This is a genomic window from Veillonella sp. CHU740, from assembly GCF_003992055.1.
GTDB lineage: Bacteria > Bacillota > Negativicutes > Veillonellales > Veillonellaceae > F0422.
This window is the reverse complement of record NZ_RQVD01000002.1, coordinates 1-115,343: the sequence shown is the minus strand read 5'-3', so window position 1 is coordinate 115,343 and position 115,343 is coordinate 1. Positions and strand designations below refer to the sequence as shown.

Sequence of the window (115,343 nt, the reverse complement as noted above, 5' to 3'; positions counted from 1 at the left end):
ACTTGCTTTCAACTTCGTGAAAAAGGAGAAGGTGCTTTAGTAGGTGACGAAAAAGAACAGTTGGCACGGGAGTTACAGAAAATTTGCAAAGAATATGGAGTTCCTTTCATCATCAATGATGATGTAAAATTAGCTCAAAAGATAGGCGCTGATGGCGTTCATGTTGGTCAAGATGATATGGACCTTGAAGAAGTACGCAAACGATTGCCTCACGCTATTGTGGGTACGTCCATTAATTCTGTGGAAGAGTTAGAGAATACAAAGTTGGACTATGTGGATTATATCGGTGTAGGTCCTATGTATGCGACAAGCACAAAGAAAGATGCCAAAGCCGTGCGAGGGCCAGAATTAATTTTAGCCTTACGTGCTCATAATCCGACTATCCCTATGGTGGCCATTGGTGGCATTAATCGAGATAATTTTGATGATGTGTTAGCGGAACCAGTGGACGGTATTGCGGTAATCTCAGCTATTACGGAAATGGAAGATATCGAATATGAAACGGCCATGTGGATAGAGAACATGGAATGGTGTAAGATGTTCTTGGAAAAATAATATACAGAACATATTGCTAGACTATTGTGGAATAGGGGGATAGTAAAAGTAATTAAGAACTTACATCACTGATTCAGCGGATACACCTTGACACTAATCCCTTTTATCCATACAATAGTATATATACATAGGCGATGAAGCAGAGGAGTATACTCCCGTTAGCGAGTGAGGATGGTGAAAGCTCACAATTGAGTAGAAGGCGCTGTGGAGCATGGGCAGGAACGTTGTACCATACTAGGTATGGGCAATTAGTAAAGGCTATTTTTTAAAAGAGGGCATTAGCCAATTAGGGTGGAACCGCGGGTATATCTCGTCCCTGTAGCGATTTTCGTTGCAGGGACTTTTTTTATTCCCTGTAAAACATAAGGAGGAATGGAAATGACATTTCAAGAGATGATTTTTACACTCCAAAACTTCTGGGGTGAACAAGGTTGTATTTTACAACAACCATATGACATTGAAAAAGGGGCGGGTACGATGAACCCAGCCACATTCTTACATGCCTTAGGACCTGAACCTTGGTCTGTATGTTATGTAGAACCATCCCGCCGTCCAGCAGACGGACGTTATGGTGACAATCCAAACCGTTTATTCCAACATCATCAATTCCAAGTTATCATCAAACCTTCTCCAGACAATATTCAAGAATTATACTTGCAAAGTTTGGCTGCTCTTGGCATTCATGCAGAAGATCATGATATCCGTTTCGTAGAAGATAACTGGGAGTCTCCAACATTAGGCGCTTGGGGCCTTGGTTGGGAAGTATGGTTAGATGGCATGGAAGTAACGCAATTTACCTATTTCCAACAAGTGGGATCTATCGATGTAAAACCAGTATCTGTAGAAATCACATATGGTTTAGAACGTTTGGCTATGTACATTCAAGGCGTAGAAAATGTATACGATTTGCAATGGAATGAACAATACACATATGGCGATGTATGGCATGCGAACGAAGTAGAACAATCTACATACAGCTTTGAATTAGCCGATACAGATATGTTGTTCAAATTATTTGACATGTACGAAGCAGAGGCTACACGTGTATGTCAATTGGGCTTTGTGTTGCCGGCTTACGATTATGTGTTGAAATGTTCCCATACATTCAACTTGCTAGATGCACGTGGTGCTATTTCTATTTCTGAAAGAACAGCTTTCATCGGTCGTGTTCGTAACATGGCTCGTATTTGTGCACAAAATTATTTGGCGAAACGAGAAGAACTTGGTTTCCCATTGTTGAAAGGAGATAAATAAGATGGCTAAGGATTTACTCTTTGAAATTGGGGCAGAAGAAATTCCTGCAGGATTTTTGCCAAATATTATCAAACAATTAGGTGAATTAGCAACAGCTGCATTGGCGGAACGTCACATTCCACATGGCGCTGTAAAAGTCTATGCCACACCTCGCCGTGTTGCATTATTTATCAATGACGTAGCAGAACGTGGTGAAGATGTTCACGAAACTCATAAAGGTCCATCTGTGTCTATTGCCTATGATGCTGACGGCAATGCTACAAAAGCGGCCATCGGTTTTGCTCGTGGCAAAGGATTAGATGTATCTGAACTGAAAGTAGTAGATGGTTACATCTTTGCAGATACAACGACAGCTGGTTTAGATACAAAAGAAGTATTATCTGACGTATTGCCATCCTTGATTACAAGTTTAAGTTTCCCTAAATCCATGCATTGGGGTGATTTAGAAGAACGTTTTGTTCGTCCAGTACGTTGGTTAGTGGCATTATTTGGACAAGACGTAGTACCAGTGACATTTGCCAATGTAACAAGTACAAATGTTAGCCGTGGTCATCGTTTCCTTGGTGAATCTGAGTTGACTATTACAGAACCAAAAGACTATGTAGATACATTGAATAAAAACTTCATTATGATCGACCAAGATGTACGTCGTGAGACAATTCGTAAACAATTAACAGAATTGGCAGCCACTAAAGGGGCTACTGTGGTGTGGGATGAAGATTTATTAGATGAAGTTACTTTCCTAGTAGAATATCCAACAGCACTTTGTGGTACTTTCGATGAAAGCTACTTAACATTGCCATCTGATTGCATCATTACACCAATGAAAGACCATCAACGGTATTTCCCAATGGTGGATAGCAAAGGAACATTACTTCCTATGTTCTTAACAGTTCGCAACGGCGATAGCAAATCTTTAGATGTGGTAGCAGCTGGTAATGAACGTGTACTTCGTGCTCGTTTAGACGATGCGAAATTCTTCTTTAATGAAGACCGTAAAACTCCATTAGCTGGTCGTTATGAAGCATTGACAAAAATTGTCTTCCAAGAAGGTTTGGGCAATTTAAAAGATAAAACAGAACGTCTCTTAACATTAGGTGCTGCCTTAGCACAAGAAGTAGGCTTTACAGATACAGTTACGTTAGAACGCGCTACACATCTTGCTAAAACCGACTTAACGACAGGCATGGTAAGTGAATTTACTGAATTGCAAGGTATTATGGGTAAAGAATATGCTTTACTAGATGGCGAAACACCAGCTGTAGGAGAGGCTATTTTTGAACAATACTTGCCTCGTTTTGCAGGGGATATCTTGCCAAGTACCGATGCAGGTCGTATTTTGAGTATCGTTGACAAAGTGGATACCATTGTAGCTACTTTCAGCCGTGGTTTAATCCCTACAGGCTCCCAAGATCCATATGCATTGCGCCGTCAAACGATCGGTATCATCAACATCTTGATGGATAGCAAATGGTCTTTATCCATGCGCCCAATTTGGGTAAAAGCAATGGAATTATTAGGTGTGGCTAGTGAAAAACAAGAAGAATTACTAGGTCAATTAGAAAACTTCTTCATCCTTCGTTTGAAAAATATCTTGTTAGAACAAGGTATGCCATATCAAGTGGTAGATATCGTATTGAGCCAAGAGACTGTCACAGTTGCCTTAGCAGAAGGTTTAGGACAAGCGTTAACAGCTAATCGTCTTGATGAAAACGAGCCATTAATGCAGGCTTACACACGTATCTTTAATATGGTGAAAGATGTGACTTTCACAGGCGTTAACGAATCCTTGTTAAAAGAAGATTCTGAAAAAGCCTTGTACAAAGCGGCATTACCGGTATATACAACGAATCGCAATGCCTTAGAAGCTGGGGACTATGTGAAAGCTGTAAGTTTAGCAGAATCCTTGGTGCCATACATTGAAACATTCTTTGAACATGTTATGGTTATGGATAAAGATGAAGCTGTGAAACAAAATCGTCTTCAATTATTGCGTATGACTTACGAAGTAAGTAACTTAGGCAAATTGAAGTAGGTTCTTATGATTGTTACAGTATTAACATTTTTTGCCAATCTGTTCATCATTGGTAGCATTGTGTATATGTATCAAGTCATCTTTGGACCTATTAATCATCCTTTTTTAATGAAAGCGATGGACCTCTTTCATGTGCGTATCAATTTGGAAAATATTAGCTATGCCGTAGCAGGTACCTCTGTGTTACTTGTGGCGGCACTAGCGCAAATTCCTTGGTTTCATCGCATTACCATGTGGCTCTATGGGGGACGTCGTCCTCTAGGGCAAGAGATAGAGATTCTGCAGATGATTCAGAAGGATATACAAAATCATACGGGTATTGATATGTCGCAATTCGACTGGTTTATCAAAAATGATGATTCTATCAATGCTTTTGCAATGGGGCATAATCGAATTTGTATCAATACGGGGGCTATCATACAGTTGCCTTATGATGAATTATTGGGCATAGTGGCTCATGAAATGGGACATATTCATCATAAAGACGGGGCCTATGGATTTTCTTGTTTCTATATGAACTATTTGGGACAAATGTGCATTCGTGTGTACGAACTATTTGCGCGTGTCATATTATGGATTCAATATTTGCGACTACCGATAATTACATTCATTGTGCAAATCTTCTACCTTTGCGTGGTATTGCAGATACTTTTCATGCAGTGGGTTATTAAAGCGCCTTTGATCATTATTGACTTATTCACAGGTAGACGAGCCGAATATCGGGCAGATAAATATGCTTATGAAATCGGCTTAGGCGCTGAATTACATAATGCATTAGTTACCTTGCGTAATTATACTGCTGAAAGTAGCGAAAGTGGTCTCATGAGTAAACTCTATAGCACACATCCAGCCACAGAAAAACGTATTGAACGATTGCGACACTATGTGGAGGGGAAGTAAGCTCTCATGTATTGGTGCTGAAAATATGATGGAGTTAGCGTATCTATATAATTAAATATAACCATAAAAATACCTAGCTCTATGAATGGATCGTGAGCTAGGTATTTTTGTTCTATAGCCCCTTTATTCGTGAATTATTTCGCTTTATAAGGGTATAGGCCAAATGGTACAATTAACATAGAAAAGTAACTATGAATTTATATTCTATAATCTTATTTTGAAAGTAAATAAGGAGAAAATTTATGGATAATACATTTATAAGATTAAAATCTTTTTTAGAAGATACGAACAATTTTGAAGAACTTTTAGAATCTGATACTCTTATATGGGTCGATCATAGAGAATATGATGAAGATATCATCTTTTATGTAAATGAAAAATTAGAAGATAAGATAGAAATAGTATTAAAAGATAATGGGAAAACTTATGGAGAAGATATTTATTTAAAACATAAAGATAAGTCATTTATGATACCCTATAATGAAAAAATGGATAGAGATACAACCATTAAATCTATAAATGAGTTTATTCAACCCAAGTATGAAATTCGTTTTTGTCTTGAAAGTCTTGGGAATGATACTTTGGCATTTGTGGTATTAACTAAAGATTTATGGAAACAATTAGAAAATGAATTCGACAAAGAAAAAGTAAGATATTATTTTGAAGAAATAAATTTCAAAAGCAAGATGTTTGATATGGATGTGGATACTATTTTTAAAATACGTGGTGAAAGATTAGGAATAGTGTAGAACAATAAATTTTTAAAGGTGTATATATGAAGACAACAAAAGAATGGATTGAAAAATACGAAACAGTAAAACATTTATTAGTTGCCCCTATGAACTATGCAGAAGTTTTTGAAAAAAATGAAATTCATGGAAAAAAATTATTTGTTTTAGAAATGGGAGAAATCATATTTCCTACGGGAGAACTTTTGGTAAGAGATCCTTTGGTTTGGCTGAGTAGAGAAGAAAAACCTTACTTAACCAAAGTACCAAGAGGAAAGTATAGCATTGAAACTTTGGTAGCAGAAATCGAAGAAGAATACTATCGTTATGTACTTACAAGAGTAAAATTCAATGAAAATAATCCTGTAATTTATTACGAAGCTTTAAAAGGTGATGAAAACCTAGAAGGTGTAGATAATGAAAGTGTTTTTGGATTTATGGTTGATGCAGGATTGGCAGCTATAGTTGATGTAGAAACAAGAGATAAATATTGTGATTTTGTAGAGAAGTGGTATAAAGAAAATACTGAAAAAAATATTTATAATGATTTTTTTGCAAAGGAATTTAAAGAAAATGCCATAAAAAATCCAAAATTTCAAAGAGAAGATGGAGATTGGATAAACTTTAAAATCCCTAATACAGATTTATCAATTCCTATGATTCAGTCTGGTTTTGGAGATGGACAGTATCCTGTATATTTTGGGTATGATGAAAAGGGAAATCTTTGTGATATTGTTTTAGAGTATATACCGATAAATTAATTTCAAAGGGGGATATATGGACTATTTATTAAATTGTAAATGTCAATATAAGAATGTATAATTTTGACGATTGATGATTATAATAATCTGTGAAACATAGTGATTCAAATTTTATAAGAAAGGATACCCACTTATGAACAAAGAAATAATGAATAACGAATTTAATTCATTAAAAGAAGATGAAAAAAACAATATAATTAAGGCGCTTCATGAAACAGGAGAGCCTGATAAAATTATCGAACTGTTGAGTGCTGTTCCTTTAGAAAGCCTAAGCAACCTACTTCTTAGTCTACTTGGCGCTTCCTATAATAATGTTGCATCCTATGATAAGGCAATGAAAATCATGGAGTTTATACCGGAGCAAGAAAGAGATGCAAAGTGGTATTACCGATATGGGTATTCACTCCTTCACACAGATTTTCCAATAGCTAGTGACCAAGTGGAAGAGGTACTTGCTATGTTTGATAAAGCCTGTGAAAAAAGCATGGATGATGAAGTAAAGAATTGGTGTGCAGAAGAAATTTTTTACAATTGGAAGCTTCAAGAAACCGTACAGTCAAAAGAAGCATCATTTCCGCATATATATGATTACTATATACATTCTAACTATGCTAACGAAGAAGGTTCTGCATCAGAAGAGGAAACTGTAGGATCATTTTGTGGAAGTGTTTTACTTTCAGAGGATTTATGGGATAAAGAAAAATTAATCAGCGTTTTAAAAGCGGATTGGGGAATTGAACTATCAAAAGAAGATACGGAAGATGAAGATACAATCGTTACCGATTTTGATAAATATAGAATTATAATCAGTAAATTCCCTACACCTGTACCAAATGAAGAAGCTGAAATAAACGCAGAAAATAATTGGATGTGGGAAGAGGCTGTAGAGGTTACAAAGACTCATAAGGCTCACATTATTGTAGCTATTTTGGGGGATGAAGAAGATGTAATATCAAGGGGCATACTTTATACGAAAATCATGGCTACTTGCTGCAAGCAAGAAAACGCCATTGGCGTATTCACATGTGGTGTAGTATTTGAGCCTAGTTATTATATGCAATCTGCTGAGATGATTAGAGATGGGGAGCTTCCAATTTTTACCTGGGTATGGTTCGGCTTATATAGGAGTAAAAATGGGCTATCTACCTACACTTATGGAATGAAAACTTTTGGAAAATTAGAGCTTGAAATCTTAGATGTCGATGAAGAAGCAGGAAAATTGCTATCGTTTATATCTTCAATTTCATCATATGTATTGCAAGATGATGTGGAATTTAAGGATGGAGAAACAATAGGATTTTCTACAGATGATATCCATCAAATCACACGGAGTAAAGGCGTTGCTCTTCCTGATCAGGACACACTAAAGATTTCTTATTAATATTCTTAAAATCCCTCTTGCATAAAAACTTTCATTTATGATAGAATAATACTGTTAATTTGAGATGGTCCTCTGCTTATAAGGTGTAAGTAATGAACGTCTGCAAAATAGGAGGAAAAAATCGTGAATATTATTGATGTATTAGAAAAAGAACAGCTTCGCTCTGACATTCCTGAGTTCCGCGCTGGTGATACTGTAAAAGTACACGTAAAAGTTGTGGAAGGTAGCCGTGAGCGTATTCAGGTTTTCGAAGGTTTAGTAATCAACCGTCAAGGTGGTTCCGTTCGTGAAACTTTCACAGTTCGTCGTATCGCTTCTGGCGTTGGTGTTGAACGTGTATTCCCACTTCACAGCCCACGTCTAGCAAAAATCGAAGTAACTCGTCGCGGTATCGTTCGTCGTGCTAAATTGTACTACTTACGTAGCCTTACTGGTAAAGCTGCTCGTATTCGCGAAAAACGCTAATTTAAAAGGGTTAGCCATGAGACGTAAGTCTATGGCTAGCCTTTTTTTATTTCCTATTGCAAAAACCATATATTTTTATTACTATTACAAATCTTTTCATAGTGCTAAGTACATACTTTCACAGAAATGATGTAATTTGATAGTAGTACCATGATAGATACAAGAATTGCATGGGAATAGACTGATTAAAATAATTGTATAATACAAATAATAGACGAATAGGTGAAGTATGAGTCAAGAAATTTTTCCAGTCGTGCAGTGGTTCCCTGGCCATATGGCCAAAGCCACTCGTATGATTACGGAACATAAAAAGAAAGTAGATGTGGTTATCGAATTATTAGATGCGCGTATTCCACGGAGTAGTGCCAACCCAGTCATCCGAGAATTAGTCGGGGATAAACCACATGTAGTGATTTTAAATAAATGCGATTTGGCAAATCCGAAAGCTACAAAAGAATGGATTGAATTTTTCAAAAATGATGGTATTCATGCCATTGCTATTGATTCTAAAAATGGCAAAGGTAATAAACAGTTAGTAAAAACTGTAGAATCTTTAGCTCAACCAATTATAGATAGATGGTTAAAAAAAGGTATTAAAGGTCGCACAGTGCGCACTATGATTCTAGGGATACCCAATGTAGGAAAATCTACTTTAATTAATAAATTAGCTGGTTCTGCGGCGACAAGAACTGCCAATAAACCTGGTCATACAAGAGGTCAACAATGGGTGAAAGTAGGTAAGAATTTGGAACTGTTGGATACTCCAGGTGTGTTGTGGCCTAAGTTTGAAGACCAACGAGCGGCTGCACGGTTAGCGATGACAGGAGCTATTTCCGATGATGTATATGATTTAGACTCTGTTATCAAGCAGTTATTGGCATATTTAGAAGAGCATGAACCGACATTATTGCATGAACGGTATAAATTGACGGAAGAAGAGCGGACATCGGTAGATACAATGCTAGAAGCAATTGGTCGTCGTCGGGGTTGTTTAGTAAGCGGTGGCGTCGTAGATTATGACAAGGTACGTCGTGTGATCTTAACCGATTACCGCAATAATAAATTGGGATATATTACCTTTGATGGCGTCGATGAGGAGCCGTACTATGTTGACGAAGAGTGAGTTTCAGGAACTTAAAGTTAAAGATATTAAAAATCTATTGCAAGGTGAATGCCCTTTTGATTATGTACAATGGGCATTAGAAGATTCTCGTGAATCTGTGAAACACGCAGCTGGTGTGTATTTACGAAAGCAGAAAAAAGTCTTAGAAGAGCAACAACGTTTGGAAGCTATGTACACCTATGAAGGAAGTTTTTATGAAGAAGGAAAATTTTTAGTAGCTGGTGTTGATGAAGTGGGTAGAGGCCCTATTGCAGGCCCTGTCACAGTAGCCGCTGTTATTTTACCGCTTCATTGCAAGCTAGTAGGATTAAATGATTCTAAAAAGCTGACTCCGGAAAAGCGTGATGTTTTATTTGATCAAATTATGGAGGTAGCAGTAGCTGTACATTGTGTGTCTTATGAGGCAGAGAAAATCGATGCTTTGAACATATATGAGGCTACACGACAAGCCATGTACGAAGCTATACACAATTTGCCTGTACAGGCAGAAGCTGTGCTATCTGATGCCATGAAATTACCAGACTTAGAGGTACCAGTAGAATCTCTGATTAAAGGGGATTCTAAAAGTGCATCTATTGCGGCCGCTTCCATTGTGGCAAAGGTAACACGGGATCGCTTTATGGAAGCTATGGACGAAGAATATCCAGGGTTTGGTTTTGCTATCCATAAAGGGTATTATACAGATGTGCATAAGCAGGCTATTAAAGACTTAGGGATTACTCCCTTGCATCGACATAGTTTTGAACCTATCAAATCCATTGTGGCAGGTAAACCAGTAGAAGATATATAGACATGAGTAAAACTAAATAGATATATATATACAAAGCATCCTTATAGATCGACTTTATAAGGGTGCTTTTTATTTTTCATTCAATTTATAACCTCATATTTAAATATATCAATAGATTATAACGCTCTTAGTGCTACACACTCTTAACAGTGTAGTATGTGATGTTTACATTCTTTCAAAATGAAAGTAAGGTAGAACTAAGGAGGTAATTATGAATCATATAGAATTAGGACGCTATGGGGAAACGCTAGCGGCAAAGTATTTAGACAAGCATGGTTACCAAGTGTTGGAGAGAAACTTACGATACCGTTTTGGGGAAGTTGATATCATTGCTATGCAAGATGCAGGGCTTATTGTGGTGGAAGTGAAAACAAGAAGAAGTAGGACGTATGGTATGCCTTGTGAGGCTGTAAACTGGAAAAAGAAACAACATATACGGAGCGTTATTTCTATGTTTTTGGCTACACGTGACATTCATTATGAATACATTCGTTTTGATGTTATAGAGGTGTATGTACCACAGGATGGAGAACCACAAATACGGCAAATGAAAGGATGTAAGCTATAGGAGATAGGAGGAGTATCATGTATGCAAAAACCTATGGAGTTTGTATTAATGGCATAGATGGATATGTTGTGACCGTTGAAGTTGATATTAGTCCAGGCTTACCTAGTTTTGATATTGTTGGGCTACCAGCTACATCTGTAAAAGAAGCAAAAGAGCGAGTTCGGTCTGCCATAAAGAATGGTGGTTTTGAGTTTCCTATGAAACGAATTGTGGTCAATCTAGCACCTGCTCATATTCGGAAAGATGGATCTTCCTTAGACTTAGCGATTGCGATGGGTATTAGAAGAAGGCAAATCTAAGAAAAGAGGATCTGTTGCTGATTCTCAACATGTGTTTATAGGGGAGCTTTCATTAGACGGTTCGTTACAGCCAGTAATCGGTATGTTATCTATGGTGATGAGTGTATCAAATCCTACATTTCACAAGGTAGAAGCCATGCAGAGTATATCTACTATTAGAGATATCATTGTTCCAAAAAGAAATAGTGACGAAGCAAAAGCCGGATCTTCATTGCCGGTACTAGGGATGAATACATTAGCTCAAGTTGTAGAGGTCGTACAACGTCCAGAAAATATAGAAACCTATATGGAGTCATCTTCAGTAGTAGAAGAGCCATTATTACAGAAGGAAGATACGAATGATGAAATATTGGACTTATGTGATGTAAAAGGTCAGGCGATGGGGAAACGTGCTCTTGCAATTGCAGCAGCTGGTGGACATCATCTATTAATGACTGGTCCTCCTGGATCTGGAAAAACGATGTTAGCGAAACGGTTACCCTATTTATTACCCCCTTTATCTCGAGAAGAGCAGTTAGAAGTGAGTCGAATCTATAGTGTTATGGGATTATTAACACGTGGTCGTTTAATGGAGCAACGCCCTTTTAGGAGCCCTCATCATACAAGCACCCTCGTCGCGATGGCTGGTGGTGGTCAATTGCCGCGACCAGGGGAGATCACACTAGCACATAAGGGAGTTTTATTTTTAGATGAAGCACCTGAATTTCGACGACCTGTTATAGAAGTTCTACGACAGCCTTTAGAGGAACGCCAGGTTCATATTGCTAGAATCGGCATGGCTACTACCTATCCTAGTGATTGCATTGTTGTGATGGCTATGAATCCTTGCCCTTGTGGTTGGTTTGGCACCAATGAAGATCATCAATGTACATGTACGGCCACACAGATCCAACGCTATCAACGAGCCTTATCGGGTCCTATTTTAGATCGGATGGATTTAATCGTTCCCATCGAAAGACCTACATTAACAGATATACATGGGCCTAAAGATACTATGACCACGTCATATATTCGTGAATGTGTCATTCGAGCTAGGGAGATTCAAATGAAACGCTATAAAGGAACTAACATCCAGGTCAATGCTCATATGAGTCATGGTGATATAGAAAAATTCGGAGCACTTTCAGAGGAAGGAAAAGAATTATTAGACTCTGCATTTACTACATTGCATTTAAGTCTACGTAGTTATGATCGAATCATTAAGGTAGCTAGAACCATTGCTGATTTAGAAACATCAGATTGCATTGAACCGCATCATATTGCTGAGGCCTTGAGTTATCGTCAAGTTCAGGAGGGATTGTAATATGAAAGAGGAAATCTATACTAGCGCCTTACAACATGTGAATGGATTGGGTAATGCCAGCCTAGAGCATTTGTTGACCTATTATCAAAGTGCGAAGGAAGCATGGCATCATGTGATTCATCATAGTGTTGATCCATCCTTAGGCTGTACCTACGAATTATACGATGAAAATCATAGGCCGATTGATGAAACCTATTTGCAACAATTAGAAGAAGATTTAGAACGATATAATATACAGGTTATTACAAGAGAATCGTCTATGTATCCTTCATCTTTGTTAGAAATCTACCATAGTCCAATGGTGCTTTATGGAAGAGGGAATATAGAAGTATTAACATCTATGGAGAAATCTATCGCCATGGTAGGAGCTAGAAAATGCTCTACCTATGGTGTACAAGTAGCTCGATATTTTGGTAGATCCTTATCGAATCTTGGTGTAATTATTGTTAGCGGTGGGGCTATGGGGATTGATCGGGCAAGTCACGAAGGCGCATTACAGGGTCAGACTCCAACGATAGCTGTTATGGGATGTGGTCTCAATGTGGTGTATCCAAGGAGTAATCGCTCGTTATTTTTAGAGATTTTAGATAATGAGGGTTTATTATTATCAGAATATGGACCGCATATACAAGCTAAAGCACATCATTTTCCTCTGCGGAATCGAATTATTAGCGGTATGACAAGAGGTACTATTGTGGTGGAAGCAAAGGCGAGCAGTGGATCTCTCATCACCGCAGATATGGCTATCAATGAAGGTAGAGATGTATTTACTATACCAGGAAATGTATTGACGCATACCTGTGATGGTAACCACTGGTTAATCCAACAAGGTGCTACTGTTTTAACAGATCCTGAACAAGTCATGCATGAATATGGTTGGCAAAAGGCCACAAAGTATAGTAACATGGAGGGTAGCAAAGAATGTCATATGAATGATGAAGAACAAGTAATATTGTCTTCTATGAATCCAAGTGGTGTCACTACTATTGAGGAATTGATAGGAAGCACAGGGTACACTTTATCTTCTCTTCATAGTTTGTTGTTACAATTAGAGCTCAAAAAGTTGATTATGCATACCGCTCAAGGGTATGTCATTCAAGTTTAGAGGAGGAAATGATTCTTGGCCATTACTAGATCCTTTGTGACGGGAACGAAACAAAAAGATAAAGAGACAACTACAGATGCAAAACAGCGCACAAAAGCACCAGAGCCTAGACCTTTGGTGATGCGTCCTGAGCCTATCACGATGGAGGCTACAAGAGCTTATAATGATGAAGGTAAAACGTTGATTATTGTGGAATCACCTGCCAAGTCAAATACAATTGAAAAGTTTCTTGGTGAAGACTATGTGGTCAAAGCAAGTATGGGGCATCTGCGAGACTTACCTAAGATGCAAATGGGTGTATCTATTGGAAATGGATTCTTACCACGCTATTTAAATGTACCAGGTAGAAAAGCAGTGATCGAAGATTTGCGTAAAGAAGCAGATAAAGCAAAAGCTATCTATTTGGCCACTGACCCTGACCGTGAAGGAGAGGCTATATCGTGGCATTTGGCCCATATTTTAAATATGGATGGAACTACACCATGTCGTGTTACTTTTAATGAGATTACTAAACATGCTATTCAAGAGGCAATGGAGCATCCTAGACCTATTGATATGCATATGGTTGATGCGCAACAAGCGCGTCGTGTGTTAGATAGAATTGTAGGCTACAAATTAAGCCCTTTATTGTGGAAAAAAATTTGTAAAGGTCTTAGTGCTGGTCGAGTACAATCAGTAGCAGTACGGATTATTTGTGATCGTGAACGAGAGATACAGGCCTTTGTACCAGAAGAATATTGGACCATAGAAGGTCAGTATAAGACAAGTACCAAAGAAACGTTTGACGTAGTAGTGACGCATAAAGGGGAAGATAAATTAAGTATCTCTAATGAAGAAGAAAGCACTGCAGTTTTAGAAGATATTCGCGATAGAAAGGCGACTGTTCGAACTGTAGAAACACGTCAGCGTAGTAGAAAAGCGCCAGCCCCTTTTACGACATCCACGATGCAACAAGATGGTGTACGTAAGCTAAATATGAATGCTAAGCGTGTGATGGCAGCAGCGCAACATTTGTATGAAGGTAAAGAAATTGGTGGCTATGGCCATGTGGGATTGATTACTTATATGCGTACTGACTCCACAAGGGTTTCAAAAGATATGCAACAGGCAGCTAAATCATATATTCTAAAAACATTTGGACCAGATTTTTATCCATCAAAACCGAATATATTTGGCACAAAAGCTAATGCTCAAGATGCACATGAAGCCATTCGCCCTACTATGTTAGAACTACCACCTAAAGCGGTAGCTTCTTATTTAACCAGTGATGAATTAAAGTTGTATACATTAATTTGGAATCGTTTTTTAGCTAGCCAAATGGCACCACAAAAAAATGAAACGGTGACAGTACAATTTGAAATAGATGACTATACATTAAAAACTACTGGGAGTCGTGTATTATTTGCGGGGTTCACAGAGGTTTATGAGGACACTAAAAAAGAAGAGGACCATATGTTGCCGCATTTTGCAGAGGGAGACATAGTAGAACCTATTTCTATGGATGGAGTTCAACATTTTACACAACCACCAAGTCGATATTCAGAGGCTGGCCTTATAAAAGTGTTGGAGGAACAAGGTATTGGACGTCCAAGTACATATGCAGCCACAATTGACACGATCTTAAAACGAAATTATGTAGAGCGTAAGGATAAACAATTTATACCTACAGAGTTAGGATTTGCTGTGGTAGAGTTTTTGACGTCCCATTTTGGAGAGTTCATTAATACAAAGTTTACGGCTTCTATGGAAGAAGATTTAGACCATATTGCACAAGGTACCAATTTTTATGAAGCTGTTATTCATAAATTTTACGAAGGATTTGAAAAAGAATTATATGAGGCTGAGTCTGCTGAAAAAATACAAATTGAGGCAGAAAAAAGTGGGATTCTTTGTGAAAAATGTGGCCATGATATGGTATATAAACTAGGCCCATATGGTAAATATTTGGCATGTTCAAACTATCCAAATTGCCGAAATATTAAATCCATTACCGTTAGCACAGGCGTCATGTGCCCTAAGTGTAAAAAACATGAGATTTTAGAGCGCAAATCAAAACGTGGTCGTCTGTTTTATGGGTGTGAAGGGTACCCAGACTGTGACTTTACGATGTGGGATAAACCAATCAATGCAACCTGCCCCGTTTGCGGTAGCTTAATGGCTGAAAAAGTATATAAAAATGGTACGACGAAACAGTTTTGCTCTAATGCAGACTGCGAAACTAGACCAAAACGTAAACCTAGAACAAAGAAAGAAGATAAAGAATGAATGAATATGTAACTATTATTGGCGCTGGTCTGGCTGGATCAGAGGCGGCGTATCAACTGGCTAAACGAGGGATTCCAGTACATTTATATGAAATGCGCCCTAAAGTCTCTTCACCGGCACATCATACCGATCAATTTGCAGAGCTCGTGTGTTCTAACTCGCTTCGGGCGAATACGATTGAAAATGCAGTAGGTCTTTTAAAAGAAGAAATGCGTCGTCTAGATTCCTTGATTATGGAATCTGCGGATGCCACACAGGTACCAGCAGGTGGTGCCTTGGCCGTAGATCGTCATGCCTTTAGTGAAAGAGTCACAACACGTATCAAAGAACACCCATTAATCACAGTGATTCATGAAGAAGTGACTGAGATTCCAACAGAAGGAATTGTCATCTTTGCTAGTGGTCCATTAACATCTGAAGCTTTAGGGGCTAAAATCAAAGCCTTAACAGGATCAAAGGATTTTTACTTCTATGATGCTGCAGCACCGATAGTTACAGCTGAGTCATTGAATTATGACAAAGTATTTGCCGCATCCCGATATGATAAAGGTGATGCAGATTATTTGAACTGTCCTATGACAAAAGAAGAATATGATGCTTTTTATGAAGCCTTAACTACAGCTGATGTGGTGCAACCAAAAGACTTTGAAAAAGAAATCTATTTTGAAGGCTGTATGCCGGTTGAAATTATGGCATCCCGTGGGGTGGATACATTGCGATATGGACCATTAAAACCAGTAGGGCTTGTAGATCCTCGGAACAATATTGAGTGGCATGCAGTGGTACAATTACGTAAAGAAAATAAAGAAGCTACTATGTATAATTTAGTGGGCTTTCAAACCCATTTAAAATGGGGAGAGCAAAAGAGAGTCTTCCAAATGATTCCAGGGCTAGAAAATGCAGAGTTCATTCGTTATGGCGTGATGCATCGTAATACGTACATCAATTCTCCTGAGTTATTGAATCATGCATTTCAATTAAAGTCGGATACTCGTTTGTTCTTTGCCGGTCAAATGACAGGTGTAGAAGGATATTTAGAATCAGCCGCAGCAGGTATGATGGCAGCCATTCAAATAGCTCGTATGCTTCGTGGAAAAGAGTTTGTTACGTTCCCTAAAACAACAGCATTAGGTGGATTAAGCCACTATATTAGTGCCTATGAAGGATCGAACTTCCAACCTATGAATATAAATTTTGGTATTATGGAACCTTGGGGGGCAAAAGTACGTAAGAAAAAAGAAAAGAATGCATTGATTGCGCAACGTGCGTTAGAAGAATTAGATGCATTAATTACAGCAGAAGACGTATTGTCTTAGATAAGAAAAAGAGGAAAGGTGTTGTTATATACATCCTTTCCTCTTTGTATTATTTTTGTTTTTTGCCTTTCACTGTAGGGAATACATGTGTATCTGTTGTTCCTTTATAGTGTAGATATAGCCAGATCCCAAATGATATAGCCATTACAATTAAACTAGTAATTTGTGCAGATTTAAATCCCAAGGTTAAGTTGACATAGTCACCTCGTAAGAATTCTAGGAAGAAGCGCAACCCAGAATATAAGAAGGCATATAGGCAAAAGATTTGACCCTTTTTGTGAGGGAATACATTTGCTAATAATAAAATGACAAATAAAATGATATCGATTTGACCTTCCCAAATCTCTGCTGGCCATAGGGGTTGATTACCATATGTGCGATAGGCTAGAGTAGTCTCTGGATAAATGATGCCATAATTACCACCTGTTGGATGTCCAAAGGCATCACCATTCATTAGATTGGCCATACGTCCCACAGACTGACCAACCATGAGTGCTGGAGCAAATAGATCAGCGAATGCCCAAGGATCCACATTGTGTTTTTTTAAATAATAGATACCTGCTATAGCACCTAATAACACGCCACCTTGGATAGCCATACCACCTTGCCATACATAGGGGATTTCTAATATATGATTATGGTAGTATCCCCAATCGAAGAAGAATACATCCCATAAGCGAGCACCGATGATCCCGGCAATAGCAACAGTAATCGTAAAGTCAACCATGTGCGTTTCCCAACCACGGCCATCTTTTTTCATAATAAAATAGCCCACAATGGCGGCACTAATAATACCTAATGCCAATAATAGACCATAGGCGCGAATAGGAAACTCTCCTATAAAGAATAAATATTGATGCATACATCCTCCTTTTATATTTTCTGTTTATAGTATTACGATATATCCTACCATTGTAGTGTATCATAAAATGTCTGTAATTACGATAGAAGACTCTATGTTTCTAATGATTATATTGATAGTTTTATAATAAAGTTGTGGATATTTTAGATATAGTGTTTCTATCTATGGTATAATATACTAGTTATCCAGTTTGGGAACTATATATACTTTCAATAAAAGAATGATAGATTACGAAATATTTAATGAGCTTATAATTAGTTAAAGAACAACGGTGTAGATGCATACGGAATTGTATGCTGATAGGAGCTATTATGAAACGTATACAGTGTATAAAAAGTATCATCTTAGGTGTATCTCTTTGGGTTGTAGTAGGAGGATATCACCAAGTAGAAGCAATGATTCATATTCCTTACGGTCAAGCTTCACAGGAAACTGTACAAGTAGGAACAGATGTTAAGAAGGTACAATATAAGGGACATATGCTGCATGTTCCTGTAAGACAAGAGATAACATTGCCGATTACGATAGTATTTGATCCTTTTGTATCTGAACCAAAGTATGAAGGTAAGTATGTACAGTCTGGTACATCAATTATCTCGCCTAGCTGGTTTGAATTGGAGCTAAAAGGATTAAAAGAAAGTTCTAAGTTATCCTATGAATATGTTAAAGAATACACGAACAAAGGATATCGAGTATGGCCCTTAATTACAAATCAGTTTAATCCTGATTTGACAAGTAAAATATTAAAAAATGAATCTCTATGGGAACGGTATAAACAAGGGCTTGTGAATTATGCTGTTGAATATGGATATGATGGGTACAATTTTGACTTTGAAAATATCCATTACAAAGATAAAGCGCAGATGGCAAAGTTTGTTGATTTTCTGGCCAAAGGATTACGTGATAATAACTTATATTCATCTATTGATATTACAGGATATTCAGACAGTGAGAATTGGTCTAAGTCCTATGATCGTAAAAGCTACGCGGACTCCGTAGATTATGTGATACTTATGGCCTATGATGAAACTTGGGCATCCAGTGATAAGGCAGGTCCAGTAGCATCCTATCCATGGGTTCGAAACCATGCAGAAACAGTATTGTCAGAAGTACCTAACTCAAAACTTATCTTAGGGGTGCCATTTTATATGAGAGAATGGACTATTCCGGTAAAAGGTTCTTGGCAAGGGAGAGCTAAAGGTAAAACTTTGGCTATGACGAAAGCATTAGCATTAGAAGAAACTTTTAAAGAGGCAATACGTTGGGATGATAAGCTAAAAGCTAATTATGTAACTTTCACTAATACGAATGGTACATATGGTATATATGATGAAACAAAACCATATGAAGGGTCTATTACTAAAATTTGGTTTGAAGATCCTCAATCGTTAAGCTATAAAATGTCAATCGTGAATGATCTTAATTTAGCTGGTGTAGCCGCCTGGAGGAAAGGATTTGAATCACCAGAAGCATGGCCGGTTATTAGTTATGCGTTAGACAGCGTGTATCACAAAGATGGTGTGAAACAGACTGAACCTAGTGCTTTGGAAAAGTTAGAAAAACAAGAAACAAAGACAAAAGCATCTCAAAGTAAGAAAGATAATAAAGACAAGAAAAAAGATAAGAAAGAAAAAGATAAGAAACAAAAAGATAAGAAAAAAGATAAGAAACATAAAGATAAGCAAGAAGATATAAAGGATAGCACAGGAACACGTTCTACAACGATTGTAAAAGATGGTAAAGAAGTGGTATTAACATTTAAGAGGAAATAAGTTGTAGCTTATAAAAAATCTTTGCATATTGGGCGATAATTAGAGTATACTTAAATGTAATAAATCATACAAATGAGGAGGCATAGCATGTACGAGAAATACGTGGCACAAGATATTGAAAAGAAATGGCAAACATATTGGGAAGAATCAGGTGTTTTTAAAACGGAATATGATCCAAGTAAAGAAAAATATTATGTGTTAGAGATGTTCCCATATCCATCTGGCAATTTGCATATGGGACATGTGCGTAATTATTCTATTGGTGATGTGGTAGCACGTTTCAAAAAAATGCGTGGTTTTAATGTGTTGCATCCAATGGGATGGGATGCTTTTGGTATGCCTGCAGAAAATGCAGCTATTAAACATGGTGTATCTCCAAAAGATTGGACATTAGATAATATTGCCAACATGACACGTCAACAAAAAGAGTTGGGTTTATCCTATGATTGGGGTCGTGAAGTAGCTACATGTAAAGACGATTATTATCGCTGGACACAATGGTTATTCCAACAATTTTATAAACAAGGCTTAGCCTATAAAAAAGAAGCAAAAGTTAACTGGTGTGAACACGACCACACAGTATTGGCGAATGAACAAGTTATCGACGGAAAATGTTGGCGCTGTGACAATGATGTGGTGAAAAAGGACTTGAAACAATGGTTCTTAAAAATCACTGATTATGCAGATCGTTTGCTAGAAGATTTAGATACATTAGACCAATGGCCAGATCGCGTAAAAGCAATGCAGCGCAATTGGATTGGTCGTAGTGAAGGCACTCAATTTGCGTTCCATGTGCCTAAAATTGATAAATCCTTTGAGGTATATACAACACGTGTAGATACTTTATTTGGTGTGTCCTATGTGGTGTTAGCTCCTGAGCATGCATATGTAAAAGAATTGATTCAAGATGCATCTAATAAAGCAGAATTAGAAGCTTTCATTGAAACATTGCGTAACCAAAGTGATATTGAACGTACTTCTACAGAAGCAGAGAAAGTAGGTATGTTTACTGGTTCCTATGCGACACACCCTATTACGGGCAAAGAAGTGCCAATTTGGATTGCTAACTATGTACTAGCAGACTATGGTACTGGTGCTGTTATGGGTGTTCCAGCTCATGATGAAAGAGACTATGCCTTTGCGAAAAAATATGATTTACCTGTGAATTGGGTCATCCAAAATAGTGCTCAAGATTTGGACTTCCAAACGTTAGATTCTGCCTTTACAGAAGATGGTATATTGGTGAACTCCGGCGACTTCAGTGGTAAAACTTCTGAAGAAGCTCGTCAAGCATTAGGTGATTATTTTACAGAACAAGGCACAGGCCGTAAAACTGTAAACTTCCGCCTTCGTGACTGGTTGATTTCTCGCCAACGCTATTGGGGCTGTCCAATTCCTGTGGTGTACTGTGAAAAATGTGGAGAACAATTAGTTCCAGAAGATCAATTACCAGTAAAACTTCCAGAAGATGTTTCTTTTGATGGTGGTGCAATTTCTCCATTAGCTACATCTGAAAACTTCTTAAACACGACATGTCCATGCTGCGGTGGTCCTGCTCGACGTGAAATTGATACAATGGATACATTTATTGATTCCTCTTGGTATTTCTTACGCTATGCAGATGCTCGTAATGATAAAGAAGTATTCAATAAAGAAATCGCAAAATACTGGATGAATGTAGACCAATACATTGGTGGCATTGAACACGCTATCTTGCATTTATTATATGCTCGTTTCTTTGTTAAAGTATTACATGACATTGGTTTAGTAGAAGTAAGTGAACCTTTCAAAGCCTTGTTAACACAAGGTATGGTGCTAAAAGAAGGTTCTAAAATGTCTAAATCTAAAGGCAATGTAGTATCTCCAGAAGAAATCATTGCGAAATATGGTGCAGATACAGCTCGTTTATTTATTTTATTCGCAGCGCCAGTAGATCGTGACCTCGATTGGAGCGATCAAGGGGTAGAAGGTTCGTATCGTTTCTTAGGTCGTGTATGGCGTATCATCGATACATATCAACAATTAGGCACAGCGGGTCATCATGATAGCTTATCTAAAGATGAAACTGCATTGCGTCGTGAATTACATCGCGCTATTAAAAAAGTAACAGAAGATTTAGATGGTAAATTCAATTTTAATACTGCCATCAGCACCGTTATGGAATTGGTAAATGCTATGTACCAATTTAAAGATAGTCATGATACAGTACAAAGCGATTTGGCGAAAGAGTTAGTTGAAAAATTAACATTATTGCTAGCTCCATTTGTTCCACATATTACAGAAGAAATCTGGCATGAATGTGGATTTGAAGGTTCTGTTCATGCGGCTTCTTGGCCTACCTATGAAGAATCTGCACTTGTAGTAGATGAAGTAGAAGTAGCTGTACAAGTGAATGGTAAAGTACGTGATAAATTGACAGTATCAGTATCTGTATCTAAAGAAGAGTTAGAAGCAGCAGCGAAAGCATTGCCACGTGTACAAGAATTTACAGAAGGTAAAACTGTTGTAAAAGTCATTGTAGTACCTAAAAAATTAATTAATATTGTCGTAAAATAAGTCGAGGTTCCCCATGGAAAAGCGCAAGGACTATATTAGTTGGGATGAATATTTTATGGGCGTTGCCATGCTTGCAGGGCAGCGTTCCAAAGACCCTAATACACAAGTAGGGGCTTGCATTGTTAGCGATGATAATAAAATTTTATCTATCGGTTATAACGGTATGCCTTTAGGTTGTGATGATGATGATTTTTCTTGGAATCGTAATCGCGAAGAAGACAATAAATACTTTTATATTGTTCATAGTGAACTGAATGCGATTTTAAATTATCGAGGTGGTTCTTTAGAAGGCAGTAAAATCTATGTCACCTTGTTCCCTTGTAATGAATGTGCAAAAGCTATCATTCAAAGTGGTATTAAAGAAGTTATCTATTGGCGTGATGATTACAAGGATACTCGGGAAGTGCAAGCATCAAAACGGTTATTTCAAACTGCCGGTGTTACTATTACTGCCTATGAGCCAAGTGGTAGACGCTTATCATTGCAGCTATAATTGAATAGTCTAACCATATATTAATAAGGCTGAAATCTAGATAGGATATATTTAGACTCAGCCTTTTATCTATCAATTTTATAATACCGAACAAAATAACGGCTAGTTTCCATGAGTAACTAGCCGTTTCTATGTTCGATATTATTTTTTTGTACCCATCACTTTTTTTAGAGCATTTACTCCTTTGCTAGTGATGTTCTTACCTGTTTTTGTCAAGCGAGTTCGAGTACGTGTTACTCGCCCCATAGTAGTTAATGAAGATTGTTTACGAGGTTTCATATCTCGTTCATTGCCAAAGTCACCACGACGAATACTAGTAGCTTTTACTTTTTCAGATCCTACAGAGCGTTGTAGTTCTTTCATAATAACTTTTGTTTCTACAGATCGTTCAAATGTATAAATATCTGCTGCTACATAACCAATTTGTGGATAGGCATGAAGAATGACATGGCAGTGGTGAGATACTGCAACTAAGAAAATTTCGTCATCTAAAATTTGGCAGTTAATTTCTTCTACTCTTTGATTTGTAATAGCCAGAGCATTCACAATGGCTTCTTGTAAAATAGCAGGAGATTCTATTTTTTCGTCAATACATGAATATAAATCGATTAATACATGTTCCCCTAATACGTGCATTTTGTCACCTACTTTCATTTCCTTATCTATTATATAAGAAAAATATAATTTTGTAAATTTATCATGATTTTATGTAATAGCAATAATTATAAAAAATTATTAAAGAATTTACTTAGTATTAAATATATGATAAGCTATAAATATAACATAGTGTTCTATGATTTTTTGAACAAGTGGTTCAACATTGTGAAGATTGATACATGCAGTAATGCTAGGAGGTCCTATTATGAAAGCACCGTTACGTTACGATTTTTCCTCATTTGCTACTGAGGCAGCTGCGATTTGTCCTGACAGAGTGTTTACAGACTTTTTACACCGCTATGCCTATGGTGTAGATGCATCTTGTTATTCCTATGTGCCAGAAGTTGTGGTGAAAGCAAACAATGAAGCAGAAGTGGTTCGTTTATTAGAATTGGCGAATCGATATGGTACACCAGTTACATTTAGAGCAGCAGGAACTTCTTTATCTGGTCAAGCATCCAGTGATAATGTATTAATTGTTGCTAATGATGGATTTAAACGGATGGAAGTTCTTGATGGTGGCAAAGCGTTGCGTTGCGACTGCGGTGTTATTGGCTCTGATGCAAATGAAAAATTACTTCCTTACGGTCGTAAAATTGGTCCCGATCCAGCTACTATTGCCAGTGCATTAGTAGGTGGTATTTTCAATAATAACTCCTCTGGTATGTGCTGTGGTACCGTAGAAAACTCTTATCAAACAGTGAAATCTGTTCGTGTAGTACTAGTGGATGGCACTATTTTAGATACCAGCGACCCAGCTAGTGTGAAATCCTTCTTAACATCTCGTGCAGATCTTGTGAAAGGTTTATTAGATCTTCGCCAATGGATTTTTGATGACCCTGAATTAGTGGAATTAATCCAACGCAAATTTAAAATTAAAAATACAACAGGCTATTCCATTAATACATTAGTTGACTTTGAAGATATCGTAGATATTTTGAACCACATCTTCATCGGTTCTGAAGGTACATTAGGCTTTGTATCTGAAGTGGTGTATAACACAGTAGAAGACAAAAAATTCAAAGCCTGTGGTCTTGTATTCTACAAAGAATTATCCGATGCATCTCGTGCGGTTGTTACCTTAGCTAACATGGGTCGTAAATACGTTGTATCTGCGGAAATGATGGATTACCTTAGCTTGAAGAGTGTACAAAACCTTGAGCAAGTGCCTGATTTCGTACGTGGGGTACCTGAGGGAACTAGCTGTATCTTGTTCCAATCTGAAAGTAATAATGAACAAGAATTAGCTGAACAAGTAGAATATATTAAAAATCAATTAAAAGATATTCCAACTATTATTCCGAGCTTGTATTCCACAGATCCAGCAGAATATAATTCTTGGTGGTATATCCGTAAAGGCTTGTTACCAATCGCCGCTGGCCAACGTAAATCGGGCTCTACAGTTATTACCGAAGACGTATGCTTTAAAATCGAAGACTTCGTAAAAGGTATTGAAATGATCACTGAATTGTTCCATACCTATGACTTTATGGATAATGGTATCATCTTCGGTCATGCTTTAAGTGGTAACGTACACTTTATCATCACTCCAGATTTGAATGATCCTAGAGAACGAGATAATTTCAGTGGCTTAGTGAAAGAAATGGCTGAGCGCGTGGCAGCCCTTGAAGGTAGTATCAAAGCGGAACACGGTACTGGTCGTATGGTGGCTCCATTCGTAGAATTAGAGTGGGGTGTGAAAGCATACCAAGTAAATCGCCGCATCAAAGAATTATTTGACCCTAATTATTTAATCAACCCTGATGTTATCATTACAGATGACCCAGATGTATATAAAAAGAACCTAAAAGCGATGGCAGCTATCGATCCATTGTTCAATATGTGTATTGAATGTGGATTCTGTGAGAAAAACTGTCCATCTAAAAATATTACATTGACCCCTCGTCAACGTATCTCATTAGTTCGTGAAGAAACTCGTCTCCGTCAAGAAGGTAAACATGCAGAAGCAGATGCATTGGCAGAAGGTTATCAATATTATGGTGTCGACACATGTGCGGCATGTTCTATGTGTTCTATGTTATGTCCACTAGGTATTGATACAGCACAAATTGCTTTATCTGTTCGTAAAGTGACTGCAAAAGGTCATGGTATTGCAGAAGCAATTTATGACAACTTCCCAGCAACTTTGGCAGCAGCTCGTATGGGGGTTACATTAGGTGGTGCAGCTGGTAAAGTTCTGACTCAAAAATTAATTTCTAAGATTACTAAAGGAGCTCATGAATTAACTGGAATTACTCCATATGCACCTACTACATTGCCAAAAGCTAATCGTCATACATTAAAAAATCAACGTAATACAGTAGGTAATGATAATGTAGTTTACTTCAGTACCTGTGCTAACCGAGCATTTAAACCAAATCAAGGTCAAAAAGATACTCGTAGTTTACAACAAGTTATGGAAAACTTATGTAAAAAGGCTAATTACAATGTCATTTATCCACCTCATATTGAAAACTTATGCTGTGGATTAAGTTTTGAAAACTATGAAGATATTGATAAACGGGCATTGCGTGATTTAGAGAATGCTTTGTTAGAAGCAAGCTGTGGTGGTGTGTATCCAGTGGTTATTGATCATTCTGCTTGTTTCTCACATGCCTTAAAACATATTAAATCGGTAACAATTTTGGATGTATCTGAATTCTTATATACACATATTGTGCCACGATTAGATATTGTGAAATGTAAAGAACGTGTTATTGTTCACAAACAATGTAAAATTAAAAAAGTGGGTAAAGAAAAATACATTGAACTCATTGCTCGTGCATGTACAGATCAAGTATTCAATATTAAATCCTTTGCATGCTGTGGCTTTGCAGGTCAAAAAGGTTTCTTTACACCGGAATTGAACCATTCCGCTACACGTGATTTAGGGGATGAAGTAAAAGAATACGGAGCGACTCTAGGAGTAAGTTCTAGCTCCACATGTGAAATTGGATTAGGAGAGCGTGCAGGTATTCCATTTATTGGTATTGCGTACCTGTTAGATGCATGCTCTAAATAATTGATACGATACAATAGAATAGTCATTCATGAAAGGCAGTTCCTATGGGGCTGCTTTTCTTTATGTTATTATGAAAGTCATGGAAGAACTATTGATACAACGAGTAGTAGGATTAAAAAATAGGATGGGAATAGAGATAATGCTTTGATATAATATATATATCTGATATTTTGTCAGTATAGATAAAGGAGATATAATGAAAGTATGTAAAAAGATGTTACTATTAACAGCTGTGATAGGACAAATCTACTTTGGAGCTCTTGCTATGGATGGTGTAGCAGATAATGAGGTGAGCGGTATCACTGGAACTAGTAATATGGAGGAAGGAACAAGTTACTATGCTGGTACTGCAACTCCTTATGATATAAGATACCCTTGGTACGATTTTAATTTGGATAGACCAAACAGTAAATTTGCTAAGATTGCACCTAAGAAAGTCAGTGAGTCCAATGAGTCCAATGAGTCCAATGAGTCTTCTCCTGCTATAGAAACGCACCGCTATGGGATGGATGCTATAGAAAATGAAGTGAAACGTGTACATCCCTTGTGGGAGAATACAAGATACTACACACCGAAAATAGCTTGGGAATCAGGCGGAACAGAACCTTTAGAGCAAATTAGCATACATAAAGAAGAAGATTATTTTCACTTCATTACATATGGATTAACAGAATTGCATGATAAAGAGAGTAAGGACCAAACAAAAAGTGGATTTGGTACAGAATTAACATTAAAATTAAAACGTGGTGAATATAAAAATCAATCAGAGGAACAAAAAGAACTGCTTTATATAGTGTTGCTTTTACAGAAGTTTGCAAAATATATTATACAAGAAAATAGTATAGTAAAGCCTTATGAAGATACTTATTTAGTGAAGGGTAGTTCTTTAAGGAAAAATATCGGTATAGATATTGCAGGTACATCTAACATTGTTGCATTTATTACAGTTCCCGATAAGGACTTACTATCTCTTGAAACACCCTATGGTCGTGTGGACTTCATTGCACTGATTGGTATTACAAAAAAAGAGTTACAAGCGATTAGGAACCGAAAGATTACTGAAAAAGAATTGTATGAAAAACTTGGCACTGATGTGACAAGTTATAATCGAAAGTCAGTGATATAGTTACTCTGAATGGCAACTTTCATTGCTATATCAAGCAATGTATGATACAATAAACTCATCTTTTGAAGATAAGAACAACAATCAAATACACGAGTCTTTGAGGCAAGGTGCGAGGGAAACCTCAATTCCTGACCGGCGGTATAATAGTCCGCAAGCTCTTAGGAGCAGATCCGGTGGTATTCCGGAACCGACAGTAAAGTCTGGATGGGAAAAGACAGTATATTGGTAGCTATATATAAGCTATCAAATATTTGGAATGCTAAAGGGACTATGTAGATAGTCCTTTTTTTGTGTAGAGGTGAGCCGATGACACACATGACAACTGATGAAAAATATATGGCAAAAGCTATTGAATTAGCTGAAAAAGCAAGAGGATGTACTTCGCCGAACCCTATGGTAGGTGCAATTATCGTAAAAGATGGTCGCATTATAGGTGAAGGATATCATCAAAAAGCGGGAGAGCCTCATGCGGAGGTGTATGCCTTACATCAAGCAGGTATGGATGCTAAAGGTGCGACCTTATATGTCACGTTAGAGCCATGCTCGCATTATGGTAAAACACCACCTTGTGCAAAACGGGTGATTGCAGCAGGTATTTCACGAGTGGTGATAGGTATGATTGATCCCAATCCATTGGTAGCAGGTAAAGGATTACAAATGTTACAAGAGGCCGGAATTTCTGTGGAGGTTGGCGTTTTAGAACGGCAATGTGTAGAAATGAATGAAGCTTTCATTACCTACATCAAAACAGGAAAGCCTTTTGTAATTTTAAAATCTGCTATGTCTATGGATGGAAAAATAGCTACTGCTAGCGGAGAGTCAAAATGGATTACAAATGAGGAGGCTCGTATTGATGGCCATCGTATACGAAAAGAAGTAGATGGCATGTTAGTAGGCGTCGGAACAATTATGGCAGACAATCCATTATTGAGTTGTCGTTTACCACAAGAAACTGTAGAAATTCAACCGCATCTATATATCTTAGACTCCCAAGGACGAACTCCATTAGATGCTACAATTTGGACTGTACCGAATCGTTCAATTACTATCTTTGTGGGTGAAGATTGTGGGTTAGAGCAAATGGGTGCCTTTAGTGACAAAGGGGCGGAAGTCATTGTGACACCATCTAATGAACGAGGCTTAGATATTTCTTTTATATTGGAGGAGTTAGGCGCTCGTCAATGTATGAGTATTCTCATTGAGGGTGGTAGTCAAGTTATGGCTAGCTTTGTGGAAACGAAGTCTTTTGATAAATTGGTAACCTATATCGGTAACCACATTATCGGTGGCATAGGTGCCACGCCTGCAGTAGGTGGTTTAGGGTTTTCCACCTTAGCAGATGCCGTACAATTAGATATCCACGAAGTGATGTCTGTAGGGGATAATATGAAGGTTATTAGTTATCGAAAAGAAAGAGAAGGTGTCTATGTTTACGGGGATCATTGAGGAGATTGGCACGATACATAGTGTGAAGCGAACTCAGAACTCTCTTACATTAGAAATTTCAGGCACCCAGATTTTTGATGATTTGAAAATTGGAGACTCTGTAGCTGTTAATGGTGTATGTTTAACGGCAACAACCATTGGAGCTAATCGTTTTACTGCTGATGTCATGCCAGAATCTGTAAAAATGACTACCTTATTGAATCTTTCAGCAGGCAGTCCAGTGAATTTAGAACGGGCTATGGCTGCTAATGGTCGTTTTGGTGGCCACGTAGTAGCAGGACATGTAGATGGACAAGGAAATATTATCGAAAAAGACCATGTAGGTAATTCCATTGTATTCCGTATTACTACATCTCCTGATATTTTGCACTACATTATATATAAGGGATCTATCACAGTGGATGGAGCTAGTTTAACAGTATCAAAGGTAGGGCAAGGATGGTTTGAAATTTCCATTATCCCTCATACAATTGGAAATACTATTTTACAATATGCTTCTATTGGTACAACAGTGAATTTAGAAACAGATATTTTTGGTCGTTATATTGAACACTTTATGAAAGGGCCTCAAGAGGTGCCGACTAAAGGTGGAAAGGTAACGATGGATACATTGTTAAGTAACGGCTTTTTATAGAAAGGATGATACAAATGTCCTATACATTAAACTCTATTGAGGAAGTAATTGAAGATTTAAAAGCAGGAAAGCCTGTCATAATCGTTGATGATGAAAGCAGAGAAAACGAAGGTGATTTAGTGTTTGCTGTTGAATTTGCCACTAGAGAAACGATAAACTTCATTATTAAAGAAGCGCGAGGATTGCTTTGCACTCCTATGCTAGAAGCAGACTTGCTTCGTTTAGGTATTTCGCAAATGGTTGAAAAGAATACAGATAATCATGAAACTGCGTTTACTGTATCTGTAGACTATATGGACACGACCACTGGCATTTCTCCTGAAGAACGTGCTATAACGATGCAAAAGCTCATTGACCCTAATGCAAAACCAGAAGATTTTAGACGCCCTGGGCATGTATTCCCATTGCGCTATAAAGAAGGTGGCGTATTGGTTCGTCAAGGTCATACAGAAGCTTCTATTGACCTTTGCAAATTAGCCGGTTTATATCCAGCAGCAGCGATTTGTGAAATTACCAATGATGAAGGCTATATGTCTCGAATGGATGATTTGATAGCGTTTAGTAAGAAGCATAATTTAAAAATTGCTTCTGTGGAAGCCTTAGTGGAATATAGAAAACGCCACGACAAATTGGTGAGTATTGCTGCAGAAACTAAGTTGCCTACCAAATTTGGTGAGTTCCGCATCATTATATTTAAAAATGAAGTGGATCACAAAGAACATCTGATGATTGTAAAAGGTGATGTACGTGGAAAATCTGATGTGTTGATGCGCATTCACTCTGAATGTTTAACAGGTGATGTATTTGGGTCTCATCGTTGTGATTGCGGCGAACAATTAGAAAATGCATTACGCTGTATAGAAGAGCAAGGAGAAGGCATTGTTATCTACATGCGTCAGGAAGGTCGTGGCATAGGTTTAACGAATAAAATCAAAGCTTACACATTGCAAGATCAAGGTTATGATACAGTGGAGGCTAACGTAAAGCTAGGTTTCCCTCCTGATATGCGTGAATATTCGTTGGCTGCCCAAATGCTTCGCGAATTAGATGTGAAAAGTGTTAAGTTATTAACGAATAATCCTGAAAAGAAAGAGGATTTAGAGCGTTGGGGTATTACTGTATCTAAGCGCGTTCCTATTGTGATTAAAGCTAATAGTATCAACGCTAAGTATTTGAGCACAAAGAAAGAAAAAATGCGTCATATATTGTAATATTGTTTGAAATACTATGTATGACTAATAGTATGATGAAACGTTTGATGCCATAGTTAACTATATTGAAATTGATAAAGGAGATATACAATGATTCAAGAAGGTAAATTGATAGGTACTGGTAAAAAGTTTGCGATTATCGGATCTCGTTTTAATGAGTTTATTACATCTAAATTAATTAGTGGTGCTAAAGATGCATTGTTACGACACGATGTACAAGATAGCGATATTACTACAATCTGGGTACCAGGTGCATTTGAAATTCCTCTAATTGCTCAAAAAGCTGCTAATAGTGGAAAATATGATGCTGTGATTTGTTTAGGTGCTGTTATCCGCGGAGCAACGACTCATTATGATTATGTATGCAATGAAGTAGCTAAAGGGATTGCACATGTATCCTTAGAATCTGGCGTACCTGTGATGTTCGGTGTAGTTACTACTGAAAATATTGAACAAGCCATTGAACGTGCTGGTACAAAAGCAGGAAATAAAGGTTTCGATTGCGCAATGGGTGCTATCGAAATGATCAATCTATTGGAGTCTATGTAGAAAGAAGGATATCCGTGGATTTTATTAAACGTTATACAACAGCAGAAGGACTTAGACTTTCCATTGCTGTTACAACAGATACAGTAGAAGAGGCGAGAGTTCGCCATGATTTATGGCCGGTGGCAACAGCGGCTCTTGGTCGTACTATGACGGGAGCTATGTTAATGGCCAGCGACTTTAAAAATGATGAAAATGTTAGTATTCGTTTGCGTGGCGATGGCCCGTTGGGAATTGTTCATGTAGATGCATTTAACAATAATACAGTTCGTGGCTATGTAGATCATCCACATGTGGATGTACCATTGCAACGAGCAGGTAAATTAGATGTGGGGGCTGCTGTAGGACGTACAGGGGAAGTGCAAGTTACACGATTTACGAAGCTACGACAAAATTATACGTCTCAAAGTCCGATTCAAACAGGTGAAGTAGCTGAAGATTTAGCCTATTATTTAGCTATGTCTGAGCAAGTAGGGTCCGTTTTAAGCTTAGGAGTCTTAGTAGATCCTGACTATCATACAATTGTGGCTGGTGGATTCTTAATTCAAGCCTTACCAGATGTTACGAATGATGCCTTTGACATGATTGAAGCTAATTTAAAGACAATTGGCCCTATTACAGAATACTTAACAACACATCCTAATGCAGAACAATTAATGGAGAGAATCCTTAAAGGGTTTACTGTACAGGAAGTGTATAGTGAAAAAGTACATTTTGAATGTCCATGCAGCCGAGATAGATTCTTCGATCGTCTAGCTAGTTTACCAATGGATGATAAAAAGGAGCTTGCTCAAGACGAGGTAACTGAATTAACATGTCATTATTGTAATGAAAAGTATCATTTTTCCAAAGAGGATATGCAAACATTATTGATTGAAGATGTGCACTAATATGAATAATCTCTACGGAGGGAACAAGTATGAAAAGCATTGAATGGAATGGAACAGAAGTCATCATCTTAGACCAAACCAAATTACCTACATCTGTGGAATACTTACATTGTACAGATTGGAGGCAGGTAGCAGAGGCTATCAAAATGCTCCGTATTCGAGGTGCACCAGCGATTGGTGTATCGGCTGCCTATGGATTGATTTTAGCCTTCCGTGAAAGTTTTCATCGAGGTGGATCTAGTGTAGAAATTCTAACGGAGTTTAGAGCTTTTGCGGAAACCTTACGTCAAACTAGACCTACAGCCGTTAATCTGATGTGGGCTATCGACCGGGTATTACAAGTGGTTGATACTTTTACAGGTGAGATTAATGAGTTAGATGAAATTCTTGTTAAGGAAGCGATTGCCATTGATACAGAAGATGTAGCCTTAAATGTGAGCATGGCAAAACATGGTGCTACTTTATTTCAGGATAAAGAAAACTATCGTATTTTGACTCATTGTAATGCAGGAGCCCTGGCTACTGCTGGCATTGGGACTGCCCTAGGAGTGATTCGAGAAGTACATGCACAAGGACGACTAGAGCGTGTGTATGCAGATGAAACACGACCACTATTACAAGGGTCTCGTCTGACTGCTTTTGAATTGCATCAAGATGGTATCCCTGTGACATTACAGACGGATAATATGGCCGGTTATGCTATGCAACAAGGTTTAATTGATGCAGTTATCGTAGGTGCTGACCGAATTACGTTAGAAGGAGACGTGGCCAACAAAATTGGTACGTATAGTGTAGCTGTATTGGCAAAGCATCATAATATTCCTTTCTATGTAGCAGCACCATATAGCACATTTGACTTTTCTATGGAAACAGGGAACAATATTCCTATTGAAATGCGTAATCCTCAAGAAGTGCTACAATTTCAGGGAGTTCCTTCTGCACCACAAGATATTGAAGTATTGAATCCTGCGTTTGATGTTACACCTCATGAACTAGTAACAGCTATCATCACAGAAGAAGGAGTATTACGACCTCCTTTCATAGATAGTATTCGTGGTTTACAAGAAAAGAAAATGAAATAGGAGTATAGCATGGTAGATTTAGTCATTACACATGTAGATGTGTTACAAGGAAATACGATTATAAGAGATACTGCCATTGTAATTGACAATGGATATATCAAAGATTTTGTACCTAATACAGACGTACCACAATCTAAAGAAGTCATTGATGGTAAAGGTATGTTAGCTACGCCAGGTATGGTGAATACACATACGCATATTGCAATGGGATTGTTGCGTAACTATGCTGATGATCTAGAATTAATGGACTGGTTACAAACTGCGATCTGGCCAGCAGAGGCAAAATTGAATGATCATTTAGCCTATTGGGGTACGCAATTAGGTATTGCAGAAATGTTCCGGTCTGGTACAACTTGCTTTAGCGATATGTATTTCTTTATGGATCAAACAGCAGAAGCAGTGAAAGAAACAGGTATTCGTGCCGTATTATCCCGTGGCATGGCAGGTGTAGCTCCTACGGCAGAACAAGCATTAGTAGAAAGTAAAGAATTGTTCTTAAACTATCATGGGTATAATCAGGGTCAAATTAAAGTGATGCTAGGGCCTCATGCTCCTTATACGTGCCCAGATGACTACATAGAAAAAGTTGTGAACCTAGGCCAAGAGTTAGGGGCTCAAATTCATATGCACTTAAGTGAAACTAAAGGTGAAGTAGAGAACGTCATCAAAGCAACAGGTAAAACTCCAATTGCTCATATGAATGACTTAGGATTATTTGATTTAGGCTGCTTAGCTGCTCACTGTGTTCATGTAACGAATGAAGATATGGATATTATGAAGGAAAAAGCAGTTCGTGTAGCACACAACCCTCAATCAAATCTAAAATTAGCCAGTGGTATTGCACCAGTTCCAGAATTACTTGCTAAAGGAATTGTAGTAGGTTTGGGGACAGATGGTTCAGCTAGTAACAACAATGCAGATATGCTAGAAGAAGTTCGATTAGCGGCGATGTTGCATAAAGCACGTTTATATGATCCATTGGCTATACCTGCTCAGACTGCATGGGAGTTGGGAACTGTGATGGGTGCAAAAGCATTAGACTATGATGATCTTGGTGTATTAGAGGCTGGGTATCGTGCCGATATCGTTCTTTATGATACATCAGGCTTACATTGGCAACCTCGCTACAATGACGTAGCCTCCTTGGTATATGCTGCGAATGCTTCTGATGCAACTACCGTTGTTGTAGGCGGCAAAGTGGTGATGAAGGATAAAGAACTATTGACGATTGATGAAGAAAAATTACGTCATGAAATTAAAGCAGCACAAGCTATCTTTCAAGTCTAGTAGAAGTCAGTATGAAAGTGTATAATAAAACACTATTAGGTTTGAAGTTATTTCTTCCTAATGATTCCTTTCATAGTGTTGTTATAGCTATATAATTTATAAGCGAGGTCTAATAGGCCTCGCTTTTAATTGACAAAAGATTTCATTTATATTATGATAATCATGTTGATTTAACATTTTGTAAATTTGAGTAACAAGTGAGCAAGTGCTCAACATATAGTATTCGGATAAGTTCCATTTTCCTTAGGGAAGATGGATTTTTTTGTTGGGAGGAAACCAATGCGACGGTGGAATACAGTAGCTTGTGTCTCTGTTTTATGTGGATTGCTAGTCGTATCAGGGTGCTCTTGGACTGGAGATACTCCAACTGCAGTAAGCCAAGAGGCATCTACGAGAACAGAAATTGACAAAACTGGAACCTCAGTGGTTATGCCAGCTCATCCTAAACGGGTAGTTATATTAAATACGGCTAATATTGATATGTATTTAGCGGTAGAAGGTACAATTGTAGGGCGTATGGATGCGGCGTCTCTCACAGGAGATTTACGTGAAAAGGTTAAGGATATTCCTTCAGTAGGGAATACATATAATCCAGATATAGAAAAGATTATTAGTCTACACCCAGATTTGGTGATTGGTATGAATATAGCTAACCATATCAAACTTCGTGAAGCCTTAACAGCTGCGAATATACCTTTATATATTAACGATTTGGATTCTTTTGAAGATGTTAATCGGTCCTTGCAACTATTCGGTGAGCTTACAAATCATCCAGATATAAGCAAGATACAAATAGAGAAAATCAATACTGTATTTGAAAACTATCAAGCGAAAATAAAGGATAAGCCGCACCCTAAAACATTGTTATTACTGGGTACACCAGGTAATTTAAACGTTAGTACAGATCATTCTTTTAGCGGTAAATTGTTAGATACATTAGGTGCCGATAATATTGGTAAATATATGAAGAGTGAAGCGCCTTATGTGCCATTGAGTTTGGAATTTATACAGGAACAAAATCCTGAGCGAATTATTTTTGTTGTTATGTATCCAGACCCATCGATTAAGGAATCCTTTTTGAAAGAGATGCAGTCGAATCCAGCATGGCAACATGTAAAAGCTGTAGAAACGGGACAGATCCACTATGTGCCGGGTGGTTTATTTGCATTGAATCCTGGCACAAGAATTACAAACACATTGGAACTAATGTATAACGCATTATATGAATAATCATAATGGAGGAGAAAGATTATGAATACACTTTTAAAGGCATCTCTATACGGAGCAATTTTTAGTAGTTTGTTGGCACCTGCTTACGTAGCACAAGCTATGGATAGTAACGATAACCATACAGTTGTAGTTACGGCCTCAAAGCGGGCAGAAACAATTAAAAATAGTTCTGCTGCTGTACAAGTTGTTACTCAAGAAGATATGAAACGCTTAGGCGCAGATAGTGTTCAAAGTGCCTTACAATTGGTTGATAATATTAATTTATCAGAAGCAGGAATGACTGGTAATCAAGTGATGATTCGGGGGATGGAATCTCGACACTCTTTGGTTCTTGTGAATGGCCGTCGTTTGGCAGGTGAAGATGCATCCAATACGACAAACGTATATACATTAGGACGTATCAATCTAGATCAAGTAGATCGCATTGAAATTGTACGTGGATCTTCCTCTGCATTGTATGGATCCGATGCAATTGGCGGTGTCATTAATATCATTACTAAACAGCCGACAAAAACTTCTCAAACAATCGGCATTTCAACGGGGACTAAACGTGAACAGGCGCATTATTCTTATGCTAGTGGTAATCAAGGCAATTGGAATGTGACTTTCAATGTGAATGCCACTAAAGAGCGTCCTATTAACCGCCATATGTCTGACAAGACGTTCAATGAAAGAACAAAACAATTAACTGGCTACACAGAAGGATATCGCCGTATTATGCATGGTGATAAACAATCCTACAACGGAAGTGTAGAATATAGTTTTAATAATAGTAATAACAATAAACTAAAGCTAGATGTAAGTTATTATAAAGAAAAGTTGCAAACAGATAATGCAAATCGCTATTCTACTGTATTCCACAAAAGTGGAATGGTCTTTGCAGCAGCCCCAAAAATGGTACCTGTCAATTTGAATAAAACAGAATATTTTGATAATAAGAGTGTACAAACGGGTATTATTTACAGTGGTAAAACCAATAAAAACAATTATGAAATAGGAGCTTATTATAGTCAATTAGATAAAAATTATCTAATGACAGATGACCGTACTTTACCTGAAGGTGTTATCAATGTGATGATGCCAAGCAAACCACCAACACCACCAACAACATTGAAGTTTAATTATCAGTCCTTATATCCAGCTCATGATTATGATGCATCAAAATATAAAACCTATGTGGTAGAGGGTAAAGATACGATGTATGTAGGAGACCACCACAATGTAACATTTGGTGGTGAATATCGTTATGTATCGTATGAAGGCACTCGCCTAGGCGGACTAGATGGACACGGAGCAAAACAAATCAAAGGATTCCACTATGATTCTTGGGCTGCCTATGGGGAAGATTTATGGGAAGTAAATAAAAAACTTTCCTTAACTCCTGCTATTCGCTATGAACACAATAGTCAATTTGGTGATAATGTGACACCTAAATTAGGGGCTGTCTATGCATTCGATGGAAATACTCGATTAAAAGTAAACTACGGTAAAGGTTATAAAGCACCAAGTATTTCTGAAATGTATTTGAATATGTTCCACACTACGCCTATTGGTGTATTGAACATTGTGGGAAATCCTAACTTAGAACCAGAAACATCTACTTCCTTTGATGTATCTGTAGAAGCGGAACGTGGTCGTACATTTGGTAAAGCAAGTTACTACCATAGTCGTGTAAGTAATCTGATTGATAGCCATAAGGTTGAGTCTAGCGTAGCTGGTGTATCACAACGTCATCAATACTACAATGTAGGTAAAGCAAAAATCCAAGGTTTAGAATTTAGTGTAGGTCATAAAGTATCTGACCGTATCACTGTAAAGGGAACTTATAGTCATATTGATGCTAAAGATATGACAACTGGTGAGCGTTTAGGTAACCGTCCACGTTCAATGAGTACATTACAACTCATGTATGATGATCATCAACCAGATGGATATAGTGCCGTATTATGGGATACTTTCACCTATAAATATGGGTTTGATGCAGCGCGAAACCGAGGCGAAAGTGTACATAATGAGTATTCCTTTAACACATTGAACTTCAGTGTGAACAAAAAATGGAATAACGGACTGTCTGCATATGTAGGCATCGACAATCTATTGAATCGACAAGTTCCGGAGTTATACCTTGATGGTCGCATGTTCCGTATTGGTATGGAAATGAAATTGTAAGATGAATTCCTAGAAACTATAGGGGAGTAGGCTTGACAAATGAAGGTCTACTGCTTATAATATCTGTATGTGCGTATAAGAATTACCTGCACTTCCATTATACGTTTTGGAGGGGGGGATATAGATGTCAGAAATTAAAGTCGGTAAAAATGAATCGCTTGAAAGTGCACTTCGTCGTTTTAAACGCTCCTGCCAAAAAGCAGGTGTTTTATCTGAAGTACGCAAACGCGAACATTACGAAAAACCAAGCGTAAAAAGAAAGAAAAAATCTGAAGCAGCAAGAAAACGCAAATTCAAAGCGTAAGTCAATCTTGGAGGTACAGCATGTCCTTAAAAGATCAGCTTAAAACAGATATGAAAGAAGCTATGAAAGCTCGCGAAGCTGGTAAAGTAGCTCTTTCAGTCATTCGCATGGTAAATAGCGCCATAAAAAATGCAGAAATCGATAAGAAAATTGAATTAGAAGATTCAGATATTATCGCTATCTTAGCGAAAGAAATGAAAATTCGTCAAGATTCTTTAGCTGAATTTGAGAAGGGTCATCGTGATGACTTAATTGCTCAAGTAAAAGCTGAGATGGAAGTATTAGCAAAATATTTGCCTGCCCAATTAAGTGAAGAAGAAATTCGTCATATTGTGGTAGAAGCGATTTCCACCCTAACTGCGCCAATTAAGATGGGTGACCTTATGCCATTGGTAATGCCAAAGACTAAGGGTTGTGCAGATGGCAAGTTAGTCAATGCGATTGTCAAAGAAGAACTTGCAAAAGTCAACTAATTAGTTGACAGACTTATTTGATTATGTTACTATAATCGCATAATATAATATTAAGTCAATGAGGACTCTAAGAAACATTGTTTCTTGGAGTCTTTTTGTTTATTATGAGGAGGTTTATCATGAGCAAAGAATTATTATATTACATTCCAGCAGGTCAATATGGTAAAGAAGGAGTTCTTGCCTTATTAGAACAACATCCAGAAATTCGTTTTGTGTCTTTAGTAGGGGTTGACCTTGCTGGTAATGATACAGATGAAAAAATTCCAATGGAGCAATTCTTTGACGATTATGAATCTTTCTTTGAAGGTCGTGCGGTACAAACAGATGGTTCTTCCGTTGTGTTGACAAATATTGCCACATTAAATAATGCCCGTGTAGATATGTGGGGCGATCCAAGTGTTAACTGGTTTGTAGATTATAACTATGAACATATTGATGAAGAGACTGGTAAACCGACAGGTACACTTCGTATTCCAGCTTTCTTAAAACATTGTGATCGCTATGTAGACTCTCGCTCTATTTTAAAACGCAGTTGTGAATATGTTAAAGATGAATTGATGAAACTATTACAAGCTAATCAAGTAAAAGGTATGGAATTCATCGATGCTAATGAAATTGCTGATGTGATTTTTACATCTGCTACAGAATTAGAGTTCTGGGTAAAAACTCCGTCTAAAAACGTAGATGCGAAAGCCTTATCTGTATCGCAAAAATTACAAGAACAATATTGGCAACGTACACATGGTTCTGTTCGTACTGCATTAGAACAAGCAGTGTCCTTATTGGATAAATATGGCTTACATGCAGAAATGGGACATAAAGAAGTAGGCGGTGTCAAAGCAAAACTTGACGATGAAGGTAATGTGGATTGGGTATTAGAACAATTAGAAATTGACTGGAAATACACAAATAATCCATTACAAACGGCAGATAATGAACTACAAGCTCGTATCATCGTTCGTGAAGTATTCCGTGAAAATGGTTTAGATGTAACATTCAATGCGAAACCAATTATCGGTGTAGCCGGTTCTGGAGAACATACACATTTCGGTGTAATGGTTAAAATGAAAAACGGAAAAGTATATAATTTGTTCTCTCCAGCTGATTTGCGCAAAGAACATGCCAGTCCATTAGCATATGGTGCGATTATGGGTCTTCTTAAACATTATGAAGCAATCAATCCGTTCATTTCCTCCACAACAGATTCCTTGAATCGCTTAAAACCAGGATTTGAAGCACCTGTATGTATCGTTACATCCTTGGGTACAGATCCTGCATTGCCAAGCCGTAACCGTACGATTCTTTGTGGCTTAATTCGCGATGTGGATACACCGATGGCAACTCGTTTTGAATTGCGTTCTCCAAACCCATATACGAATACTTATACTGCATTAGCATTGATTTACTTATCTGCGTTCGATGGTATGAAGTATGTTATCACATCTGGTAAAGCTCCTGAAGAAATTTTAGCAGAATTATCTAAAAAAGAAGGAGAAACTGCTGATTACCTAGAAGCATCTCGTGAATATCGCTCTGAAGTTGACGTGTTTGATGACTTTACGGCAGAAGAACGAGATCGTAAGTTTGGTAAAGCACCAGCTACTGTTTGGGAAAATATTAAAGGATACACGAATCATCCAGAAAAAGTGGCTTCCTTAACATTAGGGGGAGCATTTGATAAAGACTTGATGGACTCTTTTATGGCTGGTGTATTAAATCGTTGGAAACTAGAATTAGCAAATCGTATTGTACCTGCTAATATTCAATTAGTGCGTTCCTTACAAGCTATCCATGATGAAGCAGATGGTTTTGATAGTGCAAACTGGAACAAAGTGAATACCTTGCGCTTATACCTAGCAAAAGATAGTATAGACAGCAAATCTTTATTCACACGTATCACTGGTGCATTGGCGAAAGGTGACTATGATACAGCATCTACATTACAAGTAGAAATGAATGAAAAAGTGCTTGAATTAGAAGCGTTATATGCAGAATATACTCGCAATATTCTATAATAAATATCTATAAAGTATTATCCAATAGCATATTATACGTAACACAATTGTTTTGGAGTTACCTAGATGGGGCAACTCTGTAAAAGAAGAGTTGCGTAAATCTAGACTCATTTACACTTGTCTATGAAAAAGGACTGAACACGAAATCGTGAACAGTCCTTTTTTAATGCATGGATCATAGATTGCTAAAGAAATAAATATTTGATAGATATATAAAATTCTAGTTTGCATAGGATAGATTAAGAGTTTATAAGCGTTCACTACTATTAGGTTCTTTACCATATCGAACCACTAAGACTAAACTGATGACTAAAGCTAAAATGGAAGATGACCATAGGAATAGGTCCATCGATGATTCATGGGACACAATGATCAATCGTATAATAGCAGTTATTCCAATGTAAATAAAGTATCTCAGAGGAAAGTGGAAATTATTTTTAAAATATTTAACCACTAGAGATAAAAATTCAAAGAATAAAAAGAAGTTAATAATTTCTTCCATAAAAGTGGTGTAAGCTATATCTGTTGTAAACAAACCTGGTATTAATGTAACTATATAATAGGCTGTATTAAGGACAGCTACAGTTAATACAATACCGATAGCAAATAATGTACCATTCAGAGCCCACTGAAAAAATGTGGATATGTTTTGTAGAATATGATTCATAGGGACCTTTCCAATAAAAAAGGGTGGAGTGACGAATCACTGCACCCTTATATAGTTAGTACGTAACGATTACACTAATTCTTTTGTTGCTGCTTCTGCTGCATCAAAGTTAACAGCAGATGTTACTTCTGGTACGTATTCTACATAGCGAACTACATCGTCTTTGTCGATAACAACGATACCACGAGATAATAAGCGTAACCCTTCAAGAATGAAGCCATAGTTTTCACCAAAAGAAAGATCGCGGTGATCGGATAATGTTTCTACTTGATTGATACCAGCAGCACCGCACCAACGTTTTTGAGCGAATGGTAAGTCTACAGATACAGTTAATACAACTACGTTTTCACCTAATTTGGAAACGTTTTGATTGAACCAACGAGTTTGTGCATCACATACACCAGTATCCAAAGATGGTACTACAGAGATAACTTTTACTTTACCTGCATAGTCAGCTAATGTTTTTTCGCCTAATCCATTGTCTAATAATGTGAAAGCCGGAGCTTTGTCACCTACTTTAACTTCTTTACCCAATAAAGCGATTGGGTTACCTGCAAATGTTACTACACCTGTACGTTTTTCCATTATATGTTCCTCCTTTAATTACGGAATAATATATTTTGTATATTGATATTATATCATGGTACAATTAAGTTAGTAAATAAACTTTATCGAAAAAAATCGAAATTAATATAAGCGAGGTAGTTATGAAGGGTATTCATTTGTTTCGCCACTTTTTCAAAGAACATTCGTACAAATATATCGTGGGTATTATTTTATTATTAATCATAAACGGACTATTCCTATTAGTTCCTACTTGGATGGGGGAAGCTATCAATACATTATATGTGGGTAAAGATGGAATCTGGAACTATGTAGGATTATTCATTGCCCTAGGACTTGTTGTCACATTTCTAAAATATATTTCAAGACATATGCTGTTGGGATCTATTCGAAATTTTGAGTTTTATCTACGAAGAGAATTATTTCACCATGCATTACGTATTCCAACTTCCTATTACGATGAGCATGGACCAGGAAAAGTAATGGCATTAATGACAAATGACGTTACGTCTTTACGGGTTTCTCTTGGCCTAGGGGTGATGTTATTTGTAGATGCTATCTTTTTTGGGGTCATTGCATTTTGTATATTAGTACAAAAAATGTCTTTATGGCTAGCTGTGGTAACGATTTTGCCTATGCCGTTCATTGTAGCTGGTATGTTGCAATTATCTAAACGATTACGTAGATGTCAAAAAGAAGCACAATCTTCCTATAGTGATGTTACAGAATATGCACAAGAGCTGTTCTTAGGAATGGCTGTTATTCAAGCTTTCAATAAGGAGTACAGAAGTTGGAAACGATTCACTGCTGTGAATGAAATAAATTATAATAACAATTTGGAAGTGGTAAAGATAGATTCTTTGTTAACTCCTTTAACTTATATGGCACCATTTGTTTGTTATGCCTTGAATATGTATGTGTGTGGGCAAGCTATTATTCAAGGTAATCTGACAGTTGGTGAATTTGTTGCATTAAATGGGTATGTCATGCTGGTGATAGGACCGATTATGGCGATTGGATCCTTGACGGCTGTGTTACAAAAAGGGATGGCTTCCTTGGAACGGATGGTGGACTTTTTTGATCTTCCTCAGGAAGAAATACAAACAGATGTCCAAACCTTGGCATTGGAAGATATTACTATCAAACACTTAGATTTTACGTATCCATCTAGCAAAGAACCTATTTTGAAAGATGTTACTATGCATATTCCTAAGGGCTCTTTTATTGGCATTGTCGGTGGTCCTGGATCAGGCAAATCTACGTTGTTCAAACTCTTGCTAGATATTCAACATGCACCAAAAGGTTGTATATATTTTGGAGATACGGATATTCAAGAGATTCCTGTAAGTACGTTGCGGCGCAGTATTGCCTATGCACCGGCTACGCCATCTTTGTTAAGTGTAAGCATACGCGACAATATTCAGTTTGGCTATAGTGATGAAAATAGGCATACTCTCTCTATTGAAGCGGCCGCAGAACGAGCTGGTTTATTCAGAGATTTAGAAGAGCGCATTGAAGGGACACGTAAACATGATAGTCTAGGAGAAGGTGGAAGTGATGTATCCGGTGGACAGCGCCAACGCATTTCTTTAGCAAGAGCCTTTTATAAAGAAGCTCCTTATATGTTATTAGATGATGCATTTTCTGCTTTAGATGCGCATAGTCTTTCACATATTTTAGAAACATTGCGTACACATACGGATCAAACTATTCTTTGTATTTCACAGCGGTTGGAAGCATTGAGAGAAGCAGATTGTATTTATGTGTTCCATGAAGGGCATATTATAGAGTCAGGCACACATGATGAATTAATAGCTAAAGAGGGTATGTATCATCAATTAGCGATGCTACAACGACGAGGAGAAGGTCATGAAGAGTAAGAAGAAAACTGATTATCATGTGCTGCTACATCTTAGTACGTTTATGAAACCCTATATTGGATATATGTGTCTTGGCGTTTGTATGCTAATTCTTGTATTAGGAGTACAGCTTGTTCGTCCTGTTATTATGAAAGAATTTATAGATGTAGGTATAGCTACTAAAGATATGGGGCTCATCACGAACTATGCTGTCATATACATTGGTGTCATCCTATTTGGTATGGTTGCTTTAGGTATAGAAAACTATGCATTACAAAGTTTTGGGCAACGAATCATTTATGATATTCGAAATAAAATTTTTTCTAATATACTGGCCATGGGACCTAGAGAATTTTCTTCCTATCCTGTAGGAAATCTTGTCACTCGTGTCACGAATGATACAGAGTCTATACGCACATTATATACTGAAGTATTAGTTAAAATTAGTAGTAGTATTTTTCAGATCATAGGCATATTAGTGTTTATGTTTTGGATCGATACAACATTAGCTTCGATTATACTATTGTTGATGCCAGTATTTACGGGGATTATATTTGTATATCGCAAATACGCTAGAAAAGCATTTCGCGGCGTACGTAGCAAAGTAGCTGCATCTAATACATCGGTTCAGGAAATGTTGAATGCCATTTTGATGATAAAAACCTATGTGGGAGAAGTCATCATGGAAAAAAGTTATGATCGTGTGAGCCGTGAGTTTTTGCAGGCCGGTCTATTTGAAGTCAAAACATTTGCTATTTTTAGACCGATTGTGGATGGATTATTTTTTGTTGCTCTGATTGCTATATTTACAGTGACGGGGTACTTTGATTCTATTACGGAAGCAGGTACAGTATTTGCTTTTCTACAATATATCAATCGTATTTTTGAACCTATTAAAGAGATTGCAGAAAAATATGGTAATTTACAATCAGCCTTAGCAGGAGCTGAACGTATTATTCCGATGTTAGAAGAAGGTAAGGATAGTGTTGAAGCGACAATTTCTATTCCAGCTGAATTTGATACCATACGATCTATCGAGTTTGACCATGTGTATTTTTCCTATGATGGATCGGATAACTATGTGCTAAGAGATATCACTTGGTCACTGCAAGAAGGTGAGTTTTTAGGTATTGCCGGTCCGTCAGGTGGTGGTAAATCTACGATGATGCAATTGTTATTAGGGTTTGAAACACCCACCAAGGGGACAATTCGTATCAATGGAAAAGATGTACAGGACATGGATCTAAGGGTGATTCGGCAGTCCATTGGATATGTATTTCAAGACTCACATTTATTTAAAGGGTCCATAAAAGATAACATTTCCTTGTTTGATGACGCAGTTTCTTTGGAGATGGTGCAAGCAGCTGCCGAAAAAGCATATTTACATGCATCCGTACAACGTTTAGAAGCAGGATACGAAACGCCAGTAGGGTATCTAGGATCTTTACTTTCACAAGGACAACGGCAATTGTTATCGTTGGCTAGAACACTAGTACAAAATAAGTCGTTGCTAGTATTTGATGAAGCTACTTCAAATATAGACAGCCATACAGAAGAATTATTGCAGCAATCTATTGGAAATATTAAAGGTGAAAAAACTATGATTGCCATAGCTCATCGCTTATCTACATTGCGAGATGCTACTAAAATTATTGTCATCTCAGAGGGGGCCATTGTAGAATCTGGTACATTAGAGGAAGTATTAGAGAATAAAGGATTATTCTATTCTTTATGGAATGCATAGTCGTATATACATAGTCGTGAGTAGAAATCCCATAGTATGTAAGACACACTATGGAAAAATTGATACATCATTGCTAGTATTACTAAATTAGAAAGGCACTTATGGAAGAAATTATTTCAAGAGATAATAAAAAAATCAAACATATTTTGCAACTATATAAAAGAAAGTATAGAAATACACATAAGGAATTTGTAGCTGAAGGAATTCGTGCTGTCATGGACATGTTACCTACCGGAACAATCCGCTATGTCATTGCCAATACAGAAATAGTAAAAGAGGAACAGTTACAAACTCTGATTACATGCTGTCATACCTATGATGTAGATGTATACTCTATATCTAGTAGCATATGGAAAAGTATTGAGTCAACAGTGCATGGGCAAGGTGTGTTGGCAGTTGCATGTCAAAAAGAAAGTAGGCTACATGATTTTAATGTAGTGCCTGACGGACTGTATATCTTACTGGATGGCGTACAGGACCCAGGTAATTTAGGAACATTGATACGTACGGCTGTTGCAGCAGGTGTAGATGCTATGTTCTTAACGTCTCATACAGTAGATATCTATAATGAGAAGACAGTACGCAGTACAATGAGTGGGCTTTGCAAAATTCCTATTTACAATAATTTGGAGTTCCGAGATATCCAGTCCTTACTAGCCAATACTTCAATGACGGTGTATGGAACTGTATTAGAAGATAGCATTAGTTATGACGTTCCCGACTATGAAGGACCGACGATGATTGTATTGGGGAATGAAGCAAATGGTATTAGTAAAGAGCTATTACAATTAGTACAACAACGTATTTCTATTCCTATGTATGGTCCTATGGAATCGTTGAATGTTGCTATAGCTGGAGCTTTGTGCATGTATAAAGCACAAGAAGTAAAAAAATGTCTATCCAAATAGGTATGATTCTGGTAAAATAATACATATATCCATTTAGTGTGTACAGGAAGGTAACTATGAAACGTCTTATTGTCAACGCAGATGATTTTGGGCTACATCCCCTTATCAATGAAGGGATTCTTGAAAGTCATCAAAAAGGGATTGTTACTAGCACATCTTTGTTAGCTTCTGGTGAAGCATTTGATGATGCTATCATGCTAGCAAAAGAAACAGAAACATTAGGAGTGGGCATCCATATTTGCCTTGTCGGTGGATTAGCGCCTGTAAGTGATCCAAATGAAGTATCTAGTTTATTAGTGAATGGTAAGTTTCCAGAAACACATACTGAATTTATGAAACGCTTATTTACTGGAAAAGTAAATGGGCAAGAATTGCGCAAAGAGATAGAAGCCCAGTTTAATAAAATTATGAGTACTGGTGTTGCTATTACACATATAGATGGACATCAGCACATGCATGTATTGCCACAAGTATTACCGATTGTAGCGGAACAGATGAAACGATATGGTATCAATAAGATACGTATGCCTGATGAAAGTCCATTTCTATGTAATGGAGTGAGATCCATTGGTCGATGGATTGGCAAAGTAGGATTAACGACATTAACACAACAAGCCTATACAACATCTCGAAATTTAGGTTTTTCATCTCCTCTTTATTTCTGGGGAATGATGAATGGGGGACAGTTACATGAGGATGCGTTGCTGGGAATTCTGTCCAAGGTTTCCAAGAAACACGGTGTACATGAAATTATGACTCATCCAGGAAAGGACAATAGAAGTCTTAATGCATTATATCCATGGGGCTACCATTGGGATGAAGAGCGATGGGCTATGACGTCATCAAGAGTGAAAGAATATCTATCTGCTAATGAGATCAGTCTTATTCATTATGGACAATGGAACGAAGGAGATCGTCCATGACTACGATGGCTAAAAGAGGTATATTGATTGGACTTTTGCTACTCATCGTTTCAGGAGCAACTATTTATTTCACCATTGATCTTGATTCAATAAGTACATTGGGGACTTTTAATCTTACCTCATTAGCATTAGCAGGACTTGCGTTAGTAATGGGAATGTACTTTGATGGGTTGCGCTTGCAACGATTAGTTCGAATGGGTGGATATACATTGCCATTAATAGCTATTTTGCGAGTTATCTTTGGTAACTATTTTATGGCTATGTTGACTCCTGGTGCTAGTGGTGGTGCTGTAGCACAAGCTTTGATATTGCGATCTTATCAAGTGCCTATTGGAAAGGCGGCGCCTATTGTATTGGTAAGAACTGTATTTTCTATATTATTTCTTATTGTTATGTTGCCCATTATTTTACTTACAGATCCTATTGAAATCCCTTATATTACAAATACACAATTACTTTGGGCTTCTGTATTTGTAGTTATTTCAACATTTATGGGAATGTATCTGTTACAAACGCGTTTAATGAAACATCTTGTGGCATGGCTTTCAAAAGTCACAAAAAAAGGAAATGCCAAAGCGTGGTTGCTAAAACTAGACGAATTTAATAGTGGATTAAGCTTATTATATGCAAACCCTATTCAATCTTTGATTGTATTTGTTGAATCTGGTCTTAGTTTACTCTGTTTATATGCAATTGCACCGGCATTGATGTATGCATTTACTACAGATATAAGCATTGTTGAAATATTGAATCGAATGATTTTATTAAATTTAATTTTATATTTTGCTCCCACCCCAGGAGGCACTGGAGTAGCTGAAGGTCTATTTGTCTATTTATTTGCTGCTTTTTTACCTGTTGGTACTGTGGGGCTAGTTGCGGTGGCTTGGCGGATTGTTGCTGAATACATTCCATTCTTTGTTGGCATGTATTCCGTATTTACCTTATATGGTCAACATATTGCAAGTTCTGTGTCCACAAGTAGTGAAGAGGTGTAGTTATGGCTGCAAAAGGAAAAAAAGACAAATTTTATTTAGTGAACGAAGTGATTTTACCAGAGGCAATTAAAAAGACGATTAAAGTAAAATCTATTCTTCAATTAGGGGAAGCAAAAACGATTAATGAAGCTGTTGAAAAAATGGATCTAAGTCGTTCTGCCTATTATAAATATAAAGATTATGTATTTCCTTTTTATGAGCTTTCACAGGGGAAAATTGTGTCCATTAATGCATTAATTTCAAATGAATCTGGCATGCTATCCAATATATTGCGAATCATTGCTGATCATAATGGAAGTGTATTAACAATCAATCAAAATTTACCATTACAAGGTGTGGCTCATGTGAATATTTCTTTTGAAACAAAGGAATTGACGTTACCAGTAGAAGATGTATTGCACGAAGTTAGACAATTAGACGGAGTTATAAAGGTAGAGCTAATTGGTCAGGCCTAGTGCTCAAGGAGATAAAGAATGAAGCAAGGCGTAAAGATTGCCCTATTGGGTTTTGGTACAGTTGGTCAAGGTACTGTTGAATTGTTGACCACAAATTTGGAAGTGATTCAACATCGCATCAATGTTCCAGTCATTGTGGACAAGATTTATGTTAGAAATCCAGATAAATATAGTCATGTAATATTGCCTAGTACAGCAAGTTTTGTGACAGATTATAAAGAAATTTTGCAAGATCCATCTATAGATATTGTGGTGGAAGTAATGGGGGGCACAACCTTTGCTCGTACTTGTATTGAAGAGGCTATTATTGCTGGTAAGAATATTGTGACTGCGAACAAAGATTTATTAGCAGAAGCTGGCCCATACTTGATGGAATTAGCTAGTAAACATCAGGTAGATTTACGCTTTGAAGCTAGTGTAGCGGGAGCTATACCAGTGATTCGTGCTTTATATGATTCATTTGGAAGCAATCAAGTTTCTGAAATTATGGGTATTCTAAACGGTACCACAAACTTCATTTTGTCCAAGATGAGTGAAGATGGATTAGGGTATGAGGAAGTACTGAAAGAAGCACAAGAGCTTGGATATGCAGAAGCAGACCCTACGTCTGATGTAGAAGGCTATGATGCAGCTCGTAAATTGGCTATTTTAGGCTCTATAGCATTTAATAAACGTATCTTTTTTGAAGATGTAAGTTGTGAAGGTATCACAAAGATTGATGCCAGTGATATTCAGTTTGGTAAAGAGTTTGGCTATACGATTAAACTATTGGGTATTGCGAGAGAAACTAAAAAAGGCCTGTCTTTAAATGTACATCCTGCATTCATTGAAAATACACATCCATTGGCTTCTGTACGAGGATCTTTCAATGCTGTCTTCTTGCGTGGCAATGGGTTTGATGATGCTATGTTCTATGGTCGTGGAGCAGGTAGCCTTCCGACAGGAAGTGCCATTGTCAGTGATGTCATGGAAGTAGCTCGTAATGTAGCTCAAGGCAAAACAGGGGAAATGAGACAATTCTATTACCCACAAAAAACAATGTATAATTCTAGTAAAATTGAGTCTGCCTACTATATTCGTATGACAGTAGATAATTCTACGGGAGTGTTGGCTAAGGTAGCTACTAAACTTGCGGAACAACGTATCTCGGCGCATTCTGTAATTCAACGAAAAGCTGATAATGATACAGCTACATTAGCAATTATTACTTCTAAGTGTCCACATGCATATATACAAAATCTAATCGATTCGTTCAATCATTTACGGGTAGTACGAGAAGTAGGTAGTGTTATCCGCATCATGGTAGAATAAGGAGTTTTCATGAAATCAATTACGGTACAAGTACCGGCTACAAGTGCCAATTGTGGTCCTGGATTTGATTGTCTAGGTGTAGCATTAAACTTATATAATTTATTTACATTTGAACCTGACGCAGAGGCTACGTCTAATACATATACCTTTGAGGGTTTTGGAGCCGACTTGCTAGAGCAAGAAGACCATAGTCAAAACTTGGTGGGAATTGCTATGGAGCGGGTCTTTAAAGAAGTACATGCTAAGCCTGTATATGGTCGCATCCATTCCAATACGCAAATCCCTCCATCTAGAGGTTTGGGTAGTAGTTCTACGGCGATTGTAGGTGGATTGCTGTTATCCAATGCTTATTTAAAAGAACCGTTGTCAAAAGATGAGTTATTGTTAATCGCTAATGATATGGAAGGTCATCCCGATAATGTAGCGCCAGCTATTATGGGTAATTTAGTATGTGCAGTAGGTAGTAATGACACGGTGTTTCACTCTCATATTGATGTACCAAGTAATTTGACATTTGCAGTAGTAGTACCAGAAGTTATTGTAGAAACATCGTACGCAAGAAGTGTATTACCAAAAGAGTTAAGTTATAAAGAGGCTGTGGCCAATGTAGGGTTTGCTACATTATTTGTTGGATCTATGATTCAAAATCGCATGGATAATTTATCCGTCGCATTACAGGACTACCTGCATGTGCCGTATCGTAAAACATTAATTCCGTATTGTGATGATGTATTTACAGCAGCCAAAGAACATGGAGCTTACGGGTCTACCATAAGTGGCTCAGGTTCTACTCTAATTGCGTATTGTTCTCCAGAACATGCGGTTACTATTGCAGATGCAATGAGCTCCGTATTTATGGAGCATGATATCGACTGTAGACGCTTTGTATTACATGCTGATCGAGAAGGCGCTAAAGTCGTTAAAATTAAATATGAATAGAAAAATTCATGAATCTTTTAATATTTATATGCTATACTTTAAGCATATATATTCTATGAAATAAGTAGGAGGATACATGAATACTATAAAAACAGCAGCTTTATTAGCTTTAATGACAGGGCTACTGATGGTAGTGGGACAACTAGTCGGTGGTCACTCTGGCATGATACTCATGTTTTTTATTTCTTTAGGGATTAACTTTTATACGTATTGGAATTGTGCATCTATGGTGTTAAAAGCCTATGACGCTATAGAAATTACACCTCAAAATAACCCAGCAATTTTTCAAGTTGTGCAAAAGTTAGTCACTCAGGCTAATCTACCGATGCCTCGCGTATACTTAATTCAATCCGATGTACCAAATGCATTTGCTACGGGCAGGGATCCAGAACATGCAGCAGTGGCATTGACAACTGGCATTATGAATTTGCTAACTGTGGATGAAATCGAAGGTGTGTTAGCTCATGAATTAGGTCATGTGAAGCATAGAGATATATTAATTAGCACCATTGTTGCTAGTATGGCAGGATTCATTGCTATGGTAGCCAATATGTTGCAATGGACGGCGATATTTGGTGGAAACGATGAAGAAGGCAATAGCAATCCATTAGCATTAATTGGAACTATTATCTTAGCGCCACTGGCAGCTACATTAATTCAGATGGCTGTATCTCGTTCTCGTGAATATGCAGCTGATATGGAAGGAGCCATCATTAGTCGCAAACCTTTATCATTGGCATCTGCCCTTGCTAAAATCGAACACTATGCGAACTATGGTTCTTTACCATCTCAAAATCAGGGGCAAGTTTCTGCTACTGCGCATATGTTTATCATTAATCCTTTAAGTGGACTTTCATCCACCGTGACTCAGCTATTTAGTACGCATCCAAGTACAGAAAGTCGTATCCAACGACTACGTGAAATAGCAAGTCGTATATAAAGGGTGCTTAGGCACAGTATTCATTACAGAAATCGTAAGGTTTCTTACATTCTAAGGAGGTATACTATGGCAAAAGTGTACACAAAAACAGGTGATGCAGGTTCAACTGGTTTATATACTGGTGAACGTGTAGGGAAGGCATCGCAACGAGTATGTACGTATGGAACAATTGATGAAGCACAAGCATTTTTAGGAGTAGCACGTGCATATTCAGACAAAGTTGTTGTACAGGAAACTTTGTTGCAACTGGAAAAAGAATTATGGATGATTATGGCTGATATTTCTAGTTTAGGCCAAGAAGCAACGATTACAGAAGAACATGTAGTCAACCTGGAGCAGATTATTGATAGATTTGATGAACAATTAGAACCATTGTCTAAATTTATTCTTCCAGGAGATAGTAAAACATCAAGCTTCTTGCATTTGGGTCGGACCATTGTTCGCAGAGCAGAACGTGATCTATGGAAGCTAGGGGAAACAGAAGAGATACACATGTCTAACGTAAGGTATTTAAATCGATTATCTGATTTGTTATTTATCTTAGCTCGTGTAGAAGATGAAGTAAAATAAATTAAAAAATACATGTCGGGAATGTATGATTTACAATTCCTAGACATGTATTTTTGTTTATCATATGTCATAAGAAATCCACATTTGGTGATATGAAAGTCTTTAGAATATGCTATAATACTATGTATGATGATTTTGGTTTAGTGTTGTACTTCTTGTACATCTACTGTTTTATTTAGCACATCTTCTGGGCTAGGGTAGAAGAAGTAGATTTGATCGATTTCATTTTTGAATTTTTCTCGAATATGAACGGATAATAGTGTTTCAAATTGAATGATATCCGCTGAATCCATTACGGCATCTTCCACTAATACAAATAATTGTGGATCAGCTTTTGGTGCATTTTGTGGTAATCTGTCTGGTGAAAGAGGAACATTTACAATGATACGCACAGAAGCCACATAATTTCCATTTTGATCTTTAATGGCTGCACGATATGTATGTTCCCATAAGGTAGCCATCAATTGGATGTCTAAATTTAATAATTCCATAATTGTCTCCTTTTAGTAATGAATGTATAGTACATATCATACCTGATAAGAGACAATTTTGTATAGGTAGAATATGAAAAATCGTATAATATTTTGCACAGGTGGTGCTAGGAGTGGGAAAAGCGAATTTGCTGAAGAACTCGCACTATCTATTAATGGACAAAAAGGATATATTGCTACAGGACAAGCCTATGATGAAGAAATGAAACATCGCATTCACTTGCATCAAGAGCGTAGACAAGATAGGTGGAAAAATTATGAAGTTCCTTATTATATCAGTGAATATATACATAGTATTTTAGAAGAGTGTTCTGTCATACTGGTAGACTGTTTGACCATGTGGACGACAAATCTTTTATTGCAGGACGGTGAGTTTAGTTCACAAGATGATATTAATCAAAGAGAAGCATCTATTTTGTTGGAAGTTCAGCAAGTGTTAGACTGCGTAAGAAATTATGAGAGTGCTGAAGAAAAAACGATTATTTTTGTAACGAATGAGATAGGATTAGGAATCGTTCCAGAAAATAAATTAGCACGCGTTTTCAGGGATGTGATGGGACGTGTGAATCGCCTCGTGGCATCGCATTCTGATGCTGCATATATGACAATGAGTGGTATAACAATAGATTTGAAAGCATTGGAGGTTACTAACAATGGCTAAGAAAATTATGTTCCAAGGGACAAGTTCAAATGTAGGTAAAAGTATTTTAGCAACTGCCATGTGTCGTATTTTACATAACAAAGGATATAAAACCGTTCCTTTTAAAGCTCAAAATATGGCATTAAATTCTTATGTAACAAAGGCAGGAGATGAAATTGGTCGAGCACAAGTAGCCCAAGCAGAAGCGGCAGGGTTAGAACCTATTGTTCAAATGAACCCTGTTTTATTAAAACCTACAGGCAATCAATCATCACAAGTAGTCTTGATGGGAAAACCTGTCGGTGTATATAGTGCGAGAGAATACCACACAAAATATTCATTAACGGCCTTAGATAAAGTGAAAGAAAGTTTACAATATTTAGATGAAAACTTTGATATGATTGTCATTGAAGGGGCTGGGAGTCCTGCAGAGGTAAATTTAAAAGCTAATGATATCGTCAATATGCGCGTTGCTAAACTAGCCAATGCTCCGGTTATGCTCATAGCAGATATTGATCGAGGGGGCGCTATTGCATCGGTAGTGGGCACGTTGGAACTACTAGAGCCAGATGAGCGGGATCTTGTGAAAGGTATCATCATCAATAAATTCCGTGGAGATGTAACACTATTGCAGCCAGCTTTAGATTTTATTGAGCAAAAGACTGGAAAAAAGGTTGTTGGTGTGGTGCCAGCCATTGAAAACTTAGACATTGACGAAGAAGATTCAGTGGCTTTGGAAAGTAAATATAGAGGCGTGGCAAAAGAAATTACCATTGCGGTTATGCAAACACCTAAAATTTCTAATTTTACAGATTTTGATGCCTTAGCGTACGAACCAGATGTATCTGTACGATTTGTCAAACAAGGGGAACCTATTGGGCATCCAGACATGATTATGTTACCTGGGTCTAAAAACACATTGGCAGATTTGTCATATTTACAGGAACATGGATACGCAGAAGACATACAACGTCTTGCTGCTGCTGGTGTACCGGTCATTGGTATCTGTGGTGGCAATCAAATGTTAGGTGAAATGTTATATGATCCAGAAGGTATTGAAGGTGATATTCCTGAATTACAAGGACTGGGACTATTGCCTACAGCTACTACAATGAAATCAGAAAAGTTGACACATCAAGTCTCTTTTGATGTGGAAAATTTATCCTTTTTAGGTATCAATTATTCCGGCAAAGAGTTAGTTGGCTATGAAATTCATATGGGGGATACACAACCAGTTGGAGCTGGCCAGCGGTGCTTCCATATCCAAAAGAGAAGTGATACAAAAGTTGATGTCATTGATGGATTTGTTACAAGTAATGGTCAAGTTTTGGGAACTTATATCCATGGTATTTTAGATAACGATGAGTTACGTCGTTCCATTCTTAATGCATTACGCGCTAAGAAAGGGTTAGAACCATTGGATATTGTATTCCGATATTTTGAGCATAAAGAAGCTGCTTATAATCGCTTAGCTACGATTGTAGAGGAGCATTTAGATATGGAATATATTAACTCCCTATGGGAGCAAAACTAATGGAATGGATTACGCACCATTTGGTGTATGCCATACCTTTAGTAGCATTTCTATTAGATTCACTATTGGGTGATCCTAGAAGCAAATTTCATCCAGTTGTGTTGATGGGAAATTGTATTTCTTTTTATGAAAAGCTATTGTATAAAAAGTCGGCCACACCAACCCAACAAATTTGGGAAGGTATATCGACGGTCTTATTAGTCTTAATGACAGTGATAGGTGTTGTCACAGGCATACTATTTATAGGTGGTACAATTCATCCTATTTTATACTTCATCGTTTCCATACTATGTGTCTATATATCAATTAGTCCTCGGTGTTTAGCAGAAGCAGGCGTTGAAATAGCTCGATTACTGCGTAAACAAGACATAGGAGAAGCACGCCGTAAGGTAGGCTGGATTGTAGGTAGAAAAACAACTGATCTAGATGAAAGTGAGATTACTCGTGCTACCATAGAGACCATTGCAGAGAATACTGTAGATGGAATTATTTCTCCTTTATTTTGGTATATCCTATTAGGTCCTTGGGGTGCTATTGGGTATCGAGCTATTAATACAATGGATTCTATGCTGGGCTATAAGAATGAAAGATACTTATATTTTGGACGCTTTGCTGCTCGTCTTGACGATGTAGTTAATTATATTCCAGCCCGCATCACATGCGTTTTATTTATTATAGCGGCATGGATTTATGGCAAAGACTGGAAGTATGCAGCAACTATTGCGAAGCGAGATGCTTCTAAACATCCAAGTCCCAATGGAGGATACGCTGAAGCACCAGTAGCGGGAGCTTTGCATATCCGCTTAGGTGGGTATAATGTATATCATGATAAGGTAACATTTCGAGAGTATATGGGTGACCCTATACAAATCATGAAAGGACGTCATATTTATCAAACCATATATCTAATGTATACAGTGTCGATACTAGGTATACTTATCACAATGGCAAGTAAGTATCTCATTAATCAATGGTAGGTGTATATGAAAGGATTTTTTGTAGGATTGCAATTTTTAACGCGTTTAAAGATTGTAAATCAAACAGAATGGAAGGTTGAAGATTTTGGCGCTTCGGTGACGTATTTTCCATTAGTAGGATTAGTCATTGGTGCCTTTATGTGGGGAATATATGCATTGGTACATCCGTATATTCCAGTATCTTTGTTGATGTTGTTACTAGTGATCTTTGAGTTTCTCTTCACAGGTGGTCTTCATGCAGATGGATTTATGGATACCTGTGATGGTTTATTTTCTGGACGAGACCGAGAACGTAAATTAGAAATTATGAAAGATAGCCGTGTAGGTAGTAATGGTGTAGTAGGCTTTGTATTTCTAACATTGTTAAAATGGCAATTACTAGTCAATGTGTCAGAAGCATTTTTGCCTACTATATTGTTGACGATGCCTATACTGAGTCGCTATACTATGGTCATTAGTATTCAAAATTTCCCATATGCTCGACCAGAAGGGATCGGGAAGTTTTTTGCAGATAATGCTCCTACCTATGCAGTATGGGTAGCAACACTATTGGCATTACTTCCCGTCCTATATTTTCAGTGGGTGTATGCATTTTTATTTGCAATCGCACTTCTGTGCAATTACATTCTTAATTCCTACATTACAAAGCATTTAGGGGGAACTACTGGTGATACGTATGGCTTTGTCTGTGAATTGTCAGAAGTATTTTTAATATTGTTCACTATCATTTGGTCTATCGTGTAATAGAAAGGAGGATATAGGATTGGCGTATTATGTACGAACACCTGGAACTTGTGGTGAATTTATACAAGGGTCCATTCAAGGACAACGGTTTTTAGTAACTTGTCCCATAAATCGGTATTCTTATGCTATTAGCGATGTTCAACATCCGCTGCCTATATCTTCTGTATCTTTGCAGTCTAAAGCATATAAGGCTTATCAATCTGTGAAGAAACTATTAGGTGTACCAGATCATGTGGATACTCCTATTTATTTACACTCCGATATTTTACAAGGAAAAGGGTTGGCATCTAGTAGTGCAGATATCAGTGTAGTAGCTATGGCTACTGCACTTTCTTATGGATATACTCTTTCTATGGATGAACTTTCTAGTCTCTGTTTATCTATTGAGCCTTCTGATGTGCCTTTTTATCAGGGAATTGTACAATTTGATTATATTCAGGGCGCCTGCTGTGATGTATTGGGAACTTGCCCTCCAATGCGTATAGCCATATTTGATGAAGGTGGCACAATTGATACGATTCAATTTAATCATCAAAAGAACTTACCGCAATTGATCGATGAAAAAGAAGAGTTTATGGTAGAAGCTTTAGCAAAGTTCAAAGAGGGTATACAAACACATAATGTTAAGTTAATTGGTGAAGCCTCTACCATTAGTTCTTTTGCGAACCAACGAATATTACATAAGGCTAGTTTATACGATTTACATCAAATTGGAGTAGCCTGTAATGCAATAGGCACAATTATCGCGCATAGTGGGACCATATTAGGATTGTTGTTTCCCCCTGACTCACCTAGCATTGGTCATTGCATTCAGCAAGTGCGAAGAGAATTACCTACTGTAACCTATATCGATACAGTGGAAACTACTAATGAAGGTATTACATTTATGCAACGATAAGGACGTAGGAGGTACGTACTATGAAAACAGTAAATGTTCATGGAGGTAATGTACATAAAGCTAGTCGTAACATGGGAACTTCTCTGGAAAATATACTTGATTTTAGTGCTAATATAAACCCTCTTGGCATGAGTCCTGAAGGAACGGAATCTATGAAAAGACATTTTGAAGAAATTATTCATTATCCGGATCCTGATTTGCATGGTTTGACTAGTACACTTAGTAGAGTATGGAATATGCCAGAGTCATACATTGCATTGGGTAATGGGGCGGCAGAGTTGATTTATGGAATTTGTAGATTGTCCAATATAGATACTGTCTATGTTCCAGCACCTGGGTTTTCAGAATATGCACACGCAGCGAATTCTTGTGGATTACAAGTTAAAGAATATTCATTAACCTATGATGCGCAGCAACATACATTTACGTATAATCTGGATCTATTGATTGACACGATGAAAGAATGCACACGATCTATCGTATTCATTGGTAATCCTAATAATCCGTGTGGAACATTATGGACGGATAGAAGTGAAGCACTATTTCGAGTTTGCCAAGAGAATCATCATTACATCGTGTTTGATGAATCATTTATCGACTTTGTTGGTGATAGCTTTTCTATGCGTGAATATGTAAAGAGATACGAGTATTGTGTGGTAGTTCATTCGTTGACGAAATTTTATGCTGTTCCAGGCTTACGTGTGGGAGCGATGATGGCGCACCCTACCGTGATAGAACAAATCAAGGCATCTATCCCTACATGGTCGGTGAATCATTTAGCGCAAGTATATGGGAAAGCAGCTGTGTTAGATAGAGCATATATAGAATCTACAAGAGAGTTTCTTGGTAGAGAAAAAGAGTGGTTGTATACGCAGCTTGACGCATTGAAGGTATTTGAATTGGTTAAACCATCTGTGAATTATATATTGGGTAAATTGGATTCAAAGTATTCTTTTGGAGATTTACAGGATTATTTGTATACTAAATCTATATTAGTACGTGACTGCTCTAAATACAGTACATTAGGGCCTAACTGGTTTAGAATCGCCGTGAAAGATCATGCTGCAAATATTACATTACTAACAGTATTAAAGGAATACTTTCAGAACTATAGGAGATAATATGATACAAATATATTTTGTGCGACATGGAGAAACTGATTGGAACCATATTGGTAAACATCAAGGTTTCAGTGATATTCCATTAAATGAAAAAGGGCTATCCCAAGCGATTGATGTGGGAGATGCTTTGCGTGATGTTCATTTTGACAGAGCCATTGTATCTGACTTAATTAGAGCTAGAGTGACAGCAGAAGAGATTTTAAAAGGCCGCTATATTACAACTACATTTACAGAAGATATGCGAGAAATTTGTTTTGGTGAATGGGAAGGGCTAACATATTCTGAAATTAATGAACGTTGGCCTGGACAAATTGAAGCTATTTATGAGGATCCCGCAGAAAAAGAAATTCCTCAAGGAGAGACTGTAGAGATGGTGCAAAAACGTGCGTATGCTCGTTTACTCAAAGAGCTATCAATGATGGAGGATGGGCAACGATTAGTTGTGGTCTGTCATGGAGGTACCATTCGTACTTTATTATGTGCATTGACAGGGATTCCTTTGAATTGTTTGTGGAGGTTAGCCCAAGGGAATACGGCTGTTAGTGTCGTTGATTTCTGGGGCGATGCATCACCTTACAATCGAATTGTTGTGTTAAATGATACATCCCATACTCATGTGAGAGAAGGTGGTTACGGTGAGGATTGATAAATTTTTAGCTCATAAAGCTTTCGGTACTCGAAAAGAAGTACATGATTTAATAAAACAGGGTTTTGTGAAAGTAAATGATACTATCATTAAGAAAAAAGATATGCACATCAACCCTGATGTCGATGTTGTTACTGTTCAAGATCAAGTTGTGCAAGCTCAACTGGAATATTATATTAAATTTCATAAACCAACGGGATATGTAACAGCCGTGGAAGATACAACCGACCCTACGATTATGGAACTGCTACCTGAGGAGTTTCAAACTTTAAAAGTATTCCCTGTAGGTCGTCTGGACAAGGATACAGAAGGATTGCTTCTTTTGACGAATGATGGTCCATGGGCTCATAAAATTATCCACGGTAAAAAGAATATCGGAAAAACGTATTATGTTGAATATAGTGGCAATCTATCTGAGGATGGTGTCAATCGGATACGAGAAGGTATGGTCCTAGGTGATGGTACAGAATGTAAGCCAGCTCAAATCACTTTACATGAAGATGAAGGTGTATTGAATGAGCAGGGAGACATGATTCACTCTTGTGAACTGACAATCTACGAAGGTAAGTATCACCAAGTCAAACGTATGATTGGTGCTTGTAGTGGTACAGTGACCTACTTACAACGGACTCATATTGATACAATTACTTTAGATTCCATAGAAGAAGTTGGTATGTATGTAGATTTGACAGACAAAGAAAAAAGTATTGTTTAATCGAATCTATTCAATTTGTCATAACTATACATTCTATGGTATCATTAGTTGATGCTGATTAAGGAGGCGATACTGTGAATGGATTAGTCACTTTGCAAGCATTCTTACAAAATGAAAAGTATGATGGTGCCATTTTAACAAGTCCTGTTAATTTGCATTATTTTGCAGGATTTACAGGAACCACAGCAGTGGCATTTATAGGGCCTAAATCTGCGTATATTTTGACGGATAGTCGATATACAGAGCAAGCTAAATCTGAGTGCGAAGGCTATGAGGTCATTCAATATACAAAAGATGTGTATGAAACTATCAAGGACCTTGTGAATGATTCAGGTGCTGCATTACAAACTTGTTGCTTTGAAGGTAGTATTATGAGTGTCGATGTATTTCAACAGCTTTGTGATACATTAGATGACACTGAGTTTTTATCCCTAAACTTTGCTACTCTACGAGCTATAAAGCGCGAAGATGAACTTGCGTCTTTGCGAGAAGCATTCCGTATCGGGGATGAAGCATTTGCTGCGATGCTCCCACAATTACGAGTAGGCATGACAGAAAATGAAGCGCGCATTATATTAGAGTCAGAGATGTTGCAACGGGGTTCTCGAGAACCATCTTTTGCTACGATTGTGGCATCCGGATATCGATCGAGTATGCCTCACGGCGTAGCTAGTGATAAAGTGATGGAACGTGGTGATTTTGTTACTTTTGATTTTGGCGCTATGTATAATGGATATCACTCAGATATGACCAGAACTATCGTCTTGGGTAAGGCAACGGATTTTCAAAAGAAATTATATAGTATTGTTCTAGAAGCTCAAATGCGAGGTGTGGCTGGCATAAAAGCTGGTGTATCTGGTAAAGATATAGATACCATCTGTAGAGAGTATATTCAAGAGCAAGGCTATGGATCATATTTTGGTCATGGTACAGGACATGGTGTAGGATTGGATATTCATGAATTACCTGTGGCTTCACCTAGATCAAATGATATATTGGCATCTAATATGGTTGTCACTGTAGAACCGGGAATTTACCTTCCTGGGGAGATGGGACTTCGCATAGAAGATACAGTTATTGTAACTGAGGAGGGATGTGAAATACTGTCACAAACTCCTAAGGAATTAATAGAACTAGATGTGTAATGGAGGGATTTACAATGATTTCCAGTAATGATTTTCGTCCAGGCGTAACTGTCGAACTAGATGGTAATGTATGGCAAGTAGTTGACTTTCAACACGTAAAACCAGGTAAAGGTGCTGCATTCGTACGTGCTAAATTGAAAAACCTACAAACAGGTGCTGTTGTAGAACGTACTTTTAATGCTGGTGAAAAAGTGCCAAAAGCTCATGTTGATCGTCGTCGTATGGCGTACTTATATGAGTCTGATGGGGCTTATACGTTCATGGACAATGAAACATATGACCAAATTGAATTGACAATTGACCAATTAGGTGATGCTAAAAACTTCTTGTTAGAAAATATGGAAGTGTCCATAATGTTCTTCCAAGGCATTGTCATCGGTATCGACTTACCTGTAGCTGTTGAGTTACGTGTAGTTGAAACTGACCCTGGTATCCGTGGTGATACTGCAACTGGTGGTAATAAACCTGCTACATTAGAAACAGGTTATGTTGTAAAAGTACCTTTATTCATCGAAGTAGACGATGTATTACGTGTAGATACACGTACTGGACAATATATTGAACGTGCTTAAACCACAGATTTGATCTTTTAACAATTAGTATAGTATTGTAATTAAAAGCATTTGTTGGCCTGTGGTGGGACGACAAATGCTTTTTTTGGTAAATATATGGAAGATAATCGTTTTTTTGAAGGAATTATACAGTTCGATTCATCTGTGTATGAGATGATTGCTGCCATGACAACACTAGAGTCAAAAGGAGTAGCAGGCATGCGTACTACATTTGGTGATACTGTTGGCAATTTATTCGGCAGAAAAAATGCCATGGATGGTGTTAACATCCAGACCTTAGAAGATGGATCATTGCAGATTGAACTTCATATAGCTGTTCATTATGGATATCGGATTCCAGATATAGCGTTGCGGCTACAAGATAGAGTTAAATCTGCTCTCGTTTCAATGACCGATGTAACAGTGACAAGTGTCGATATTTATGTAGAAGATATTGTATTTGAAGGTACAGTATCTTAGAGGTGATTATGTCAGATCAGTTACAAATTGAAATTACAGATGCTGTTATTTTAGATGTAACAGCAAGAGTGTTGTCATCATTTGATGAAATACATTCGATGAGTAAACGATTCTTTGATGGAGTTGTAGATGGACTTTCACAGAAGTTTGGTCAAAAACGATGGCCGGGTATGAATGTGAAGCATAAAAAAGATAGTCATGGAGAATCGTTTATTGAAATCAATTTATATATCCGCTTATATTATGGATGCCATGTATTAGAGGTGGCAAAAGAAATACAACAACAAATTCGACAAGATTTAAGAAATATGTTGGATTTATATCGTGTACGTGTAGATGTACACATTGATGGATTAGAGAGAAAGGAAGTAAGCGATGAACTATCGTAGATTAGCGAGAGCATTTGCTTTTCAAACAATATACGCACAATCATTCCACACAGAAGGTATGCAAGAAGGAATGGAATCAACACTAAAAGGAGATGCTAAACAATTTGCTGAGCAAATTATTGCAGGAGTATGTGAGGAACAAGATATATTAGATGAGGCCTTGCAAGAGTTCTCCCCAAAACGAAAGATGGAACGGTTCCCTAAAGTAGAATTGACGATTTTACGTATGGCTGCATGGGAATTATTACACCCACAAGCAGATACTCCAGCTAATATTGTGATTAATGAAGCTGTCTTATTGGCGAAAGACTTTGGGGGAGAAAATTCTTATAAATATATTAATGCTATTCTTCATAATTTAGCGAAGTCGAGACAATAATATGGCCTATTATTTAGGAATTGATACGAGCTGTTATACAACATCCTGCGCTATCGTTGATGAAGATGGAAGACTGGTTCAAGAGGTACGAAAACTATTAGAAGTACCGGTCGGAAAACGGGGATTACAACAGTCGCAGATGGTATTCCAACATACCAGAGCATTAAGTACTTTACTTGAATCATTACAGCTAGACCAACCTATAGCAGCAATTGGTGTAAGTGGATTTCCAAGAAGAGAAGAAAATTCCTATATGCCAGCCTTTCTTGTAGGGCTTAATGTAGCTAAATCGCTAGGTCATTGTATGCAGATTCCGGTGCATGTATTTTCTCACCAAGAAAATCATATTTGGGCTGCTTTACGAGAAATTGGTGAAGTTCCAGATGGACCTTTCCTCAGTTTACATCTATCGGGTGGAACTACAGAGTTTGTGATCTGTGAACGAATCAAAGGGAGTGGATTTCAAACTACATTGGTTGGAACTAGTGATGATATTGCAGCAGGACAATTAGTAGACAGACTTGGAGTATTAATGGGGTTACCATTTCCGGCAGGTCCTACCATGGAAAAATTAGCTAGGAAGACAAAATATCAAACAGATTCTGTGTTACCTATTGCTGTGCAAGGAGCTACCATTAGTTTTGGTGGACCTTATAGTGCAGGGCAACGTTGGTGGGAATCATTAGAGCATCCCCATATTGACTGGACAAATCCTAGTGCATTGCAAGATGAAGTAGAGGCTCAAACATTAGCAGCTTCTGTATTTCATTGCATAGGAGATTCATTGGAAAAAGCATTAACTTATATACTTAAACATCATTCACTAACTACTTTGGTAACCGCTGGAGGAGTAATGGCCAATACGTATTTGCAAAAACGTTTAGTTCATTGGGGCCATCATCATAACCTTGATGTACTATGTGTATCACCTAAATATAGCGCAGATAATGCATCTGGTAATGCCTATGGTGCTATGATAATTGAAGGAGACAGCTAATGGAAGCCTATTCAGTAGGAGAACTAAATGACATCATAAAAAGAACCGTAGAAGGAGAATTTCTTTTAAAGAATTGTATTGTTGAAGGCGTAATATCGAATTTAAAAAAGCATTATTCTACAGGGCATTATTATTTTTCTTTGATTGATGATACGGGATCTATTGATATGGCTTTATGGCGTGGAAAAGCGCAACAACGAGGCTTAGTAGATACGTTAGAAAATGGAGTATTAGTTCAAGTTCGTGGGAATGTAAGCTACTATTCAAAAACAGGCCGGATTAGTGTTATCTGTGAAGATATAAAAGTAGGTACAAAAAGTAGCTACCAAATTGCCTATGAAAAGCTTAAACAAGAACTATTAGCGTTAGGATATTTTGATGAAAAATATAAGAAGCCATTACCACCTTTACCGAGTTGTATAGGTGTTGTTACTTCTGCATCTGGTGCCGTCATACATGATATTTTACATGTAGCGAAACAAAGAAACCCTCTAGTATCGTTTAAGGTCTTTAATGTTCCCGTACAAGGAGATAGTGCTGGCCCTATCATAGCTAAAGGGATAGCGTTGGCTGATGCGGATCCTGATGTGGATCTTATTATTGTAGGTCGCGGTGGTGGATCTATGGAAGACTTGTGGTGTTTCAATGATAGAACACTTGTGGAATCCATATTTCATTGTCATACACCTGTTGTATCTGCTGTAGGACATGAAGTAGATTATACATTATGTGACTTTGTCTCTGACAAACGTGGTGCTACGCCAAGTCACGCCGCAGAATTGTCTATCTACCCATTAGATGAGCTACGGGAAGAAGTAGCACAGAAACTTGATTTTATCGAAAATACCATTCGTTATCGCATTCAGAAAGAACGGCAGTTATTATTCTCGATTAGTAATCGTAGTATTACTATGCCAGCATTAACTCTATTGCATCAGCAAAATACTATATTACAAAAGTTTGAACATAGGCTACATAGTCAGATGCAAAAGAGACTGCAAGAAGAGAATAGTCGATTAGGCATGCTTGCTACACAATTAGAGGGGAAAAACCCTCTTTCAAAGGTAGTAAAAGGGTTTGCAAAAGTTGATGTACATAACGAACCTTTACAGTCGATCCAACATGTACATATAGGAGATACCATAGAGGTACATATACAAGATGGATCGATAAAAGCGACGGTACAGGAGGTAATAGAACGTGGCTAAATCAATTAAAAGTTATGAAAAAAAATATACAGCTTTAGAAGAGTTAGTTCAAAAATTAGATGATGATTCTTTGTCTATGCATGAATTATTAGACACCTATAAAAAAGGTTTGACATTAGTAAAAGAATGCTCCGATCTATTGAATGTTGTAGAGGAAGAAGTACAACAAATTATAGAAACTGTACAAGTTGATATGAAATAGGCGACAAAGCAGAAATTTTTAGGTATAATAGATACAGAATAATTATACAAACTGTATTACCTTTCAAAATGACGAGGATACGATGTTAAAAGAATACTTACAAGCTAGTAAAGCAGAGATAGAAGCATATTTATCTACTTTATTAGAATCACCTAATAGAGAATATGCACGTCTATATGAAAGCATGAAATACAGCCTACTAATGGGAGGCAAACGAATTAGACCCATTATAACAAAGGCTGTTATAGAAGCTCTGGGAGGAAGTTGGGAGTCCTACAAAGATGTGATTTGTGCCATAGAATTGATACACACCTATTCGTTAATTCATGATGATCTTCCAGCTATGGATAATGATGATTTTCGTCGTGGAAAGCCAACAAATCACCGCGTCTACGGAGATGGTATGGCTGTATTGGCTGGTGATGGACTATTAACATATGCATTTGAGTTAGTGTCAAATCATTCCAGCTTGCGCCCAGATCAAGTGGTGTCAATCATACGATCATTGGCAAAAGGCGCTGGACCTAGCGGCATGGTAGGAGGACAATCTTTTGATTTAGAATCGGAAGGAAAATGTTTACCACTCGAAGAACTTGTTGTCTTACATAAGGGAAAAACAGGCGCTTTATTTAGTACAGCCGTTGAAATTGGTTTGATTGTGATGGATGCAAATTCTCACATAGCAACATCATATTTACAGTACGCGGATTATTTAGGTTTATTATTCCAAATTACTGATGATATTTTAGATGTTGTGGGCACACAAGAAGAACTAGGTAAAACACCAGGTAGTGATGAGCGACAACATAAAGCAACCTATGTCTCTATTCTTGGTTTAGAAGAAGCAAGGGCTAGAGCATCGGAAGTGGCAAGTAAAGCAAAAGCTGAGTTAGAAGCATCTAATCAATATTCTCCTGTATTAGAAGGCTTAATTCAGTATCTAATGGACCGCACACAATAGGAGAGTAGCATGAGTCAAAAAGAACGCCTTGATGTAATACTAGTACAAAGAGGTTTATTTGAAAGCCGAGAAAAAGCCAAAGCAGCTATTATGGCAGGACTTATCTTTTCAGGTACACAACGCTTAGATAAGGCGGGTACTAAAGTAGATGTAGGTATGTCCTTAGAAGTGAAAGGAAATACCCTCAAATACGTTAGTCGCGGCGGTTTAAAACTAGAAAAAGCATTAGAACTATATCCTATTGACTTAACAAATGCAGTGATGGTTGACATAGGTGCGTCTACAGGTGGTTTTACAGACTGTGCACTACAGAATGGTGCCGTAAAAGTATTTGCTATTGATGTAGGATATAATCAATTAGCATGGAAATTGCGTCAAGATTCGCGTGTTATCAACATGGAAAAACAAAATATACGCACTGTCACACCTGTTCAGTTAGGAGAATTAAGTGATTTTATTTCCATTGATGTTGCTTTTATTTCGTTAGATAAAGTCTTGCCTGTGGCCACTACGCTATTAAAGGATACAGGTTCTTTAGTGGCTTTGATTAAACCACAATTTGAAGCTGGCCGAGAACTTGTTGGAAAAGGTGGTATCGTTCGAGAAAAATCGACTCACGAACTGGTACTTCATCGCATATTGGAAGTAGCACACAACTGTGGACTGTATTTACATGGCTTAACATATTCTCCTATTAAGGGAATGGAAGGCAATATTGAGTTTTTAGGATACTTTACAAAACAATCAGAAGGATCAGTGGAAGTGACTAGTGATTTAATTACATCAATAGTCAATGAAGCCCATCAATTATAGGAGGATCTATGAGAATCGGTTTCTTTCCTAATATGAAAAAAGAGAATATTCGAGATATATTATCGAAAGCAATCACCTATTGTCATGATCATGGCATAGAAGTGTATATGCCAAAGGAATTAGAACATCATGATGTTTGTCAGTTGGGAATACAAAGGGAGCATTTATTACCTAGACCAGATATATTTGAACACTTAGATATGGCCTTCAGTTTTGGTGGAGATGGCACAATTATTCAATTAGCACGTCAAATATACCCATACAATGTTCCTATTTGTGGGATTAATTTAGGTGAACTTGGTTTTTTAAATCAAATAGAACTAGAAAGTTTAGAAAGCTCCATTGCTAGGATTAGTAAGGGAGACTATTATGTGGAAGATAGAATACATCTAGTAGCTACTTTGCAAACAGCAGAAGGGGATCGTATTTTACGACCTATTATTAATGATATTGTCGTGTCTAGAGCAGAACCGGGTAAAATGGCTCGTATCAATCTGTCCATCAATGGAGGTCATACACAAATGTATCCTGCAGATGGGTTAATAGTATCATCATCGACAGGTTCTACTGGGTATAATCTATCTGCTGGTGGACCAATTATGGCTCCCGATAATCGTTCGATTATTGTAACGCCGATTGCACCGCACTTATTGCAAGGCGTATCTCTCGTGTTAAAAGAAAGTGCAAAGATAGATATTACTATGCCAGAAAGGCAAAAGTCGTTGCATATCTCTATCGATGGAACCTTTGATTATGATTTTAATAATACCGATTCACTACATGTAGAGGCGCATCCGCAATACTGTAAATATGTACGGTTTAAAGATCAAAAATTCTTTGCTACTTTATTTAAAAAGTTAAATGCCCGTTCCAAGGAGGTAGTATGATTCCTCTACATCATAGTGTAGAGTTTCAACATCATCTTTGGGATGATGTGTTACCTCAAGCTAACATAGTGGTAGATCTAACATGTGGTAATGGTCATGATACTTTGTATTTGCTGCAGCATAGTCATTCAAAGGCAAGGATATACGCTATAGATGTGCAGAAAGAAGCTATTCAATCCACTATGGAGCGATTGCGAGAAAAGGCGCCTGAAACATATCACCAAGTATGTGTATTACAAGGGTCACATGATACAATCTTAGAGACCTATCCTATTTCTAATATTGACCTTATAGTAGCTAATTTAGGCTACTTACCAAATGGAAATCATTCCATTATGACTCATGAGGATACAACAATACGAGCTATTGCCATTGGATTACAGAAGCTTTCAGTACATGGATTATGCACTATAGTGGCATACCCAGGAACAGAACAAGGATACAGGGAATCGAAAGCCGTAGAAGCTTACTTATCAAGTATTGATCAGACAGTATATCACTGTAGTACTTGGCATCCCATTAATCAAAAACATAATCCGCCTATTTTATATATTATTCGTCGGAGGAAATGATGAAACGATATCGCTATAACAAGATTAAAGAGATTATTCAAACAAAAGCTATTGAAACACAAGAAGAATTAGCACAAGCATTAGTTGAAGAAGGCATTACTGTAACACAAGCTACTGTATCTCGTGATATTAAAGAACTTATGTTAATTAAAGTTCCTACAGGGGATGGGCACTATCGTTATGCATTGTCACCAGAAGAGAACATTATGCTATCTAGAACACGTATCAATCGATTGTTCCAAGATTCTATTTTAAGAATCGATCACGTGCTAAACCAAATTATTTTACATACATTACCTGGATCTGCACAATCTGTTGCCTTTGCTATTGACCATGCTAAATGGCAAGAATTGCTAGGAACGATTGCCGGGGATGATACTATTTTATTATTATGTAGATCCGTTGAAAGTGTTGAATTAGTACTAGAACGTATTCAAGAATTGATGAGGGATTAATATGTTATTGCGGATGGGGATTAAGAATTTTGCCCTCATTGAGCACATGCACTTGGAGTTTAAAAAAGGGATCACTATTTTTACTGGTGAAACAGGGTCGGGTAAATCCATCCTAATGGATGCCTTTTCTATCTTATTAGGAGAGCGTGCTAGTAGTGATTTTATACGCCATGAAAAAGAATCCTTTTTAATTGAAGGTGTCTTTGATATCTCGGATGATACACAACTGCAAGATGTATTAGCTTCTAAAAATATAGTATTAGAAGATGATCTGTTGATTTTATCACGTACCTTCAATCGAAATGGGAAGTCTATCATTTTGGCGAATGATCAAGTCATTCCATTAAAAGCATTACGTGAAATTGGCATGTATTTGGCAGATATTCACGGACAATATAATAATCAACAATTGTTGTTGCCTGATACGCATCATGTATATTTAGACTCTTACAATAGGGAAGCTGTAACAACCTATGATTCTTACGTAAAGGATTATGAGGCATATGCTTCTGCGAAACGAACCTTAGAAAAGCTGAGAAACGACTCTGCTCAACGAGCTAGAGAATTAGATATGTTACGCTTTCAAATTGATGAAATTGAAGAAGCCCAATTACAAATCAATGAAGATATTTCTGTATCCGAAGAACTGGAACGATTAGATAACTTTGAGCATTTACAATCCACAATTTCTAGTTGTTATGATGGGATCTATGGTGGCAGAAATCCTATTATAGATGGATTGAATACAGTTATGAGTGAAGTATCTGATTTAACTAAATATGATAAAGATATGGAGGATATTGCAGAATTATTGCGTTCTGCTTACTATCAATTAGAAGAGGCGGGCCAAGCTTTGGACCGCTATAGAGACTCCATTAATTATGATGAAGAACGTTACTTCTATCTTCAAGAGCGTGATACATTAATATATAAGTTGAAACGTAAATATGGAGAAAGTATAGAAGAGATTCTTAGCTATGAAGAGAAGGCTCAATTGCGTTTAGAAGAACTAGAATCTTACCAAGATGAGGAATCATCCCTTGTACAGAATCTAGAAACTTTAGAAAGAGCGGCCATAGAATCGTTGCATGCATTGTCTACAGTGCGGAAAAACAATCACAAAGAAATAACCGATGCTTTACAAACAAGCTTAGCTAAATTAGGAATGGAAAAAGCAAAGCTAGAGTTCGCTATAGAAGGAACTGATAGATTAACACCGCTAGGTGCTAGTCGTATTGAATTATTATTTTCTGCCAATACAGGAGAAGCTTTGTTACCTCTTCACAAGGTAGCTTCTGGGGGGGAATTAGCTCGTATAGCACTGGCATTTAAGTCAGTTTTCAACATGGCTACGAATAAAACATTAGTATTTGATGAAATTGATGTAGGCATTAGTGGTGATGTGGCATTACAAGTAGCAAAACAAATCTTACAGTTGAGTACAGATAATCAAGTGTTCTGTATTACCCACTTACCACAAACGGCTAGTGTTGCAAAACAACATTATCATCTTCAAAAAGAAGAGCAAGAGGGGCGTACTATTTCTAAAGTATCTATACTTTCAGAAGAAGAACATGTTATGCAAATAGCAAATATGATGTCAGGTCAATCTTTCTCAGAGACAGCACTGCAAACAGCTAGAGAAATGATTACATATTTTCAAAAAGAACAATGATATAGGAGAATAATATGCGTGTTTTAGTGAATGGAGCAGCAGGAAAAATGGGACGTGAAGTCCTAAAGGCTGTTCATAATGATGTAGAGTTAACATTAGTTGGTGGAGTAGATCCTACACATGGTGGTAAGGATGTTAGTGAATTTATTGGGTCTCAACCTTTACATATCAAACTCTATTCTTCCTTACAAGAAGGTATTGACGCAACAAAACCGGATGTGATCGTAGATTTTACTACACCAGCAATCATCTTTGAAAATGCCAAAACAATGTTATCCCAAGGTATTCATGTTGTGATTGGTACAACTGGCCTAAGTGCTGAACAGAGAGCAGAACTTGATAGTATTGGTAGAGCCAAGAGCGCAAATTGTTTGGTAGCTCCTAACTTTTCACTAGGTGCTGTTATGATGATGAAGACAGCGGCTGAATTGGCACCTTATTTTCCAGATGTAGAGATTATCGAATTACATCATAACCATAAATATGATGCACCTTCTGGCACAGCAGTGTTAACAGCAAAATTAATTAATGATGCTAAAACGAAAGCAAATGTAAAGTCTTCCGAAGATTTAACACGTGAAAGTTTACCTGGTGCTCGTGGTGCAAAAGTTGATGATGTGACTATACATAGCGTACGATTACCAGGTTATGTAGCACATCAAGAAGTTATTTTTGGAGGCTATGATGAAACATTAATAATCCGTCATGATTCATTAAGTCGATTATCTTTTATGCCAGGTGTTGTACTGGCATGCAAAAAAATTAAGAGTTATCCAGGATTAACATACGGATTAGAACATTATTTATAAAATTTAGAACTATAGAGACATATATATGATTGGTTTATGATGGATAGTATTATGAATTATTTTATGTATGTTGATAGAAAAAGGCTAGTCTAAGTCACAATTCTATATTCTATATAATTCTTGCTAAACCTATGCTTAAATAGTATAATACTTAGTAATTATATGATTAATGTTAGGAGATATATATGAAAAAACCTCATCTTGCTATATTAGGTGCTACTGGAGCAGTAGGCCAAGAATTTATTACTTTAATTGAAGAACGTAACTTTCCTTATGAAAGCCTAAAATTATTAGCCTCTTCTCGTTCTGCAGGAACAGTATTGACTGTGAATGGTACAGACTATGTTGTGGAAGAAGCAAAACCAGAATCATTTGATGGTGTAGATATTGCCTTGTTTGCTGGTGGATCTATTTCTAAAACATTAGCACCAGAAGCAGCAAAGCGTGGTGCCATTGTAATTGATAACTCCAGTGCATTCCGTATGGATCCAGAGGTACCTTTAGTAGTGCCAGAAGTTAACCCAGACGATATTGATACACATAAAGGCATCATTGCCAATCCAAATTGTTCTACTATCATCATGGCGTTAGGTTTGAAACCATTGCATGACTTATCTCCTATCAAGCGTGTCATTGTTAGTACTTACCAAGCAGTGTCCGGCGCTGGTAAAGAAGGTATTGAAGAACTTGATTCCCAAGTTGCACAACATGTAGCAGGCGAAGAAATGAAAGCTAATTTATTACCAACAGGCTCTATGGATAAACATTATCCTATCGCATTTAATTTGATTCCTCAAATCGATATATTCCTCGATAATGACTACTCCAAAGAGGAGATGAAGATGGTATTGGAAACACAAAAGATTCTTCATGATGATACAATTGCTGTTGTACCGACTACAGTTCGTGTACCGGTATATCGTTCTCATTCTGAATCTGTACTTGTGGAAACGGAATCTCCAGTATCTGTAAAGGACTTTAAAGCGGCATGTCATGCATTCCCTGGATTACGTGTTAATGATAATCCACAAGCACAAGAGTATCCTATGCCTTTATACACATCTAATCAAAATGATTGTGAAATTGGTCGAATTCGTAAAGATCTATTTAATGATAAAGGCATGAATTTCTGGATTGTGGGAGATCAAATCCGCAAGGGTGCTGCGTTAAATGCATTACAAATTGCTGAATATTTAGTAGAACATCAATCTTTTTAATTATTTATATTGGGGGTGCAGTGATGACAACATTTGGTAATGTCTTAACAGCAATGATCACTCCTTTTACTGACGATGGCCATGTGAACTTTAATGAAGCACTACGCTTAGCTGGTTATTTATTAGATCATGGTTCCGATGGACTCATCGTATGCGGTACTACAGGTGAAGGTCCTAATATTGAGGACAGAGATAAATTAGAACTTTTTACGTTAATTGCTAAAGAGTATGGTCATAGAGCTACTATTATTGCTAATACAGGAAGTAATTCTACAAAAAAATCAGTTGCTTTAACTCGTGCTGCTACTCATACAGGAGTAGACGCTGTAATGGCAGTCGTTCCATATTATAATAAACCAAATCAAGAGGGATGTTATTTGCATTTTAAAGAGATTGCAAATAGTACGAATTTACCGGTTATGTTATATAATGTACCTGGCCGTACAGGTGGTCGTGTTGAACCTAAGACAGTGGCACGATTAGTCGAATCTTGTTCAAATATTGTTTCTATTAAAGAAGCCTCTGGGGATATACAGATTACGCAACAAATTCGTGAGTTGATTCCTTCCAAAGATTTTATGATTTATTCTGGTGATGATGCCTTGACGTTAGATGTGATCCAACATGGAGGTGAAGGTGTTGTTTCTGTGTCCTCCCATATCGTTGGAGATGAAATGCAACGAATGATAACCTTGTTTAAGAATGGGAATATCAAAGAGGCGAGAGATATAGAACTCTCTCTTGTTCCTATCCTGAAGGCCATGTTTATCACTACAAATCCTATTCCTGTAAAATATGCGATGAAACAACTTGGGTTTGCGACAGGTCCATTATTATTACCTTTATGTAACCCATCGCCTGAGGAAGCAGAAATTATAAATGTGGCATTAGAACCATATGTAAAATAAACAAAAGATAGTAGATAGAATGGTATCTACTATCTTTTCTTATATATATGAAAGAGGGATACTCATGAAAGAATTAATTATAGGCTCTGAAAAAAACTTAAATGGTAATAAATACCTAATATTATGTCACTTTATGATATAATAAAATTATATTGTATTCCTATGGAAGGAGGATATTTATGCTAGTATTATCTGGTATTGTAGTAATGATTTTAGGCTTAGCCTTTCGATTTAATGCACTCTTAGTTATTTTAGTAGCAGGCATTATCACGGGCTTAGCTGGAGGTATTGGTGTGCGTGATACGATTGCAGCCATTGGTAAAGCTTTCGTAACAAACCGTTATATGTCTTTATTCATATTAATTTTACCTGTAGTAGGTATTATGGAGCGTCATGGGTTGCGTGAACGTGCAGAATATTTAATAGGTAAGATTAACGCAGCAACAGCGGGCCGTATTTGTATGCTCTATATGTTGATCCGTCAAATCACAGTTGCTTTAGGAATTACATTGGCGGGTATGCCTGCTTTTGTACGACCTTTAATTGCGCCTATGGCAGAAGCAGCTGCGTTGCATGGTAAGGAAGCACCTCAAGAAGTATTAGATGAAATACGTGCTATGGCAGCATCTTCTGATAATATTGGTAACTTCTTTGGGCAAAATATGTTTATTGCCGCAGGTGGACTTCTATTAATTAAAGGTGTTATGGACCAAGCGGGTATACCAGTAGAGTTAGGGGATATGGTGATATATTGTATTCCTACTGCTATAATTGCCTATATTTTTGCATCGATCCGATATATTCTATTCGATAATAGAGTGAAAGCTTTATTAGCGAAACATTCTGCGCATTAATAGGAGGTACAATAATGGAATTATTTGGCTTACCTGCATTGGAATTAATATATATTTTAACAGGTATTATTTTAATTATCGTTTCAGTATTATCTTTTATGGATACAACGAATTCTAAGCGATTTGGGACAGGATTATTCTGGCTAATCTACGGCATAAGTTTTATTTTTGGTAAATATATCCCGGATGAAATTAATGGGTGGATGGTTATCGCCTTAGCTGTTATTGTAGCTACAAAACAATTAGGTAAAGGTACCTATAACGAATCTTCTATGGAGATGAAACAGTCTGAATCTAAACGGATTGGTAATGCTATATTTGTACCAGCTTTATTAGTTGGTGTTGTCACATTTATCATTGGTATCTTTACAAAATTAGGTGCTTTGGTAGGGTTAGGTATTGCTGCTATAGCAGCATTATTATTAGCATTTGGATTGACGCGCGTATCTATTCATCAAGGCTTTAACGAAGGTCGACGTTTAATTGATGCCATTGGCTGGACTGCTATCTTATCTCAATTATTAGCCGCATTGGGATACGTTTTTGGGCTTGCTGGTGTAGGGCAAGTCATTGCATCAGGCATTTCTAGTATTATTCCTGTTGATAATATATTTGCAGTAGTAGCAACATATTGTTTAGGCATGGCAATTTTTACTATTGTTATGGGTAACGCTTTTGCTGCCTTTGCTATGATGACTACAGGTATTGGTATTCCTATGCTAATTCAAATGCATGGGGCAAATCCTGCTTATATCGGACCTATTGCTATGTTAGCAGGCTATTGTGGCACACTAGTAACACCAATGGCAGCAAACTTTAATATTGTGCCTACTGCATTATTAGAAATGAAAGATCAATATGGTGTTATTAAAGCACAATGGCCAGTTGCTATGGCATTACTTGTAGTTAATATTTTGATTATGTATTATTTAGTAATTGCTTAATTAAAGGAGTCATACTATGAAAACAATATTAGTTACAGGGTTTGACCCATTTGGAGGGGAACCTATTAATCCAGCTTGGGAAGCAGTAAAAGAACTAAATGGATATGAAAGTAATGGATATACAGTAGTCACTAAAATGATTCCTACTGTGCGTTATGATAGTGTTGATACTGTTCGTGAAGCCATTCAAGAATGTAACCCTGAAGCAATACTACTGGTAGGCCAAGCTGGTGGACGACCAGATATTACTGTAGAACGTGTTGCTATCAATGTAGATGATTTTCGCATTCCTGATAATAAAGGAAATCAACCAAAAGATGAGATTATTGTAGAAGGTGGTAATCCAGCCTATTTTGCTACATTACCTATTAAACATATGGTAAGTGGATTACAACATGCAGGGATTCCAGCTAGTATTTCAAATACAGCCGGTACTTTTGTATGTAATCATATCTTTTATGGTGTAGCTCATGAAGTACATGACAAAGGCATTCGCTGTGGTTTTGTACACATTCCATATTTACCATCACAGGTAGTCACTAAACCTGGACAACCTAGTATGTCAAAAGAAGTTGTGGTTCAAGGCTTACAGTGCATGGTAGATACTATTGCAACAGGTAAAGAGTATGAAGTAGTATTGCCGAAAGATTATGTAAAACCACATGATTAACCATTAATACGAAAAAAGCAGTCCCTATATAGTGGGACTGCTTTTATTTGTTTTTGATTTATTATAATATCTATAGTATTTAAATGCATTAAATATGATCTCGAATAAGACCAATCACTCGTCCTTCAATAACGCAGTTTCGTGTAATGATAGGTTCAAAATCTTCATTTTCAGGCATTAAACGAATATGATCAGATTCTTTGTAAAATCGTTTTACAGTAGCTTCATCATCAATGCGAGCAACAACAATATCACCATTATTAGCAGTAGATTGATTTCTAACTATCAACAAATCGCCTTCATACATGCCGATATCACGCATGGATTCACCACGAACTCGTAATAAAAAACATTCGGAACTGCCAAGTAGAGCAGTAGGCAATACAAATTCGTCTTCTCGATTTTCAATAGCCGTTACAGGAAGTCCGGCTTGTACGGTACCAATTAGTGGAACACGACGTAAACCGGCTTCTAAAAAGTTAAATTCTGCACTAGATGTAACCTCATTAGTTTCTTGGTCGACCTCTAGCTGGGGAACTTCAGGCATATTTACAACTGTTATAGATCTATTTTTATTTGCATCTCTAGTAATATAACCAAATTTTTCTAGCGTATTTAGGTGACTTTGTACAGTGGAAGTAGAGCTCAATCCTACATGATCACCAATTTCACGAACACTTGGACAACGATAGCGTTGTTGTAAGCTTTCAATAATAAAATCTAAAATTCTTTGTTGTTTGCTATTTATATCAGTAGCGGGACGTCTCAAAGGAAAAACCTCACATTCTAATCGATTATTCGTACATATAATATAGTTCTATTATAAAATCAATAGTTAGAATTGTCAAATATGCGTTCGAAAAATTATTCTTGACCGAACATTTGTGTGTGTGCTACAATATGACTACAAACAAACAGATGTACTATATTTTATGTTCGATTAAAGTATTAGAGAGGTAATATATATGAAACAACTAGTATCTATGTTAGCAATTGTAGTAATGATCTTTGTAGGGAATGCTATTATATCTAAAACTACCATGGAGTTAGATACAAAAAATATACAAACAGTACAAGTTAATGCTGGTGACAGTTTATGGACTATTTCTAAAAAAGTATTAGCCGACACAGAAGACATTGATATTCGTGATTTTATAGAAACCGTAGAAGACTTAAATCACTTAGAAAATCGAAAAACATTACGCCCTGGTGAAACATTAAAAGTTCCTACGTTAAGAGAAAGAAATATGTTCGGTTTTATAACTGCTTGGGCAAATAACTAATATATACTATGTATATGTTCGATATATTAGAGAAAGATATATATTGAATGATAGAATAAAAGACTGCATATCTTATGTCACAATCATAGGGATATGTAGTCTTTTTTATACTTATTATTATATTTTGGAACAGGAAATAGTATGTTTAGTATATGTAAGAATTAATATGGTTTACTTTTTTATAGAGTCCTAGTATGTATCATATAAACTTATGATAGATTTTGGTTCTAGTTACGATTGAATATAGACGAAATAGGGTTATCCACGAATTTATTGGCTTCATTAATATAGCGTCGAACCATATTGACACTATGGTGTCGTGTTTGTTTCATAATATTACGTTCTTCTACACCATAATGAGCTGCTGTAGTAGCAAAACCATGACGTAAACTATGAGCCCCGTATAAGGATGGATCTTCACCAATGGCTGCCATATAGTTTTTTACAATCTCTGCAATACTTTTATCACTGATTGCTGTTTTGCGTAAGCTCATACTTTTTGTAAATCCCCGAAAAATAGGACCTGTTGTAATAGGAACAAAACGTAACCATGCTTTTACGGCTCTTACGGCGCATAATGCTTCATTATCTATATAAGGTATTGCTACAATAGCACCGTGACCTTCTTGGTCAGCTTTTGAACTGGATACGAAGATTTCTAGACCTTGTGGCAAAAACTTTAAAGATTCTACAGTTAATGCCGATAATTCACTACGGCGAAAGGCTCCCATAAAACCTAATAATAATATAGCTTTATCACGGAGCTTTTGTATAGGTGCTATATCGGAAGTTTCCATATAGTCTATGATATCCATAAGATCATCTAGTAGCACAGGTGTTTTACCTTGCTGATATGTCCCTAAAGAACGACGAATACCTCGCATGGCTTGTTTAACGATAGGAGCGCTACAAGGGTTACTTTCAATACCAGAAGCATTAAAATTTTCAGATAAAGCGCTAATACGACGTGAGATGGTATTAGCCTTAGCATAATCAGCTAAATCATTAATATAATTGACAATAATTTCTGGTGAACTAGGAAAAAAGGATTCCTGTTTATGTTGACACCAATCCACAAAATCCATCCAATCAGATTCGTAAGCATCCACAGTATTTTCTGCCTTAGATAATAGAATACTAGTCTTAGCCTTATCGCTAAGCTTGGAGTTGTTCATGATCTCTTTATAATTACGTAAATAGAAGTGTGTATTAGATTGACTCATAAAGGCCTCAAATGTGCTATATAGAGATGTTAGTACTTATATAGCTATTTTAAACTAAAAAATTACTTCCGATAATATATCGTTATCGGAAGTAATTATATCATAGGCCAAAACAAATGGCAAATATGTTGTTTTATAAGCTTTTTAAGAACTCTTTCAATACATTCCAAGTAGTAACAAAACTTTCTAACTCCATACGTTCTGTAGGCGCATGTAAGTCATGAATGTTTGGCCCAATATTAATAGCATCTACAGGGCCTTGTAAATTATCTAACATGTAGCCAACTTCAAGACCTGCATGGATTACATTGAACTGCAAGTCTGTAGTGCCTGTCACAGATTCATATGCCTTTTGATAGGTTTGTTGTAATGGACTATCAAATGTTGGTAGCCAGCCTGGATACGGGCTTTCAAGGGACGTCGTAGCACCATGAATTTCTGCCAATTGCGCTAACCTTTTATAATGAGCCTCTAGATTCTTAGTATCTGTACTGCGTACTTGCATTTTAAGGTATACAGCACCATCCGCCATACCCAAAACACCAATATTATTAGAGAACCATACTTCATTTGGATTCTCAGGAGCATGTTGTAACACGCCTTGTTCAATTCCTTGAATAAGAGCACATAGTTTTTGTATAGTGTCACTGCTAAAAGCTCGTTCCATGGTGATAGCATCTAAATCTAATTCCACTAAATCTTCACGATTTACTTTAGGGACAACAGATAAAGATATTGTCATACTTTCACCAGCCGATGCATAGTGTGCATTCCACTTGTCTTGTTCCTCTTGTAAAAGAACTTGCACATATGGTACATCTTGTAAATGTAGATACACATCAGCATAAGCACGCAATGGGATTGCATTAGGCGCACTGCCACCGCTTACTTCTGTAATACGGATATTGTGTTCTCCAGTGATACGTTCTAACACCTTACATAGAATGTAAATGGCATTACCCCGCCCTAAATGGATATCACAACCAGAATGACCACCTTTTAATCCTTCAATCGTGATTCTGCGCTTTGTCATTTCATTATTCACAGATACTTGTGCAATAGGCAATTTTACGGTAGATCCATGACCGCCAGCACTGCCAATTGTCACTTCATTCATAGATTCCCCATCCATATTGATGAGACGTTTCCCACTTAAATGGCTATAATCAAGGGTTTTCACACCTTTGAAAGTAGTTTCTTCTTCTACAGTGAATACTACCTCTAACGGAGGATGTGGAATCATTGTAGATGCTAAGATAGCCATGCCATATGCTACAGCAAATCCATCATCTGCCCCTAACGTAGTCCCATTGGCATGTAAGATACCATCCTCTACATGCAAAGCGATAGGGCTGTTAATAAAGTCATGCTCTACGGACTCTAATTTCGTGCACACCATGTCCATATGACCTTGCAGAATCACTGGTTCATGTGATTCATACCCCTCTGTACCGGCTTTTTTTATGATTAGATTATACTGCTCATCTTGGAATACATCTAAGCCTAAGTTTAGAGCCCAGTCTTTAATATAATTGGAAATAGCTTGTTCATGCCCAGACTTTCTAGGGATATTAGCAATTTCTTGAAAGTAATGCAGAATATTATCTACATTATATTGATTCATAATAGTTTGTTCTATTGACACTTGTTCCTCCTAGATTAGTCAATATTTGGCCAACCTAATTCCTTACCGCCTAATAAATGAGCATGTAAATGGAATACAGTTTGACCTGCTTTGGCGCCCGTATTTAATGTTAAGCGATATCCATCAGCGGCAAGACCTAATTCTTTTGCAACCAATTTAGCGAATGGTAAGATACCTTCCACATAGGCTTCATTATTTTCGTTTAAATGAGCAATGTTAGATACATGGTTTTTAGGAATGATCAACACATGCACTGGCGCTACTGGAGCAATATCATGGAATGCTAAGAATTTGTCATTTTCTAATACAACCTTAGCTGGAATTTCTTTATTAATAATTTTACAAAATAGGCAATCTTCTTTCATGGGAATCCCCTTTCTCATATACTGTATGATACTTATATACTATATGTTTACTATATCAAATATTTTCTATATGGTCTATGATTTCTTTCTAAAAATATTAATAGTTTCACCTTCAAACGGTTTCCAATAATCCCACCCATTAGATGATGAACCTCGTACTAAATTAGCTCTAAATCTCTACTAACACCACATCGCTATGTACTTCTGTTACAATTCCACTCACAATATCCCCAACGCTGAATATATGCTCTTGTTTAGGTATTTTACTATGAACATATTCATTAGTTAGTCCATAATAGTAAAAGTCATCGCTTTGTTCGATGAGAACCTTCACTGGTTGGTTAAGGAAACGGTTGGCATAGGCTTTAAAACCTTCCTTGCCAAGTTGATTTAATAAGGCTACACGTGTTTTTTTCACGGCTTCTGGCACTTGGTCTTCCATCTTAGCAGCTGGCGTGCCTTCTCGAATGGAATATGGGAAAGCGTGGATATGCGTAAAACCAACTTCTTTCACTGTACGCATGGTTTCCTCGAATAATTCGTCTGTTTCCCCTGGAAATCCGGCGATAATATCTGTCGTGATGGATAAATTAGGAATCCGACTACGTAAATACTTCACTAAATCTTTGTATTGTTGCAAATTATAGTGACGGTTCATGGATTTCAATACTGGATCAGACCCTGCTTGTAATGGTAAATGTAAGTTAGGGCATACACGAGGATTGGTTGCCATTAACTCGATTAATTCTTCCGATACTTCCACAGACTCAATAGAACCAAAACGAATGCGTTCTAAGCCATCAATGGTCAATAATTCACGCACAACACGGCCTAAGGTTGGTCGCTCAGGTAATTCAATTCCGTAGTTACCAAGATGTATTCCTGTGAGGACAACCTCTTTATACCCATAAGCAACCAGGCGCTTTGCTTCTTCCACAATGTCTTCAATTTTTCTAGACTTTAATTTTCCTCGTGTATAAGGAATGATACAGAAGGAACAGAAATTATTACACCCTTCTTGTATCTTCATGAAAGCCCGACATTTTTCAATTTCATTGCCAAATAAAGGCATTTCTTCAAAGGTAGACTCTTCCATCACATTACGAACGATGGAAATCTGTTCTTCTGTAGATGGAATATTTTCTACTAATTCTACAATTTTATTTCGATTTGCCGTACCGATCACAAGGTTGACCCCATCGATAGCAGAAATCACTTCTGGCGCCAATTGAGCATAACATCCTGTTACCACGATGAACGCTTCTGGGTTACGGCGTTTTGCTTGTCGAATTAATTGGCGTGATTTTTTCTCTCCCATGTTTGTTACGGAACATGTATTAATCACGTAAATAGAGGCTTCTTCATCAAAGCCAACAGGAGTATACCCTGCTTTTATAAATAAACCTTTCATGGCATCTGTATCATATTGATTCACACGACACCCTAAGGTAGTAAATGCAACTGTCTTCATGAGACTCCTAATCTAGTAATTCATACTGAATCATACTCACAGCACTTAAAGCAGCTGTTTCAGCTCGTAATATAGTGGGTCCTAAACTAACCTTGTGTCCCCCACAAGATTCCAATAGTTCCATTTCATTTGGACTGTAGCCACCTTCTGGACCAATGCAAATGGCAATGGTATGGTACGCATTAGTTTCCAATTGTGTTTGTAAAATATCTTTGATCGTTTTGTCATCTTCTCGCTCATAGGCGCCTAACAAGAGCATACCCTCATCGGATTGTAATGTTTGCAGTACCTCTGAAAGTGACTGTTCTACCGTCAATGTAGGTACATCAGGGCGACCACATTGTTGACTGGCTTCTATGATAATTTTTTCCCATCTACTTTTCTTGGCGTTTAATTTTTTAGCATCATATTTAGCCACACAATGGACCGAAGATACACCGTAGATATGATGAACGTTTAATTCCGTAGCTTTTTGCAATAAAAACTCGAATTTATCGCCTTTCAAAAAGGATTGAATTAACACTACTTTCGTACCAACTGTAGATATATCAATGGTACGTAATCGTTTCGCCATATATATATCTGATTCCTCAGATAGTAATACATATTCACCTGTATGCCCTTTATGATTGCTCACAATAAAAGGTTCCTCTTTAGAATGGCGCAATACATGAAAGAGATGATGTGCTGTATCTGCAGGTAACTGGATACTTTCATCTATAATGCCATCAATAAATATTTTTTTCATATACTTCCTATCTTATGCCAAGGCAAAGGTATGCCAAGGACCCTCTACCATTTCTTCCATAATAGTCCAGTGGTTAGTAATATACGGCATAATTTCATCATACCGATCGTCCACAATACCACTTATTATTAGTATACCATTATCGTGTAGTTTTTCCCTAATCATAGGCAATAAAATTTTTAGAGGATCTACTGTTAAATTCGCTAGTATAAGATGAGCTTTACCGTGAAAGTCATCACTTAAATTACCATGAATGATGCTTGCCTCAATACCATTATTTTCACAGTTTTCCTTGGCCTGTATAGCTGCTTCTTCTTCTAGGTCGATGCCCACTAGGTTAGGTATCCCTAAATGATGGGCTGCTAGTAATAAAACACCTGTACCAGTACCAATATCTAGGCAAACCTGTTGGCTTAAATCTGTGGGAATACGGTGTATATATTTGCCTAATAAAGTAGCGCAGTTTCTCGTAGTTTCATGGTCCCCTGTGCCAAAAGAAAGCTTTGTATCCACGGTCATGACCACATCTTGTTCTGTAGCGAATGGATCTGTAGTGGCATCATAGCTTTGCCAAGCGGGACAAATCACCAAGTCTGGTAACAATCTCGTAGGCATAATATATTGTTGCCAACTATGATACCATTGCTCATCGTCTACAGTTTTACATTCCATATCTTCATAGAAAATATTAGCATCATGTAATGCTGATTCTAGAATTTGAGTCCATTGGTCCTCATCGTTGTGTTCATCTAAATAGATAGTTACACGAGTTAGGTTGGGATTATCTTCAATTGTTTCTTCTATGTATCCATTACTCTCTATATCATTAAAAATGGCAGCCATTTCATCAATGACTGCCACTTCTACAGTAATGGATATTTCTATCCATTTCATAGATGACTCCTTACTTACCAAGGTTTAATCTTGGCAAAATAACTGTTTCACCTTATCACTTAAATTTTCTAATATGCTTTTGTTTACTTTCAAAGTATTTACATCTTCTTTGTTTTCTGCAGCAAACTCAACTAATAATTGACGTTGTTTATCTGTCAATTTTTTAGGTGTTTCTACAGTGACCACCACGTGTTGATCGCCACGTTGGCTTGGTTGGCGTAAATACGGAACACCTTGTCCTTTAATTCTGAAAGCAGTACCAGTTTGTGTACCTTCAGGGATTTTTAATTCTACTTTACCTTCTAAAGTAGGAACTTGTATAGTAGCACCTAGTGCAGCTTGTGAGAAGGAGATAGTTTGACGGATAACAATATCATTGCCACTACGTTCAAATTCCTTATCTCTAGCTACAGAAATATACACATATAAATCGCCTTTAGGGCCACCTAATGTACCTGGTTCGCCTTCACCGGATACACGCAAACGTGCTCCATCATCAACACCAGCAGGGATTTTGATTTCAATATCACGGCGTTTAATAGCCTGACCTTGGCCACGGCATACCTTACATGGCTTTTCAATTACTTTACCACGACCGCCACAACGAGAGCATGTGCGAACCGTTTGCATGCGACCAAATGGTGTATTTTGAACAACAGCCTCTTGACCAGATCCATGACAATTTGGACATGTCTCTACCTTAGAACCAGGTTCTCCACCAGTACCATGGCAATGATCGCAGTCTTCATGGCGCTGTACATTGACTTTCATCGTTGTGCCAAATACAGCATCACGGAAGGAAATGCGTACGTCTTGGCGTAAATCGGCACCACGTTCTGGACCACGTTGACCACGGCCACCACCGCCGCCAAACATATCAAAGATATTGCCAAAAATATCCTCAAAACCACCAGCACCGCCGAAGCCGCCAAATCCACCGCCACCGAAACCACCGCCAAAGCCACCAGCGGAGTTACCTCCGCCAGCAGTAAAAGCATCATGACCATATTGATCATATTGTGCTTTTTTCGTGTCATCGGACAAGACTTCGTAGGCTTCATTCACTTCTTTAAAGTTCTTTTCTGCCTCTTCAGGATTGTCACGATTTACGTCTGGATGGTATTGACGTGCTTTCTTGCGAAAGGCTTTCTTAATTTCATCTTGGGATGCATTTTTGTTGACGCCAAGGACGTCATAATAATCACGAGCCATTACCTATGTCCCTTCTTATTATTTTTTGTCTTCGTCAACTACAGTGTAGTCAGCGTCTACTACATTATCGTCTTGTTTAGGAGCTTCTTGTCCACCTTGTTCGCCTTGAGCTTGCGCTTGTTCATACATTTTAGAGGACAATTCGTATAAAGGAGCTGTCAATGCTTCACTATCAGCTTTAATTTTTTCAATATCGCCAGACTCAATAGATGCTTTTAATGTTTCTGTCGCTTTTTTAACTGCTTCTAATTGCGCTGCATCAGCTTTGCCTTCGAAGTCTTTCACTGCTTTTTCAGCTTGGTATACCAAGTTATCAGCATTGTTTTTCACTTCAACTTCTTCTTTTTTCGCTTTATCTTCAGCTGCATGTGTTTCAGCTTCTTTTACCATGCGATCAATTTCTTCGTCGCTCAAGCCAGAAGAAGATGTAATTGTGATTGCTTGCTCTTTACCAGTGCCAAGATCTTTTGCTTTTACATTTACGATACCATTCGCATCGATGTTGAAAGTAACTTCGATTTTAGGTACTCCACGAGGAGCTGCTGGGATACCAGACAATTCAAAACGGCCCAATGTTTTATTCGCTGCCGCCATGTCGCGTTCCCCTTGCAATACATGGATATCAACAGAAGGTTGGTTATCTGCTGCTGTGGAGAATACTTGAGATTTAGAAGTAGGAATTGTTGTGTTGCGGTCGATAATACGAGTGAAAATACCACCCATAGTTTCGATACCTAAAGACAATGGAGTTACGTCAAGCAACAATACGTCTTTTACTTCACCTACTAATACACCACCTTGAATAGCAGCACCGATAGCTACACATTCATCAGGATTGATGTTTTTAGTTGGCTCTTTACCTAATTCTCGTTTAATAGCTTCTTGTACTGCTGGAATACGAGTGGAACCACCAACCAATAATACTTTATCGATATCGGATACAGACAAACCAGCATCTTTCATTGCTTTACGAGTAGGTTCGATAGTTGCTTCTACAAGGTCACGAGTCAATTCATCGAATTTAGCACGAGTTAATGTTACGTCTAAATGTTTAGGACCTGTTGCATCAGCTGTGATGAATGGCAAGTTGATTTGTGTACTTGCTACGCCAGACAACTCAATTTTAGCTTTTTCAGCAGCTTCTTTTAAACGTTGATCAGCTAATTTATCGTTGGACAAATCAATACCAGTTTCTTTTTTGAATTCGCTGATTAAATAATCCATAATGCGTTGGTCAAAGTCGTCACCACCTAAATGGTTGTTACCAGATGTTGCCAATACTTCGAACACGCCTTCACCTAATTCAAGGATGGATACGTCGAATGTACCACCACCAAGGTCGAATACAAGGATTTTACCGTCTTCACCTTTGTCTACGCCATATGCCAAAGCAGCTGCTGTAGGTTCGTTGATGATACGTAATACTTCTAAGCCTGCTACAGTGCCAGCGTCTTTTGTTGCTTGACGTTGAGAGTCAGTAAAATATGCAGGAACAGTAATAACTGCTTGTTTTACAGGTTCTCCTAAATGAGCTTCAGCATCAGCTTTAATTTTTTGTAGAATCATAGCAGAGATTTCTTGTGGTGTATAGGATTTACCTTCTACATTCACTTTATAATCTGTGCCCATATGACGTTTAATAGAAATGATTGTGTTTTCAGGGTTAGAAACTGCTTGACGTTTAGCCAATTGACCTACTAAACGTTCGCCATTTTTTGCAAAACCTACTACGGAAGGAGTCGTTCTAGCTCCCTCTTGGTTTGTAATAACAGTTGGTTCGCCGCCTTCCATCACCGCGAAACAAGAATTTGTTGTACCTAAGTCAATACCAATTACTTTTGCCATTTAACATGACCTCCTAATACTTCTTCTAATATATTAATTATAATTATTTATTAATTATCCATTGTGAACTACTTTCACCATGGCTGGACGTACCACACGGCCTTCTACAGTATAGCCAGTTTGTAATACTTCACACACAGTGTCATCTTCCATATCTTCAGCTGGAACACGCATGATAGCTTGATGGAAATTTGGATCAAATGGTTGTCCCACGGCTTCGATGACAGCTAAACCTTGTTTTGAAAGGCTTGCCATTAAGCTTTGTTGAATCATTACAAATCCGTCCATAAAAGCCTTCGTTTCCGGTGTTTCCGGTACTGAAAGTGCTCTTTCAAAGTTATCTAACACAGGGAGTAAATCTTCGATGACGTGCGATTTAACAAACACCCCTAATTGTTCTTTTTCTTGGTTTGTACGACGTCTGAAGTTTTCAAAATCTGCTTGCAAACGCATATATCGTTGCTCCCATTCTTTTGTAGGATCTACTGCTTCAGGAGCATCTTCTTCCAAAACTTCCACTTCAGGAGTGACTGTTTCTTCTTGTTTATTTTCTTCCATACTTCACCTCTTTACAATATTTATTGTTTCCCTTGTAATTCTTCCATGCACTTATTGATATAAGCGAGAATACCCATAATACGTCCATATTCCATCCGTGTAGGCCCTACAATAGCGAGGGTCCCTACTTGATGAGGAACATTGAAACTTGCTTGGATAACGCTGATATCTTTCACCAGTTCGTTAGAGTGACCTATTTTTACATCGATAGGACTACTAGAGTTTGGTGTTAATAGTTGAGTTAACTCATCTTGTTGTTCTAATAACGCTAAGAGTGGTTGGGCCCGTTTTATATCATTAAACTCTGGTTGTTCTAATAAAGATGTAGTCCCTATTGTATAGAATAACTTTCGCTTAGCAATGGCTCGATATAATGTGTCACAGAAAATAACATACGTTGTATCTTGTAAGTCTAAAGTTACCCGCATTTTATCTAAGTTTTCTTGCGTAATATCCTGAATAGATACATCATGAAGTACACTATTGAATCGATGTGCATGCATGGCTAATTCTTCTGTATTGATAGGTTCCGTAAAATAGATTGGTTCATTATCCAAAGCACCTGTATTCGTTACCACCACCATGACTGCTCTATGTTCATCGATAGGAAGAACATGGATATAAGTTATGGTAGATGAATCATGGGCGGGAGCTAAAAACATACTCACATTATGACTAATACGAGAAATAAGCTTTGCTATTTCTACGAAGAAATCATCTAGTTCTTGTTGATGAGCCTGCCATAACTCTTGAATTACAGGAATATCTTCAGCTGCATCGTCTTCAAACCCCTGTAAAGTGTCTACATAGTACTGGTAGCCTTTTGCCGAAGGAATCCGACCTGCTGATGTATGAGGTTGTTCAAGAAAGCCAAGATCTTCTAAATCAGCCATTTCATTTCGTACCGTCGCAGGACTGATACCTAAATCATAATTCTTTGCGATCGTACGAGAACCAACCGGTTCCGCTGTTTTAATGTAATCTTGAATGATAGCACGCAGAATGCGCTCTTTCCTTTCATCCATAGTATCACCTCGTTATTATTAGCACTCACTAAGGTTGAGTGCTAACTACAAGATATATAGTATCACATTTACAACATATGTCAAGTGAAAAATTGGTGAAAGTTCAGTAAATACCGTATTAGTCAAAAAAACAAACTTTTGATTGTTTGGTTTGGTGAGGTATGTCATGGTCTGATTTGGGCAAAGGGAAGAGCACGGCACATTCCTCCACAAACTGATCCTACGGTAGGTTTGCTCCGGAACATGCCGTGTTCTTCTGGGTTCTCATCAATTAGTATATTAACTTGACATACCTCACCAACACATCCAATCTGCTGTGAGTTTGACGTGGATCTTAACATTGTTCTTCTTTTGTTATTCTTAACTAATATATTCATCTGACATATCCCACTATCTCATACACAATTAAGGAGGTTGGGTGCTAAATAATTGTACTTCTAAAGAAATAATAGTATAATATCTGTAGATTGAAAAGGAGGGAACTACAATGCCTATTATAAAATCAAGTACAGATTTAAGAAATAATTATAATGATATTTCTTCGTTCTGTAACGAAACAGGTGAACCAGTATTTGTTACTAAAAACGGTCGAGGCGATCTAGCTGTTATGAGTATAGATTCCTACAATAATCTTATGGCAAGATACGAATTATATCATCTACTTGAAGAAAGTGAAATAGATTTTAAAAATGGTCGTAGTATGACTCTTGAAGATTCTATGAAAAATATAAAAGAGGCACTTACGAATGGAAACTTATAACGTATACGTATCAGATTCCTTTCAAAAAGATCTCATGCAGATTGTTTACTATATAAATCACTCTCTTAGCGCGCCATTTACGGCAGCTAATTTTGTAGAAATAATAGAAAACACACTTTACGACCTTTCTTTAATGCCACATAGATATGTATTGGTTTCTGATCCATATCTAAGAAAAAAAGGCTTTAGAAAGTGTCTTATAAAAAAATACATTCTATTCTTTACAATAGATGAAGATTCTAAATCAATACATGTACATAGAATCCTTCATTCACGACAAAACTGGATGAACTTTCTATAATATATCCATGTATAAAATGCACTTTTCAACGAACCACTACGAAGGAACACATATTATGAAACTTATCACACTACAGCGAGATACGATTGAAAACTTTATACATATCGAGCATACATGTATTCATGATGTTATCAACGAAGAACATCACCATGAATTAGAGCATATATTGGACTATGCAAATCACAGGGAGCAATTACTCTTCATAAAAAAAAGCAGTACACTCCTCCCCAAAGGAGTACGACTGCTGTATATCCCTCACTTGGAAGAACTTGGTATCACTACAGGTGAAACTTCCATATCATTAGAATGGACTGGACTTGAAGAAGATACGTTATACATCATACAAGATGAAGAACCACTTAAACTACGTATTACGAATCCAAAAGCTGGGGTGTTTTATAAAACTCTCGCATAAAATACTTCTTCGATACTATTCAATGCATCATTCAAAATAAATACAAAAGACCAGTACAAGACATCAAGCATGTAACTTGTACTGGTCTTTTTATGTATTATGGTACTCATAATTTCCTGAGGAACGCCATTAAGCGTAGCAGATCTCCTGGCACTCGTTATTACCTAAATCACAGAAACATAAGAAAAGTGCGATATGTTCCGAACAAATAACACGTCCTTCCCCCTCTGAGGAATGCCATTATGCGTAGCAGATCTTCTGGCACTCGTTATTACCTAAATCACAGAAACATAAGAAAAGCGCGACATGTTCCGGAACAAACCTACCGTAGGATCAGTTTGTGGAGGAATATGTCGCGCTCTTCTCTTTGCTTAGTTAACCACTAGCCACAAGATTGCATAGCATCACAAGTGACTACTCGAATGGATTCCCCAATCGTTGTAACACATGCTCAAACTTCTCTTTTGGCTTCGCATTAGTGCTATACCATTCTAAGAGCTCCGTGATTTTTTGTTCTGCTTCTTCTGGGGATAGTCCTTCTAGCAAGGTAATTGCTTTTCGAGGCAAGGCGCCGCTTGTGCCACCTGCTACTAAGGTAAAGCCATTTGGTTTTCCCACTAGACCGATATCTTTAATCATGGATTCAGCACAGCATCGTGGGCAACCGCTGATGCCGATGCGAATTTTGTTCGGCATATCTTTGCCGTAATGTTTTTGGTCTACCATGGTCGCCATCGGAATGGTTTCCATAAAGGCATGGCTACATCCATCTGTACCTCGGCATGCCACGATGGAGTTCACCGATTTATGTTGTACTTGCACCACTCCATCTGGTAAGTGCTCCAAGATGGATTCTTTTTGTTCTTTTGTAATATCATAAATTTGAATGCCTGTAGGAACGATACGGAACTTTCCATTATGTTCTTTCGCTAGGCTAAAAATTGCCTCCATTTGTTCGTATGTGAACTCACTGAATAAGGCATGTAAAATAACTGCTGTTTTCATAAAACTCTCCTAAATTAACTGTATGGGCGTACATTCCTACTTAGGACGTAAGGAACTGACTAAACACATAATTGCCGTGCTTGGCCCCTTCCTTAGTGAGACGATAAGCATCATCTTCATAAACAAGCAATTGTTTACGCATTAGATCTGCAATAACAGATCCATATATATTGTGAAAGTCTAAATTAAATCGACCTTCAAACAAACTAAGTTCTAACCCCCACTTCGTACGCAACGCAAGAAAGCAAAAATCTTCATAGTCACGAGGGCTCGTGATGATTTCTTCCTCTATGCAAGGACTTTCACCCATTTCAATCTTATGGATGTAAGGCACCACGTAAGGGGTATTCTGAAAGCGCCGATTCCCCACATAGGAATGGGCACCGGCACCAAAGCCGATGTAATCAGCACCATGCCAGTATTTGATATTATGACGACTGAAAGCCCCATCTTTACCAAAACTAGCAACTTCATATCTATCGAACATCTGTTTTTCTAACCCTTCCATAAGGTAGTCGTACATCTGTTCGCACATATCTTCAGACGGTAATATGACCGAATGGTCCATGACTTGGCGATGCAATAAAGTACTAGGTTCCACTTGCAGGCCATAGATAGAGATATGATTTATGGGCAAAGACTGAATGACTTCTAGATTATAAGAAACGTCATCCAATGTTTGTTCCGGTAATCCATAAATCTGATCAATACTAATATTGCGGAAGCCTACCTCATGGGCATCTAGAACAGCTTGCTGTGCCATCTTTGCCGTATGAGTACGGTGCAATACACGCAAATGGTCATCACGAAATGTTTGCACACCAAAACTGATACGGTTGATGCCAAGCTCATATAAGTGTCGCAAGTATTGTGTATCTACTTCACCAGGGTTTGCCTCAATGGTAACTTCCACATCGCTGCTAATAGTGTAATGTTTGTACACCGTATCTAATATACGACTTAGTTCCTTAATGGACAACACCGTCGGTGTTCCACCGCCGAAGTAAATCGTATCGAAGGGCTCTGTTCCTAACAGGGACTGACTAGATTCAATCTCTTGGCGCAACGCATAGGCGTACACATCAAAATAGTCTTCTAATCCTTGGTACGAAGGGAAATCACAGTAGGTACACTTTTGACGGCAAAAGGGAATGTGGATATACATTCCCCTGTGACCTACTGGAATACGAGTTGTATGCATTAGTTTTCTACTTTCAAAATCGCCATGAATGCCTCTTGTGGAATCTCTACAGACCCTACAGCTTTCATCCGTTTTTTACCTTCTTTTTGTTTTTCTAGCAATTTACGTTTACGGGAAATATCACCGCCGTAACATTTTGCCAATACGTCTTTACGCCATGCTTTTACCGTTTCACGAGCTACAATTTTTGTGCCTACTGCCGCTTGGATTGGAATTTCAAAGTTTTGACGAGGAATCAATTCTTTTAATTTCTCAGCGAGGGCACGGCCACGTAATTGAGCGCGATCTTTGTGAACGATAATACTCAAGGCATCGACAGGATCTCCATTTAGCAAGATATCCATTTTCACCATTGGAGATTGTTGGTAGCCAATCAATTCGTAATCCAAGGATGCATAGCCTTTCGTAGCAGATTTCAATTTATCAAAGTAATCGTAAATGATTTCCCCTAATGGCAAATGATACACGATGGATACACGGCTTTCATCAATATATTCCATACTGATGTATTCCCCACGTTTGTCCTGTGAAAGTTCCATAATGGCCCCTACATAATCTTTAGGAACGATAGTGGTTGCCTTTACATATGGCTCTTCTACATAGTCAATTTCAGTTGGTGGCGGTAATTTGGCAGGGTTATCCACTTCGATGACTTCCCCATTTGTTTTGTATACCTTATAGTTTACACTTGGAGCCGTCGTAATCAAGGATAGATTATACTCCCGTTCCAATCGTTCTTGGATAACGTCCATGTGTAACAAACCAAGGAAACCGCAACGGAATCCAAAGCCTAATGCCAAGGATGTTTCTGCTTCGTATTCTAAAGCAGCATCGTTTAGGTTTAGTTTTTCTAAGGCATCACGTAAGTTTTCATAATCTTTGGAATCTGTTGGGTAAAGACCACAATATACCATGGACACAGCTTTACGGTAACCTGGTAATGGTTCTTCCGCTGGATTATCGGCTTTTGTGATGGTATCCCCTACACGGCAGTCACGAACGTTTTTAATACTTGCTGCTACACAGCCTACAGAGCCACATGGTAATTCTTGGACTGGTAATAAATGCGGTGTAAATACGCCTAATTCAGTGACCTCAAAATCCTTAGAACTGTGCATCATACGGATGGTATCTTTTACTTTCAAAGACCCTTCTTGCACACGCACGTATGCAATGGCACCTTTGTAGGAGTCAAAGCGAGAGTCAAAAATTAAGGCACGTGCTGGTTTATCAGAATGATCTGGTGGAGCAGGAATTTTTTCTACAATCGCTTCTAATATATCCTGAATACCAATGCCAGACTTAGCACTGGCCAAAATTGCGTCAGATGCATCTAAGCCGATAACGTCTTCGATTTCACGTTTTACACGTTCAGGATCTGCGCTTGGCAAATCAATTTTATTAATGACAGGAATGATTTCCAAATCATGTTCCAATGCTAAATACACATTGGCCAAAGTTTGCGCCTCTACACCTTGTGCAGCATCCACCACCAACAAAGCCCCTTCACAAGCTGCCAAGGAACGGGATACTTCATAACTGAAGTCCACATGACCCGGTGTGTCGATTAAATTTAATGTGTACTCTTGCCCATCCTTTGCGGTGTGCAATAAACGAACGGATTGGGCTTTAATCGTAATGCCCCGTTCCCGTTCTAGGTCCATAGAGTCTAAGACTTGGGCTTGCATTTCTCGTTTCGTCAAAGACCCAGTTTCTTCGATTAAACGATCCGCCAGCGTGGACTTACCATGGTCAATATGAGCAATGATACAAAAATTACGAATATGTGATGTACTCATGACTTCCCTTTCTAACAAACAATATCTATTACACCACCACCGAGAACTCGACTTCCTTCGTAGAATACGACGGATTGCCCCGGTGTAATGGCGCGTTGTGGTTCCGTAAATTCAACTTTCATAGTACCGTCCTCTGTGAAAGTAACAGTACATGGTGATGGTTTCGCAGCATACCGAATCTTACCTTCCGCTTGCAATGATGTGGGCACAACTCCATCTAGGAAGTTATAGTTTTTACACAACATCGTGCGAGAGAATAAACTTTCATTAGGACCAACGATAACCTCATTTGTTTCGCCATCTAATTTCACAACATAGAGAGGGTATGCATAGGCAATACCCAAGCCCTTACGTTGTCCAATTGTATAATTGTATAATCCATTATGCGTACCCAACACTTCACCATTTTCATGGACAATACGCCCTGATTTAGGTTTCGATTTCGATGTTTTTTCGATGAACCCTTGGTAATTGTGATTCGGCAAGAAACAGATATCTAAGCTATCTGGTTTATCCCATACAGGCAATTCTTTTTCATGAGCCATTTCGCGAGTTTTCGTTTTTGGTTGATTCCCCAAAGGAAAGACTAAATGTTTTAAAATATCTTGGGTTAACGTGTACAATACATAACTTTGATCCTTTGTTGGATCGTCACCTTTATGTAATTCATACCGCTGTGCTGCCTCATTGTACATAACCTGCGCATAATGACCTGTCACCATGTGTGTAGCCCCTAAGGATAAGGCACGCTGTAATAGCAAATCGAATTTAATATTGCGATTACAGAACACGCATGGATTCGGTGTACGACCATTGGAATATTCCGTGATAAAGTAATCTACTACATTATCTTTGAAAATATCTTTCGCATCTACTACATGATGTTCAATGCCAAGAAAATCGCACATCTTCTTCGCATCCACCACAGCTTGGGGAATTTCGTCTTCCTCCGTGTCGCTGACCCACAAACGCAAGGTAATACCAAATACCTTATACCCCTGTTCTAATAACATTGAAGCGGTTAAAGAACTATCTACGCCACCGCTCATAGCTACTGCATATACTTTGTCCATATTATCTCCTACCATCAAATTGATACATCAAAACAGATTGAAAGTCTGAAGATGTATAATTGAACAAAAAATTATACTTATACATATCACTATATTATAACGTACTTTCTAGGTATATTACAAGAATCTGGGGAATATAAAAGCCTATAGACCCTCTGATTGTTCTATAGGCATATTCTGTGTATTAAAATTTTGCATATTCATTTTCTGGTACAATATTCGCTAACTTATCTTCAGGCAAGTTAGGACTCTTAATGCCTAGTTTCTCATAGGACCATAGGTCAAAGAGTTCATTCTCATATGCTTGTTCTGCTAATACATCGTAACCAAAGTTATTGGAAATATGCAGTTCTTCATCTAACATATAGGAGAACACCGTCCACGGTTCAAGGTGACATGCAATAAATGCATTTCGCATATAATTCGACCACAACGCCATTTGTTCCATCGTAGCATCATAAGTAGTCTTAGAAACTACGTTACGGTCTATCATTTCCTCAAAAGTGAGGTATTCACCATCGACAATGATATACCCTAGTTGACGACATACGGTTCCATCATTCTCTACATATAGGTATACTCGATGAAATGTACCTGGCAAGATAGAATACAAAATATCGTAACTATTTTGAAGATATTGTGGAATTAAATCGTGGATATCTTCTCCTGTAAATTCTATAGCTGGATCTACATCAACCATTTCCTCTACCTCCTCTTCAATAAACTGAGACATGTCTATGTGCATAGTCCCTGTGATGCATCCCTCGTGCGGTGCTATTGCATACGTATGCAATGGTTCTCCATCTGGGGAGAAATATCTTTTTTCCCAAGCTTCTACTAAAGCTAGCTCATCAGTAAAATTATCTTCTGTGACATTGTCATATACATAAGAGAGTTCACCAGTAGAAATATTAAATATACAATCTAAGGATGTATATTTTTTTCCTAAAATTGTATGCATACTATTAAACTCATCAGTCCAGTCCCAATAAAGAGCTGCCACTCTAAAATCATTAATACCAGCAAATTTTGATTGTATATTTCGTTCTTTAATCCATGTATTATCCGCATACTCAATATAGATATTTAATCTTTCCTTATTGCCAATTGTATCCAAATGAAAATACATGTTTTTACATTCCTTAGAAATAAAATCTCTTAAATAAAGAGGCTTTTTCTTTATTATATTATTCAAAATATCAACTAAATCAATAGATTTAATCCTATTCTTGAGCACTTTTTCTGGTGTGATATTTTGTTTCTTCACCAAACTAGATGCTTCATAGTCCCAAAAAACACGACATTTATACCCTATCTTTCTATACTGCCAGATTACTCTTGGTGTAGAGAAATATTCATACTCTAGTGGAAGTTCATGATAATATATTTGACTGTTTCCATCAGAGTCCAGTTCTAACTCAACAAACTCCAAAAGATAATCCTCTTCATTCGCTATACTACTATAAGCACTGTGTGCTATTTCTCCTAATTTTAGCCCTAAATCTGAAATGTTTTTTCTAGTATAGTTAGAAATTATAAATAAATCATTTTCAACTATAAAAGAATCATCATTATATACGACTATAAAACTGCTCGTATATGATATTGAGCTTACTTCAGCATAAACTAATATCTTTGACCAATTGCCAGGGATACATGTATCGCCTAGTTCTCTAGTTGCCTGTATTAATTTTTTTTCCATCAGCAACTTTTTTTCTTCTGCAAACATTATGAGCCTCCATTTAAAAAGCTTTCTGTCCCTTTTTCTTTATCAATAACATAATTTATATTAAATTTTTTTGGTCTTTTATTTGCTCCATCATATACTATATCTATCGTTACTTGCACTTCCTTTCCTTCTTTCAATGCTTTTTGCCATTGATTTTCTACTTTTTTGTATTTACTAGTATTCACAATCTTATCCATAGCAACTAGATTATCTAATTCTCCTGAGCCACCAAAGATTCGAGCTATCAGATATCCACCTTCATTACCTAGCAATCGGTCATCATCTGCATTTAATTGGTCTCCTTTATTTCTCCATTCCTTTTCCTATATTCTTTAACTAAAGAATTATTTAATTCCCGGAGACCTTGTGTTACTTTTTTTCCATCCTTGTAACCATAAGGGTATTTTTCTATAATCGATAAATGTTCTTCAACATCCTTCACTTCTTTATACAACAAATAAAAGGTATCTAGATCTTCATCATCCATATCTTCAAAATTTGTAAAAAAAATAATATTATCTAAATACCCATATCTCAGGTCCTCAATACTTGAATAAAATGAACCTCTTCCTTCTACATCAGCAATATAATTTTTTTCATATTCCACATTTAAGACTTTAATAATATGTATACCTAACCCTAATTTTATCTTTGTATATCCTGATACTCCATACGTATATAAATAATCACCTTTTACAATATACCTATACATCTTGTTTTCTATAGTAAGATTATTAAAGTAATCTCTTAATTCATAGAAATAGGTTATCTCATATCGAAAAAACGTTTTTATATCCATATACCGATGAATATTAATATATAGATAGAGTGGACCTATTATCGCCACAATTATTAAAAACCATACACATGCTTTGCGCATACTACATCACCTGCTAAAAATATAAAATTAGAATATGTAAAAGATAGATAGTTCAGTTATTTTTTATAACATTTACGGAAATAATTGGAAACTATCTTCAAATGTAGGTTCAACTCTCCAATCTATATTTCGTGACTTTAAGTATTCATCACAATATATAATACTTTCATAAAATCATCTATTAAAAACTTCCTAATTTCTCACTGATCTTTATCTATATTTACATCATATCATATTGATAAACTAATTTAGAATAGGTAACCCATATGTGTGCCCCTTTTCAGCTACTATGTCTTAATACATAAAAAACCACCTACTTATGTAGGTGGTTATTCTACTTCTCGGTGGGTGTCGCTTACCCCACATCTCAATCCTATTTCTAGTTGTGTAGAGGCCACAAATTTTCTACCTCGAGAAGTTCTTATACCTATTCTACTAAAAATATTAGTAATTTGTAAAGCTCTTTAAATAAATTATGCTGAAAATACCCGATATAATTCTTATCAATAAAACTTCAAGTTAAATTAATCAATACCATATAATGCTTGCTTCATCCTTGCAATCATTATTTGCAATCATTTCTTTGACTTTTATTAAAGCTTTGAAAAAAAATAATTCCGGATAGATTGGATCTAAGCATTCAACCGTAAAGTTGAGAGTTGTTTTATCTACTGAAAATGTCCCATAATCTGTTCCATTATTGGGATAATAATTATATTTTACGGTATTCACTGTTTCATATTGTTTTTGTAGTCTTACCATTCTGTATAAACCTTATTATATTTTAGAATTGTGTAATGTTATAATTTTTTAGGTATTAATATATTCAATCATTTATTAAAGCAACAATAAATAATTAGACTTTTCGCAGTTCATCTTCTAATTCTTTTAACTTTTCTCTTGCTTTATTAATATCTTGTTTTACTAAGTTGGCAAATGCTTTAACTACTTCCCATTCATCTTCGTGCAATCGGATTTGATGACCTTGTCTAGCCTCGCTATATCCTTTACGCCACCCAACCTTGCGACCTGCACCTTCTCGTGTTCCACCTCTAGGCATCCTTATCTCCCCCTAACAGTTTAGTTATGATTGTAATTACATAGCTAACAACAAAGCCATTAATCCAGGAGCTCCAATCTAACCCTGTATAAATTTTAGCAATAAATACAGCAATCGCTAATACTACGTACACTTTCAATATAATTTTTCATACCTATCAACTCTAAAATTCCTTTCATAGTTAATCTATGTCATTTTATGATTACTTTTATTATACCACTTTACCGAAAAAAGTTTATATAGATAAAGATTATTTTTAATCCTCTGCATAATCACCTATTTTAATCCTCCTTAGCATATTGATAACTAAATTAGAATGAGTAGTCTTATGTGTGTCCTTTTTCATATTACTATGTCTTAATACATAAAAAACCACCTACCTAAGTAAGTGGTTAGTATCCAAATTGTTTACACAATGCATCAAGTAACTCTTGATATTCTTTATCTTCTGCTAGCATTCTACAAAATTCATCTGCACTTGCAAAATAGGCTTCTTTTGTCTCCCATGTTATCACTGGCTCTGGATTGTTTTTAAAGTCATCAAGATAATCATATTTTATCTTTTCTTTTTGCAATTTGTTCGACATATGTTAACACTCCTTTATTTTGTAAATTTATAAAGGCTGCTCTGACAATTTTGAGGCTCCCATATCAGATTATTTTTCTATTTTATTATATAAAGTATCAAATATTTTTACAACATGCCGTTTATTCCCTTTAATATTCTCACTGTAAAATCACCCATAGGCCATTGCCTAGAGTGCTATTACAGATTATATTTTATTTATTGATTAGTTCTACATTTGTGTATCGACAAGTCTCTTAACCTTTCTTGACTTCTTCTTCTCTTTTCTTGACCTCTTCTTGTTTTTCTTTTTATAAGAAAATCCCAAACTTTTAAATAAATTTTCTGTCCATTCTTTCAACTCTTCATTTGAATCAACCAGTTTTTCAAATTCCTCAATCTCTTTATGATACAAATGAACTGTTTCTAATGTATAAAACGGTGTTGGCTCGTTTTCCCAATCATCTAAATAGTCATATAAATCATCATTTCTTTCGTTTATCTGCGACATATGATCCCCCCTTACCAAATATTGTTATCAATGTCTTCTCAACGATATATGTCTTATCTTTCCTATTATTTATCTACTCATACAAATTATAAGTTATATCAAATGTTGGGGCAAGAGGTTTTCGTCTAATTTAAACTCACCATAGAAAATACGTCATTTGTAACAAAAACCACCTACCTAAGTAAGTGGTTTCATTATTTATCCTCTATGTTTCAATATTTCCTCAGCAGCCCCCAAGATTCCTAGCATGGAGTGCTCAAATACAAGTCCCCCTTGCATAAAGATGGTATACGGTGGTCGTACTGGTCCGTCTGCGCTTAGTTCGATGGAAGATCCTTGTACAAAAGTTCCACCAGCCATAATAATTTTATCTTCGTATCCAGGCATATCTCCTGGAATAGGATGTACATGGGCATCTACAGGGCTATAGGCTTGCATGCCACGGCAGAAGTATTCCATTTCTTCTGGTCCATGTAGGTTAATGGCTTGGATTAAGTCAAAGCGAGGAGCATCAACTTTTGGAAATACGTCATATCCCAATAAGGTTCCCACTGCCGCTGTATAGACCGCTCCTTTCAAGGCTTGTAATACCACATGAGGTGCTAAGAATAGTCCTTGGAAGAATAGGCGATATCCTGGTGCATAGGATCCCATATGGTCCCCCAAGCCTGGAGCCGTTAACTGATACCCCACTTGTTCCACTAGGTCATCTCGACCTACTACGTAACCACCCGTAGGAGCAATACCGCCACCTGCATTTTTAATGAGGGAGCCTGCCATAATATCTGCCCCTACTTCTAGAGGCTCTCTAGTTTCTGTAAATTCACCATAACAATTATCCACAAAGGTTATAGTTTCAGGATTTACTTCTTTTACAGCGTTCACAATGATACCAATATCTTCCACAGATAAAGGTTCACGGGTGCTATATCCTCTAGAACGTTGGATTACCACTACACGAGTGTCTTTTGTAACAGCTTGGCGAATGCCCTCTAAATCGTAGGTATTATTCACCAAAGGAACTTCTTTATAGATGAACCCTTGCTCTGTTAATGATCCTGGCACATGGCGTGAAGCACCAATGACGGATTGCATCGTATCGTATGGTTGCCCTACGGCATAAACAAACTCGTTCCCTTTCGATCCATTCCCCAAGATAGCCTGTAATGTGGTGGCTAATGCATGGGTGCCGGACACGAAATGAGGGCGCACGATGGCACGCTCTCCTTTAAACACGTGAGCGAACACTTCATCTAGTTTTTCACGACCCACATCATTATAGCCATAACCACTGGTGCCATTAAAATGATAATCTGAAAGTTGGCATTCTTTAAATGCTTCCAGTACTTTTTTTGTATTATATAACGCTACAGGCTCAAATTTTTTGAACTCTTTTTCAGCTAGCTCAAGAGCCTGTTGACGGATTTCTTCTAAAGTCATTCTATTCCTTTCTATATATAGCAAACTAGTTTTGATACATAATCCTCATAAGTTAACTATACATACCTATGTCATATTTGAAAATTTTTTAAACTAGCTTGAACCAGTTCCATAGCTTCCTCATAAATACTTTCTTCACTACGGTTCGGAGTGATAGAAATCCACTGAATATACGGCATCCGTTTATACCACGTAATTTGCCGCTTTGCAAATTGTCGTGTATGTTGTTGGACTAATTCAATAGCCCGTTCTTTCGAATATTCACCGTGAAAGTAAGGGATAATCTCTTTATATCCAATGCCTTTGAAAGCTTGTGAATCTGGTTGTACGCCAACTTCCAACAGTTGTTCTACTTCCTCAAATAATCCATCTCGAACCATATACTCTACTCGAAGGTTAATCCGTTCGTATAATTCTTCTCTGGACCGTTCTAAGCCGATGACAGGTCCATGAAAGACTAATCCTTCTTTTGACGGCATTAATAAGGCATGTCCCTCACCAGCTAAGACACACTCGATCGCACGGTATAGGCGATGTTTATCTTGAAAGGGTAACGTAAGATCTTCTTTTTCAGCCAATTCATTGGCATAGCCTTGCAAACCTTCTAATCCAGAGGTATCAAAAATGTTATCTAATTCGAGGCGCAAACTATCATTGCGAGGCACATCTAAAAAGTCATAGCCCTCTAGCAAGGATTGCACATACAGCCCTGTCCCACCAGATAAAATGGGAATCTTACCGTTTTTGTTAACAGCATCTATGACAGTGTTAGCTTGCGCATTGAACTCTGCCACACTGTACGAGTCATTAGGCTCATGGGTATCGATGAAATAGTGAGGCACTCTGTTCAATTCTTCAAGGGTAGGTTTGGCAGTGCCAATGGTCAACCCTTTATAGATTTGGTACGCATCTCCAGATAGTACAGGAGATTGTAAAGTTTCCGCCATTCGCAAGGTAAGGGCTGTTTTTCCTACTGCGGTAGGCCCCAAAATAGTGATTAACTGATTCATCTTACCTCCTTTCATAGATGCCATAGGCAATGGAGCTATATTTACCACCCACCATTTCTATGGGGGGTATGTCTTTGAATAGACGACTGCCTTTACGCTCTTTAATGACCACACGTTTCGATTTTTCCAAACCGAGTTCTACAATGTCTGTACGTATCTTAGATTCTAGTAAATGACCACGCCACTGCTGAAATTGAGGACTTTCATAGACAGGATTTTCAAACATAGGGTCCAAATAGATAACATCATATCGATTAGCTTCTATCTGTTTTAGGTAATCCGGATAGTTGCAAATAACTAATTGAATACGACGCAACGCCTCTGTTACACTTGGATTCTTATGCTGAAAATGTCGAAACCCATAATTTGTAATATAGCCCAAGATAGGATGTCCTTCAATCGCCGTATGACGTGTTAACTGTGGACAACCATAACTAATAACAGCACTATCTGAACCTAAGCCAGCAGTACAATCTAAAACAGACGCCACCGTTTCATACCCAATAGCTTGTAGCAGATGATCTGTATGTCCACGGTCGATTTCTAACAAGCGCAAATGTGCCATAGATAGATGAAATTGATGTGGCATCCCCTCTTTTGTTACAAAAGAAGGACCTTCCTTGGTCACTATTAAGGCACCCGCACAATGATGTATATCTAACAAATCTTCCACAGACTGATGCTTTCGTGGCACATAGGGCATTAGCAAGAGTCGACTTAGATCTTTAGCCTGTTCAATGAGATATGTATTTGTCTTTGAACTTGTGCTAATAAGATACATATTAACTCCGTAAAAATAATTTTCCTAATTCGTCTGGTGTAAATTTAATAATCGTAGGTCGTCCGTGAGGGCACACATAAGGCTTATCTGTGGTAAATAAATCATTCAATAAGGCATCAATTTGTACCAAATTTAGATTATGTCCTGCTTTAATGGCACCACGACAGGAGGCATAGGCCAACATTTCATGACGTAATTGCGCCACACTTGGACTTTGATGATCATGCATGTAGGAAAATACGTATTGTAGAATCTCTGGAACTTTGCTTTCAATAATATCCACAGGATGACCATCAATACGTAAGGAAGTGGGTCCTCCTTGGTCTACTTGGAATCCTAAATCTAACAATGCATCTCTCTGTTCTTCCGCCAATGTTAATTCTTCCTCGCTAACATCCATGTGCATAGGCATTAATAATTCCTGCATAGGGATGGACTCGGAAGATTTGCATAGTTTGTCATACCGCACACGTTCGTGCGCTGCATGTTGATCGATGATGTATAAATCATCGCCTTTTTTCGCCAAAATATAGCAAGAGGCCACTTGGCCCATAGGAAGCAATCCATGATTAGCTACTGTTTTACTAGCATTAGTATCATATGAATTACCATGATCAGCATCATAGGAACTATCTATACCAAGAGCATCCCCAGTATTAGAATCACCTGCTAGACTTTGTGCTGCACTTAAATATCTCGATACGGATTCATTTCCAGTATGGTTTATATATGGCTCTACAGAACTTGGTACTAAATTAGGCCGTGATTCACGGATAGCTCTGAACCTATCTTTATCCTCTTGGGTATAACTTTTAGGCACAAAGTTTTCATTCACATCTAGGGATTCGTTAAAGTTACTTTGTTCATACACCGTGCGCTGTGGTGCTGTATATCCCTTTTGACGGATAGTATCCACGAGAGCCTCTGTTTTTTCACGCATCACCGTAAATCCTTGAGAACGTCCAGTGAATACTTTATCGTAGTCGATAGCTGTAGCTATCGTTTCTTCTTGATTGTTGGTCACGTGATGCGTTGGATGTTCTAAAGCTTGTAAAATACTGTTATACACTGCTTTAAAGACTGGTTTATCGTCTGAGAATTTCACTTCGCTTTTTCGTGGATGTACATTGATATCTACGGTCCCTGGAGGTACTACGATTTGTAACACCACCAAGGGATAGCCACCTTTCGGCAATAGGGCATGGTATGCCGTATCAATAGCCTTGTAGATAGCTTTGTCAGAAATGACACGTTGGTTTACGATGGTCGTCTGCCATTGACGGCTACTTTTTAGCACCGTTGGCTTGCTGACCACACCTTCCACATAAATGCCTTCTGCTTCATAAGCAATGGGAAATACATCTTCACTGACTTTAAATCCGTATAAAGCAGCGATAGTATCCACCATCTTATGATTCCCTGGTGTCATGATGGTAACTCGTGTATCCACAATACATTTGAAAGCGATATGGGTATGACTAAGTGCCAATTTGCCAATCATATCTTGGATTTTATTCGCCTCTGTTCGTGTAGACTTTAAGAACTTTCTACGAGCCGGGGTATTATAGAATAAATCTTTCACTTCGATGGATGTACCCACTGATGTGCCACACGGATCGCAATCCACCATATGGCCACCTTCGATATAAATCCGTGTGCCCATAGTATCCATTTCTTGCCGTGTACGCAACGTAAATTTAGATACAGAGGCAATGCTGGCAATCGCTTCACCACGGAAACCTAAGGACGCAATATCATATAAATCGTCGGCACTGCGAATTTTACTAGTGGCGTGGCGCAATACGGCTAGGCGTGCATCTACTTCGGACATACCGCACCCATTGTCGGTAATGCGCATGTATTCGATACCACCTTCTGCGATTTCCACTTCAATAGAAGTAGCACCTGCATCGATGGCATTTTCTATTAACTCTTTGATAACAGAGGCAGGACGTTCTACCACTTCGCCGGCTGCTATCTGATTAATAGTCGTTTCATCTAGGACATGAATGGTTGGCATTACTTGCCACCTCCTTGTTTCGCCTCTTCCTGTAAACGATATAATTCACTGATGGCCTCTATGGGTGTCATACTCATTATGTCTAGCTTTAATAACTGATCCAGAACAGGTTGTGTAAATAAATCACCACTCCCGAATAGAGGGCCTGTAACACTTTGTTTTTCTTTTTTCTTAGGCGCTGCTTCCGATACTACTTTTCCATCCTCCAAATGAGATAGAATTGTGTTAGCTCGATCTAGGACAGCCTTAGGAAGACCTGCCAATTTAGCCACATGAATACCATAACTGCGGTCTGCCCCACCTTTTACAATGCGGCGCAAAAATAGAACATCATTGCCTTTATCTTTCACAGCTACCGTATAGTTTTTCAGTTTACTATATTGCTCTTCTAGTTCAATCAACTCGTGATAATGTGTGGCGAACAAACTTTTACAGTGAATGGTTTCACAAATATGTTCCACCACAGCACGAGCAATGCTAAGACCATCAAATGTGGATGTACCACGTCCGATTTCATCGAGGATGACTAAACTGTTGCACGTCGCATGCTCTAGGATATAGGATACTTCTTTCATTTCTACCATGAAAGTACTTTGGCCTGTGGAAATATCATCACTGGCGCCAACCCGTGTAAAAATTCTATCTACAGGAGCAATGGTGGCTTCTCTAGCTGGAATAAAGGACCCAATCTGCGCCATAATCATGAGCAAAGCCACTTGACGCATGTATGTCGATTTACCTGCCATGTTAGGGCCTGTGATGAGGATGAACTCCTCTTCAGAATGATTCAACACCACGTCATTAGGAATGAACAATTCCTGTTTCAGCAATGTTTCGATGACAGGATGACGACCATCTTTGATAGAAATAGAACCATTGGTCACGATAGTTGGGCATATATATTTGTTGGTGAAAGCCACTTCTCCTAAGCTTAAAATGACATCTAATTGTGCAATGCCACGAGCCGTTTCTTGGATGTCTTTAATATTTTCTTTTGCTGTAAGGCGCAAGTCTTGATACAAAGAATATTCCAACTTTTGAATCTGCTCTTTTGCATTGAGCATTTTAATTTCAAATTCTTTAAGCTCTGGAGTAATATATCGCTCCGCATTGGTCAAGGTCTGCTTACGAATGAAATAATCTGGTACAAGCCCCACTTGACCTTGAGACACTTCAAAATAGTATCCAAATACTTTATTGTATCCTGTTTTAAGGCGAATTCCTGTAGCTTGTTTCGCCTCTTCTTCTAAACGATGTAGCCATTCTTGACTATTGGTGGCTAAGGAACGTAATTCATCAAGTTCCGCACTATATCCATCACGGATGACATGACCATCTTTTAATGCCAACGACGGCTGATCCACGATAGCCCGTGTTAATAGGTCACATAAGTCATCATGGGTGTGAATCATACTATGACAGTCTTGTAGAATATTAGAAGTACAATATTGTAATATCTCTTGAATCATCGGTAAAACGCGCAGTGATTCTCGTAAGGAGGCAAAATCTCTAGGAGACACACTGCCTGTTTCTACACGGCTTAGAATGCGTTCAAAATCATACACAGAGGTCAACAAAGAACGCAGTTGACTGCGCATGGTGGGGTTGTCGATAGACTCACCTATGCCCATTTGACGGCGTACTATGCGATGGATATCCATTAAAGGATGTTCAATCCACTGTTTCAACATTCGAGCTCCCATAGGGGTTAATGTTTTATCTAGTACATCTAGGAGCGTACCTTTTTTAGATCCATCTCGAACATTTCTTGTAATCTCCAAATGGCGCAAACAAGATGTGTCCAATATCATGCGGTCTCCCACAGATAGTTGGTGCACATAATTAATGTGAGACGTATCTGTTTTAATAATTTCTTGTAAATAGAGAATTACATAACCTAAGGCTTCTAATACATCTTCTTCTAGCAAGCCGGCATCAGAAAAATGTTCACGACCTTTCAGACGAATACTGTCTATAGTTTCTGTAGGCGTGAACGGAGACAATGCTATGCCTGACATTTGACGTGTTAAAAAATCTTGGATACTAGTAGGTAATTTACTACTACCAGCTAAGATAAGTTCTTTTGGTTGGTACATAGTGAAAGCATCAAATAAAGAACTTTCACTAGAACTATCCATTCGTTCCCAAATTACTTCGCCAGTAGTAATATCTGTGAACAACACAATGCGCTGCCCCCCTGTTTCATAGGTCAAGGCTAAGAAGTTATTTTCTCCATCTTTTGTTCCATTTTCACTGAGTACGGTGCCTGGTGTGATGACACGGATGACATCACGTTTTACGATGCCCTTTGCCTCTTTAGGATCTTCCACTTGCTCACAGATGGCTACCTTGTAACCTTTACTGATAAGCTTTTCAATATAGGATTCCGCAGAATGGAAAGGAACGCCACACATAGGAGCTTTATCTTCTTCACCCGCATTGCGACCTGTTAAGGTGATATTCAATTCTCGTGATGCGGTAATAGCATCGTCGTAAAAAAGCTCATAAAAGTCACCTAATCGAAAAAATAATAGTTCCTTTTCATAGCGAGCTTTAATACTAAAATACTGCTCCATCATAGGCGTTTGTTTCTTGCCCATTCTGCTAACTCCTTTCTATAATACAGTGCCGTATAATACCCAAGTTTGTCCCTTATCGATGCGTACATTAATAGTGTCTCCCACTTTTAGAGAGTCTTGCTTAGGGAATAGGACCATTTTATTACCGGATGTACGACCAAACCACATATTCTCATCAGTACGACTAGGTCCTTCTACAATGATATCGTACACCTTGTCTTCCATGGCTTGATTCAACTCAAGAGAAATCTCATTTTGCACGTCCATCAAAGCTTGTAAACGAACACGTTTCACTTCCTCTGGCACTTGGTCTTCAAATTCTGCTGCTGGTGTACCAGAACGTTTGGAATAGATGAAAGTAAATGCCATATCATAGCGTACATCTTTCAATAATTGTAATGTTTGTTGGAAATCTTCCTCTGTTTCTCCTGGGAATCCCACAATAATATCTGTTGTGATGGTAACGCCATCGATTTTTTCACGGCAATATTGCAACAAATCTTTATATTGTTCCACAGAATAATGACGATTCATGCGTTTTAAAATATTGTCAGATCCAGACTGCACTGGTAAATGTAGTTGCGTCACAATATTGGACGAACGACCTAAGGCATCTACCATGCCTTTTGTCATATCTTGTGGATGGCTTGTCATATAGCGAATACGTTCAATACCTGGGATGCCATCTAAGGCATCTACTAAGGTACCAAAATCTGTACCATCCTTAAAATCCAATCCATAGGAGTTTACGTTTTGCCCCAATAAAGTGATTTCTTTAAAGCCTTTTTCACCAAGTTCACGCACATCTTTCACGATGGCCTCTACTGGACGGCTAATTTCACGGCCTCGCACATGAGGTACGATACAATAGGTACAAAACTTATTACAGCCATTCATAATAGGTACCCAAGCAAAGAATGTACCATTTGGTTTCGCCGCCAATTCTGGCAATACTGTATTATCCATTTCTACATTGACTTGGCGTTTTTTCGTACGTTGTACTTCTTTGACCATTTCATTGATATGTTGGATATTGTGCGTCCCTAATACGATATCAATATGAGGTGCCCGCTTGAACATATCCGCTTGGTTCTTCTGTGCCATACAGCCTGTGATAGCAATGATTAAGTTTTTATTCTTTTCTTTCAAATGCTTTAACTCGCCAATACGGCCATAAATTTTATTTTCCGCCGTTTCGCGAACGCAGCAAGTATTTAAAATGATAAGGTCTGCCTCGTTTACTTCTTCAGTAGCGATATAACCAACCGACTCTAATTGATGAGCCAATCGTTCAGAATCACTTTCATTCATTTGGCAACCGTATGTATAAATATAGTATGACTTCATATTACTCCTTATGCTTATATTTCACTTTAGATGGCTCAATGGTACCACCCACCTTAATGGCTAGTCGTTCTATAGACATGCCTGTAATATATTCAATTTCCTGACGAATAGTCTTTTGCAATGTATCCATGATTTCCTTTACAACAAATCCCAACATCACTGTTACATCTAATTGCAAAATTAATCCATTATTCACTTCTTTACTTTTTTTAATATCCATGCTGCGCACATCGGTAACGCCTGGGGATTTCTCGATGCTATTCTTGATCAGTGCTTGAATCACTGCATCTTCAAAGACAAGTTTTCCGTAATAGCTGAAAGCTGGACGTATGACGGATTTTTCCCATCCTTCATCCTGCTTCGTAGATAATCTAGTTCTTCGCCAGAATGATTTAATAGGGTCGATTAAAAAACCTTTAAAATGAGGCTTTAATTCCACAGATGGAACAGGAATAATGTGTTTGCCTTCTTTTAGGCGTGCATGCTGTGCCTTTTCAATATCTTTAGGACTAGCTACGTCTTCAATATGAATATAATAGGACGGTCCAGGAATTCCTAAGGCCTTTGTGATTTTTCCAATCATATTTTCCGATGTGCCTAGAATCATAAGACGTTCTGGTTGAATCTCATCCAAGGCTTTTCGTACACTCTCCACCTGTTCTTTATCTTGAAAGATAGCACGACGAACGGCCTTGATACGATTTTCCTCTTTTTTAGCAGAAAATCCACCAACAATGCGATTATTATGAATTAAAATGCCGTCATCAATAATACATGATGCATGGTGTTCATGTGCTACCACTAATGCTCTATGACTTTTTCCTGTTCCACTAGGTCCAATAAATGCAATGACATCCATAATTTACCTCTTAGGCACCTCGAAGGGCTCTTATAAAATCCGTTACCCAATGCTCATGTATTTCATACTCACCAAGACCAATACTTTCTGGAAATCTACCCTGTATACCATGAAAATCAGATCCTCCAGATATTAATAGCCCTTTTTCCAAAGCTAGATTTTTATATCGTAAGCTATCTTCTACAGTATGGCTCGAATGATATACCTCTACGCCATCGAAGGGCAATGTCAATAATTCATGAACATAGCTTTCATTGCCCACCTGTATAGGGTGTGCTAATACAGCAATACCACCTGCGCGATGAATGAGATCTATGGCCTCACATGGCGAATATTTTTCTTTTGGTACAAAGCAAGGTCCATTGGGGTGTAATATAGTTTCAAATGCTTCACCAACTGTTTTGACATAACCATGAGCAATTAACAGTTGTGCAATATGGGGGCGCCCAAAAGACACATCATCTGTAAATGTATCGACTAATTCTTGATGAGAAATAGCATAACCTGCTTCTACACATTTATCTAACATTTTATGAATTCTTGAACGACGTACCTCTTTAAAATGCGTAATATACTCCTGTATTTCAGGATAGTCTAATGAAAATTGATAACCCAATACGTGTACTTCTTTTTCTTTATAATACGTACTAAATTCACAACCATGAAACAATTCCATTCCTGCTGTATCCTCAGCTGTTAACTGTGTATATGCACCTACTTCATCATGATCAGTAATTGATAATGCTTGAATTTGTTGTTGTTTAGCTAATGCAAGTAAATCTTTAGGCACGTATGTACCGTCAGAAACATTAGTATGCATATGGAAATCGACTAGCATAGACTCTCCTTTCCTCAAATATGTATATACATCATTTTATTATACCATAGAAGATTATAAATCCTGTAATCTATCGCAACTGTTCCTTCATTCGTCGCTGAATATCACGCTTTGCATCGCGTTCAGCCATATCTTGTCGTTTATCGTAGTTCTTCTTGCCCGTTACAAGGCCTACTGTTACCTTTACATAGCCATGACTATAGTGAAAGTTCAAGGGGATCAAAGAGTATCCTTTTTCTTTCACTTGCCCTAATAATTTATGGATTTCTCGTTTATGCATAAGCAATTTGCGAGTCCGTTCTGGCTCATGATTAAATTGATTGCCTTGTTCATACTTACTAATATGCACTTGATAAAGGAATAGCTCGCCATTTTCTATTCTACAAAAACTGTCTTTTAAATTAATGCGACCAGCACGGATAGACTTTACTTCTGTTCCTGTCAAAGCTATACCAGCTTCATAGGTTTCATGAATATGAAAGTCATGTCTAGCTTTTCGATTATCTACTATGAGTGAATTTCCTTCTTTCGCCATTATCGTTTCCTCTTTTTCTTCCTACGTTCTTGTGATTTCCGTTTCTTAATAGTTTCGTAAAATGGTTTCTTCTCTTTTTTAGAGGTTGTATCTAATTTGCGAAGCATAGTCTCTACTGCCTCTGTAGCATTTGCATGGGGAGTAAATCTTATTTTTGTAGTATCTCTTTTACCATGATGGCTATCATCTTGTTTATACTTTTTACTACTACCTTGTATGGTTGGTATCTTATTACGATCTCTATGTTTACTCGTGCTAGTAGTCTCACGACGTTGAATACGTCGCAAATATCCGTCAATATAGGCCACTTCACCCATAACAAAATCAATTTGACGTGTTTCTGGATCTGCCTTCACTACTGTTACAGTAACAGGTGTGCCAAGGTGGTATTCTATACCAGTTCGTCTACCATACGCCATATAATGTGGCTCATCAAAGACATAATGATCATCGTCCATCAAATTAAATGGAACTAATCCATCAACACCATTATCTAATTCTACAAAGATCCCAAAGGCGGTTATAGAACTCACATGTCCTTCAAAGCTTTCGCCAATATATTGAGACATATATTGGACTTTTTTCATATCTAATGTATCTCGTTCGGCTTCTGTAGCTACTTGTTCTCTTTCAGAACAATGAGCAGCACCATTTGTTATATAATGCGCATCTGCAATGGAAGCCCATCGTTTTGCCTTACCTTCCAATACATATCGCAATAATCGATGCACCATCAAATCAGGATACCTACGAATAGGAGAGGTAAAGTGAGTATAAATAGGTGATGCCAAGCCAAAATGTCCCACATTTTGTGAACTATATTTCGCTTGCTGCATAGATCGTAACACCATAATTTGAGCAACTGGCTCAATCTCTGTTCCACTTACAGATTGTAATAGATGTTCAATATGACATGGTTCCACTTGATCAGGTAGTCTTACAGGGTATCCAGCATGATGTAACACGGTAACTAATTGTTCTAATTTTGTATCCTTGGGGTCTTCATGGATACGATACACAGAGGTATCTAATCGTTCACTTAAAAATGTAGCTACTGTTTCATTAGCCAATAGCATACATTGTTCAATCAATTTTTCTGCAATAGTCCGTTCTTTTTTTATAATGCGTTGTGGGATACCGCTGTCATTTAGTAACACCTTATATTCTGGGAAATCAAAACTAATGGCTCCTGCTTGTTGACGCATTTTCATCAATTGATACGCCAATGTTTCCAATGTACGTATCATACCCATGAGTGGCATCAAATCATCAGGAATCACATGTTCTTCTAATGCTAAATAAATTTCCTTATAACTACAACGACGTGTAATATGAATGATAGATGGCTTAATAGTGTATTGTACCACCTTACCGTTTGGGTCCACTTCCATAATACAAGACATCGCATAGCGGTCTTCCTTAGCTTGTAAGGAACAGATGCCATTGGATAGCTCCACCGGTAGCATAGGAATCACACGATCTACTAAATAAACGCTAGTACCACGTTTATAGGCTTCTCGATCAATGGCAGACCCTACAGGTACATAATGGCTAACATCAGCAATATGTACACCTAATTCAATATTGCCATTCTCTAATATTTTGGCATGTACAGCATCATCTAAATCTTTTGCATCTTCTCCATCAATCGTGACCATTTCAATATCTCGTAGATCCAATCGATGAGCGTCACTTTCTACTGTGAAAGAAATTTGACCTGCTTCTTCTTGTACCTCTCTGGAAAATTCCTTAGGCAAATCATAGGTAGCCATTACCGATAATACATCAAGATCTGGCGTAGAACTATCGCCTACAATTTCTATAATTTTACCTTCTGCTTTACGATGCAATTCTGGCCAAGATGTAAGTTCAACTACTACGGTAGCACCACTTCTTGCATCCATACTTGCCTCTAACGGAATATAAATATCCTGTCCTAACCGTTCATTATGAGGAATGACAAAACCACTTTGTCTATGGCGTTCATAAATCCCTACCACACGATTCGTATTTCTTGTGATGACACGTAGGATAACGCCTTCTGCTTTTTTTTCACATGTTCCTTTACGTGTAATCTTGTATTCCACTACATCATCATGCATGGCGGTTCCTTCACAGCCATTAGGAATGAATATATCTGGCAGAGCATCTTCTGAGGGAATCACAAATCCAAATCCTTTTTTACTTCCTTTATATACTCCCATTAAACGGGGTTCATCCATTTTATTATAGTCCGCGTATTCACCATCTTGTATCATAATAGATCCTTCTTGCTCTAATTGATATATAATGGAAAAATATTCTTCTATTTCCTCTCCCTTGTATCCTAATATGTAAGGTACATCCTCAATATGATAGGATTCAGGGGATATTTCTTTAAAAAAGTCTAATATTTCTTCTCTCATAACACCTCTTATAGTCCATAAAAAAAACCTACCATAGGGTAGGCTTTCTCATGTATTAATACGAACTTAGTACTAAATCTAGGCCTAAGCTAACTAATATAAATAATGTTGCTAAAATCACTGTGCAGCGGGATAAGAAACCATCTACACCACGTTCTTTTCCTCCGAATACAGAGTCAGCAGCACCAGATACAGCACCACCCATGCCAGCACTCTTACCAGATTGTGCCACAACAACTACAATCAATAGAATAGAAATAATAATTTCTACAACCATTAAAAAATCTCTCATAAAAAACATCCTTTCTATATCATCTGTCCTGACTAAAGTATACTTCCATTTTTTTCTTAACTCTTTGTAATGCATTGTCTATGGATTTAACTGAACGATTTTGTTCTTCTGCTATTTCCTGATAGGATTTTGCATCCATATATCCACGCAAGACGTCCCATTCCAAAGGACTTAATACAGCTTCCATCACTTCTTTAATTAATCGATATTGTTCCCGATTAATAACAACTTCTTCGGGATCTAAGTTTTTTTCTGTTTCCAACACTTCCATCAAGGTTCGTTCAGAATCATCAAAGGCCGGTTTATTAAGTGAGATATAAGAATTGAGAGGCATATGTTTTTGCCGATTAGCACCTTTAATAGCCGATATGATTTGTCGAGTAATACATAATTCAGCAAATGCTTTAAAGTTCACTTGATGCCCTGGCTCAAAATCACGCGTCGCTTTGTATAAACCAATCATTCCTTCTTGGATAATGTCTTCGCGATCAGCACCCATGAGAAAGTAGCTTCTAGCTTTTGAACGAACAAAATTTTTATAACGCTGCACAATATAATCAGAAGCAAAATGATTATTTTCCTTTTGATAAATCGAGACAACTTCTTCATCTGTTAATGAAGTAAATCGCTCAAATTCAGATACTGCTTCAGTTTCATAGGACATGTGATTCCTCCTAATACGTAGTACTAGAAATGATACTTTATAGTATACACTATCTCAATTAAAATGTACATATTACATTTGACTTTCACAGAATATATCTATATAATTATAAGACAATAATTACATATGGGGACGTAAAGGTTTCGACAGGTATGGATGTATCTTAGAAAGCGAGCTGGTGTCTCACTCGACCATAAATCAGTGAAACTTAAATTAAACGCAGAAGAAAATTTTGCATTAGCTGCATAAGCTACGTCACACCTTCTCTCGCCCGTGGAGAGGGATGTGGCGTCAAACTACGGGCTAGCTAGTTTTATCCGCTCAATTAGAGCTAGTTAAATCTCATGAGCTAGGATAGCTTAGGTTGTTGGTGTCCAAACACTATCCGAAGTTTAAAACATCAACTGCGCTCGGAGAGGTCTAGGGGGCAACATGTTTGGACAGGGGTTCGACTCCCCTCGTCTCCACCACAATACCAAATGAAATAAGGCTCTATAATAAATGTTGGGGCTACTCATATAAGAGTAGTCGCCAACATTCTTTTTTTGCAATAAAATAGACATATACAAACTCAAACCGTATCATAAAAGTAACCACACAATTAAGAAAGGGTGAGTCATATATG

At 37.5% G+C, this 115,343-nt stretch carries 112 protein-coding genes, 1 other RNA gene, 1 pseudogene and 1 riboswitch (1 of these 115 running past the window's edge); of the genes and pseudogenes, 75 read left to right on the top strand and 39 right to left on the bottom strand.

Features of this window, described 5'->3' with window-relative positions; translation table 11 throughout:
* The 15 genes and pseudogenes from thiE to trmFO all read left to right on the top strand — a co-directional run.
* Positions 1–555 carry the 3' portion of a thiamine phosphate synthase gene (gene thiE / locus EO115_RS01890; protein ID WP_206168422.1) on the top strand. Its footprint begins 117 nt before the window's first position, so the window shows 555 of its 672 coding nt (coding positions 118–672); the start codon falls outside the window, past its left edge; it ends in the stop codon at positions 553–555.
* Positions 556–933: 378 nt separating this feature from the next.
* A complete protein-coding gene (gene glyQ / locus EO115_RS01885; RefSeq protein ID WP_009354040.1) occupies positions 934–1,809 on the top strand; it encodes a glycine--tRNA ligase subunit alpha in 876 nt (291 codons plus the stop codon).
* Between the two features lies 1 nt (position 1,810).
* On the top strand, positions 1,811–3,844 hold the full coding sequence (gene glyS, locus EO115_RS01880) for a glycine--tRNA ligase subunit beta (RefSeq protein WP_126937295.1): 2,034 nt from the start codon (positions 1,811–1,813) through the stop codon (positions 3,842–3,844).
* A gap of 6 nt (positions 3,845–3,850) precedes the next feature.
* The gene (locus EO115_RS01875; protein ID WP_126937294.1) at positions 3,851–4,744 is read left to right on the top strand and encodes a zinc metalloprotease HtpX; all 894 of its coding nucleotides are present in this window, start codon (positions 3,851–3,853) and stop codon (positions 4,742–4,744) included.
* A 242-nt stretch (positions 4,745–4,986) separates the two neighbouring features.
* Entirely contained in the window at positions 4,987–5,493 is a 507-nt protein-coding gene (locus EO115_RS01870; protein ID WP_126937293.1) for a hypothetical protein, read from the top strand.
* A gap of 26 nt (positions 5,494–5,519) precedes the next feature.
* Positions 5,520–6,233, top strand: a complete 714-nt coding sequence (locus EO115_RS01865; RefSeq protein WP_126937292.1) for a DUF4241 domain-containing protein — start codon at positions 5,520–5,522, stop codon at positions 6,231–6,233.
* Positions 6,234–6,366: 133 nt separating this feature from the next.
* Positions 6,367–7,614 (top strand): DUF4261 domain-containing protein, encoded by a 1,248-nt coding sequence (locus EO115_RS01860; RefSeq protein ID WP_240628897.1) that lies wholly within the window; start codon positions 6,367–6,369, stop codon positions 7,612–7,614.
* A gap of 123 nt (positions 7,615–7,737) precedes the next feature.
* The gene (gene rplS, locus EO115_RS01855) at positions 7,738–8,079 is read left to right on the top strand and encodes a 50S ribosomal protein L19 (RefSeq protein ID WP_062402893.1); all 342 of its coding nucleotides are present in this window, start codon (positions 7,738–7,740) and stop codon (positions 8,077–8,079) included.
* Positions 8,080–8,308: 229 nt separating this feature from the next.
* Entirely contained in the window at positions 8,309–9,202 is an 894-nt protein-coding gene (gene ylqF / locus EO115_RS01850) for a ribosome biogenesis GTPase YlqF (RefSeq protein WP_126937291.1), read from the top strand.
* The gene (locus EO115_RS01845; protein WP_126937376.1) at positions 9,189–9,992 is read left to right on the top strand and encodes a ribonuclease HII; all 804 of its coding nucleotides are present in this window, start codon (positions 9,189–9,191) and stop codon (positions 9,990–9,992) included. Before ylqF ends, EO115_RS01845 begins: the two co-directional genes overlap by 14 nt.
* 211 nt (positions 9,993–10,203) lie before the next feature.
* Complete coding sequence (locus tag EO115_RS01840) at positions 10,204–10,560, top strand: YraN family protein (RefSeq protein WP_126937290.1); 357 nt, start codon at positions 10,204–10,206, stop codon at positions 10,558–10,560.
* 17 nt (positions 10,561–10,577) lie between these two features.
* Positions 10,578–12,162 (top strand): annotated as a pseudogene (locus EO115_RS01835) (YifB family Mg chelatase-like AAA ATPase).
* 1 nt (position 12,163) lies between these two features.
* A complete protein-coding gene (gene dprA, locus EO115_RS01830; protein ID WP_126937289.1) occupies positions 12,164–13,267 on the top strand; it encodes a DNA-processing protein DprA in 1,104 nt (367 codons plus the stop codon).
* A 15-nt stretch (positions 13,268–13,282) separates the two neighbouring features.
* Positions 13,283–15,532, top strand: a complete 2,250-nt coding sequence (gene topA / locus EO115_RS01825) for a type I DNA topoisomerase (protein ID WP_371413235.1) — start codon at positions 13,283–13,285, stop codon at positions 15,530–15,532.
* Positions 15,529–16,848: a methylenetetrahydrofolate--tRNA-(uracil(54)-C(5))-methyltransferase (FADH(2)-oxidizing) TrmFO gene (trmFO, locus tag EO115_RS01820; protein ID WP_126937288.1), complete on the top strand. Its 1,320-nt coding sequence runs from the start codon at positions 15,529–15,531 to the stop codon at positions 16,846–16,848. The genes topA and trmFO overlap by 4 nt, the downstream gene beginning before the upstream one ends.
* A gap of 49 nt (positions 16,849–16,897) precedes the next feature.
* On the opposite strand, the gene lgt is transcribed toward trmFO, so the two are convergent.
* Entirely contained in the window at positions 16,898–17,710 is an 813-nt protein-coding gene (gene lgt / locus EO115_RS01815) for a prolipoprotein diacylglyceryl transferase (protein WP_126937287.1), read from the bottom strand.
* Positions 17,711–18,021: 311 nt separating this feature from the next.
* Here lgt and EO115_RS01810 point away from each other — a divergent pair, with 311 nt between their 5' ends.
* The 3 genes from EO115_RS01810 to EO115_RS01800 all read left to right on the top strand — a co-directional run bounded on the left by EO115_RS01810 (position 18,022) and on the right by EO115_RS01800 (position 22,531).
* Positions 18,022–19,482, top strand: coding sequence for a glycosyl hydrolase family 18 protein (locus tag EO115_RS01810; protein WP_164724029.1), 1,461 nt, complete (start codon positions 18,022–18,024; stop codon positions 19,480–19,482).
* An 87-nt stretch (positions 19,483–19,569) separates the two neighbouring features.
* Entirely contained in the window at positions 19,570–22,038 is a 2,469-nt protein-coding gene (leuS, locus tag EO115_RS01805) for a leucine--tRNA ligase (RefSeq protein ID WP_126937285.1), read from the top strand.
* Positions 22,039–22,051: 13 nt separating this feature from the next.
* Positions 22,052–22,531, top strand: coding sequence for a dCMP deaminase family protein (locus EO115_RS01800; RefSeq protein ID WP_126937284.1), 480 nt, complete (start codon positions 22,052–22,054; stop codon positions 22,529–22,531).
* Positions 22,532–22,672: 141 nt separating this feature from the next.
* On the opposite strand, the gene EO115_RS01795 is transcribed toward EO115_RS01800, so the two are convergent.
* Positions 22,673–23,167, bottom strand: a complete 495-nt coding sequence (locus EO115_RS01795) for an S-adenosylmethionine decarboxylase family protein (protein WP_164724028.1) — start codon at positions 23,165–23,167, stop codon at positions 22,673–22,675.
* 226 nt (positions 23,168–23,393) lie between these two features.
* Between EO115_RS01795 and EO115_RS01790 the strand changes: the two genes are divergently transcribed.
* From EO115_RS01790 to EO115_RS01725, 14 genes are all read left to right on the top strand, one after another.
* Positions 23,394–26,210 (top strand): FAD-binding and (Fe-S)-binding domain-containing protein, encoded by a 2,817-nt coding sequence (locus tag EO115_RS01790; protein WP_126937282.1) that lies wholly within the window; start codon positions 23,394–23,396, stop codon positions 26,208–26,210.
* A 196-nt stretch (positions 26,211–26,406) separates the two neighbouring features.
* Positions 26,407–27,336, top strand: coding sequence for a suppressor of fused domain protein (locus tag EO115_RS01785; RefSeq protein ID WP_126937281.1), 930 nt, complete (start codon positions 26,407–26,409; stop codon positions 27,334–27,336).
* Positions 27,337–27,425: 89 nt separating this feature from the next.
* Positions 27,426–27,556: riboswitch (FMN riboswitch) on the top strand.
* 95 nt (positions 27,557–27,651) lie between these two features.
* Entirely contained in the window at positions 27,652–28,782 is a 1,131-nt protein-coding gene (gene ribD, locus EO115_RS01780; RefSeq protein ID WP_164724032.1) for a bifunctional diaminohydroxyphosphoribosylaminopyrimidine deaminase/5-amino-6-(5-phosphoribosylamino)uracil reductase RibD, read from the top strand.
* Positions 28,763–29,416 carry a riboflavin synthase gene (gene ribE, locus EO115_RS01775; protein WP_126937374.1) on the top strand — a complete coding sequence of 218 codons (654 nt, stop codon included), beginning with the start codon at positions 28,763–28,765 and terminating at the stop codon, positions 29,414–29,416. Before ribD ends, ribE (EO115_RS01775) begins: the two co-directional genes overlap by 20 nt.
* Before the next feature lie 14 nt (positions 29,417–29,430).
* On the top strand, positions 29,431–30,627 hold the full coding sequence (locus tag EO115_RS01770; RefSeq protein WP_126937279.1) for a bifunctional 3,4-dihydroxy-2-butanone-4-phosphate synthase/GTP cyclohydrolase II: 1,197 nt from the start codon (positions 29,431–29,433) through the stop codon (positions 30,625–30,627).
* A gap of 90 nt (positions 30,628–30,717) precedes the next feature.
* Positions 30,718–31,176: a 6,7-dimethyl-8-ribityllumazine synthase gene (ribE, locus tag EO115_RS01765; RefSeq protein WP_126937278.1), complete on the top strand. Its 459-nt coding sequence runs from the start codon at positions 30,718–30,720 to the stop codon at positions 31,174–31,176.
* Positions 31,177–31,190: 14 nt separating this feature from the next.
* The gene (gene hslO / locus EO115_RS01760; protein WP_126937277.1) at positions 31,191–32,063 is read left to right on the top strand and encodes an Hsp33 family molecular chaperone HslO; all 873 of its coding nucleotides are present in this window, start codon (positions 31,191–31,193) and stop codon (positions 32,061–32,063) included.
* Positions 32,064–32,092: 29 nt separating this feature from the next.
* Positions 32,093–33,145, top strand: coding sequence for an S-methyl-5-thioribose-1-phosphate isomerase (gene mtnA / locus EO115_RS01755; protein WP_126937276.1), 1,053 nt, complete (start codon positions 32,093–32,095; stop codon positions 33,143–33,145).
* A gap of 9 nt (positions 33,146–33,154) precedes the next feature.
* A complete protein-coding gene (locus tag EO115_RS01750; RefSeq protein WP_126937275.1) occupies positions 33,155–34,432 on the top strand; it encodes an amidohydrolase in 1,278 nt (425 codons plus the stop codon).
* Positions 34,433–34,711: 279 nt separating this feature from the next.
* Positions 34,712–35,662: an ABC transporter substrate-binding protein gene (locus EO115_RS01745; RefSeq protein WP_164724027.1), complete on the top strand. Its 951-nt coding sequence runs from the start codon at positions 34,712–34,714 to the stop codon at positions 35,660–35,662.
* A gap of 21 nt (positions 35,663–35,683) precedes the next feature.
* Positions 35,684–37,831 (top strand): TonB-dependent siderophore receptor, encoded by a 2,148-nt coding sequence (locus tag EO115_RS01740; RefSeq protein WP_126937273.1) that lies wholly within the window; start codon positions 35,684–35,686, stop codon positions 37,829–37,831.
* A gap of 124 nt (positions 37,832–37,955) precedes the next feature.
* Positions 37,956–38,135, top strand: a complete 180-nt coding sequence (gene rpsU / locus EO115_RS01735) for a 30S ribosomal protein S21 (RefSeq protein ID WP_009353131.1) — start codon at positions 37,956–37,958, stop codon at positions 38,133–38,135.
* A 20-nt stretch (positions 38,136–38,155) separates the two neighbouring features.
* Positions 38,156–38,608, top strand: coding sequence for a GatB/YqeY domain-containing protein (locus EO115_RS01730; RefSeq protein ID WP_126937272.1), 453 nt, complete (start codon positions 38,156–38,158; stop codon positions 38,606–38,608).
* Between the two features lie 119 nt (positions 38,609–38,727).
* Complete coding sequence (locus EO115_RS01725; RefSeq protein WP_126937271.1) at positions 38,728–40,623, top strand: glutamine synthetase; 1,896 nt, start codon at positions 38,728–38,730, stop codon at positions 40,621–40,623.
* Positions 40,624–40,870: 247 nt separating this feature from the next.
* Here the strand turns inward: EO115_RS01725 and EO115_RS01720 are convergent, their stop codons facing one another.
* Complete coding sequence (locus EO115_RS01720; RefSeq protein WP_164724026.1) at positions 40,871–41,290, bottom strand: phosphate-starvation-inducible protein PsiE; 420 nt, start codon at positions 41,288–41,290, stop codon at positions 40,871–40,873.
* A 69-nt stretch (positions 41,291–41,359) separates the two neighbouring features.
* Positions 41,360–41,875 carry a thiol peroxidase gene (tpx, locus tag EO115_RS01715; protein WP_126937270.1) on the bottom strand — a complete coding sequence of 172 codons (516 nt, stop codon included), beginning with the start codon at positions 41,873–41,875 and terminating at the stop codon, positions 41,360–41,362.
* Between the two features lie 122 nt (positions 41,876–41,997).
* Between tpx and EO115_RS01710 the strand changes: the two genes are divergently transcribed.
* The 10 genes from EO115_RS01710 to EO115_RS01665 all read left to right on the top strand — a co-directional run bounded on the left by EO115_RS01710 (position 41,998) and on the right by EO115_RS01665 (position 52,498).
* Entirely contained in the window at positions 41,998–43,734 is a 1,737-nt protein-coding gene (locus EO115_RS01710; protein WP_126937269.1) for an ABC transporter ATP-binding protein, read from the top strand.
* The gene (locus EO115_RS01705; protein WP_126937268.1) at positions 43,724–45,457 is read left to right on the top strand and encodes an ABC transporter ATP-binding protein; all 1,734 of its coding nucleotides are present in this window, start codon (positions 43,724–43,726) and stop codon (positions 45,455–45,457) included. The genes EO115_RS01710 and EO115_RS01705 overlap by 11 nt, the downstream gene beginning before the upstream one ends.
* Positions 45,458–45,558: 101 nt before the next feature.
* Positions 45,559–46,365 (top strand): RNA methyltransferase, encoded by an 807-nt coding sequence (locus EO115_RS01700; RefSeq protein ID WP_126937267.1) that lies wholly within the window; start codon positions 45,559–45,561, stop codon positions 46,363–46,365.
* A 56-nt stretch (positions 46,366–46,421) separates the two neighbouring features.
* A complete protein-coding gene (locus tag EO115_RS01695) occupies positions 46,422–47,288 on the top strand; it encodes a ChbG/HpnK family deacetylase (RefSeq protein ID WP_126937266.1) in 867 nt (288 codons plus the stop codon).
* Positions 47,285–48,283, top strand: coding sequence for a flippase-like domain-containing protein (locus EO115_RS01690; protein ID WP_126937265.1), 999 nt, complete (start codon positions 47,285–47,287; stop codon positions 48,281–48,283). The genes EO115_RS01695 and EO115_RS01690 overlap by 4 nt, the downstream gene beginning before the upstream one ends.
* 2 nt (positions 48,284–48,285) lie before the next feature.
* Positions 48,286–48,738, top strand: a complete 453-nt coding sequence (locus EO115_RS01685) for an ACT domain-containing protein (RefSeq protein WP_126937264.1) — start codon at positions 48,286–48,288, stop codon at positions 48,736–48,738.
* Positions 48,739–48,756: 18 nt separating this feature from the next.
* Positions 48,757–50,049 carry a homoserine dehydrogenase gene (locus EO115_RS01680; RefSeq protein WP_126937263.1) on the top strand — a complete coding sequence of 431 codons (1,293 nt, stop codon included), beginning with the start codon at positions 48,757–48,759 and terminating at the stop codon, positions 50,047–50,049.
* Between the two features lie 9 nt (positions 50,050–50,058).
* On the top strand, positions 50,059–50,988 hold the full coding sequence (gene thrB / locus EO115_RS01675) for a homoserine kinase (RefSeq protein WP_126937262.1): 930 nt from the start codon (positions 50,059–50,061) through the stop codon (positions 50,986–50,988).
* Positions 50,989–51,064: 76 nt separating this feature from the next.
* Complete coding sequence (gene htpX, locus EO115_RS01670; protein WP_126937261.1) at positions 51,065–51,928, top strand: zinc metalloprotease HtpX; 864 nt, start codon at positions 51,065–51,067, stop codon at positions 51,926–51,928.
* 66 nt (positions 51,929–51,994) lie between these two features.
* Complete coding sequence (locus tag EO115_RS01665; RefSeq protein WP_126937260.1) at positions 51,995–52,498, top strand: cob(I)yrinic acid a,c-diamide adenosyltransferase; 504 nt, start codon at positions 51,995–51,997, stop codon at positions 52,496–52,498.
* A 140-nt stretch (positions 52,499–52,638) separates the two neighbouring features.
* On the opposite strand, the gene EO115_RS01660 is transcribed toward EO115_RS01665, so the two are convergent.
* The gene (locus EO115_RS01660) at positions 52,639–52,989 is read right to left on the bottom strand and encodes a hypothetical protein (RefSeq protein ID WP_126937259.1); all 351 of its coding nucleotides are present in this window, start codon (positions 52,987–52,989) and stop codon (positions 52,639–52,641) included.
* A gap of 73 nt (positions 52,990–53,062) precedes the next feature.
* Here EO115_RS01660 and cobU point away from each other — a divergent pair, with 73 nt between their 5' ends.
* The 28 genes from cobU to pcp all read left to right on the top strand — a co-directional run bounded on the left by cobU (position 53,063) and on the right by pcp (position 76,380).
* Positions 53,063–53,650, top strand: coding sequence for a bifunctional adenosylcobinamide kinase/adenosylcobinamide-phosphate guanylyltransferase (cobU, locus tag EO115_RS01655; RefSeq protein ID WP_126937258.1), 588 nt, complete (start codon positions 53,063–53,065; stop codon positions 53,648–53,650).
* On the top strand, positions 53,643–55,163 hold the full coding sequence (locus EO115_RS01650; protein WP_126937257.1) for a cobyric acid synthase: 1,521 nt from the start codon (positions 53,643–53,645) through the stop codon (positions 55,161–55,163). The genes cobU and EO115_RS01650 overlap by 8 nt, the downstream gene beginning before the upstream one ends.
* Positions 55,163–56,140: an adenosylcobinamide-phosphate synthase CbiB gene (gene cbiB, locus EO115_RS01645; protein ID WP_126937256.1), complete on the top strand. Its 978-nt coding sequence runs from the start codon at positions 55,163–55,165 to the stop codon at positions 56,138–56,140. Before EO115_RS01650 ends, cbiB begins: the two co-directional genes overlap by 1 nt.
* A 6-nt stretch (positions 56,141–56,146) precedes the next feature.
* The gene (gene cobS / locus EO115_RS01640; RefSeq protein WP_126937255.1) at positions 56,147–56,884 is read left to right on the top strand and encodes an adenosylcobinamide-GDP ribazoletransferase; all 738 of its coding nucleotides are present in this window, start codon (positions 56,147–56,149) and stop codon (positions 56,882–56,884) included.
* 19 nt (positions 56,885–56,903) lie between these two features.
* The gene (locus EO115_RS01635) at positions 56,904–57,782 is read left to right on the top strand and encodes a GHMP kinase (protein WP_126937254.1); all 879 of its coding nucleotides are present in this window, start codon (positions 56,904–56,906) and stop codon (positions 57,780–57,782) included.
* Between the two features lie 20 nt (positions 57,783–57,802).
* On the top strand, positions 57,803–58,903 hold the full coding sequence (gene cobD / locus EO115_RS01630) for a threonine-phosphate decarboxylase CobD (protein WP_126937253.1): 1,101 nt from the start codon (positions 57,803–57,805) through the stop codon (positions 58,901–58,903).
* A 1-nt stretch (position 58,904) separates the two neighbouring features.
* The gene (locus tag EO115_RS01625) at positions 58,905–59,549 is read left to right on the top strand and encodes a histidine phosphatase family protein (protein WP_126937252.1); all 645 of its coding nucleotides are present in this window, start codon (positions 58,905–58,907) and stop codon (positions 59,547–59,549) included.
* Positions 59,539–60,264, top strand: a complete 726-nt coding sequence (locus EO115_RS01620) for a pseudouridine synthase (RefSeq protein WP_126937251.1) — start codon at positions 59,539–59,541, stop codon at positions 60,262–60,264. The genes EO115_RS01625 and EO115_RS01620 overlap by 11 nt, the downstream gene beginning before the upstream one ends.
* Positions 60,265–60,338: 74 nt before the next feature.
* The gene (locus EO115_RS01615) at positions 60,339–61,409 is read left to right on the top strand and encodes a Xaa-Pro peptidase family protein (RefSeq protein WP_126937250.1); all 1,071 of its coding nucleotides are present in this window, start codon (positions 60,339–60,341) and stop codon (positions 61,407–61,409) included.
* A 14-nt stretch (positions 61,410–61,423) separates the two neighbouring features.
* Entirely contained in the window at positions 61,424–61,981 is a 558-nt protein-coding gene (gene efp, locus EO115_RS01610; RefSeq protein WP_126937372.1) for an elongation factor P, read from the top strand.
* A 96-nt stretch (positions 61,982–62,077) separates the two neighbouring features.
* Entirely contained in the window at positions 62,078–62,440 is a 363-nt protein-coding gene (locus EO115_RS01605; RefSeq protein ID WP_126937249.1) for an Asp23/Gls24 family envelope stress response protein, read from the top strand.
* An 8-nt stretch (positions 62,441–62,448) separates the two neighbouring features.
* A complete protein-coding gene (locus EO115_RS01600; protein ID WP_126937248.1) occupies positions 62,449–62,829 on the top strand; it encodes an Asp23/Gls24 family envelope stress response protein in 381 nt (126 codons plus the stop codon).
* The gene (gene nusB, locus EO115_RS01595; protein ID WP_126937247.1) at positions 62,816–63,208 is read left to right on the top strand and encodes a transcription antitermination factor NusB; all 393 of its coding nucleotides are present in this window, start codon (positions 62,816–62,818) and stop codon (positions 63,206–63,208) included. Before EO115_RS01600 ends, nusB begins: the two co-directional genes overlap by 14 nt.
* A gap of 1 nt (position 63,209) precedes the next feature.
* Positions 63,210–64,205 (top strand): metallohydrolase, encoded by a 996-nt coding sequence (locus EO115_RS01590; protein WP_126937246.1) that lies wholly within the window; start codon positions 63,210–63,212, stop codon positions 64,203–64,205.
* Positions 64,205–65,413, top strand: a complete 1,209-nt coding sequence (gene xseA / locus EO115_RS01585; protein WP_126937245.1) for an exodeoxyribonuclease VII large subunit — start codon at positions 64,205–64,207, stop codon at positions 65,411–65,413. Before EO115_RS01590 ends, xseA begins: the two co-directional genes overlap by 1 nt.
* Entirely contained in the window at positions 65,406–65,615 is a 210-nt protein-coding gene (gene xseB, locus EO115_RS01580; RefSeq protein WP_126937244.1) for an exodeoxyribonuclease VII small subunit, read from the top strand. The genes xseA and xseB overlap by 8 nt, the downstream gene beginning before the upstream one ends.
* Before the next feature lie 82 nt (positions 65,616–65,697).
* Positions 65,698–66,576 (top strand): polyprenyl synthetase family protein, encoded by an 879-nt coding sequence (locus tag EO115_RS01575; RefSeq protein WP_126937243.1) that lies wholly within the window; start codon positions 65,698–65,700, stop codon positions 66,574–66,576.
* A gap of 9 nt (positions 66,577–66,585) precedes the next feature.
* Positions 66,586–67,389: a TlyA family RNA methyltransferase gene (locus EO115_RS01570; protein WP_126937242.1), complete on the top strand. Its 804-nt coding sequence runs from the start codon at positions 66,586–66,588 to the stop codon at positions 67,387–67,389.
* Between the two features lie 8 nt (positions 67,390–67,397).
* Positions 67,398–68,276 carry an NAD(+)/NADH kinase gene (locus tag EO115_RS01565; protein WP_126937241.1) on the top strand — a complete coding sequence of 293 codons (879 nt, stop codon included), beginning with the start codon at positions 67,398–67,400 and terminating at the stop codon, positions 68,274–68,276.
* Positions 68,273–68,848, top strand: a complete 576-nt coding sequence (locus EO115_RS01560; protein ID WP_126937240.1) for a class I SAM-dependent methyltransferase — start codon at positions 68,273–68,275, stop codon at positions 68,846–68,848. Before EO115_RS01565 ends, EO115_RS01560 begins: the two co-directional genes overlap by 4 nt.
* Positions 68,848–69,303, top strand: coding sequence for an arginine repressor (argR, locus tag EO115_RS01555; protein ID WP_126937371.1), 456 nt, complete (start codon positions 68,848–68,850; stop codon positions 69,301–69,303). The genes EO115_RS01560 and argR overlap by 1 nt, the downstream gene beginning before the upstream one ends.
* Position 69,304: 1 nt before the next feature.
* Positions 69,305–70,978 carry a DNA repair protein RecN gene (gene recN, locus EO115_RS01550; protein ID WP_126937239.1) on the top strand — a complete coding sequence of 558 codons (1,674 nt, stop codon included), beginning with the start codon at positions 69,305–69,307 and terminating at the stop codon, positions 70,976–70,978.
* Positions 70,979–70,992: 14 nt separating this feature from the next.
* Positions 70,993–71,787, top strand: a complete 795-nt coding sequence (gene dapB / locus EO115_RS01545; protein ID WP_126937238.1) for a 4-hydroxy-tetrahydrodipicolinate reductase — start codon at positions 70,993–70,995, stop codon at positions 71,785–71,787.
* A 185-nt stretch (positions 71,788–71,972) separates the two neighbouring features.
* Positions 71,973–73,004 (top strand): aspartate-semialdehyde dehydrogenase, encoded by a 1,032-nt coding sequence (locus tag EO115_RS01540; RefSeq protein WP_126937237.1) that lies wholly within the window; start codon positions 71,973–71,975, stop codon positions 73,002–73,004.
* A 23-nt stretch (positions 73,005–73,027) separates the two neighbouring features.
* Positions 73,028–73,912, top strand: a complete 885-nt coding sequence (gene dapA, locus EO115_RS01535) for a 4-hydroxy-tetrahydrodipicolinate synthase (protein ID WP_126937236.1) — start codon at positions 73,028–73,030, stop codon at positions 73,910–73,912.
* Between the two features lie 179 nt (positions 73,913–74,091).
* Positions 74,092–74,766: a DUF969 domain-containing protein gene (locus tag EO115_RS01530; protein WP_126937235.1), complete on the top strand. Its 675-nt coding sequence runs from the start codon at positions 74,092–74,094 to the stop codon at positions 74,764–74,766.
* Between the two features lie 14 nt (positions 74,767–74,780).
* Positions 74,781–75,710: a DUF979 domain-containing protein gene (locus EO115_RS01525; RefSeq protein WP_126937234.1), complete on the top strand. Its 930-nt coding sequence runs from the start codon at positions 74,781–74,783 to the stop codon at positions 75,708–75,710.
* Positions 75,711–75,726: 16 nt separating this feature from the next.
* Positions 75,727–76,380: a pyroglutamyl-peptidase I gene (gene pcp, locus EO115_RS01520; protein WP_126937233.1), complete on the top strand. Its 654-nt coding sequence runs from the start codon at positions 75,727–75,729 to the stop codon at positions 76,378–76,380.
* Between the two features lie 88 nt (positions 76,381–76,468).
* On the opposite strand, the gene lexA is transcribed toward pcp, so the two are convergent.
* On the bottom strand, positions 76,469–77,149 hold the full coding sequence (gene lexA / locus EO115_RS01515; protein WP_126937232.1) for a transcriptional repressor LexA: 681 nt from the start codon (positions 77,147–77,149) through the stop codon (positions 76,469–76,471).
* A gap of 196 nt (positions 77,150–77,345) precedes the next feature.
* On the opposite strand from lexA, the gene EO115_RS01510 reads away from it, so the two are divergent.
* Complete coding sequence (locus EO115_RS01510; protein ID WP_126937231.1) at positions 77,346–77,663, top strand: LysM peptidoglycan-binding domain-containing protein; 318 nt, start codon at positions 77,346–77,348, stop codon at positions 77,661–77,663.
* Between the two features lie 227 nt (positions 77,664–77,890).
* Here the strand turns inward: EO115_RS01510 and EO115_RS01505 are convergent, their stop codons facing one another.
* From EO115_RS01505 to hrcA, 10 genes are all read right to left on the bottom strand, one after another.
* Positions 77,891–78,886, bottom strand: a complete 996-nt coding sequence (locus EO115_RS01505) for a site-specific integrase (protein ID WP_126937230.1) — start codon at positions 78,884–78,886, stop codon at positions 77,891–77,893.
* A 133-nt stretch (positions 78,887–79,019) separates the two neighbouring features.
* Complete coding sequence (gene pepD / locus EO115_RS01500; RefSeq protein ID WP_126937229.1) at positions 79,020–80,531, bottom strand: beta-Ala-His dipeptidase; 1,512 nt, start codon at positions 80,529–80,531, stop codon at positions 79,020–79,022.
* A 14-nt stretch (positions 80,532–80,545) separates the two neighbouring features.
* Positions 80,546–80,896: a histidine triad nucleotide-binding protein gene (locus EO115_RS01495; protein ID WP_009352788.1), complete on the bottom strand. Its 351-nt coding sequence runs from the start codon at positions 80,894–80,896 to the stop codon at positions 80,546–80,548.
* 169 nt (positions 80,897–81,065) lie between these two features.
* Positions 81,066–82,367, bottom strand: a complete 1,302-nt coding sequence (mtaB, locus tag EO115_RS01490; protein ID WP_126937228.1) for a tRNA (N(6)-L-threonylcarbamoyladenosine(37)-C(2))-methylthiotransferase MtaB — start codon at positions 82,365–82,367, stop codon at positions 81,066–81,068.
* A gap of 7 nt (positions 82,368–82,374) precedes the next feature.
* Positions 82,375–83,115, bottom strand: a complete 741-nt coding sequence (locus EO115_RS01485) for a 16S rRNA (uracil(1498)-N(3))-methyltransferase (protein ID WP_126937227.1) — start codon at positions 83,113–83,115, stop codon at positions 82,375–82,377.
* A gap of 12 nt (positions 83,116–83,127) precedes the next feature.
* Positions 83,128–84,009: a 50S ribosomal protein L11 methyltransferase gene (locus EO115_RS01480; RefSeq protein ID WP_126937226.1), complete on the bottom strand. Its 882-nt coding sequence runs from the start codon at positions 84,007–84,009 to the stop codon at positions 83,128–83,130.
* 24 nt (positions 84,010–84,033) lie between these two features.
* Positions 84,034–85,221: a molecular chaperone DnaJ gene (gene dnaJ, locus EO115_RS01475; RefSeq protein ID WP_126937225.1), complete on the bottom strand. Its 1,188-nt coding sequence runs from the start codon at positions 85,219–85,221 to the stop codon at positions 84,034–84,036.
* 18 nt (positions 85,222–85,239) lie between these two features.
* A complete protein-coding gene (gene dnaK / locus EO115_RS01470) occupies positions 85,240–87,066 on the bottom strand; it encodes a molecular chaperone DnaK (protein WP_126937224.1) in 1,827 nt (608 codons plus the stop codon).
* A 54-nt stretch (positions 87,067–87,120) separates the two neighbouring features.
* Positions 87,121–87,624, bottom strand: a complete 504-nt coding sequence (gene grpE, locus EO115_RS01465; protein ID WP_126937223.1) for a nucleotide exchange factor GrpE — start codon at positions 87,622–87,624, stop codon at positions 87,121–87,123.
* 20 nt (positions 87,625–87,644) lie between these two features.
* A complete protein-coding gene (hrcA, locus tag EO115_RS01460) occupies positions 87,645–88,649 on the bottom strand; it encodes a heat-inducible transcriptional repressor HrcA (protein ID WP_126937222.1) in 1,005 nt (334 codons plus the stop codon).
* Positions 88,650–89,136: 487 nt separating this feature from the next.
* Between hrcA and EO115_RS01455 the strand changes: the two genes are divergently transcribed.
* Genes EO115_RS01455 through EO115_RS01445 form a run of 3 tightly spaced genes read left to right on the top strand, consistent with a single transcriptional unit; the run spans position 89,137 to position 90,125 of the window.
* Positions 89,137–89,409, top strand: a complete 273-nt coding sequence (locus tag EO115_RS01455; RefSeq protein ID WP_126937221.1) for a type II toxin-antitoxin system Phd/YefM family antitoxin — start codon at positions 89,137–89,139, stop codon at positions 89,407–89,409.
* A complete protein-coding gene (locus EO115_RS08545; protein WP_126937220.1) occupies positions 89,396–89,710 on the top strand; it encodes a type II toxin-antitoxin system RelE/ParE family toxin in 315 nt (104 codons plus the stop codon). The genes EO115_RS01455 and EO115_RS08545 overlap by 14 nt, the downstream gene beginning before the upstream one ends.
* Before the next feature lie 55 nt (positions 89,711–89,765).
* Positions 89,766–90,125: a hypothetical protein gene (locus tag EO115_RS01445; protein ID WP_126937219.1), complete on the top strand. Its 360-nt coding sequence runs from the start codon at positions 89,766–89,768 to the stop codon at positions 90,123–90,125.
* A gap of 414 nt (positions 90,126–90,539) precedes the next feature.
* Here EO115_RS01445 and EO115_RS01440 read toward each other — a convergent pair whose 3' ends face one another.
* From EO115_RS01440 to sigH, 23 genes are all read right to left on the bottom strand, one after another.
* Complete coding sequence (locus tag EO115_RS01440; RefSeq protein WP_126937218.1) at positions 90,540–91,130, bottom strand: nitrite reductase; 591 nt, start codon at positions 91,128–91,130, stop codon at positions 90,540–90,542.
* Between the two features lie 40 nt (positions 91,131–91,170).
* Positions 91,171–92,331, bottom strand: coding sequence for a radical SAM family heme chaperone HemW (gene hemW / locus EO115_RS01435; protein WP_164724025.1), 1,161 nt, complete (start codon positions 92,329–92,331; stop codon positions 91,171–91,173).
* Complete coding sequence (gene lepA / locus EO115_RS01430) at positions 92,331–94,130, bottom strand: translation elongation factor 4 (protein WP_062403449.1); 1,800 nt, start codon at positions 94,128–94,130, stop codon at positions 92,331–92,333. The genes hemW and lepA overlap by 1 nt, the downstream gene beginning before the upstream one ends.
* A gap of 11 nt (positions 94,131–94,141) precedes the next feature.
* On the bottom strand, positions 94,142–95,203 hold the full coding sequence (gene mnmA / locus EO115_RS01425) for a tRNA 2-thiouridine(34) synthase MnmA (protein ID WP_062402723.1): 1,062 nt from the start codon (positions 95,201–95,203) through the stop codon (positions 94,142–94,144).
* Between the two features lie 184 nt (positions 95,204–95,387).
* On the bottom strand, positions 95,388–96,932 hold the full coding sequence (locus tag EO115_RS01420; RefSeq protein WP_126937217.1) for an immunity protein YezG family protein: 1,545 nt from the start codon (positions 96,930–96,932) through the stop codon (positions 95,388–95,390).
* Entirely contained in the window at positions 96,932–97,204 is a 273-nt protein-coding gene (locus EO115_RS01415; RefSeq protein ID WP_126937216.1) for a DNA/RNA non-specific endonuclease, read from the bottom strand. Before EO115_RS01415 ends, EO115_RS01420 begins: the two co-directional genes overlap by 1 nt.
* A 17-nt stretch (positions 97,205–97,221) precedes the next feature.
* Positions 97,222–97,812, bottom strand: coding sequence for a hypothetical protein (locus EO115_RS01410; RefSeq protein WP_126937215.1), 591 nt, complete (start codon positions 97,810–97,812; stop codon positions 97,222–97,224).
* 856 nt (positions 97,813–98,668) lie between these two features.
* The gene (locus EO115_RS01405) at positions 98,669–98,872 is read right to left on the bottom strand and encodes a hypothetical protein (protein ID WP_062402683.1); all 204 of its coding nucleotides are present in this window, start codon (positions 98,870–98,872) and stop codon (positions 98,669–98,671) included.
* Positions 98,865–99,005: a hypothetical protein gene (locus EO115_RS08360; RefSeq protein WP_164724024.1), complete on the bottom strand. Its 141-nt coding sequence runs from the start codon at positions 99,003–99,005 to the stop codon at positions 98,865–98,867. The genes EO115_RS01405 and EO115_RS08360 overlap by 8 nt, the downstream gene beginning before the upstream one ends.
* A 259-nt stretch (positions 99,006–99,264) precedes the next feature.
* The gene (locus EO115_RS01400) at positions 99,265–99,459 is read right to left on the bottom strand and encodes a hypothetical protein (protein ID WP_062402681.1); all 195 of its coding nucleotides are present in this window, start codon (positions 99,457–99,459) and stop codon (positions 99,265–99,267) included.
* Positions 99,460–99,669: 210 nt separating this feature from the next.
* Positions 99,670–99,948, bottom strand: coding sequence for a hypothetical protein (locus EO115_RS01395; RefSeq protein WP_126937214.1), 279 nt, complete (start codon positions 99,946–99,948; stop codon positions 99,670–99,672).
* A gap of 198 nt (positions 99,949–100,146) precedes the next feature.
* Complete coding sequence (locus EO115_RS01390; RefSeq protein ID WP_126937213.1) at positions 100,147–101,388, bottom strand: methionine gamma-lyase family protein; 1,242 nt, start codon at positions 101,386–101,388, stop codon at positions 100,147–100,149.
* Positions 101,389–101,459: 71 nt separating this feature from the next.
* Positions 101,460–102,398 (bottom strand): tRNA (adenosine(37)-N6)-dimethylallyltransferase MiaA, encoded by a 939-nt coding sequence (gene miaA / locus EO115_RS01385; protein WP_126937212.1) that lies wholly within the window; start codon positions 102,396–102,398, stop codon positions 101,460–101,462.
* Between the two features lies 1 nt (position 102,399).
* Positions 102,400–103,179: a class I SAM-dependent methyltransferase gene (locus EO115_RS01380; RefSeq protein ID WP_126937211.1), complete on the bottom strand. Its 780-nt coding sequence runs from the start codon at positions 103,177–103,179 to the stop codon at positions 102,400–102,402.
* A gap of 1 nt (position 103,180) precedes the next feature.
* Positions 103,181–105,199 carry a DNA mismatch repair endonuclease MutL gene (gene mutL, locus EO115_RS01375; protein ID WP_126937210.1) on the bottom strand — a complete coding sequence of 673 codons (2,019 nt, stop codon included), beginning with the start codon at positions 105,197–105,199 and terminating at the stop codon, positions 103,181–103,183.
* A complete protein-coding gene (gene mutS, locus EO115_RS01370) occupies positions 105,199–107,799 on the bottom strand; it encodes a DNA mismatch repair protein MutS (RefSeq protein ID WP_126937209.1) in 2,601 nt (866 codons plus the stop codon). Before mutS ends, mutL begins: the two co-directional genes overlap by 1 nt.
* A 15-nt stretch (positions 107,800–107,814) precedes the next feature.
* The gene (gene miaB, locus EO115_RS01365) at positions 107,815–109,125 is read right to left on the bottom strand and encodes a tRNA (N6-isopentenyl adenosine(37)-C2)-methylthiotransferase MiaB (RefSeq protein ID WP_126937208.1); all 1,311 of its coding nucleotides are present in this window, start codon (positions 109,123–109,125) and stop codon (positions 107,815–107,817) included.
* Between the two features lies 1 nt (position 109,126).
* Positions 109,127–109,984, bottom strand: coding sequence for a hypothetical protein (locus EO115_RS01360; protein WP_126937207.1), 858 nt, complete (start codon positions 109,982–109,984; stop codon positions 109,127–109,129).
* A gap of 10 nt (positions 109,985–109,994) precedes the next feature.
* Positions 109,995–110,822 carry a PHP domain-containing protein gene (locus tag EO115_RS01355; protein ID WP_126937206.1) on the bottom strand — a complete coding sequence of 276 codons (828 nt, stop codon included), beginning with the start codon at positions 110,820–110,822 and terminating at the stop codon, positions 109,995–109,997.
* 70 nt (positions 110,823–110,892) lie between these two features.
* The gene (smpB, locus tag EO115_RS01350) at positions 110,893–111,357 is read right to left on the bottom strand and encodes an SsrA-binding protein SmpB (protein ID WP_126937205.1); all 465 of its coding nucleotides are present in this window, start codon (positions 111,355–111,357) and stop codon (positions 110,893–110,895) included.
* Complete coding sequence (rnr, locus tag EO115_RS01345; protein ID WP_126937204.1) at positions 111,357–113,762, bottom strand: ribonuclease R; 2,406 nt, start codon at positions 113,760–113,762, stop codon at positions 111,357–111,359. The genes smpB and rnr overlap by 1 nt, the downstream gene beginning before the upstream one ends.
* A gap of 55 nt (positions 113,763–113,817) precedes the next feature.
* The gene (secG, locus tag EO115_RS01340; RefSeq protein WP_126937203.1) at positions 113,818–114,054 is read right to left on the bottom strand and encodes a preprotein translocase subunit SecG; all 237 of its coding nucleotides are present in this window, start codon (positions 114,052–114,054) and stop codon (positions 113,818–113,820) included.
* Positions 114,055–114,073: 19 nt separating this feature from the next.
* Complete coding sequence (gene sigH / locus EO115_RS01335) at positions 114,074–114,718, bottom strand: RNA polymerase sporulation sigma factor SigH (RefSeq protein WP_126937202.1); 645 nt, start codon at positions 114,716–114,718, stop codon at positions 114,074–114,076.
* A gap of 128 nt (positions 114,719–114,846) precedes the next feature.
* On the opposite strand from sigH, the gene ssrA reads away from it, so the two are divergent.
* Positions 114,847–115,188: a transfer-messenger RNA gene (gene ssrA / locus EO115_RS01330) on the top strand.
* The last annotated feature ends 155 nt before the right edge of the window (positions 115,189–115,343 follow it).

Excerpts from the sequence above, each read along its gene's own strand:
- ribE (WP_126937278.1), top strand. The coding sequence starts at position 30,718 with ATGATTCAAGAAGGTAAATTGATAGGTACTGGTAAAAAGTTTGCGATT.
- EO115_RS01840 (WP_126937290.1), top strand. The coding sequence starts at position 10,204 with ATGAATCATATAGAATTAGGACGCTATGGGGAAACGCTAGCGGCAAAG.
- EO115_RS01540 (WP_126937237.1), top strand. The coding sequence starts at position 71,973 with ATGAAAAAACCTCATCTTGCTATATTAGGTGCTACTGGAGCAGTAGGC.
- EO115_RS01575 (WP_126937243.1), top strand. The coding sequence starts at position 65,698 with ATGTTAAAAGAATACTTACAAGCTAGTAAAGCAGAGATAGAAGCATAT.
- grpE (WP_126937223.1), bottom strand. The coding sequence starts at position 87,624 with ATGGAAGAAAATAAACAAGAAGAAACAGTCACTCCTGAAGTGGAAGTT.
- ribE (WP_126937374.1), top strand. The coding sequence starts at position 28,763 with ATGTTTACGGGGATCATTGAGGAGATTGGCACGATACATAGTGTGAAG.
- rpsU (WP_009353131.1), top strand. The coding sequence starts at position 37,956 with ATGTCAGAAATTAAAGTCGGTAAAAATGAATCGCTTGAAAGTGCACTT.
- EO115_RS01650 (WP_126937257.1), top strand. The coding sequence starts at position 53,643 with ATGGCTAAGAAAATTATGTTCCAAGGGACAAGTTCAAATGTAGGTAAA.
- thrB (WP_126937262.1), top strand. The coding sequence starts at position 50,059 with ATGAAATCAATTACGGTACAAGTACCGGCTACAAGTGCCAATTGTGGT.
- EO115_RS01860 (WP_240628897.1), top strand. The coding sequence starts at position 6,367 with ATGAACAAAGAAATAATGAATAACGAATTTAATTCATTAAAAGAAGAT.
- EO115_RS01660 (WP_126937259.1), bottom strand. The coding sequence starts at position 52,989 with ATGGAATTATTAAATTTAGACATCCAATTGATGGCTACCTTATGGGAA.
- mnmA (WP_062402723.1), bottom strand. The coding sequence starts at position 95,203 with ATGGACAAAGTATATGCAGTAGCTATGAGCGGTGGCGTAGATAGTTCT.
- EO115_RS01710 (WP_126937269.1), top strand. The coding sequence starts at position 41,998 with ATGAAGGGTATTCATTTGTTTCGCCACTTTTTCAAAGAACATTCGTAC.
- tpx (WP_126937270.1), bottom strand. The coding sequence starts at position 41,875 with ATGGAAAAACGTACAGGTGTAGTAACATTTGCAGGTAACCCAATCGCT.
- EO115_RS01790 (WP_126937282.1), top strand. The coding sequence starts at position 23,394 with ATGAAAGCACCGTTACGTTACGATTTTTCCTCATTTGCTACTGAGGCA.
- mtaB (WP_126937228.1), bottom strand. The coding sequence starts at position 82,367 with ATGAAGACAGTTGCATTTACTACCTTAGGGTGTCGTGTGAATCAATAT.
- EO115_RS01445 (WP_126937219.1), top strand. The coding sequence starts at position 89,766 with ATGAAACTTATCACACTACAGCGAGATACGATTGAAAACTTTATACAT.
- EO115_RS01400 (WP_062402681.1), bottom strand. The coding sequence starts at position 99,459 with ATGTCGAACAAATTGCAAAAAGAAAAGATAAAATATGATTATCTTGAT.
- EO115_RS01355 (WP_126937206.1), bottom strand. The coding sequence starts at position 110,822 with ATGCTAGTCGATTTCCATATGCATACTAATGTTTCTGACGGTACATAC.
- EO115_RS01875 (WP_126937294.1), top strand. The coding sequence starts at position 3,851 with ATGATTGTTACAGTATTAACATTTTTTGCCAATCTGTTCATCATTGGT.
- dnaJ (WP_126937225.1), bottom strand. The coding sequence starts at position 85,221 with ATGGCTCGTGATTATTATGACGTCCTTGGCGTCAACAAAAATGCATCC.
- ribD (WP_164724032.1), top strand. The coding sequence starts at position 27,652 with ATGACAACTGATGAAAAATATATGGCAAAAGCTATTGAATTAGCTGAA.
- cobS (WP_126937255.1), top strand. The coding sequence starts at position 56,147 with ATGAAAGGATTTTTTGTAGGATTGCAATTTTTAACGCGTTTAAAGATT.
- mutS (WP_126937209.1), bottom strand. The coding sequence starts at position 107,799 with ATGGGCAAGAAACAAACGCCTATGATGGAGCAGTATTTTAGTATTAAA.
- EO115_RS01785 (WP_126937281.1), top strand. The coding sequence starts at position 26,407 with ATGAAAGTATGTAAAAAGATGTTACTATTAACAGCTGTGATAGGACAA.
- cbiB (WP_126937256.1), top strand. The coding sequence starts at position 55,163 with ATGGAATGGATTACGCACCATTTGGTGTATGCCATACCTTTAGTAGCA.
- glyQ (WP_009354040.1), top strand. The coding sequence starts at position 934 with ATGACATTTCAAGAGATGATTTTTACACTCCAAAACTTCTGGGGTGAA.
- EO115_RS01390 (WP_126937213.1), bottom strand. The coding sequence starts at position 101,388 with ATGACTTTAGAAGAAATCCGTCAACAGGCTCTTGAGCTAGCTGAAAAA.
- EO115_RS01455 (WP_126937221.1), top strand. The coding sequence starts at position 89,137 with ATGCCTATTATAAAATCAAGTACAGATTTAAGAAATAATTATAATGAT.
- xseA (WP_126937245.1), top strand. The coding sequence starts at position 64,205 with ATGGAAGCCTATTCAGTAGGAGAACTAAATGACATCATAAAAAGAACC.
- nusB (WP_126937247.1), top strand. The coding sequence starts at position 62,816 with ATGAACTATCGTAGATTAGCGAGAGCATTTGCTTTTCAAACAATATAC.
- pcp (WP_126937233.1), top strand. The coding sequence starts at position 75,727 with ATGAAAACAATATTAGTTACAGGGTTTGACCCATTTGGAGGGGAACCT.
- htpX (WP_126937261.1), top strand. The coding sequence starts at position 51,065 with ATGAATACTATAAAAACAGCAGCTTTATTAGCTTTAATGACAGGGCTA.
- EO115_RS01380 (WP_126937211.1), bottom strand. The coding sequence starts at position 103,179 with ATGTATCTTATTAGCACAAGTTCAAAGACAAATACATATCTCATTGAA.
- EO115_RS01685 (WP_126937264.1), top strand. The coding sequence starts at position 48,286 with ATGGCTGCAAAAGGAAAAAAAGACAAATTTTATTTAGTGAACGAAGTG.
- dprA (WP_126937289.1), top strand. The coding sequence starts at position 12,164 with ATGAAAGAGGAAATCTATACTAGCGCCTTACAACATGTGAATGGATTG.
- trmFO (WP_126937288.1), top strand. The coding sequence starts at position 15,529 with ATGAATGAATATGTAACTATTATTGGCGCTGGTCTGGCTGGATCAGAG.
- recN (WP_126937239.1), top strand. The coding sequence starts at position 69,305 with ATGTTATTGCGGATGGGGATTAAGAATTTTGCCCTCATTGAGCACATG.
- EO115_RS01605 (WP_126937249.1), top strand. The coding sequence starts at position 62,078 with ATGGAAGATAATCGTTTTTTTGAAGGAATTATACAGTTCGATTCATCT.
- mutL (WP_126937210.1), bottom strand. The coding sequence starts at position 105,199 with ATGCCAACCATTCATGTCCTAGATGAAACGACTATTAATCAGATAGCA.
- secG (WP_126937203.1), bottom strand. The coding sequence starts at position 114,054 with ATGAGAGATTTTTTAATGGTTGTAGAAATTATTATTTCTATTCTATTG.
- EO115_RS01725 (WP_126937271.1), top strand. The coding sequence starts at position 38,728 with ATGAGCAAAGAATTATTATATTACATTCCAGCAGGTCAATATGGTAAA.
- smpB (WP_126937205.1), bottom strand. The coding sequence starts at position 111,357 with ATGGCGAAAGAAGGAAATTCACTCATAGTAGATAATCGAAAAGCTAGA.
- EO115_RS01705 (WP_126937268.1), top strand. The coding sequence starts at position 43,724 with ATGAAGAGTAAGAAGAAAACTGATTATCATGTGCTGCTACATCTTAGT.
- EO115_RS01600 (WP_126937248.1), top strand. The coding sequence starts at position 62,449 with ATGTCAGATCAGTTACAAATTGAAATTACAGATGCTGTTATTTTAGAT.
- EO115_RS01625 (WP_126937252.1), top strand. The coding sequence starts at position 58,905 with ATGATACAAATATATTTTGTGCGACATGGAGAAACTGATTGGAACCAT.
- EO115_RS01740 (WP_126937273.1), top strand. The coding sequence starts at position 35,684 with ATGAATACACTTTTAAAGGCATCTCTATACGGAGCAATTTTTAGTAGT.
- cobD (WP_126937253.1), top strand. The coding sequence starts at position 57,803 with ATGAAAACAGTAAATGTTCATGGAGGTAATGTACATAAAGCTAGTCGT.
- EO115_RS01505 (WP_126937230.1), bottom strand. The coding sequence starts at position 78,886 with ATGAGTCAATCTAATACACACTTCTATTTACGTAATTATAAAGAGATC.
- EO115_RS01680 (WP_126937263.1), top strand. The coding sequence starts at position 48,757 with ATGAAGCAAGGCGTAAAGATTGCCCTATTGGGTTTTGGTACAGTTGGT.
- EO115_RS01750 (WP_126937275.1), top strand. The coding sequence starts at position 33,155 with ATGGTAGATTTAGTCATTACACATGTAGATGTGTTACAAGGAAATACG.
- EO115_RS01770 (WP_126937279.1), top strand. The coding sequence starts at position 29,431 with ATGTCCTATACATTAAACTCTATTGAGGAAGTAATTGAAGATTTAAAA.
- cobU (WP_126937258.1), top strand. The coding sequence starts at position 53,063 with ATGAAAAATCGTATAATATTTTGCACAGGTGGTGCTAGGAGTGGGAAA.
- EO115_RS01730 (WP_126937272.1), top strand. The coding sequence starts at position 38,156 with ATGTCCTTAAAAGATCAGCTTAAAACAGATATGAAAGAAGCTATGAAA.
- rnr (WP_126937204.1), bottom strand. The coding sequence starts at position 113,762 with ATGAGAGAAGAAATATTAGACTTTTTTAAAGAAATATCCCCTGAATCC.
- hemW (WP_164724025.1), bottom strand. The coding sequence starts at position 92,331 with ATGCATACAACTCGTATTCCAGTAGGTCACAGGGGAATGTATATCCAC.
- EO115_RS01590 (WP_126937246.1), top strand. The coding sequence starts at position 63,210 with ATGGCCTATTATTTAGGAATTGATACGAGCTGTTATACAACATCCTGC.
- ylqF (WP_126937291.1), top strand. The coding sequence starts at position 8,309 with ATGAGTCAAGAAATTTTTCCAGTCGTGCAGTGGTTCCCTGGCCATATG.
- EO115_RS01530 (WP_126937235.1), top strand. The coding sequence starts at position 74,092 with ATGCTAGTATTATCTGGTATTGTAGTAATGATTTTAGGCTTAGCCTTT.
- EO115_RS01405 (WP_062402683.1), bottom strand. The coding sequence starts at position 98,872 with ATGCCTAGAGGTGGAACACGAGAAGGTGCAGGTCGCAAGGTTGGGTGG.
- dapA (WP_126937236.1), top strand. The coding sequence starts at position 73,028 with ATGACAACATTTGGTAATGTCTTAACAGCAATGATCACTCCTTTTACT.
- EO115_RS01410 (WP_126937215.1), bottom strand. The coding sequence starts at position 97,812 with ATGCGCAAAGCATGTGTATGGTTTTTAATAATTGTGGCGATAATAGGT.
- argR (WP_126937371.1), top strand. The coding sequence starts at position 68,848 with ATGAAACGATATCGCTATAACAAGATTAAAGAGATTATTCAAACAAAA.
- EO115_RS01720 (WP_164724026.1), bottom strand. The coding sequence starts at position 41,290 with ATGAATCATATTCTACAAAACATATCCACATTTTTTCAGTGGGCTCTG.
- EO115_RS01865 (WP_126937292.1), top strand. The coding sequence starts at position 5,520 with ATGAAGACAACAAAAGAATGGATTGAAAAATACGAAACAGTAAAACAT.
- EO115_RS01560 (WP_126937240.1), top strand. The coding sequence starts at position 68,273 with ATGATTCCTCTACATCATAGTGTAGAGTTTCAACATCATCTTTGGGAT.
- miaB (WP_126937208.1), bottom strand. The coding sequence starts at position 109,125 with ATGAAGTCATACTATATTTATACATACGGTTGCCAAATGAATGAAAGT.
- EO115_RS01700 (WP_126937267.1), top strand. The coding sequence starts at position 45,559 with ATGGAAGAAATTATTTCAAGAGATAATAAAAAAATCAAACATATTTTG.
- EO115_RS01510 (WP_126937231.1), top strand. The coding sequence starts at position 77,346 with ATGAAACAACTAGTATCTATGTTAGCAATTGTAGTAATGATCTTTGTA.
- EO115_RS01695 (WP_126937266.1), top strand. The coding sequence starts at position 46,422 with ATGAAACGTCTTATTGTCAACGCAGATGATTTTGGGCTACATCCCCTT.
- sigH (WP_126937202.1), bottom strand. The coding sequence starts at position 114,718 with ATGTCCTATGAAACTGAAGCAGTATCTGAATTTGAGCGATTTACTTCA.
- EO115_RS01480 (WP_126937226.1), bottom strand. The coding sequence starts at position 84,009 with ATGAAATGGATAGAAATATCCATTACTGTAGAAGTGGCAGTCATTGAT.
- glyS (WP_126937295.1), top strand. The coding sequence starts at position 1,811 with ATGGCTAAGGATTTACTCTTTGAAATTGGGGCAGAAGAAATTCCTGCA.
- EO115_RS01665 (WP_126937260.1), top strand. The coding sequence starts at position 51,995 with ATGGCAAAAGTGTACACAAAAACAGGTGATGCAGGTTCAACTGGTTTA.
- dnaK (WP_126937224.1), bottom strand. The coding sequence starts at position 87,066 with ATGGCAAAAGTAATTGGTATTGACTTAGGTACAACAAATTCTTGTTTC.
- EO115_RS01495 (WP_009352788.1), bottom strand. The coding sequence starts at position 80,896 with ATGAAAGAAGATTGCCTATTTTGTAAAATTATTAATAAAGAAATTCCA.
- lgt (WP_126937287.1), bottom strand. The coding sequence starts at position 17,710 with ATGCATCAATATTTATTCTTTATAGGAGAGTTTCCTATTCGCGCCTAT.
- EO115_RS01525 (WP_126937234.1), top strand. The coding sequence starts at position 74,781 with ATGGAATTATTTGGCTTACCTGCATTGGAATTAATATATATTTTAACA.
- EO115_RS01870 (WP_126937293.1), top strand. The coding sequence starts at position 4,987 with ATGGATAATACATTTATAAGATTAAAATCTTTTTTAGAAGATACGAAC.
- EO115_RS01690 (WP_126937265.1), top strand. The coding sequence starts at position 47,285 with ATGACTACGATGGCTAAAAGAGGTATATTGATTGGACTTTTGCTACTC.
- mtnA (WP_126937276.1), top strand. The coding sequence starts at position 32,093 with ATGAAAAGCATTGAATGGAATGGAACAGAAGTCATCATCTTAGACCAA.
- miaA (WP_126937212.1), bottom strand. The coding sequence starts at position 102,398 with ATGAATCAGTTAATCACTATTTTGGGGCCTACCGCAGTAGGAAAAACA.
- leuS (WP_126937285.1), top strand. The coding sequence starts at position 19,570 with ATGTACGAGAAATACGTGGCACAAGATATTGAAAAGAAATGGCAAACA.
- EO115_RS01360 (WP_126937207.1), bottom strand. The coding sequence starts at position 109,984 with ATGGATGTCATTGCATTTATTGGACCTAGTGGAACAGGAAAAAGTCAT.
- EO115_RS01570 (WP_126937242.1), top strand. The coding sequence starts at position 66,586 with ATGAGTCAAAAAGAACGCCTTGATGTAATACTAGTACAAAGAGGTTTA.
- EO115_RS01395 (WP_126937214.1), bottom strand. The coding sequence starts at position 99,948 with ATGTCGCAGATAAACGAAAGAAATGATGATTTATATGACTATTTAGAT.
- hrcA (WP_126937222.1), bottom strand. The coding sequence starts at position 88,649 with ATGGATGAAAGGAAAGAGCGCATTCTGCGTGCTATCATTCAAGATTAC.
- EO115_RS01745 (WP_164724027.1), top strand. The coding sequence starts at position 34,712 with ATGCGACGGTGGAATACAGTAGCTTGTGTCTCTGTTTTATGTGGATTG.
- EO115_RS01420 (WP_126937217.1), bottom strand. The coding sequence starts at position 96,932 with ATGTTTGCAGAAGAAAAAAAGTTGCTGATGGAAAAAAAATTAATACAG.
- lepA (WP_062403449.1), bottom strand. The coding sequence starts at position 94,130 with ATGAGTACATCACATATTCGTAATTTTTGTATCATTGCTCATATTGAC.
- EO115_RS01795 (WP_164724028.1), bottom strand. The coding sequence starts at position 23,167 with ATGCACGTATTAGGGGAACATGTATTAATCGATTTATATTCATGTATT.
- EO115_RS08545 (WP_126937220.1), top strand. The coding sequence starts at position 89,396 with ATGGAAACTTATAACGTATACGTATCAGATTCCTTTCAAAAAGATCTC.
- EO115_RS01440 (WP_126937218.1), bottom strand. The coding sequence starts at position 91,130 with ATGAAAACAGCAGTTATTTTACATGCCTTATTCAGTGAGTTCACATAC.
- EO115_RS01810 (WP_164724029.1), top strand. The coding sequence starts at position 18,022 with ATGAAACGTATACAGTGTATAAAAAGTATCATCTTAGGTGTATCTCTT.
- efp (WP_126937372.1), top strand. The coding sequence starts at position 61,424 with ATGATTTCCAGTAATGATTTTCGTCCAGGCGTAACTGTCGAACTAGAT.
- EO115_RS01565 (WP_126937241.1), top strand. The coding sequence starts at position 67,398 with ATGAGAATCGGTTTCTTTCCTAATATGAAAAAAGAGAATATTCGAGAT.
- EO115_RS01800 (WP_126937284.1), top strand. The coding sequence starts at position 22,052 with ATGGAAAAGCGCAAGGACTATATTAGTTGGGATGAATATTTTATGGGC.
- EO115_RS01485 (WP_126937227.1), bottom strand. The coding sequence starts at position 83,115 with ATGAAAAAAATATTTATTGATGGCATTATAGATGAAAGTATCCAGTTA.
- dapB (WP_126937238.1), top strand. The coding sequence starts at position 70,993 with ATGCGTGTTTTAGTGAATGGAGCAGCAGGAAAAATGGGACGTGAAGTC.